Source organism: Arthrobacter sp. TE12232, from assembly GCF_054062615.1.
Genome location: NZ_JBSSFK010000001.1, coordinates 3,084,549 through 3,197,564, shown reverse-complemented (window position 1 = coordinate 3,197,564; position 113,016 = coordinate 3,084,549). Strand labels below are relative to the sequence as shown.

105 protein-coding genes (2 of these 105 running past the window's edge) are annotated in these 113,016 nt (G+C 65.9%); 52 read left to right on the top strand and 53 right to left on the bottom strand.

All coding sequences use genetic code 11. The features are described 5' to 3' along the window. The 9 genes from eda to ACVWZ7_RS14160 all read left to right on the top strand — a co-directional run. On the top strand, window positions 1-337 hold the 3' portion of the coding sequence (eda, locus tag ACVWZ7_RS14200) for a bifunctional 4-hydroxy-2-oxoglutarate aldolase/2-dehydro-3-deoxy-phosphogluconate aldolase (protein ID WP_116766213.1). It extends 326 nt beyond the left edge of the window; the window shows 337 of its 663 coding nt (coding positions 327-663); its start codon lies beyond the left edge, outside the window; its stop codon occupies window positions 335-337. A 79-nt stretch (window positions 338-416) separates the two neighbouring features. After that, window positions 417-1,256 (top strand): SDR family oxidoreductase, encoded by an 840-nt coding sequence (locus tag ACVWZ7_RS14195; RefSeq protein ID WP_091253117.1) that lies wholly within the window; start codon window positions 417-419, stop codon window positions 1,254-1,256. Window positions 1,257-1,262: 6 nt separating this feature from the next. Beyond that, window positions 1,263-2,330 carry a galactitol-1-phosphate 5-dehydrogenase gene (locus ACVWZ7_RS14190; RefSeq protein WP_456508245.1) on the top strand — a complete coding sequence of 356 codons (1,068 nt, stop codon included), beginning with the start codon at window positions 1,263-1,265 and terminating at the stop codon, window positions 2,328-2,330. Further along, on the top strand, window positions 2,327-3,376 hold the full coding sequence (locus tag ACVWZ7_RS14185) for a zinc-dependent dehydrogenase (protein WP_456508244.1): 1,050 nt from the start codon (window positions 2,327-2,329) through the stop codon (window positions 3,374-3,376). The genes ACVWZ7_RS14190 and ACVWZ7_RS14185 overlap by 4 nt, the downstream gene beginning before the upstream one ends. A 42-nt stretch (window positions 3,377-3,418) precedes the next feature. Next, on the top strand, window positions 3,419-4,948 hold the full coding sequence (gene glpK / locus ACVWZ7_RS14180; protein WP_344366811.1) for a glycerol kinase GlpK: 1,530 nt from the start codon (window positions 3,419-3,421) through the stop codon (window positions 4,946-4,948). 9 nt (window positions 4,949-4,957) lie between these two features. Beyond that, a complete protein-coding gene (locus ACVWZ7_RS14175; protein ID WP_456508243.1) occupies window positions 4,958-5,920 on the top strand; it encodes a shikimate dehydrogenase family protein in 963 nt (320 codons plus the stop codon). After that, window positions 5,917-6,507, top strand: coding sequence for a glucose-6-phosphate isomerase (locus tag ACVWZ7_RS14170; protein WP_344366816.1), 591 nt, complete (start codon window positions 5,917-5,919; stop codon window positions 6,505-6,507). The genes ACVWZ7_RS14175 and ACVWZ7_RS14170 overlap by 4 nt, the downstream gene beginning before the upstream one ends. A gap of 5 nt (window positions 6,508-6,512) precedes the next feature. Beyond that, window positions 6,513-7,466: a phosphoglycerate dehydrogenase gene (locus ACVWZ7_RS14165; RefSeq protein ID WP_456508242.1), complete on the top strand. Its 954-nt coding sequence runs from the start codon at window positions 6,513-6,515 to the stop codon at window positions 7,464-7,466. Between the two features lie 21 nt (window positions 7,467-7,487). Continuing rightward, window positions 7,488-8,408: a MurR/RpiR family transcriptional regulator gene (locus ACVWZ7_RS14160; protein ID WP_344366820.1), complete on the top strand. Its 921-nt coding sequence runs from the start codon at window positions 7,488-7,490 to the stop codon at window positions 8,406-8,408. A 131-nt stretch (window positions 8,409-8,539) separates the two neighbouring features. Here ACVWZ7_RS14160 and ACVWZ7_RS14155 read toward each other — a convergent pair whose 3' ends face one another. Continuing rightward, window positions 8,540-9,226, bottom strand: coding sequence for an HAD family hydrolase (locus ACVWZ7_RS14155; protein ID WP_344367150.1), 687 nt, complete (start codon window positions 9,224-9,226; stop codon window positions 8,540-8,542). A 378-nt stretch (window positions 9,227-9,604) separates the two neighbouring features. Between ACVWZ7_RS14155 and arfB the strand changes: the two genes are divergently transcribed. Together arfB and ACVWZ7_RS14145 are read left to right on the top strand one after the other, a co-directional pair. Then, window positions 9,605-10,027 carry an alternative ribosome rescue aminoacyl-tRNA hydrolase ArfB gene (gene arfB / locus ACVWZ7_RS14150; protein ID WP_456508241.1) on the top strand — a complete coding sequence of 141 codons (423 nt, stop codon included), beginning with the start codon at window positions 9,605-9,607 and terminating at the stop codon, window positions 10,025-10,027. A 53-nt stretch (window positions 10,028-10,080) separates the two neighbouring features. Next, window positions 10,081-10,410 (top strand): substrate-binding domain-containing protein, encoded by a 330-nt coding sequence (locus tag ACVWZ7_RS14145; protein WP_456508240.1) that lies wholly within the window; start codon window positions 10,081-10,083, stop codon window positions 10,408-10,410. On the opposite strand, the gene ACVWZ7_RS14140 is transcribed toward ACVWZ7_RS14145, so the two are convergent. After that, window positions 10,407-11,012, bottom strand: coding sequence for a DnaJ family domain-containing protein (locus tag ACVWZ7_RS14140; protein WP_456508239.1), 606 nt, complete (start codon window positions 11,010-11,012; stop codon window positions 10,407-10,409). The two genes, ACVWZ7_RS14145 and ACVWZ7_RS14140, sit on opposite strands and share 4 nt — an antisense overlap. Before the next feature lie 259 nt (window positions 11,013-11,271). Between ACVWZ7_RS14140 and ACVWZ7_RS14135 the strand changes: the two genes are divergently transcribed. Beyond that, a complete protein-coding gene (locus ACVWZ7_RS14135; RefSeq protein WP_456508238.1) occupies window positions 11,272-11,505 on the top strand; it encodes a hypothetical protein in 234 nt (77 codons plus the stop codon). A 213-nt stretch (window positions 11,506-11,718) separates the two neighbouring features. Beyond that, window positions 11,719-13,746 (top strand): glycosyltransferase family 2 protein, encoded by a 2,028-nt coding sequence (locus tag ACVWZ7_RS14130; protein ID WP_456508237.1) that lies wholly within the window; start codon window positions 11,719-11,721, stop codon window positions 13,744-13,746. A 44-nt stretch (window positions 13,747-13,790) separates the two neighbouring features. Here ACVWZ7_RS14130 and ACVWZ7_RS14125 read toward each other — a convergent pair whose 3' ends face one another. The 4 genes from ACVWZ7_RS14125 to ACVWZ7_RS14110 form a co-directional block, all read right to left on the bottom strand. Then, complete coding sequence (locus ACVWZ7_RS14125; RefSeq protein ID WP_456508236.1) at window positions 13,791-14,681, bottom strand: NAD(P)-dependent oxidoreductase; 891 nt, start codon at window positions 14,679-14,681, stop codon at window positions 13,791-13,793. 18 nt (window positions 14,682-14,699) lie between these two features. Then, window positions 14,700-16,619: a TRAP transporter large permease gene (locus tag ACVWZ7_RS14120; RefSeq protein WP_456508235.1), complete on the bottom strand. Its 1,920-nt coding sequence runs from the start codon at window positions 16,617-16,619 to the stop codon at window positions 14,700-14,702. 80 nt (window positions 16,620-16,699) lie between these two features. Further along, on the bottom strand, window positions 16,700-17,734 hold the full coding sequence (locus ACVWZ7_RS14115) for a DctP family TRAP transporter solute-binding subunit (protein WP_456508234.1): 1,035 nt from the start codon (window positions 17,732-17,734) through the stop codon (window positions 16,700-16,702). Window positions 17,735-17,794: 60 nt separating this feature from the next. Continuing rightward, the gene (locus ACVWZ7_RS14110; protein ID WP_456508233.1) at window positions 17,795-19,150 is read right to left on the bottom strand and encodes an NAD(P)H-dependent oxidoreductase; all 1,356 of its coding nucleotides are present in this window, start codon (window positions 19,148-19,150) and stop codon (window positions 17,795-17,797) included. A 240-nt stretch (window positions 19,151-19,390) separates the two neighbouring features. Between ACVWZ7_RS14110 and ACVWZ7_RS14105 the strand changes: the two genes are divergently transcribed. Both ACVWZ7_RS14105 and ACVWZ7_RS14100 read left to right on the top strand, forming a co-directional pair. Further along, window positions 19,391-20,425: a LacI family DNA-binding transcriptional regulator gene (locus ACVWZ7_RS14105; RefSeq protein WP_456508232.1), complete on the top strand. Its 1,035-nt coding sequence runs from the start codon at window positions 19,391-19,393 to the stop codon at window positions 20,423-20,425. Between the two features lie 24 nt (window positions 20,426-20,449). Then, window positions 20,450-20,761 (top strand): putative quinol monooxygenase, encoded by a 312-nt coding sequence (locus tag ACVWZ7_RS14100; protein WP_456508231.1) that lies wholly within the window; start codon window positions 20,450-20,452, stop codon window positions 20,759-20,761. Here the strand turns inward: ACVWZ7_RS14100 and ACVWZ7_RS14095 are convergent. From ACVWZ7_RS14095 to ACVWZ7_RS14085, 3 genes are all read right to left on the bottom strand, one after another. Next, window positions 20,758-21,717, bottom strand: coding sequence for an MBL fold metallo-hydrolase (locus tag ACVWZ7_RS14095; RefSeq protein WP_456508230.1), 960 nt, complete (start codon window positions 21,715-21,717; stop codon window positions 20,758-20,760). The genes ACVWZ7_RS14100 and ACVWZ7_RS14095 overlap by 4 nt on opposite strands. A 9-nt stretch (window positions 21,718-21,726) precedes the next feature. Further along, window positions 21,727-23,415, bottom strand: coding sequence for a long-chain-fatty-acid--CoA ligase (locus tag ACVWZ7_RS14090; protein WP_456508229.1), 1,689 nt, complete (start codon window positions 23,413-23,415; stop codon window positions 21,727-21,729). A 79-nt stretch (window positions 23,416-23,494) separates the two neighbouring features. After that, on the bottom strand, window positions 23,495-24,736 hold the full coding sequence (locus ACVWZ7_RS14085) for an MFS transporter (protein WP_456508228.1): 1,242 nt from the start codon (window positions 24,734-24,736) through the stop codon (window positions 23,495-23,497). Between the two features lie 421 nt (window positions 24,737-25,157). Here ACVWZ7_RS14085 and ACVWZ7_RS14080 point away from each other — a divergent pair, with 421 nt between their 5' ends. The 6 genes from ACVWZ7_RS14080 to ACVWZ7_RS14055 all read left to right on the top strand — a co-directional run bounded on the left by ACVWZ7_RS14080 (window position 25,158) and on the right by ACVWZ7_RS14055 (window position 33,030). Then, window positions 25,158-26,756 (top strand): PucR family transcriptional regulator, encoded by a 1,599-nt coding sequence (locus tag ACVWZ7_RS14080; RefSeq protein ID WP_456508227.1) that lies wholly within the window; start codon window positions 25,158-25,160, stop codon window positions 26,754-26,756. Next, window positions 26,753-27,697 carry a glutaminase gene (locus ACVWZ7_RS14075; protein WP_456508226.1) on the top strand — a complete coding sequence of 315 codons (945 nt, stop codon included), beginning with the start codon at window positions 26,753-26,755 and terminating at the stop codon, window positions 27,695-27,697. The genes ACVWZ7_RS14080 and ACVWZ7_RS14075 overlap by 4 nt, the downstream gene beginning before the upstream one ends. 73 nt (window positions 27,698-27,770) lie before the next feature. Next, entirely contained in the window at window positions 27,771-29,285 is a 1,515-nt protein-coding gene (locus ACVWZ7_RS14070; protein WP_116766229.1) for an amino acid permease, read from the top strand. Between the two features lie 70 nt (window positions 29,286-29,355). Beyond that, entirely contained in the window at window positions 29,356-29,502 is a 147-nt protein-coding gene (locus ACVWZ7_RS14065; protein WP_161958206.1) for a hypothetical protein, read from the top strand. 98 nt (window positions 29,503-29,600) lie between these two features. After that, the gene (locus ACVWZ7_RS14060; protein WP_456508225.1) at window positions 29,601-31,328 is read left to right on the top strand and encodes a thiamine pyrophosphate-dependent enzyme; all 1,728 of its coding nucleotides are present in this window, start codon (window positions 29,601-29,603) and stop codon (window positions 31,326-31,328) included. A gap of 226 nt (window positions 31,329-31,554) precedes the next feature. Beyond that, window positions 31,555-33,030: an aromatic amino acid ammonia-lyase gene (locus ACVWZ7_RS14055; RefSeq protein ID WP_456508224.1), complete on the top strand. Its 1,476-nt coding sequence runs from the start codon at window positions 31,555-31,557 to the stop codon at window positions 33,028-33,030. Window positions 33,031-33,142: 112 nt separating this feature from the next. Here ACVWZ7_RS14055 and ACVWZ7_RS14050 read toward each other — a convergent pair whose 3' ends face one another. After that, a complete protein-coding gene (locus ACVWZ7_RS14050) occupies window positions 33,143-33,922 on the bottom strand; it encodes an SDR family NAD(P)-dependent oxidoreductase (protein WP_344366874.1) in 780 nt (259 codons plus the stop codon). Window positions 33,923-34,128: 206 nt separating this feature from the next. Here ACVWZ7_RS14050 and ACVWZ7_RS14045 point away from each other — a divergent pair, with 206 nt between their 5' ends. Further along, window positions 34,129-34,719, top strand: a complete 591-nt coding sequence (locus ACVWZ7_RS14045) for a TetR family transcriptional regulator (protein WP_456508223.1) — start codon at window positions 34,129-34,131, stop codon at window positions 34,717-34,719. A gap of 106 nt (window positions 34,720-34,825) precedes the next feature. Here the strand turns inward: ACVWZ7_RS14045 and ACVWZ7_RS14040 are convergent, their stop codons facing one another. Together ACVWZ7_RS14040 and ACVWZ7_RS14035 are read right to left on the bottom strand one after the other, a co-directional pair. After that, a complete protein-coding gene (locus ACVWZ7_RS14040) occupies window positions 34,826-35,365 on the bottom strand; it encodes a DinB family protein (protein WP_456508222.1) in 540 nt (179 codons plus the stop codon). Window positions 35,366-35,513: 148 nt separating this feature from the next. Continuing rightward, window positions 35,514-36,239: a DUF2306 domain-containing protein gene (locus ACVWZ7_RS14035; RefSeq protein WP_456508221.1), complete on the bottom strand. Its 726-nt coding sequence runs from the start codon at window positions 36,237-36,239 to the stop codon at window positions 35,514-35,516. 134 nt (window positions 36,240-36,373) lie between these two features. Here ACVWZ7_RS14035 and ACVWZ7_RS14030 point away from each other — a divergent pair, with 134 nt between their 5' ends. Continuing rightward, window positions 36,374-37,111, top strand: a complete 738-nt coding sequence (locus tag ACVWZ7_RS14030) for a TetR/AcrR family transcriptional regulator (RefSeq protein WP_456508220.1) — start codon at window positions 36,374-36,376, stop codon at window positions 37,109-37,111. 7 nt (window positions 37,112-37,118) lie between these two features. On the opposite strand, the gene ACVWZ7_RS14025 is transcribed toward ACVWZ7_RS14030, so the two are convergent. The 3 genes from ACVWZ7_RS14025 to ACVWZ7_RS14015 form a co-directional block, all read right to left on the bottom strand. Then, window positions 37,119-37,907 carry an alpha/beta fold hydrolase gene (locus ACVWZ7_RS14025; RefSeq protein ID WP_344366885.1) on the bottom strand — a complete coding sequence of 263 codons (789 nt, stop codon included), beginning with the start codon at window positions 37,905-37,907 and terminating at the stop codon, window positions 37,119-37,121. Between the two features lie 91 nt (window positions 37,908-37,998). Next, a complete protein-coding gene (locus ACVWZ7_RS14020; protein ID WP_456508219.1) occupies window positions 37,999-38,496 on the bottom strand; it encodes an SRPBCC family protein in 498 nt (165 codons plus the stop codon). 19 nt (window positions 38,497-38,515) lie between these two features. Next, window positions 38,516-38,965 (bottom strand): ArsR/SmtB family transcription factor, encoded by a 450-nt coding sequence (locus ACVWZ7_RS14015; protein ID WP_456508218.1) that lies wholly within the window; start codon window positions 38,963-38,965, stop codon window positions 38,516-38,518. A gap of 204 nt (window positions 38,966-39,169) precedes the next feature. Between ACVWZ7_RS14015 and ACVWZ7_RS14010 the strand changes: the two genes are divergently transcribed. After that, window positions 39,170-40,183, top strand: coding sequence for a medium chain dehydrogenase/reductase family protein (locus tag ACVWZ7_RS14010; RefSeq protein WP_456508217.1), 1,014 nt, complete (start codon window positions 39,170-39,172; stop codon window positions 40,181-40,183). 45 nt (window positions 40,184-40,228) lie between these two features. On the opposite strand, the gene ACVWZ7_RS14005 is transcribed toward ACVWZ7_RS14010, so the two are convergent. Next, a complete protein-coding gene (locus ACVWZ7_RS14005; protein WP_344366894.1) occupies window positions 40,229-42,202 on the bottom strand; it encodes an ATP-binding protein in 1,974 nt (657 codons plus the stop codon). Window positions 42,203-42,448: 246 nt separating this feature from the next. On the opposite strand from ACVWZ7_RS14005, the gene ACVWZ7_RS14000 reads away from it, so the two are divergent. After that, window positions 42,449-43,021 carry an MOSC domain-containing protein gene (locus ACVWZ7_RS14000; protein ID WP_456508216.1) on the top strand — a complete coding sequence of 191 codons (573 nt, stop codon included), beginning with the start codon at window positions 42,449-42,451 and terminating at the stop codon, window positions 43,019-43,021. A gap of 140 nt (window positions 43,022-43,161) precedes the next feature. On the opposite strand, the gene ACVWZ7_RS13995 is transcribed toward ACVWZ7_RS14000, so the two are convergent. The 6 genes from ACVWZ7_RS13995 to ACVWZ7_RS13970 form a co-directional block, all read right to left on the bottom strand. Then, window positions 43,162-43,845, bottom strand: coding sequence for a hypothetical protein (locus tag ACVWZ7_RS13995; RefSeq protein ID WP_456508215.1), 684 nt, complete (start codon window positions 43,843-43,845; stop codon window positions 43,162-43,164). 90 nt (window positions 43,846-43,935) lie between these two features. Beyond that, the gene (locus tag ACVWZ7_RS13990; protein WP_456508214.1) at window positions 43,936-45,057 is read right to left on the bottom strand and encodes an NAD(P)/FAD-dependent oxidoreductase; all 1,122 of its coding nucleotides are present in this window, start codon (window positions 45,055-45,057) and stop codon (window positions 43,936-43,938) included. A gap of 65 nt (window positions 45,058-45,122) precedes the next feature. Then, window positions 45,123-46,178 (bottom strand): Gfo/Idh/MocA family protein, encoded by a 1,056-nt coding sequence (locus ACVWZ7_RS13985; RefSeq protein WP_456508213.1) that lies wholly within the window; start codon window positions 46,176-46,178, stop codon window positions 45,123-45,125. Next, window positions 46,178-46,957, bottom strand: a complete 780-nt coding sequence (locus tag ACVWZ7_RS13980) for an amino acid ABC transporter ATP-binding protein (RefSeq protein WP_456508212.1) — start codon at window positions 46,955-46,957, stop codon at window positions 46,178-46,180. Before ACVWZ7_RS13980 ends, ACVWZ7_RS13985 begins: the two co-directional genes overlap by 1 nt. Beyond that, window positions 46,954-47,742, bottom strand: coding sequence for an amino acid ABC transporter permease (locus ACVWZ7_RS13975; protein WP_116766251.1), 789 nt, complete (start codon window positions 47,740-47,742; stop codon window positions 46,954-46,956). Before ACVWZ7_RS13975 ends, ACVWZ7_RS13980 begins: the two co-directional genes overlap by 4 nt. A 112-nt stretch (window positions 47,743-47,854) precedes the next feature. Beyond that, window positions 47,855-48,703, bottom strand: coding sequence for an ABC transporter substrate-binding protein (locus ACVWZ7_RS13970; protein WP_456509116.1), 849 nt, complete (start codon window positions 48,701-48,703; stop codon window positions 47,855-47,857). A gap of 204 nt (window positions 48,704-48,907) precedes the next feature. On the opposite strand from ACVWZ7_RS13970, the gene ACVWZ7_RS13965 reads away from it, so the two are divergent. The 3 genes from ACVWZ7_RS13965 to ACVWZ7_RS13955 all read left to right on the top strand — a co-directional run bounded on the left by ACVWZ7_RS13965 (window position 48,908) and on the right by ACVWZ7_RS13955 (window position 51,970). Next, a complete protein-coding gene (locus ACVWZ7_RS13965) occupies window positions 48,908-49,990 on the top strand; it encodes a LacI family DNA-binding transcriptional regulator (protein WP_456508211.1) in 1,083 nt (360 codons plus the stop codon). A gap of 134 nt (window positions 49,991-50,124) precedes the next feature. Next, window positions 50,125-51,420: a cation:proton antiporter domain-containing protein gene (locus ACVWZ7_RS13960; RefSeq protein WP_456508210.1), complete on the top strand. Its 1,296-nt coding sequence runs from the start codon at window positions 50,125-50,127 to the stop codon at window positions 51,418-51,420. Between the two features lie 346 nt (window positions 51,421-51,766). Further along, window positions 51,767-51,970 carry a hypothetical protein gene (locus ACVWZ7_RS13955; protein WP_116766255.1) on the top strand — a complete coding sequence of 68 codons (204 nt, stop codon included), beginning with the start codon at window positions 51,767-51,769 and terminating at the stop codon, window positions 51,968-51,970. A 55-nt stretch (window positions 51,971-52,025) separates the two neighbouring features. On the opposite strand, the gene ACVWZ7_RS13950 is transcribed toward ACVWZ7_RS13955, so the two are convergent. Together ACVWZ7_RS13950 and ACVWZ7_RS13945 are read right to left on the bottom strand one after the other, a co-directional pair. Next, on the bottom strand, window positions 52,026-54,206 hold the full coding sequence (locus ACVWZ7_RS13950; RefSeq protein WP_456508209.1) for a leucine-rich repeat domain-containing protein: 2,181 nt from the start codon (window positions 54,204-54,206) through the stop codon (window positions 52,026-52,028). 247 nt (window positions 54,207-54,453) lie between these two features. Then, window positions 54,454-55,056, bottom strand: a complete 603-nt coding sequence (locus tag ACVWZ7_RS13945; protein WP_456508208.1) for a TetR/AcrR family transcriptional regulator C-terminal domain-containing protein — start codon at window positions 55,054-55,056, stop codon at window positions 54,454-54,456. A gap of 137 nt (window positions 55,057-55,193) precedes the next feature. Here ACVWZ7_RS13945 and ACVWZ7_RS13940 point away from each other — a divergent pair, with 137 nt between their 5' ends. The 4 genes from ACVWZ7_RS13940 (at window position 55,194) to ACVWZ7_RS13925 (ending at window position 58,501) form a co-directional block, all read left to right on the top strand. After that, entirely contained in the window at window positions 55,194-56,618 is a 1,425-nt protein-coding gene (locus tag ACVWZ7_RS13940) for an APC family permease (RefSeq protein WP_456508207.1), read from the top strand. Further along, entirely contained in the window at window positions 56,551-57,741 is a 1,191-nt protein-coding gene (locus tag ACVWZ7_RS13935; protein ID WP_456509115.1) for an amidohydrolase, read from the top strand. Before ACVWZ7_RS13940 ends, ACVWZ7_RS13935 begins: the two co-directional genes overlap by 68 nt. Window positions 57,742-58,067: 326 nt before the next feature. Then, window positions 58,068-58,274, top strand: coding sequence for a hypothetical protein (locus ACVWZ7_RS13930; protein WP_116766260.1), 207 nt, complete (start codon window positions 58,068-58,070; stop codon window positions 58,272-58,274). Further along, the gene (locus ACVWZ7_RS13925) at window positions 58,271-58,501 is read left to right on the top strand and encodes a hypothetical protein (RefSeq protein WP_133247492.1); all 231 of its coding nucleotides are present in this window, start codon (window positions 58,271-58,273) and stop codon (window positions 58,499-58,501) included. The genes ACVWZ7_RS13930 and ACVWZ7_RS13925 overlap by 4 nt, the downstream gene beginning before the upstream one ends. Window positions 58,502-58,582: 81 nt before the next feature. On the opposite strand, the gene ACVWZ7_RS13920 is transcribed toward ACVWZ7_RS13925, so the two are convergent. Further along, window positions 58,583-59,224 (bottom strand): TetR/AcrR family transcriptional regulator, encoded by a 642-nt coding sequence (locus ACVWZ7_RS13920; RefSeq protein WP_456508206.1) that lies wholly within the window; start codon window positions 59,222-59,224, stop codon window positions 58,583-58,585. 135 nt (window positions 59,225-59,359) lie between these two features. On the opposite strand from ACVWZ7_RS13920, the gene ACVWZ7_RS13915 reads away from it, so the two are divergent. After that, window positions 59,360-60,403 (top strand): agmatine deiminase family protein, encoded by a 1,044-nt coding sequence (locus tag ACVWZ7_RS13915; RefSeq protein ID WP_344366969.1) that lies wholly within the window; start codon window positions 59,360-59,362, stop codon window positions 60,401-60,403. Next, entirely contained in the window at window positions 60,403-62,124 is a 1,722-nt protein-coding gene (locus ACVWZ7_RS13910; RefSeq protein ID WP_456508205.1) for an amidase, read from the top strand. The genes ACVWZ7_RS13915 and ACVWZ7_RS13910 overlap by 1 nt, the downstream gene beginning before the upstream one ends. A gap of 41 nt (window positions 62,125-62,165) precedes the next feature. Here the strand turns inward: ACVWZ7_RS13910 and galE are convergent, their stop codons facing one another. The 4 genes from galE to ACVWZ7_RS13890 all read right to left on the bottom strand — a co-directional run bounded on the left by galE (window position 62,166) and on the right by ACVWZ7_RS13890 (window position 66,762). Then, a complete protein-coding gene (galE, locus tag ACVWZ7_RS13905) occupies window positions 62,166-63,203 on the bottom strand; it encodes a UDP-glucose 4-epimerase GalE (protein WP_344366974.1) in 1,038 nt (345 codons plus the stop codon). After that, window positions 63,200-64,372 carry a galactokinase gene (gene galK, locus ACVWZ7_RS13900; protein ID WP_456508204.1) on the bottom strand — a complete coding sequence of 391 codons (1,173 nt, stop codon included), beginning with the start codon at window positions 64,370-64,372 and terminating at the stop codon, window positions 63,200-63,202. Before galK ends, galE begins: the two co-directional genes overlap by 4 nt. Then, window positions 64,369-65,556 carry a galactose-1-phosphate uridylyltransferase gene (gene galT, locus ACVWZ7_RS13895; protein WP_456508203.1) on the bottom strand — a complete coding sequence of 396 codons (1,188 nt, stop codon included), beginning with the start codon at window positions 65,554-65,556 and terminating at the stop codon, window positions 64,369-64,371. The genes galK and galT overlap by 4 nt, the downstream gene beginning before the upstream one ends. 279 nt (window positions 65,557-65,835) lie before the next feature. Further along, entirely contained in the window at window positions 65,836-66,762 is a 927-nt protein-coding gene (locus ACVWZ7_RS13890) for a C2 family cysteine protease (protein WP_344366979.1), read from the bottom strand. A gap of 330 nt (window positions 66,763-67,092) precedes the next feature. On the opposite strand from ACVWZ7_RS13890, the gene ACVWZ7_RS13885 reads away from it, so the two are divergent. Next, window positions 67,093-68,352, top strand: a complete 1,260-nt coding sequence (locus ACVWZ7_RS13885; RefSeq protein WP_456508202.1) for an NYN domain-containing protein — start codon at window positions 67,093-67,095, stop codon at window positions 68,350-68,352. Window positions 68,353-68,400: 48 nt separating this feature from the next. Here ACVWZ7_RS13885 and ACVWZ7_RS13880 read toward each other — a convergent pair whose 3' ends face one another. Then, window positions 68,401-69,297, bottom strand: coding sequence for a LysR family transcriptional regulator (locus ACVWZ7_RS13880; protein ID WP_344366983.1), 897 nt, complete (start codon window positions 69,295-69,297; stop codon window positions 68,401-68,403). Between the two features lie 132 nt (window positions 69,298-69,429). On the opposite strand from ACVWZ7_RS13880, the gene ACVWZ7_RS13875 reads away from it, so the two are divergent. The 3 genes from ACVWZ7_RS13875 (at window position 69,430) to ACVWZ7_RS13865 (ending at window position 73,169) form a co-directional block, all read left to right on the top strand. Next, on the top strand, window positions 69,430-70,842 hold the full coding sequence (locus ACVWZ7_RS13875) for a M20 family metallopeptidase (protein ID WP_456508201.1): 1,413 nt from the start codon (window positions 69,430-69,432) through the stop codon (window positions 70,840-70,842). 25 nt (window positions 70,843-70,867) lie between these two features. Beyond that, window positions 70,868-72,211, top strand: a complete 1,344-nt coding sequence (locus ACVWZ7_RS13870; protein WP_456508200.1) for an MFS transporter — start codon at window positions 70,868-70,870, stop codon at window positions 72,209-72,211. A 307-nt stretch (window positions 72,212-72,518) separates the two neighbouring features. Next, window positions 72,519-73,169 (top strand): M15 family metallopeptidase, encoded by a 651-nt coding sequence (locus ACVWZ7_RS13865; protein ID WP_344366989.1) that lies wholly within the window; start codon window positions 72,519-72,521, stop codon window positions 73,167-73,169. A 20-nt stretch (window positions 73,170-73,189) separates the two neighbouring features. Here the strand turns inward: ACVWZ7_RS13865 and ACVWZ7_RS13860 are convergent, their stop codons facing one another. Next, on the bottom strand, window positions 73,190-75,193 hold the full coding sequence (locus tag ACVWZ7_RS13860; protein WP_456508199.1) for a vWA domain-containing protein: 2,004 nt from the start codon (window positions 75,191-75,193) through the stop codon (window positions 73,190-73,192). Window positions 75,194-75,223: 30 nt separating this feature from the next. Beyond that, window positions 75,224-76,612, bottom strand: a complete 1,389-nt coding sequence (locus ACVWZ7_RS13855; protein ID WP_456508198.1) for a sigma 54-interacting transcriptional regulator — start codon at window positions 76,610-76,612, stop codon at window positions 75,224-75,226. 146 nt (window positions 76,613-76,758) lie between these two features. Between ACVWZ7_RS13855 and ACVWZ7_RS13850 the strand changes: the two genes are divergently transcribed. The 9 genes from ACVWZ7_RS13850 to ACVWZ7_RS13810 all read left to right on the top strand — a co-directional run bounded on the left by ACVWZ7_RS13850 (window position 76,759) and on the right by ACVWZ7_RS13810 (window position 85,439). Continuing rightward, on the top strand, window positions 76,759-77,427 hold the full coding sequence (locus tag ACVWZ7_RS13850; protein ID WP_456508197.1) for an MSMEG_4193 family putative phosphomutase: 669 nt from the start codon (window positions 76,759-76,761) through the stop codon (window positions 77,425-77,427). 46 nt (window positions 77,428-77,473) lie between these two features. After that, window positions 77,474-78,175, top strand: a complete 702-nt coding sequence (locus ACVWZ7_RS13845; RefSeq protein ID WP_456508196.1) for an SCO1664 family protein — start codon at window positions 77,474-77,476, stop codon at window positions 78,173-78,175. Window positions 78,176-78,334: 159 nt separating this feature from the next. Then, on the top strand, window positions 78,335-79,354 hold the full coding sequence (locus ACVWZ7_RS13840) for a VOC family protein (protein ID WP_344367001.1): 1,020 nt from the start codon (window positions 78,335-78,337) through the stop codon (window positions 79,352-79,354). Between the two features lie 7 nt (window positions 79,355-79,361). Continuing rightward, window positions 79,362-80,324 carry a fumarylacetoacetate hydrolase family protein gene (locus ACVWZ7_RS13835; RefSeq protein ID WP_456508195.1) on the top strand — a complete coding sequence of 321 codons (963 nt, stop codon included), beginning with the start codon at window positions 79,362-79,364 and terminating at the stop codon, window positions 80,322-80,324. After that, complete coding sequence (locus tag ACVWZ7_RS13830) at window positions 80,321-81,367, top strand: cyclase family protein (RefSeq protein ID WP_456508194.1); 1,047 nt, start codon at window positions 80,321-80,323, stop codon at window positions 81,365-81,367. Before ACVWZ7_RS13835 ends, ACVWZ7_RS13830 begins: the two co-directional genes overlap by 4 nt. A gap of 88 nt (window positions 81,368-81,455) precedes the next feature. Next, window positions 81,456-82,580: an FAD-dependent oxidoreductase gene (locus ACVWZ7_RS13825; protein WP_344367007.1), complete on the top strand. Its 1,125-nt coding sequence runs from the start codon at window positions 81,456-81,458 to the stop codon at window positions 82,578-82,580. Continuing rightward, complete coding sequence (locus ACVWZ7_RS13820) at window positions 82,577-83,650, top strand: amidohydrolase family protein (RefSeq protein ID WP_456508193.1); 1,074 nt, start codon at window positions 82,577-82,579, stop codon at window positions 83,648-83,650. The genes ACVWZ7_RS13825 and ACVWZ7_RS13820 overlap by 4 nt, the downstream gene beginning before the upstream one ends. Before the next feature lie 12 nt (window positions 83,651-83,662). Next, window positions 83,663-84,661, top strand: a complete 999-nt coding sequence (locus tag ACVWZ7_RS13815; protein ID WP_456508192.1) for a fumarylacetoacetate hydrolase family protein — start codon at window positions 83,663-83,665, stop codon at window positions 84,659-84,661. A gap of 1 nt (window position 84,662) precedes the next feature. Continuing rightward, window positions 84,663-85,439 carry an SDR family NAD(P)-dependent oxidoreductase gene (locus ACVWZ7_RS13810; protein WP_456508191.1) on the top strand — a complete coding sequence of 259 codons (777 nt, stop codon included), beginning with the start codon at window positions 84,663-84,665 and terminating at the stop codon, window positions 85,437-85,439. 19 nt (window positions 85,440-85,458) lie between these two features. Here ACVWZ7_RS13810 and ACVWZ7_RS13805 read toward each other — a convergent pair whose 3' ends face one another. The 6 genes from ACVWZ7_RS13805 to ACVWZ7_RS13780 all read right to left on the bottom strand — a co-directional run bounded on the left by ACVWZ7_RS13805 (window position 85,459) and on the right by ACVWZ7_RS13780 (window position 92,444). Next, window positions 85,459-86,241 (bottom strand): SDR family NAD(P)-dependent oxidoreductase, encoded by a 783-nt coding sequence (locus ACVWZ7_RS13805; protein WP_456508190.1) that lies wholly within the window; start codon window positions 86,239-86,241, stop codon window positions 85,459-85,461. Between the two features lie 73 nt (window positions 86,242-86,314). Further along, complete coding sequence (locus ACVWZ7_RS13800; protein ID WP_456508189.1) at window positions 86,315-87,277, bottom strand: LysR family transcriptional regulator; 963 nt, start codon at window positions 87,275-87,277, stop codon at window positions 86,315-86,317. 75 nt (window positions 87,278-87,352) lie between these two features. Further along, complete coding sequence (locus ACVWZ7_RS13795) at window positions 87,353-88,930, bottom strand: GMC oxidoreductase (protein ID WP_456508188.1); 1,578 nt, start codon at window positions 88,928-88,930, stop codon at window positions 87,353-87,355. A gap of 19 nt (window positions 88,931-88,949) precedes the next feature. Further along, a complete protein-coding gene (locus tag ACVWZ7_RS13790; RefSeq protein ID WP_456508187.1) occupies window positions 88,950-90,446 on the bottom strand; it encodes an MFS transporter in 1,497 nt (498 codons plus the stop codon). Between the two features lie 154 nt (window positions 90,447-90,600). After that, on the bottom strand, window positions 90,601-91,407 hold the full coding sequence (locus ACVWZ7_RS13785; protein ID WP_456508186.1) for a hypothetical protein: 807 nt from the start codon (window positions 91,405-91,407) through the stop codon (window positions 90,601-90,603). Continuing rightward, window positions 91,404-92,444: a Gfo/Idh/MocA family protein gene (locus tag ACVWZ7_RS13780; protein ID WP_456508185.1), complete on the bottom strand. Its 1,041-nt coding sequence runs from the start codon at window positions 92,442-92,444 to the stop codon at window positions 91,404-91,406. Before ACVWZ7_RS13780 ends, ACVWZ7_RS13785 begins: the two co-directional genes overlap by 4 nt. A gap of 106 nt (window positions 92,445-92,550) precedes the next feature. Here ACVWZ7_RS13780 and ACVWZ7_RS13775 point away from each other — a divergent pair, with 106 nt between their 5' ends. After that, on the top strand, window positions 92,551-93,813 hold the full coding sequence (locus ACVWZ7_RS13775) for an ROK family protein (RefSeq protein WP_344367029.1): 1,263 nt from the start codon (window positions 92,551-92,553) through the stop codon (window positions 93,811-93,813). 48 nt (window positions 93,814-93,861) lie between these two features. Here ACVWZ7_RS13775 and ACVWZ7_RS13770 read toward each other — a convergent pair whose 3' ends face one another. Further along, window positions 93,862-94,278 (bottom strand): C-glycoside deglycosidase beta subunit domain-containing protein, encoded by a 417-nt coding sequence (locus ACVWZ7_RS13770; protein ID WP_456508184.1) that lies wholly within the window; start codon window positions 94,276-94,278, stop codon window positions 93,862-93,864. Between the two features lie 68 nt (window positions 94,279-94,346). On the opposite strand from ACVWZ7_RS13770, the gene ACVWZ7_RS13765 reads away from it, so the two are divergent. Continuing rightward, window positions 94,347-95,360: a restriction endonuclease subunit R gene (locus tag ACVWZ7_RS13765; RefSeq protein ID WP_456508183.1), complete on the top strand. Its 1,014-nt coding sequence runs from the start codon at window positions 94,347-94,349 to the stop codon at window positions 95,358-95,360. Window positions 95,361-95,436: 76 nt separating this feature from the next. Here the strand turns inward: ACVWZ7_RS13765 and ACVWZ7_RS13760 are convergent, their stop codons facing one another. The 12 genes from ACVWZ7_RS13760 to ACVWZ7_RS13705 form a co-directional block, all read right to left on the bottom strand. Continuing rightward, the gene (locus ACVWZ7_RS13760) at window positions 95,437-96,441 is read right to left on the bottom strand and encodes a sugar phosphate isomerase/epimerase family protein (RefSeq protein ID WP_344367035.1); all 1,005 of its coding nucleotides are present in this window, start codon (window positions 96,439-96,441) and stop codon (window positions 95,437-95,439) included. 14 nt (window positions 96,442-96,455) lie between these two features. Next, window positions 96,456-97,658, bottom strand: coding sequence for a Gfo/Idh/MocA family protein (locus ACVWZ7_RS13755; RefSeq protein WP_344367037.1), 1,203 nt, complete (start codon window positions 97,656-97,658; stop codon window positions 96,456-96,458). Next, the gene (locus tag ACVWZ7_RS13750; protein ID WP_456508182.1) at window positions 97,655-98,053 is read right to left on the bottom strand and encodes a C-glycoside deglycosidase beta subunit domain-containing protein; all 399 of its coding nucleotides are present in this window, start codon (window positions 98,051-98,053) and stop codon (window positions 97,655-97,657) included. The genes ACVWZ7_RS13755 and ACVWZ7_RS13750 overlap by 4 nt, the downstream gene beginning before the upstream one ends. A gap of 8 nt (window positions 98,054-98,061) precedes the next feature. Next, window positions 98,062-99,126, bottom strand: a complete 1,065-nt coding sequence (locus ACVWZ7_RS13745; RefSeq protein WP_456508181.1) for a sugar phosphate isomerase/epimerase family protein — start codon at window positions 99,124-99,126, stop codon at window positions 98,062-98,064. A gap of 20 nt (window positions 99,127-99,146) precedes the next feature. Beyond that, a complete protein-coding gene (locus tag ACVWZ7_RS13740; RefSeq protein ID WP_456508180.1) occupies window positions 99,147-100,250 on the bottom strand; it encodes a sugar phosphate isomerase/epimerase family protein in 1,104 nt (367 codons plus the stop codon). Next, the gene (locus ACVWZ7_RS13735) at window positions 100,247-100,642 is read right to left on the bottom strand and encodes a C-glycoside deglycosidase beta subunit domain-containing protein (protein ID WP_456508179.1); all 396 of its coding nucleotides are present in this window, start codon (window positions 100,640-100,642) and stop codon (window positions 100,247-100,249) included. Before ACVWZ7_RS13735 ends, ACVWZ7_RS13740 begins: the two co-directional genes overlap by 4 nt. A gap of 66 nt (window positions 100,643-100,708) precedes the next feature. Then, window positions 100,709-102,271, bottom strand: a complete 1,563-nt coding sequence (locus tag ACVWZ7_RS13730; protein WP_456508178.1) for a GMC oxidoreductase — start codon at window positions 102,269-102,271, stop codon at window positions 100,709-100,711. Beyond that, complete coding sequence (locus ACVWZ7_RS13725; RefSeq protein WP_223981419.1) at window positions 102,268-103,044, bottom strand: TIM barrel protein; 777 nt, start codon at window positions 103,042-103,044, stop codon at window positions 102,268-102,270. The genes ACVWZ7_RS13730 and ACVWZ7_RS13725 overlap by 4 nt, the downstream gene beginning before the upstream one ends. A 29-nt stretch (window positions 103,045-103,073) precedes the next feature. Beyond that, on the bottom strand, window positions 103,074-103,445 hold the full coding sequence (locus tag ACVWZ7_RS13720) for a nuclear transport factor 2 family protein (RefSeq protein ID WP_344367053.1): 372 nt from the start codon (window positions 103,443-103,445) through the stop codon (window positions 103,074-103,076). Between the two features lie 6 nt (window positions 103,446-103,451). Further along, on the bottom strand, window positions 103,452-104,288 hold the full coding sequence (locus tag ACVWZ7_RS13715) for a carbohydrate ABC transporter permease (protein ID WP_344367055.1): 837 nt from the start codon (window positions 104,286-104,288) through the stop codon (window positions 103,452-103,454). Window positions 104,289-104,291: 3 nt separating this feature from the next. Further along, entirely contained in the window at window positions 104,292-105,251 is a 960-nt protein-coding gene (locus ACVWZ7_RS13710; RefSeq protein WP_456508177.1) for a carbohydrate ABC transporter permease, read from the bottom strand. A gap of 52 nt (window positions 105,252-105,303) precedes the next feature. After that, entirely contained in the window at window positions 105,304-106,599 is a 1,296-nt protein-coding gene (locus ACVWZ7_RS13705; protein WP_344367059.1) for an ABC transporter substrate-binding protein, read from the bottom strand. A gap of 233 nt (window positions 106,600-106,832) precedes the next feature. Here ACVWZ7_RS13705 and ACVWZ7_RS13700 point away from each other — a divergent pair, with 233 nt between their 5' ends. After that, window positions 106,833-107,777, top strand: coding sequence for a LysR family transcriptional regulator (locus tag ACVWZ7_RS13700; RefSeq protein WP_456508176.1), 945 nt, complete (start codon window positions 106,833-106,835; stop codon window positions 107,775-107,777). Between the two features lie 62 nt (window positions 107,778-107,839). On the opposite strand, the gene ACVWZ7_RS13695 is transcribed toward ACVWZ7_RS13700, so the two are convergent. Beyond that, window positions 107,840-109,318, bottom strand: a complete 1,479-nt coding sequence (locus tag ACVWZ7_RS13695) for a C-glycoside deglycosidase beta subunit domain-containing protein (RefSeq protein ID WP_456508175.1) — start codon at window positions 109,316-109,318, stop codon at window positions 107,840-107,842. A 30-nt stretch (window positions 109,319-109,348) separates the two neighbouring features. After that, on the bottom strand, window positions 109,349-110,641 hold the full coding sequence (locus ACVWZ7_RS13690) for a C-glycoside deglycosidase beta subunit domain-containing protein (RefSeq protein WP_456509114.1): 1,293 nt from the start codon (window positions 110,639-110,641) through the stop codon (window positions 109,349-109,351). 179 nt (window positions 110,642-110,820) lie between these two features. On the opposite strand from ACVWZ7_RS13690, the gene ACVWZ7_RS13685 reads away from it, so the two are divergent. Further along, window positions 110,821-111,378, top strand: a complete 558-nt coding sequence (locus ACVWZ7_RS13685; RefSeq protein WP_456508174.1) for a hypothetical protein — start codon at window positions 110,821-110,823, stop codon at window positions 111,376-111,378. Beyond that, window positions 111,375-113,016 carry the 5' portion of an ATP-binding cassette domain-containing protein gene (locus tag ACVWZ7_RS13680; protein WP_456508173.1) on the top strand. It continues 1,220 nt past the right edge of the window, so only the first 1,642 of its 2,862 coding nucleotides appear in the window; it begins with the start codon at window positions 111,375-111,377; the stop codon falls past the right edge of the window. The genes ACVWZ7_RS13685 and ACVWZ7_RS13680 overlap by 4 nt, the downstream gene beginning before the upstream one ends.

The window sequence follows — 113,016 nt, the reverse complement described above, 5'->3', positions numbered from 1 at the left end:
CATTCCCGGCGTCACATCGCCGACGGAAATTGAGGCAGCCAGGTCCCTTGGGCTGCGACTGCTGAAACTCTTCCCGGCCGAGGCCATAGGAGGCATCCGGCTGGTCCGGGCGCTCAGCGCACCGTACCCGGACGTGTCCTTCATGCCGACCGGAGGAATCACGCCCGAGACGGTCACAGCCTGGCTGGGACAGCCTTCCGTCGTCGCGTGTGGCGGCTCCTGGATCGCGACCCGCGACGCCGTCGCAGGCCGTCGCTGGGAAGAAATACGCACCAACGCCGCGCAGGCTGCCGAACTCGCCGCCGACGCGATCCGATCCCACGCGGCATCATCGTAACGGCCGCCGCGTCCCGCCGGGTCACGGCCCTACCCCAACACTTTTCTGCAAGTTCCATCATCCAAGAGGAGAAAACAAAATGAGCGAAACATACGTCCCCCAGCCCGGAGTTGCCTTGGCCGGCAAAGTCGCCGTCATCAGCGGAGCAGCGTCCGGAATCGGCGAGGCCGTTGCCCGGATCTTCGCCGCCAACGAAAGCAAGGTCCTGCTCGTGGACATCGACGAAGAACGACTGGAAAAGGTTACCGCCAGCATCCGCGGCTACGGCCGGGGAGAAGTGCACTCCATCCTCGCCGACGTCACCGACGAACAGTCCGTCATCGACCTCTTTGCCTGGGCCAAGAACACGTGGGGCAGCGTTGACCTCATCGTCAACAGCGCCGGACGCGACTCCCTGGCCCCACCGGTAGTGGACGTCACCCTTGACGAGTGGAACAAGACGATGACCCCGAACCTGACGGCCGTGTTCCTGATGTGCCGGGAGGCCTTCAGGATCATGGAAAAGCAGGAAAACGGCGGACGCATCATCAACATGGGTTCGTCCTCTGCGCGCGTCGCGTCGGGACCCGGGCACAGCCCGTACCGCGCCTCCAAGCACGGCCTGATGGGCTTCAGCAAGAACATCTTGCTCGAAGGCAAGGACAAGAAGATCGGCGTCACCGTCATCAACCCGTCCCACGTCAAGACCCCGATGACCGAAATCATCGACAAGGGCCTCTACGACGGCGACGTCCCCGCCTACATCGACGGCTGGCTTGACGAGAAGGAACTCAACGAAGGCATCCACGCCAGCTGCATCGAGGTGGACAACGTCGCCGAAATCACCCTGTTCGTGGCAACGCGGACCCCCGACGTCACCATCCCGCAGATCGCGCTCTACCCGACGCATAAGGCCCACCGCTACGGCATGGAGGTCTAAGACACCATGAAAGCTGCCATCCTTAACGGACTCAACGATCTGGAATACGCGGACATCCCGGATCCAGACCCGGTCGGGGACAACCCCGTGCTGGTGCGTGTCGGCGCCGTCGGAGTCTGCGGATCCGATGTGCTCCGTTACGGGCACGGCAAGGCGTATCACTACCCCCTGGTGCTCGGACATGAGTTTTCGGCCATCGTCGAGGAAGCCCCGCACAGCCCCGGCCTTACGCCGGGGGACCGCGCGGCGGTCTTTCCGCTGCTGCACAGGCACGATGACCCGATGTCCGAGATCGGCGAATATGCGCTGGGCACCGGATACGACTACTTCGGCTCCCGCAGGCACGGTGCCATGTCCGAGAGGATGTGGGTGCCAGAGCGCAGCATCTTCCGCGTTCCAAACGACATGCCCCTCACCCACGCGGCCATGGTGGAACCTGCCGGAGTTGCCCTGCACGCCATGCTGAAGGTGGAGATCCCCACCCATGCCACGGCCCTGGTGATTGGAGCCGGCCCCATCGGCGCCCTCGCCGCGCAGTGGCTGCGGATTCTGGGCTGTTCCCGTGTCCTGGTGGCCGATATCGACGACCGTAAGCTGGAGATCATGACCGGCCTCGGCTTCGAGACTCTCGATGCCAAAACGGGTGACACGGCCGAACTTGCCAAGACAGCCACCGGCGGGTGGGGTCCGCAGATCGCCGTCGAGGCGACTGGAAATCCGAACGCGCTGGTCCAGGCGATCGACGCAGCGTCAGTCCAGGGGCAGGTGGTCCTTCTCGGGGACCTGAGCGGGGACCTGCATCTGTCCAAGGCCGCCGTCTCCTCGCTCCTGCGGCGGGAATTGCGGCTCTACGGGACGTGGAACGCCAAAGTTGTGCCCAAGGGCCGCAGCGAATGGGACATGGTCATCGCCCATCTGGGCCGCGATCTCCACGTGGACGAACTGATCAGCCATGTCCTGCCCCTCGAGGCGGCGCCCGCAACATTCAGGAAGCTCACCGACCGGGCAATCTGGTACAACAAAGTGCTCTTCGCTGTTTCGGACGAGGCGCAGGCGGAGGTGCGGACCCAGTGAAAGCAGCACGCCTCCATTCCCCGGGCAAGATCACAGTCGACGAAATCCCGACGCCAATTGCGGGAGTTAGCGACATCGTCATCAAAGTCCAGGCAGCGTCAATTTGCGGAACTGACCGGCGGATCGCCGCCAACGGGCACTTCAAACTGCAGGACGGGACCCCACGCGTGCTCGGCCACGAATTTGCCGGGGAAATCACCGAGGCAGGCAGTGAAGTCGTGGGCTACGCCGTGGGTGACCGGGTCAGCGTCACGCCGAACGTCGGCTGCGGGCGATGCGCGAACTGCCTCGTGGGCTTGAATAACATGTGTCCCTCCTACGAAGCCTTCGGCATCACCATGGACGGCGGCTTCCAGGAATACGTGCGCATACCCGGCTTCGCCATCAACCGGGGCAACGTGTTCCACTTGCCCGGGAGCGTGACGTACGCAGAAGCGGCCCTAGTGGAACCACTTTCGTGCTGCTACAACGCTGTCAGCAAGCTAGGCGTGGGGCCCAGCACCACGGTGTTGATCATGGGCGCCGGACCCATCGGCGCCTGCCACGTCATGCTGAGCAAACTCTACGGTGCCCGGAAAATCATCGTCTCAAACAACAGGCAGCCGCGTCTGGACTTCGCTGCATCCGTCGGGGCAGACGTACTGGTCAACCTCACCGAACGCGACCTTGCCACCGTGGTGGATGAAGAGACCGGAGGCCGTGGCATAGACGTTGCCCTGACGTGCGTGTCCAAACCCGAAGTGCAGGCGCAGGCGGTCCAGCTGCTGGCCACCCACGGACGCGTGAACTTCTTTGCAGGACTCGGTAAGGCACAGACCGTGCCGCTGGACACCAACAGGGTCCACTACCAGGGCCTGACACTCACGGGGACGACAGGGTCAAGCAACTCCGATTATGCCGAATCCCTTCGGCTCGTCGGAGAGCGCCGCCTGGACCTCTCGCCACTGGTCAGCCAGACATTCACACTGGATGACATCGAGAAGGCCATGGCCTACGCAGGATCGGGCCAAGGGATGAAAGCCATGATCCTTTTCGAATCGAATTAACGCGTTGCACCAACCCGCAACGCGCACAGAAATGGATCGGCGATGACGACGAAGTACATCATGGCGCTGGATGCCGGGACAACCGGCATCCGGGCAATAATTTACAACTCAGACGTGGAGATCGTAGGCGAAGCCAGCCAGGAATTCACCCAGATATACCCCAAGCCGGGGTGGGTGGAACACGACCCCATGGAAATCTGGAACACCCAACTCGCCGTGGCCCGCCGCGCGCTACTGGGGGCCAACATCGACCCGCACGACATCGGTGCCATCGGCGTGACCAACCAACGCGAAACAACAGTCATCTGGGACCGGGGCACCGGCAAACCCATCATGAACGCCATCGTCTGGCAGGACCGGCGAACAGCAGGCGCGTGTGACGGCCTAAAGGAGAAGGGCCTGGAGGACCATGTCCGCTCCACAACGGGCCTGGTCATAGACGCCTACTTCTCCGGTACCAAGATTGCGTGGATGCTGGACCATGTACCTGGTGCACGAGTCCGGGCAGAGGCCGGCGAACTGTGCTTCGGCACCATCGATAGCTGGCTCATCTGGAACCTGACCGCCGGGGCAGCGCACGTCACGGACTACTCCAACGCTGCCCGGACGATGCTGTTCAACATCAACACGCTGGACTGGGACGACAAACTGCTCACCGAGATCGGCGTACCCCGGCTCATCCTTCCCGAAGTGCGTCCCAGCAGCGAGATCTACGGATACACCTGCGACGGAATCTTCGCCGGCGCCCACATCCCGGTCGCCGCGGCCATCGGCGACCAACAGGCAGCGTTATTCGGTCAGGCGTGTTTCGACCGCGGAATGGTCAAGGCCACCTACGGCACGGGCGCCAGCCTGGTCATGAACACCGGAGACAAGCCCGTCAGCTCGGCAAATGGCATGCTGACCACGATTGCCTGGGGTATCGGCGGCAAGGTCGAGTATGCGCTCGAAGGACTGATCTTCGTGGCAGCGGCGTCAATCCAATGGCTGCGGGATGAGTTGCGGGTCATCTACGACGCGGCCGACAGCGAATACGCTGCGATGCGGGTCGAGGATTCCGGCGGGGTGTATGTTGTACCCGCGTTCACCGGCCTGGCTGCACCCTACTGGGATCCGTATGCCCGCGGGGCGATCCTCGGACTGACGAGGGGATCGAGCCGGAACCACATTATCCGGGCCACCCTGGAATCCATCGCGTTCCAGATCAAGGACGTGATTAATTGCATGGAAGCCGACGCCGGTCTCCCCGTCTCGGAAATCCGGGTCGACGGTGGGGCTGTGCGCAACAACTTCCTCATGCAGTTCCAGGCCGACATGGTGAACGTCCCGGTCCTTCGTCCACGCCAGGTGGAGTCGACCGCGCGAGGTGCTGCGCTTCTCGCGGGCCTGGCCTGCGGATTTTGGAACAGCCAGGACGAACTGCGGGACACGTTTGCGCTCGACCGGGCCTTTGTTCCGGACATGTCAGAAGAAAAGCGCTCGGCCCTGTACGCCGGCTGGCAGAAGGCCGTCGCCCGCGCCTGCGACTGGGAAGAACACGAATCCACCACCCCACCGACCACCACACTCTAGGAGCGCCCTGTGACGCTACTGCCCGCCGTCGAACCGACGATGTACTTCATCGGTGTCACGACGAACAAATCCTCCATCATGAAAGTCTTCCCGGCCTGGGCCAAAGAGCTCGGCCTGAATGCGACCCTCAAAGGCATTGATCTGCCGTTGGGCGCGCCACGGGAGGCCTACCGGGACGTCGTCGGTTTCCTGAAATCCGACCCGATGTCGCTCGGGGCACTGGTAACGACCCACAAATTGGACATTGTCAGCGCTGCCCGCGACCTCTTCGACGACTTTGGCCCCGATGCGCAGCTCTTGCACGAGATCAGCAGCATCAGCAAACGGTCCCCGCGCCTCTGGGGCAACGCCATGGACGCCGTCACCAGCGGCCTGTCTCTGGAAGCCATCCTTCCCGAAAACTACTGGAAAGACTCGCCGGCAGACCTGGTATTGCTCGGCGCCGGCGGGTCCTCCCTGGCACTCACCCTGTACCTGCACCAGCGCGCCGCCGCTGGCCTCCCCGGTCCCAAGAAAATCATTGTCACCAACCGCCGGAGTCTGCGGCTCGAGGAAATGCGGGAAATGCACGTCAGGATCAGCAGCACGCTGCCGATCACGTACGTCCAGGCAACGGACGAATCGACCAACGACGACGTCGTTGCCAACGCGTCTCCCGGATCCCTGATCATCAACGCCACCGGACTGGGCAAAGACCGTCCTGGTTCGCCGCTGACCGACAGTGTCACTTTCCCCCAGGGAGCCATCGCCTGGGATTTCAACTACCGCGGCGATCTGGTCTTCCTGGACCAGGCCCGGGCGCAACAACCGGAGCAACAGGTCCGGGTGGAGGACGGCTGGGTGTATTTCATCCACGGCTGGACCCGCGTGATCGCCGACGTATTCAACATCGACATTCCCACCCGGGGAGCGGACTTTGACCGCCTCTCCGATATTGCCCACACCGTATCCCAGAAGGAGAACCTCTCATGAACACCACCCCCGCAACGACTGTCGAAGCAGTCGTCACCGACTTCAACGTGGTCACCGGACTGTCAAAAAGCAAAGCCCCCCTGCAGCGCCGCCTCTCCGCCATGGCCGAGATGTACGCCGACCAGGAGGCCGCCACCGCTCAGCTCACCAAGGAGGACGTGCTCGTGTACGAGTTCTTCGACATGGGGGTCCCATCCACCAGCGGCGACGTGGCATACGGAACAAGCATCACGTATCCGGGAAAGGTGGGCGATGAGTACCACATGACCAAGGGACACTTCCATGAAGTCCTGGACACGGCGGAAATCTACTACTGCCTGAGCGGACGCGGTTACATGCTTATGGAAAACCCTGAAGGCGACTGGCAGGCGGCCGAATTCACCCCGGGCCAGGCGGTCTACGTCCCGCGCCGCTACGCCCACCGCAGCATCAATGTGTCCGATACCGAGCCGCTCGTAACTTTCTTCGCCTTCCCCGGACACGCCGGCCACGACTACGGGACAATCGAAACCAAGGGATTCCGCAAGCTGTGCGTCGAAAGCGACGGCAAGCCGGAGTTCATTGACAATCCCCGCTGGCAGGCCTGAGCTCCATGCCGCCAACTGGAACAACAGCCACCGGCCGGAAGGGCCGCATCGCAGTGACCCCCCGCTCACTTTCGGGCGGGGGGCACCCGGCCCTCAGGCTGCTGGAAGACGCCGGATACGATCTCGTGTTTCCGGCCCCCGGCGCCGTACCCAGTGAGGAACAAATCCGGTCCTCCCTATGTGACTGTGTCGGCTATCTAGCCGGGACCGAAGTCCTTTCCGGCGCGTTGCTGGAAGAACTTCCGAACCTTCGGGCCATCTCCCGGAACGGCGTGGGCGTTGACTCCATCGACCAGGAGGCAGCTGCTCGTCTTGGCATAAGTGTCGTCACGGCGCCGGGAACAAATTCCCAGGGAGTCGCGGAACTAACGATCGCGCTCATGCTGGCCAGCTGCCGCAGTATCCCTTGGCATGACACGCAACTGAAATCAGGGGACTGGAAGCGCCGGCAGGGCCGCGAAATCTCCGGCCAGGTTCTGGGTGTCATCGGGTGCGGACAGATAGGCCGCCGGGTGGCCTCCCTGGCTTTGGGGCTGGGGATGAAAGTGCTGGCGTTCGATGAATACCCCTTGGCATCCTTCAATCCGTCTCCCGATTTCTCCTGGGCGCCATTGGAGACTGTCCTGTCAGCAAGCCAGATCATATCGCTTCATATGCCGCCGGCAGGCCTCCCTGTCCTTGGCGCCGAGGCGATCGGGCTGCTCCGGGACGGCGCCATCGTTATCAATACTGCCAGGGCGTCGCTCATAGACGACGCAGCAATGCTGCAAGCTCTGGACTCCGGACGGGTGGACACTCTCGCCACCGACGTATTTAGCGCGGAACCGCCTGCACCGAGCAAATTGATTTCGCATCCGAGGGTCATCACCACCCCGCACATCGGTGGATACACTAGGGAAAGCGTGGATCGAGCCACCGAAGCCGCGGTGGAAAACCTGCTGAACGCGCTGGCCACATAGCCCTAGACCGGAGATTGCACAATGACGGAGACCTCTACAGGAGGCGGACTGCTGCACCGAATATCGGGGCGGTTGCCGTACCTGCCACCCTCGCTTCGTCTGGTAGCCGAGGCAGTGCTGAAGTCCCCCGAGCAGGCCCAGTCCATGACCATCACCGAACTCGCCCTCGCTGCCGGCGTCGGAGAATCGACTGTGTCCAGGTTCGTGAAAGAACTGGGCATCGATGGTTACAAATCCATGATGCTCGGCCTGGCCGAAGCTACCTTCATCTCCAAAGCTGCAAGCGGCGCACAGTCAACGAATTCGGAGGTCGTTTACGAAGGCGTCAACCGCGGAGACTCAACAGAAGATATCGCCGGGAAGGTCGAACGAAGCAGCATACAGTCCCTCAGACGGACCGCGAACCGACAAGATATTAAGTCCATCGAGCGCGCGGTCGACATCATCGACGCCTCCAACACCGTGATCTTCTGCTGCATGGGATCATCCAGCATCGCGGCTGAGGAAGCTGTCATGCGCTTCACCCGGGCCGGCAAGAAGTGCATGTTGTACCGGGACACGACGATCCAGGTCATGTTGGCGGCCATCATCGAGCCCGGAGATTTGCTGATCGGAATCAGCGACTCCGGCCAAAGTACCCCCATCATCGACGCGATGCACTTGGCCCAAAAACGCGGGGCGGCGACTATTGCCATCACCGGCACCGAGGGTTCCCCGCTGCACGAATACGCGGATGTTCTCTTATACACCGCCACTGTTCCCAGCGGCGGGGAACTCTACGGAGAATCCGTAACGAGCAAATGGGGTCAGCTGCTGGTAATCGATATTCTGTACGCCGCCTACGCGAGCCGGCATTATGATGCCACCGTCGAACACCTCAGGCAGACGTACCAAGGCGCAATTCGCCAATCACGAAGCAGCCCCCCGATATCTCCACATTAGTTCCTTTGGACGCCTCGGACGACGGAAATGGATCGCAGACGGGAATCTGCACTCATGCAGTGCCGGCGTCTCGCGACTCGGGTGCGGTGCCGGCACCAGGCCGGATCTTGAAGAGCCGGCAGGACCTTCTCTCAGGCCCAGCCCTCCACCCAGTTCAGAAGGTCGGTTGCTTCCAGAGATTCGCGCGTCAGGTCAGCCATTGGTTTCTGGTCCGGCGAAGCGGGTATTGCGATGACTTTCATCCCCGCGGAGCGCGCGGCGGAGGCCCCGGCCTCGGAGTCTTCGAAAGCCAGGCAATCCTCCGGACATAAATTCAGGGCGTCCACGGCGGCCAGATACACGTCCGGTTCCGGTTTCGGATTGGCGACTTCGTCTGCGGAAATCGTGACGCTGAACCCCCCGTCGAACGCGCCACGAAGCAGCGTCTGATCCAAGATGCGCCGGGCGGAATTGCTGGCCACTGCCACCGGGACTCGCGAGGAGACCGCCGCGACGAAGGATCGCGCACCCGGCATCGGCACGGCAGATTGAGCCACCATGGCCATATTGACCTGGAGTAATTGTTCAACAAGTAATCCCGGGTCCTGTCCCGCACGAGAGGCAATCAACGGCCCTATTCGGCTGGCGGGGAGGCCAACGAGACGGTGCTGCAAGTCGGCGTCGAAGAGGACGCCATGGCTTTCGCTGACAAGACGCTGGGTTTGAATCCAAAGGGATTCGGTATCCATCAGTAGCCCATCGCAGTCGAAAACCACTGCGCGGGGCTGCCAGTCGCCAAAAGTCCGTGGAAAATCTGAACGGGCTGCCCGTCCGTACAGTGCGCGACGCGCGGCACTGACCGCCCCGTCGGGACGACGGCCGCACGCATCATCTAGCACCTAGAGATACTAACAAAATGCACCGCCATGGGCCCATGAAGGCTTCACAATTGCTCCACTTCCTCCGGCGTTTCGCCTCGCCGGAATGTCTCTTGACGTGTTCCATCCGTGCCTGAACCCTGCGAATCGCGTCCGGATCGAATTTCGAAGGCCGACCATAAATTGCATGGCCCATATGGCATATGCTCGGACCACATCGAATGACGGCATCGTTCTCCGCGAGGTCAGCGTACGGACGGGCACCCGCCTGGGAAAGTTGCGCTTGAGCCCCCGCGGGGGCGGCGGCAGATTACACACAGATCGTGCAACGCTAGGTGCATGGATCTGGAGGTGTCGCCCGCGCTCACGATTCCCGCGTCGGAACTCGGCTGGAGATTCTCGCGTTCGTCCGGGCCTGGCGGTCAACACGTCAATACCTCGGACAGCCGCGTCGAACTCTCATGGAACGTCGCCGCCTCAGCGGCGCTGTCGGAGGGCCAACGGCTGCGGCTGGTCACGCGTCTCGGACCGCGGCTCATCGCCGGGGTGATCACCGTGACCGCCTCCGAGCGGCGCTCCCAGCTGCGCAATCGCGAGATTGCATTGGCCAAGCTCGCAGCACTCGTGGCAGAGGGCCTTGCCCCCGATGCTGCTCGACGCCGGGCGACCAAACCCACGCGGGGCTCGAACCGCCGGCGCCTGGCCGCCAAGGAACAGCGGGCCGCGACGAAACAGCAGCGCAGGCGCCCGTCCGCCGAATAACGGGGTCTCTCCCGTGCTCGTCGATGCCTACACCGACAACAAGGTGGGCCGACGTGCGCCGCCTGCTGGCCGGACCGCAGCGGCCCACCGCGATTTTTGCGTTCAACGACCTCTCCTGCATTGGCGCGCTCTCGGCCGCCGCCGACCAGGGCCTGACGGTGCCGGGCGACCTCTCGCTGGTCGGCTACGACAACACGTACCTCGCCCGCATCCGCCACCTGTCCCTAACCTCGGTGGACAACGGCAACTTCGCCGTGGGCCTGCAGGCAGGCAGGTACATCCTTGAACGGCGGGAAACCCGGGATCTTCCGCAGCGGCTGCATCTCGTTCCGACGCAGCTGGTGGTGCGGGGTTCCACGGGGCATCCCCCGGACAGCGCCTAAGCGGAGCCGTTCCAGAGCCGCCGCCACCAGGACTGGGCCGGTTCCGGCTCGGTGGGAGCAGCGGCGGCCGCGGCAGCCCGGCGCCCCCGCCAGCGGTCCAGTTCGACGTCGACGTCGCGCGTCTTGGTGATCACCGGCGGGCCGCCCTGAAGCTGCCGCCGGGCATCGATGACCCGAGCGTTGAAGTCCTCCACCATCTCGCGCACCTGCTTCTCGCCGAACTGGGCATCGAGCCGGGCATCGAGTTCGGCGTCCTCGGTGCGGAGCAGGATCGCCTTCGGGCCCAGGCCGGAGATATTCTCCCGCTGGATCAGGCCCTTAACCCACCAGTCGGGGTCGTACACCTCCCCCAGGCCCGGGATGGGTTTACCGGCGTACTTGAGGTTGTCGAACTTGCCCTGCGCCATGGCGTCGCGGATCAGGTACTCGGCCTTGGCGGCGTCGTCAATCTTGGCCCGTTTCTGCCGGAGTTCCTCCTCGGCGGCGTTCAGCGCATCATTCTCCTGGGCCGTGCTGCCGGAGGCCCGCACGCCACGAAGTTCCGCCGCGCGCTCCACCCGGCGCCGGAACGCGCTGCTGGACCCGCTCACCCCGCTGCTCATCAGCCACCACCGTCCTCGCCTGCCGGAATCGCGGATCTGCCTTCCCAGTATGAGGAACAGCCTGGCCCCGGCGAAAGGGTTGGCAGGCGATTGGATTGCCGAACTCCCTGCGCCCCGGGGCCGCCCGCAGTCCACAGCCGAGACGGGACCCTAACGCCCCCGTAACCCGGTGTTAACCCAACCGTGCAAGGCTGGGGACTTCGGAAACTAAGCATCCTTCCCATCTTTCCTGCAGAACAGATCCCGAGGAGTTGCAGCCGTGAACAGCCAAGAGCGCCGTCCGTCCGGAAGCCCCCAGCCCGCCAGCAGTGAGGAAGGAACCCGGGATCTGAGCAGCACGCACGTCACGCATGTCCGGGAAGATGTGGCCCTGGCAGGACGGTGCGCCAATGTCCACTTGCCCACCGGGCGCACCTGCACGTTGCCCGTGCGGCATCCGGGCTCGTGCAAGTTCGTCGGCCCTGGGGACGCGGACAACATCGCCGTGCACTAAACCAGTGCACTAAGCCAGCGCACCAAACCGCAGCGCACTGGGCGCCTGTGCAGCGGGTTCCGGCGCATTAACATGCGGTGATGGCTCCTGGCGCCACCCAAACAGCACCCCGGGCGCAGTTTTGTGCAAGTATTACGCCAGCCCCGGCGACGCGGGGCACTCCGCGGCTACGATGATCGGACTTGAGCACCGGATCTAGCTGAGGGAGATCACGTGTCTCGTGAGGATCTACGGCAGCGCGCCGAAAGCGCATCGGCTGAGGGACTGTCGGCCGACAAGACTTCTGCGGCGCCGCGGCCCGCACAACTTGACGCCACGGCGCTGACCCGCGCGGGCATTGCCGGCTGGGCTGCCCGTCTGGGACCTCCCGGGCCGGAAGCGCCCCGGTCCCGGCGGCTGGCCCATCTTGGCGGCCTTGCCGCGATCGCGGCCCTGGTCCTGTACCTGACATGGCGTGTGCTGTTCACGATGCCGTCCGGCGAATGGAACCTGACCATCGCCTGGATGCTGGTGACCTTCGAGGCCCTCCCGCTGGCCGGCCTCATCCTGAAGGCGTGGTCCGTGTGGAACATCGACAGCCATCCGCCGGCGCCGGTGACCGAGGCCCCCAACGGCATGCGGGTCGCAGTCCTGATCCCCACGTACAACGAGCCCATCGAGGTGCTGACGCCCACGGTGGCCGCGGCCTGCGAGCTCGCCCCGGACCATGAGACCTGGGTCCTCGACGACGGCGACCGGCCCTGGGTTGAGGAAATGTGCGCCGCCTACGGCGCCCGCTACGTCCGCCGAGACGTCCACGACCACGCCAAGGCCGGCAACATGAACCACGCGCTGGGCCTGATGGCCGCGGAAAAGGGCGCAGGCGGCCCGGGCATCGACATCATCGCGGTGCTGGACTGCGACCACGTCCCGCTGCCCACCTTCCTCACCGCCACGCTGGGCTGGTTCGAGGATCCGGAGATCGCCCTGATCCAGGGTCCGCAGTCCTTCTACAACGGCGGCGCGTTCGACGACGACGGCATCACCGGCGAGCAGGGCACCTTCTTCAACGTCCTCATGGCCTCCCGCAACGTTCCCGGCGCCGGGCCCTTCTGGTGCGGGTCGACGTCGTTGTTGCGGATGAGCGCCCTGGAAGAGGTGGGCGGTGTGGCCACCGAAACCATCACCGAGGACATGCACACCACACTCAAACTCATCCGGCGCGGCTGGCGGACCGTGTACCACCACCAGACCCTCGCCGTCGGGCTGGCGCCGGCGACGCCGGACCAGTACCTGCTGCAGCGGCGGCGCTGGGGCATGGGCGCGATGCAGATCCTGGTCCACGAGAAACTGTGGGCGGCCAAGGGTTGGATGTCGTGGCGGAACTACCACGAGTACCTCAACGGCACGCTGTGGTGGCTGGAGGGCATCGCCACACTGGTGGCCTTCCTGATTCCGGTGCTGATCATGCTGTCCGGGGCTCAGACCTCCACCGCCGGTCCGCTGCTGTTCACCGGGGTCTTCCTGGTCATGTTCACCGTGCGGCTGTGGGGCTCCAAGCAGCTCATGCGCAACGAAATCCATTGGCCCACGGCCTTCGCCCTGCGGATCTTCCGCGTCCCGGTTGGCTTGGCGTGCCTCTGGTGGCTCATGTCCCGGAACGTCCTGGAGTTCCAGGTCACGCCCAAGGGCGCCGCGGATTCGCGGCTCCGCGGCCGGACGCCGCGGATTCTGATCGTGATGGTGGTTCTCATCACCGCGGTCATTCTGTACGCCGCCGCCGGGCTGGCCGGCCTGGTTCCCTGGCGCACGACGCCCGGTTCCACGGTGGCCTCTGGCGCCTGGCTGGTGCTCGCCGGCGCGGTCCTGGTCCTCGGCACCCGGCGGATCCGGGCCGCCGAATTCGCCACGTCCCGCCGCAACGCGCACCGGATTGAAGTGAAGGCGCCCGTGGAGGCCGAGGGTGTCCGCGGCGAGCTACTGGACATCTCCGTCGGCGGCGCGGCCGTAAGGTTCCCGCATGGAACGCTGCCGGCCTCGGGCCTGGTCACACTCCGGCTCCCCGAAGCCGCGCCGGTCCAGCTGCAGGTCATCCGGACCACCGAGCAGCAGGACGGATCCCAGACCGCGTCTCTGCGGGCGGCCGACGACGACTGGGCCGCCTACCGTGCGCTCTCGTTGTGGATCTTCCACACTCCCGCAGGGGCGCTGCCCGAATTCCCGCCGGGTGTTCCGGCCGCGGCGTCGCTCCGGGGCCGCTGAGGATCGCGGGCCCTCCGAGGTAGGTCGCCGACGCCGCCACCGGGTCAGCCACGGAGGCCGAGGTAGATGCCCGTGTGGTCCAGGTCGCCGTGGCCCGCGGAGACCATCGCCTGAAACGCCGTCAGGAGGCTTCCGGCGAGGGGCAAGTTCAGGCCCGCCCCCGCGGCGACCTCAGCGATGAATCCGAGGTCTTTGAGCTGGTTCTTGGCCGATCCGCCGCCTGCGAAGTCGGTGTCAATCCACCGCTGCCCTTTTTGCCGGAGCACCTCGGAGTTCGCGAGTCCTCCGGCCAGGATTGACTGGACCCGTTCAAGATCCAGCCCGGAGGCTTCGGCGAGCGCCATGGCTTCTGCCAGCGCGGTGACGGTGGCGGCAACGACGATCTGGTTGCAGGCCTTGACGGTCGATCCGGCACCGGTGTCGCCGAACCAGGCGACCGTGGAGCTGTATAGCCGGAAGAGCGGCGTGAGCTGCTCCACAACGTGGCGGGGTCCGCCAATCATGGTGCTTAGCCGGCCCTCTTCGGCGCCGATGGTGCCGCCGCTGAGCGGTGCATCAATGACCGTCACCCCGTGTTCGCGCTGGCATTCGGCGGCGAAGGCCGCGACGGCTACAGGCGAGACCGTGCCATGGATGACCAGTACGGGGTTGACGATCCCGGCAGCCTTCCACGCGGCCAGGAGCCCGTCCTGTCCTTCCAGGAGCCGCTGAACATTCGGGAGGTCGGGCAGCACGGTCAGCACCACGTCGCTGGCCGCATCCGCCGGGGAGGCGGCAACGCGGCCGCCGGCGATGGCCTCGGCCTTGTGCGCCGTGCGGTTCCAAAGCGTCAGGGGGACGGCCGCGGCGATGATGTTCCGGGCGATCGGGGCGCCCATGGGACCTGTTCCCAGCAGGGCCACTGACGTGGGCAGTCCGGTGGAAGTAACCTTCATTGTTTGCGGTCTCCTGGCTTAGAAGGGGATGAGCCCGGCGAGGGCGGGGAGGAAGGTGCTGAACCAGGGAACCGCGGCCAGCACGAGGAGCCCGATGAACAGGGCCGCCAGGTAGGGCCAGAAGTGCTTGAGGCTGTTTTCCACGGTTTCGCGGGCGGTGGCGCAGGCGACGTAGAAGCCGACGCCCGCCGGAGGAGCGAACGAGCCGATGCCCATGGAGATGATGAGGACCATGGCGTACTGGACCGGGTTGACGCCGAAGTCCGTGGCGATCGGCAGCAGCAGCGGGGCAAAGATGAGTACTGCCGGCAGCCCCTCGAGCAGCTGGCCCATGATGATGAGCAGGATCACCGTGAACAGCATGAACAGGACCGGGGAGTCGCCGAGTCCGGACATGAGGTCGTGGATCTGCTGCGAGACGCCGGCGAGTGCGAGGGTCTGGGCCAGGGGCGAGGCCGCGGCGATGATGAAGAGCACCATGCCCGCCGTCGTCGTCGTTTCACGCAAGGTGTCACCGAGGAGTTTCTTGCTGCCGCGGCGGTAGGCGGCGGCCAGGACGAACGCGTAGGCCACCGCGACAGAGGAGACCTCCGTCGGGGTCGCGAAACCGGTGAGGATGCCCGCCACCATGCCGACCGGCAGGAGGAGAGTTGGCAGCGCGAAGAATGTCGCCGAGCCGCGTGCGCGCCAGGTGGCCTTGGGGCTGGCGACGCCGCCCTGCTTGCGGGCCCGCAGGAACACGAGGCCCATGACGACGAGCGCCAGGAACGCCGCGGGAATGAACCCGGCCAGGAACAGGGTGGTGGTGGAGATGGTCGTGATGGAACCGAGAACTAGCAGCACGATGCTGGGCGGGATCGTTTCGCCCATGATGGCCGACGCCGATAGGACAGCGACCACCTCGCCGCGCGGGTATTTGCGTTCCTCCAGCATGCCGCGCATCGTGGTGCCCACGGCGGCGACGTCGGCGACTTTGGATCCGGAGATGCCGGAGAAGATGTACATGGTGACGACGACCACCTGCAGCAGGCCGCCGCGCAGATGGCCGATGAGGGCGTCAACGAGCTTGGCCAGCGGCAGGGTGAGGCCGGCGGAGTTCATGACCGTGCCGGCGAGGATGAAGAACGGGATGGCCAGCAGCACGAACCCCTTGGCGCCTGAGGCCATTCCGATCGGGATGGCGCTGACATCGGAAATGCCGCCGAGGTAGAGGTAGATTCCGGACGCCAGGGCCAGGACAAAGGCGATCGGGAGACCCAGGAAGAGCAGCAGGAACAGCACTGCGAGCACCACGCCGAGGAGGACGTTCGGCGATGCGTAGTAGAAAAGGGGCGGGGCCAGGAGAACGACGGCGACCATCGCCGCGGCGATCCCGGCGGCAACCAGAACGGGACGGCGTTCCTGCCGCCAGAGCTTGACGAGCGCGAACCATGCGATGAGCACCATGCCGGCAGAGAAAGGCATCGAAACCCAGAACACGGGCAGCTGCAGGATCGGCGTCTTTTCGTCGATCTGCTGGGCGAGGGTCGGCACGAAGAGGGTGAATGCGCCGGCGCTCATGACGAAGACGAGCCAGTCGATCAAGGCCGCCAGATAGGGCTTCCACCCCGCGGGCAGGCGCATGATGAGTGCCTGCACCGACATGTGCGCGCCCTTGGGATAGGCGATCGCTCCGCCGATGAAGGCAATCGTCAGGAGTGCTATCTCGGATACTTCCTGGGTCCAGAGCACGGAGTCGCCGGTGACGAGCCTGACCATGATGTTCAGCAGGATGACCAGGAGCTCGGCGAGGATCGCCGCGCCCACGATCCACTCCAGTGTTCTGTCGAACCAGAGTCCCCCGCTCCAGCGCGAAGCGACGTGACCGTGGTGCAGGATCTCTTCCGCGTCAGACGGAATGACCTCCTCGAGTTCCTCGGGAGCGAGGGCGTGTTTCATGTTCTTCCAGACTGTCGACATTGAGAGCGGGAGGGCGGGCAGGGGCGGGAGGCCGGGAAGACGCTCCCGCCCCTGCGGGACTAGCTAGAGGTGGTGAAGGCGATCGCCTGATCGAAGAATTCCTTGCCGATGAGCTGGGAAAACTCCGGATACAGACTCTTTGAGGCGGCCTTGAACTCCTCGAGGCCGGTGGCAGTGATCTCGTTGGTCTTCATGCCCTTGGCAGCGAGTTCGTCCAGCTGCTTCTTGGACTGTTCGGCGTCGTAACCGGTCTTGAACGTTGCGGTTTCCGCCGACGCGTCGGTGAGGGCCTTCTGCTGGTCGGCGCTGAGCGACTCCCACTTCTTCGACGACAGGGCCAGGACCCAGGCGTCGTTGATGTGGTTGGTCAGCGAGACGTACTTCTGCACTTCGGAGAACTTGTTGGTCCAGGGCACTTCGATCGGGTTTTCCTGCCCGTCGATCGTTCCGGTCTGGAGACCGGTGAAGACCTCGGAGAAGGCCATGGTGGTGGGGCTGGCGCCCAGCTTGCCGAAGAAGTCGGTCCAGAGCGTGTTCCCGGGTACCCGGATTTTCAGGCCCTTCAGGTCCGCGGGCTTCTCGATGGGACGGACCGAGTTGGTGATCTCGCGGCCGGTCCGGGTCAGGAAGCTCAGGGCGACGGTGTCCTTCTTGGCCAGCTTGTCCTTCAGGGCCTGGCCGGGCTTGCCGTCAAGGAAGGCCGCTTCCTCCTTGGTGTCCTTGAACAGGTACGGGATGCTGATGGCATTCATTTCCGGCACCACCGAGGCATACACCGAGGTGGACAGGATCAGGGCGTCCAGGGAGCCGCCCTGCAGCCTGGTCACGGCGGCGTTCTGGTCCCCGCTGAAGCTTGTGCCGTTGGGAACCACCGTGACGGCGACGGAACCGTTGGACGTCTTCTTCACCTGGTCGGCGAAGTGCTGGGCCGAGACTCCCACAGAGGATGTGAGCGGGTCCGGAATCGACAACTGGATCTTGGCGACCGGTCCGGCCTGCCCTCCGCCGGATGCTCCGGCGGCACAGCCGGCAAGGACGGAGGCTGCCAGGCTGCAGGCCAGGACTCCGGTGATGGCGCGGGTCTTCGTATTCATGCGATGCCTTTCTTCATTGGAAGGATGTGATCCGGCGTACGGAAGCAATCAGGGAGTGAGTCAGGCCCCTACGGCAGCGGTTTCGGCGATGAACGCCTCTGTTTCGCGGCGCAGCTCAAGAGCCTGGGACAGGGAGTCGTCAATGATGACATCGTCCCAGCGGACAATGTCGCCCTTGGCGACGTCGTTACGCAGTTCGACGTGGTGGGCCAGCGCAACCGGGAGGGCGCCGGTGGCCACCGAGTGCTTGGCCGAAACGAGCTTGCCCCAGACTGTGAAGCCGCCTTCGCCGTCGAGGAATTCGCCGGCTTTGAGGTCCTTCTTCGCCGTCGCGACGACGTCACCGAAGAATCCGATGGGCGAACCCGTGGCGATCCCCCGGAGGGCGGCATTGGCGATGGAGACGTTGAGTTCGAGGCCGACGTAGTGGTACGGGCGGTACAGGGCCGCGTACTGGCCGGTGGGGTCCGGGTGCCAGGGGTACTCGTTGAAGCAGCCGGAAACGTAGCCGTTCGTGGCTTTCACGACGACGAAGACACCCTCCTGGGTGTTGTGGCTGATCCAGCTGCCGTCGCGGTTGACGCTGGACATGACATCGACGCTTCCCTCGTGGGCCAGTGCCCCGCCGACATCGCTGGGACGGCAGATTGTGGCGATTTCCTCGACGTTGCCCGGCGTAAAGCTCAGCCCGGCATCGGACGGTTCGAGCCCGGCGCCGTTGGCCACGGCGGCCATTTCGATTGCCGCCTTGGTCCCGTCCCGGAAGGACGTGTGCATGTAAGGGTTCAGCTGCCCGGAGTCGGTGAGCTCCTTCGAGAATTCCCAGTTTTCCCAGACGTTGTCGGGGTTCATTTCGTGATAGTGCTCAAGGTACTTGGCGCCCTTGCCTGCACAGACCACGTCAAACCCGCTGGTGCGGGCCCAGTCCACCAGCTCCATGATGAGGGCGGGCTGGTCGCCGTAGGCCATCGAATAGACGACACCGGCGGCTTCGGCCCGTTTGGCCAGGGCGGGGCCTGCCAGGGCATCGGCCTCGACCGTCACCATGATGATGTGCTTCCTGGTTTCAATGGCGCGGAGCGCGTGCTTGATCCCCACGATCGGGTTGCCGGTAGCCTCGACGATCACGTCGATGTCGACGTCGAACAGCTCGTCCGCGTTGGCAACAATCGCCGTCGTGCGGTTTGTGAGCGCCGTGGCGATGTCGGGGGCGATCTGCTCTGCGGGCCAGTCGACCAGCGCGAAGGCGCCTTCGGCGCGTTTGACGTTGATGTCCGCGATGGCGACGACGTGGATGCCGGGGATGTTGTTGGCCTGGGCAAGGTACATGGTGCCGTAGCGGCCGGCGCCGATCAGGCCGACCCGGATGGGGCGGCCTTCCTGTTCACGGTCGGTGAGGAGTTTGTGAAGATTCACTGGAGTCTCTCTGGTAGGGGTGCGAAGCGAAGTGACACCCTCCCGCCGTAGCGGATGGCACAACTTCCTTGTCGCGGTTTGGCTTGAAATTTACCCGAAGTGGAACCGGTTCCACTTTTGTACCACCCGGTGCTAAGCTGTGTCAACGGATCCAAACGAAACGTCTTCCGCCAGCTCATGGCGTTCGACCGGAGACGCTGTGTACGAACTACTGCCTAGGATTTCCCTCAAGGAGGAGCGGTGAAGAAGGCCCCAACCATTCGCGATGTCGCGGCGGCTGCGGGAGTCTCGGTCTCGGTCGTGTCCCGGGTGCTGAACCCGGATTCCGGGCCCGTTGCACCAGCAAAGCGACAGGAAGTCGTCCGGGTCATCGACGAGCTGGGCTACCGCCCCCGGGCAGCGGCCCGCGAGCTCAGCGGGGGCCATGCCCTCACGATCGGGCTCGTTGTCACCGACCTTTCCAACCCGTTCTTCGCCCGCCTGGCCGACCGCATCGTCTGGGAGGCCCGCAGCCACGGCGTGCAGGTTGTCCTGATGACCACCCAGGAGGATCCGCACCTGGAGGCGGAATCGCTGGATACCCTGCTGGACCGGTCCGTAAGCGGCGTCATTGCCACTCCCACGGGCGGCAACATTGAGAAATGGGCGCGCCTGCAGGACCTCGGCGTGAATGTGGTGTTCGTTGACCGCACCATCGAAGAACTCGGCAATGTCGACGTCGTCAGCATTGAAAACTTTGACTCCGCCCGGCGCTCCACCGAGTACCTGATCGGCCTCGGCCATACCCGGATCGCCCTCGTTACGGGGCCACTGAGCACGTCAACGGGCCGGGCCAGGATCAGCGGTTACCGGGCGGCGCACGAGACCGCTTCGCTGCCGGTTGACCCCCTGCTCATCCGCGACGTCCCCTTCCGCGGGGATGCCGGCGGCGATGCCGTCGGTTCCCTTCTTGCCATGCCGCAGCCGCCCACGGCCCTCATCGTCGCCAACACGGCCCAGGTGCAGAGCTCGGTGCGGCGGCTTGTCCAGAAGGGGGTCCGCATTCCCGACGACCTCTCGGTGATCGTCTTCGATGACAATCCGTGGACAGAACTAATGACCCCGCCGCTGAGCGTGATCCGCCAGCCGCTGGACATGCTCGCCGTCCATGCGCTCGAACTCGTGCTTGGACGCATGCAGGGCAAGCTGCCGGAAGGGCCCCGGCTTATCGAGGTCAAGGCCGACTTCCTGCCGCGCAATAGCTGTGCCCCGCTCGCCCAGACCGCTACCCGCTAAGAACCACATCGCAAAGGAAAAACCATGCCCGTCGTCGTCACCGCAACGTTTACACCCAAAGAAGGATCCTTTGACCAGGTGGTCGAGGCCCTGTCCCCGGCCATTGCAGAGGTCCACGAGGAACCCGGTTGCCTCCTCTATGCCATACACGAATCTCCCAACGGCCAGATCCTCATGATCGAGAAGTGGGAGTCCGCTGAACTGCTCGACGCCCACGGCGCAGGCGGCCCGGTTCGACGGCTGAACGCCTCCTTGGAAGGCCTCCTGCAGGGGCCGGTCGCCGTGATGCGCCACGAGCCGATCCCCGCCGGAACCCCGGGCCAGGGCGCTCTCTAAGAGCCGCCCCCGTCTAACCGCGCCTCAACGCAGACGATGAAACCGGGAGACACGTGTCGGCCGGGGCGCCCGCCGGCCTCGTCGATGGCCCGGCGGATCTCACGGAGGTCGTCGATTTTCATCTGCAGCGGCGGTTCGTCCGGCTGGTACGTGGTGTAGATGGGGTAGTCGACGCCGGGTTCCCTCGACATCTCGATGTGGCAGCCCAGGACGTACGTGACGGGACGGGTACCGCAGAACCTGATCAGCCGTTCGATGGTGCGGACAAACGCGGGCCAGTCCTGGATATACAGCCGGCCGGGATATACCGTGTCGCCGGTGAGCAGGAAGCCGGTGTACGGATCGTAGAACGTGACTGCTGCTGTGTGGTGCCCCGGGCTCGGCCAGCATTCCAGGACGCGTCCGCCCAGATCCACCTGCGCCGGCTCCACGGAGCCGCCGCCGTCGTCCGAGTCGCCGTCTGAGTCGCCGTCGCCGGAGTCCTCAGCGTCGCCGTCGTCAGGGTTGTCAGCGAACCCGAAGAATTCCCACGCGCTGTCCCGGGCCGCGTCCACCAGAACGGTGTCGGGGCGCCCTGCGAACTGGGCATCTCCGGCAACATGATCGCCGTGCGGATGGGTGTGGAGGACAAGTAGCTGGTAACCGACGCGGGGATGTGCGGCAAGCCAGGCGTCCATGAGCCCGTCGACAACGCGGCGCAGGGGGAAGAAGTCCGGGGACGCGGTGGCGCCGGTATCGATGAGCACGGCACGGGCGTTGCCGAAAAGCAGGAACATGAACGGCGCCTCGTAATTGACCGCCATGTTCTGACGCAGGATGAACGTGTGGTCGTCGTAGGCGTGGACCTGGATGTCCGGGTCCGTGTTGTGCTTCGCGGACTCGGATCCGTGGATCCAGGCCACCTCCAGATCGCCGGGGCGCGGGACGCCTGCGGTGAAGTCGATTTCAGTGTGCATTCGGCTTCCTCACAGCTCCGGCAGAACTTGCTCGCGCACCTGCTTGCGGAGGATCTTCCCCAGCATCGAACGGGGCATGTCGCCGATCGCCACGATCCGTTTGGGGACCTTGTAACCGGCGAGGTGCTCGCGGCAGTACGTGCGCAGGGCCTCCTCGTCGAGGTCGGCACCCGGGGCGAGTTCGACGGCGGCGACCACCATCTCACCGCCGCGCTCCAGCGGCTTGCCAATCACGGCGGCGTCGGCAACATCGGGGTGCAGCCGCAGCGCGGCCTCCACTTCGGTGGGCGAGACGTTGAAGCCGCCGGTGATGATGAGTTCCTTGGCCCGGTCCACGATCTTGGTGAAGCCGTCCGCGTCCACGGTGACGACGTCGCCGGTGCGCAGCCAGCCGTCGGGCGTGAGGGCTTTCGCGGTTTCCTCGGGGTTGTTCCAGTAGCCCTGGAAGACCTGCGGGCCCTTGATCAGCAGCTCCCCCGGCTGGCCCTGAGGGACCTCAACGGCCGGGTCGTCGATGTCCACCACCTTCATGAGCGTGGACGGGAAAGGTACGCCGATGGTTCCGGTGCGCCGGGTGGGGAAGAACGGGTTGCCCATGGCCACCGGCGAGGACTCGGTCATCCCGTAGCCCTCCACGAGCAACCCGCCGGATACGGATTCCCACAGCTCTACGACGTGGTCGGGCAGGTTCATGGCGCCGGAAATGCAGTATTTGCAGGACCGCAGCGAGATGCCCTTTTCCTTCGCGGCCATCGCGGTGCGTTCGTAGATCGGCGGGACGGCGCAGTAGACGGTGGCGGGCGCCTTCTTCATGGCGGCAAGGATCAGATCCGGGTCGAACTTCGGGAAGAGGACCAGCAGGCCCTGTTTGCGGATGCCGTAGGTGAGGTAGAGCGTCATGCCGAACGCGTGGAACATCGGCAGGATCGCGTAGAACACCTCTTTGCGGTACTCCGCGCCATGCATCCAGGCCTCGCCCTGCAGCGCGTTGGAGTACAGGTTGAAATGGGTCAGCATGGCACCCTTGGGCCGGCCCGTGGTGCCCGAGGTGTACTGGATCGCCGCGAGGTCGCCTACGGAGGGCCGCGGGTGGGCGGGGTCGATCCGGCCGTGGGCGAGGAGCTCCTTCCATGGCGTGGTGCCGGGCGCCGGCGCGGTCAGCGAGGCACGCGTTTCGCGCAGTTTCTTCACCGGCAGGTGCAAGGCGAGGCGCTTGACGGCGGGGAACGCCTCGAGCAGGTTGACGGAGACGATGTGGTCGATTTCGACGTCGTCCGGGAAGTCCCGGACCGCCGCCGCGGCCTTGTCCCATGCGATCACGATCCGCGCCTGGTGGTCCTCAAACTGGTGGCGCAGTTCCCCGGGGGTGTACAGGGGGTTGTGTTCGACGACCACCGCGCCCAGGCGAAGCACCGCGTAGAACGCGACGACGTGCTGCGGGCAGTTCGGCAGGATCAGGGCCACCCGGTCACCAGCGCGGACGCCGAGGCGGCGCAGGCCCTCGGCGGCCCGGTCCACCTGTTCGCCGAGATCGGAGTAGCTGGTGCGGCGGCCGAAGAACTCCAGTGCCGGCGCGCTCCCCGCCTCGGCCACGGACCGCTCCAGCATGTCCACGAGCGACTCCGTGGGCAGTTCGATCTCCGCCGGGACGCCCGGCTGGTAATTCTTCACCCAGGGCTGCTGGTCTGTTTTCGCCATGGCCCCATCATTTCCTGAAGTTCCGGCCGGGGCGAATTCGGGCGCGGGGGGCCGACGGCGGGTGCCGGGCGGCTGATGCTCACGCCGGTACGCTATGGACGGCCTCCGGGTCCGGTACCGCGGCCTTCGCCGTCCGGGTCAGCGCGATGGCTGCAAGTGCCACGACGGCGAGCGCGGCGCAGGCCGCGAAGACTCCCTGGTATCCGAGCGCGGTCATGGATCCGAGGGCGATGATCGGGCCGGAGACGATCGCGCCGACGCGCCTGGTGTTCATGTAGAGGCCCGAGGCCAGCCCCGGACGTGGAATGATCTGCTGAAACAGGGTCAGGCCCACTCCGGCCACAATCGCAAAGAACCAGGCATTGAGGATCTGGAGCGCGATGAGACCTACGGGGTCGGCGACGAAGGCCATCGCGGCGTAGTACGCAATCCCGGCGAGACAGCCTGAGGTGATGAGGGCACGGCTGGAGAACCGCGCGCTCAGCCGCCCGATGACAAGCAGCGCGGGGATCTCAAGCGCGGCGGAAACGCCCAGCGCGATACCCGCCCAGAGGACGTCCAGGCCAAGCCGGCCGGTCACGAAGAGACCCATGACGGACACTGCGGCACTGTTGGTGGCCTGCAAGGCGATGAACGCGAGGACAACGGCGGCGAGGCCGGCCCTGGACAGCGGCGGGCCGTCGTCGTCCGGGGTTGACGGGCCGGTCGGGTCGCTGACCGTCTGCGGTTTCCGGCGGATCATGGCCGCGGTGGTGGCAATGTTGAGCACGGCCACCACTGCGAGGGCCAGCAGGATCGCACGGTTGCCCAGCGTACCCATGATGAGCGTTGCCAGTGGCGGCCCGGCCACCCACGCGACGGAGACGACGGCCCGGGTTTTCATGACGTCCGCCCGCGGCGCCCCCGAATGTTTGAGGTGCGCGAAGAGTAGCGAGACGCCGACGCCCGCCGGGCCGCCGAGGGCGATCAGGCCGACGACGGCGACCGGGAGCGAGGTAGTGCCGGCCAGCACGCCGGCGAGCACAAGGGTCAGGCCGGCGCAGACCAGGAGGGGCCGCAGATAGTTGTTCATGCGGTCGGCATAGGCGGGCACCAGCAGGGCGGCGACAAACCCGCCGGCGTTGTAGACGGCAAGGACCCACCCGACGTCGGCGGGGGTGGCGTCATACAGCGCGACCAGCAGGAGCGCCAGCGCGGGGTTCAGGAAGGCGAACTGCAACCCCCAGAGCAGTGCCGCCGAGGACACCAGCAGGCGCGGGGGCGTGGGTGAGGCCCGCGGCGTTTCCTCGAGTCTGGGGCCGCCGCTCTGACGCATGCGCATGTCGGTTGTCTCCTGTCAGGTCGCGGGTGCCGCAGGCCCCGGACGTTTTCCCCCCGCCGTCGGTTCGGCCGGGCGTGGGCTGCTCCGCCGAACGACGGCCGCACCCACGTCCCCAAGGCTAAGCGCGTCAGTTATGGCCCGGGAGTCACTGCCAGTACCCCCATCGGCTGGACCGCAGAAGGGCAAAACCCCGTCGATTGCTCCGTAGGCGCCCTTTTGAGGAGTCAAAACGGCCGTTCTGGAGCAATGGATGGAGTTGCCAAGAGACGCGCAACAGCAGGGCGCCGCTCCCCTTGGTCCCCAGTCCTAAAACGGACCGCGTAATTTAGGATCATTTCCATATTTTCGGGGATAACCGCTCGATAGCATGAAGTGTCCGGACAGAGCCGTCCGGGAGGGTGCCAATGTCAGAAGGAAGCCCATGGCCGCAGCTACAGTGGACGACATCCTCGCGGATCTCCCGCTGGGCTCCGCGACCCTGATGCTTCGGCCCGCCCGCACGGATGCGGCGATCGAGCGCTTTCTGATCGTGGACGCCGACGACGAAAGCTCCGACGGCGGGGCCGCGTTTGTCCTGTTGGTCGGCGTTCGCGGACGCTCCGCGTTGCCGGCAGTTCGGCGCCTGCTGAAGAACCCTCCCCTGGTCCTGGCCGTCAAGGGCAGCCCGGAGGAACTGGCGGAAGCCGAAGAACTGCTGCGCGCCGCCGGAACCGGCCTGCTGCTGGTGGACCCGTCCGCGGACTGGGACCGCCTCCTGTCCATCGCCAAGGACCGGATCCAGCCGCCCAGCTACCAGCGCGAAGTGCTGACGCTGCTTGAAGAGGACCTCTTCGCCATCGCCCAGACGACTGCCCGGCTGACCTCCAGCCACGTCGTGATCGAGGACGCCGCCAACAAGGTCCTGGCATATTCCACCGTCACCAACGCCATTGACGAGCTCCGCAAGGCCTCCATCCTGGCCCGGCGCGGCCCGCGCAAATACGAACTCCTGCTCAAAGACCTTGGCGCCTACCGCGAGCTGCACCGGACCCGCCTCCCGGTCCGGGTACCCGCCCGGCCCCAGGACGGCCTGCGGGAACGCGTCGCCATCACCTTGTTCGCCGGCAACCGCATCATGGGCTACATCTGGCTCCAGGAAACCGGCGCCGGCTTCGGCGACGACGTTGATTACGTGCTCACCGGCTCTGCCGCGCGTGCCTCCGCCGAGCTCATCCGGTACCGCAACCAGCAGTCAGTGCACATGCGCGAGGACCGGATCGCGCGCCTCCTTTCGGGTCCTGCGGAGGCTGCGGCGAGCGCGCACAGTGAAAAGATCCCGGCGGACCGCCCCTCGGCCCTGATCCTGCTTGGCCTCTCAGCGTCTGAAGCCCGGGAGGACGACGCGGCGCTCAAGCACGGGGAGCTGGCCAATCTCGCGTCGATCCACGCGGCCGCCTACAAATCGTCAGCCATCGTGGGACAGTTTCACGGCGACACCGCCGTCGTCATTCCCGGTCTCCAGTCCGCCAACGCCGACGCCGGACTGCGGAGTCTGGCCGAGGCAATCGTCAAGGACGCCGCCAAGCACCTCGGCATCAGCCCCTTTGCCGCCGTCGGACCCGTCGTCCCCGATCTACTCTCGATTCATTCCGCGATCGGAATAGCCGAAGCCCTGCTCGGCTGCATGCGACGGTCCGGCGAAGTTCCGGTAGCCACCGTCGACGACTTTGAGGGGGAAATCCTCTTCCACGACGCCGTCGAAAACTTCACGACGGCGGCCTTCCGGCACCGCAGCCTCTGGGCCCTCCTCCGACACGACGCGGAACTGGCCGAAACCCTGCGTGCATTCTTCGACGCCTCCCTGGACGTGGCCGAGTGCGCCAAGCGGATGCAGCTGCATAAGAACACCGTCTACTACCGGATCAACAAAGTCAGCCGGGTCACCGGGCTGAACTTCGGCAATCCCCGAGATTCATTGGTCGCCCTGCTTCATGTTCAGGAGTGGGCCGGCACACAGAAGGAGCATCTGGGCAAGAAATGATGACAGCACTTGATTCGCCGCCGCTTGGCCCGGTCCTCGAAGACCTTGTCCGCAGCCACCGGCCCCGGACGGAAGCGGGGTCAGTTCCAGCCAATATTCCCCATCTGCAGGTCCCGCCGTTCGACAGGTTCGGCATCGCGGTTGCCACGACGTCCGGAGAAGTCTTCAGTTCCGGCGACGCCGATCTTCCGTTCTCGATCCAGAGCATTTCCAAGGTCTTCACCCTGGCGATGGCGCTCAGCGCCGACGACTCCGGCTCGTTGTGGTCCAGGGTCCTTCGCGAGCCGTCAGGGACGTCCTTCAACTCCCTGGTCCAGCTTGAAGTCGAGCACGGGATCCCGCGGAACCCCTTCATCAATTCGGGCGCACTGGTGGTCACCGACCACCTGATGGAAAGATCACCCGACGCCGCCGCTCAGGTCCTGCGCTTCCTCACCGACCAGGTGGGTCACCAGAATGGAAGACAGGGTCCCTTCATCGACGAGGCGGCCGCAAGGAGTGAGCTGTCGAACAGCAGCCGCAACCTGGCCCTCGCCCACTTCTTGAAGGAATTCGGCAACCTGCGGCGGCCCGCACAGGCCGTGGTGGAGAACTACGTCAGGCAGTGCTCAATCATGATGACCTGCGTGGAGGTGGCCAAGGCGGGCCTGTTCCTCGCGCAGGATGGCCGCGGGGCGCAAGGCGCGGTGGTCTCCCGGAGCGAGGCAAAGCGCATCGGCTCCATCATGCTGACCTGCGGCATGTATGACGCCGCCGGCGAGTTCGCCTACCGCGTGGGACTTCCGGGGAAAAGCGGTGTGGGCGGCGGCATTCTGGCGATCGTCCCCGGCGAGTGCGCCATCTGCGTATGGAGCCCGCGGCTGGATTCCAAAGGAAATTCCCTGGCAGGCTCGGCGGCTCTGGCCGACCTGTCCGACCGGACCGGGTGGTCGATCTTCTGATCTGACGCCTCGCTGTCCCCACAATCTCTCTCCAAACCCCATTTAGATCTCCGACAGATCGAAAGGAACACCCATGCCCAACAACCCCAATGACGAGGTTGGCTTGTACGAGGCCGATGGTGGCCACGCCCATGCTTCGGATGCCCTGATCCATGCAGAGGACTCTGGCTACCACAAGAGCCTGAAGCCCCGGCAGATCCAGATGATCGCGATCGGCGGGGCCATCGGAACCGGCCTGTTCCTGGGCGCCGGCGGCCGGCTCAACGCCGCCGGCCCGTCACTGGTCATCGCCTACGCCGTCTGCGGCTTCTTCGCGTTCCTGATCCTGCGCGCCCTGGGAGAACTGGTCCTGCACCGGCCCTCTTCAGGATCGTTCGTGTCCTACGCCCGCGAATTCTACGGAGAGAAGGCCGCATTCATCTCCGGCTGGTTCTATTGGATCAACTGGGCCACCACCACCATCGTGGACATCACCGCCGCGGCCCTCTACATGAACTTCTTCGGCAAGTACGTCCCCTGGATGGGGACCGTTCCACAGTGGGCGTGGGCGCTGATCGCCCTCATCGTGGTCCTCTGCCTGAACCTTGCCTCCGTCAAGGTCTTCGGCGAACTCGAGTTCTGGTTCGCCCTGATCAAGGTCGCCGCCCTCGTCGCGTTCCTGCTGATCGGCAGCTACTTCGTCATGTTCGGCACCCCCTTGGAAGGCCAGGAAGTCGGCTTCAGCCTCATCACCGACAACGGCGGCATCTTCCCCAACGGCCTGCTGCCCATGATCATCCTCATGCAGGGCGTGCTGTTCGCCTACGCCTCGATCGAACTGATCGGCACGGCCGCCGGCGAAACCGAAAACCCCGAAAAGATCATGCCCAAGGCCATCAACTCCGTGGTCTTCCGCATCGCCGTGTTCTACGTCGGCTCGGTCATCCTGCTCGCCCTGCTGCTGCCCTACACCTCCTACCAAAAGGGCGTCAGCCCGTTCGTGACGTTCTTCGGATCCATCGGCATCCAGGGCGTGGACGTCATCATGAACCTCGTGGTCCTCACGGCCGCCCTGTCCTCGCTGAACGCCGGCCTCTACTCCACCGGCCGCATCCTGCGCTCCATGTCAGTAGCCGGATCTGCCCCGAAGTTCGCCCAACGGATGAACAAAGCCGGCGTCCCCTACGGCGGCATCGCTATCACCGCAGGCGTCTCCCTCCTCGGTGTCCCGCTGAACTACCTGGTCCCCGGCCAGGCCTTCGAGATCGTCCTGAACGTCGCCTCGGTAGGCATCGTCGTCACCTGGGCCACCATCGTGCTCTGCCAGATCCAGCTCAAACGGTGGGCAGACAAGGGCTGGCTCGAACGCCCCTCGTTCCGGATGTTCGGCGCCCCCTACACCGGATACCTCTCCCTCGTCTTCCTGCTCGGCGTGCTCGTCATGGTCTTCATCGATTCCCCGCTCACGCTGCTGGTGACCCTGGTGGCCTGCGCGCTGATGGTCGGCGGCTGGTACGCCTGCCGGAAGCAGATCCACGACATCGCCGAAACCCGCGACGGCTTCACGGGCGCCGCGCCCGTGCTGGCCAACCGGACTCCGATCCACTAATCGAACCTGGCTAATCGAACATTCGTCTGCTGACCGGTCCCACCATCCGACCTACAACCTGAAAGCCTCCATGAAGCCACGAAACCCGCTGAATCCCGGCCGCACCAGCACCCTGCAGGAGCGCCACCCGCCAGCCGTGCGCACCAGCAACCCGCCGGCGTCGAACGACAGCTGCGAGGACGGCTGCTTCTTCTGCACCGGACCGGAAACCGACTAGGCGCCACCATCCGTTCCGCTGGATTCAGTGGACATGCCTTGCCCGCCAAACCAACCCAAGAAGACAACCAAGTGATGAAAACGGAGTCTGCATCCACCATGACCGCAACCGACACGTACCCAGTCGACGGCGCCACCCTCCCACCCCTCCAGACGGTCCCGGCGGCTATCCCGGACAGCTTCAACGGCAGCGGCGCCCTGAAATCCGCCGGCCACGTGATTGTCGATTCCCTCGTGGCGCACGGGGTTGAGCGCACCTTTGTTGTGCCGGGCGAAAGCTTTCTGGACGTCCTCGACGGGCTGCACGGCTCGGACATCGAGACCGTGGTCTGCCGGCACGAGGGCGGCGCCGCGTACATGGCCGAGGCCGACGGCAAGATGAACCAGCGTCCCGGCGTCGCAATGGTCACCCGCGGGCCCGGGGCGGCGAACGCCCACGTCGGCCTGCACACCGCGTGGCAGGACTCCACCCCGATGCTGCTCTTTGTCGGTCTCATTCCGTTCGCGCACCGGGACCGCGAGGCGTTTCAGGAGTTCGACATCAAGGCGTGGTTCGACACCGGAGCCAAACGCGTGATGGTCCTGGACCACCCCGAACGGGCCTCCGAGATTGTCGCCGAGGCCATGTTCGCGGCCATGAGCGGCCGCCCCGGCCCCGTGGTGGTAGGCCTGCCGGAGGACATCATCCGCGTGCAGATCGATCCGGCCCTGCACCCGGCCATCCCGGTGGCCGCGGGCGGTATGAGCAGCACGGATGCCGGCGTCCTTGCCGAGGCCCTGGCACAGGCCAAGAAGCCGCTCTTTGTCACCGGCGGGAATGACTGGACCCAGGCCGCGGCCACGGAGCTCACCGAATGGCTCGAAAAGCATCACATCCCGGCCGCGGCGGAATGGCGCACGCAGGGAACCGTCTCCTTCGACTCCCCCAGCTACGTGGGACCGATCGGCTACGGCCGACCCCGCCCCACCTACGACCTCCTGGAGGAAACCGACCTGCTCGTGTTCGTCGGGACGGTCCCGGGCGACGTGATCACGGACGGGTTCGTCTGCAGGCAGGACTGGAACAAGAAGAACTTCCTGGTCACCATCGATCCCGCGCTGCGCGGCCGCTCCGGCCCCGTCTCCCGCCAGATCCTGGCCAAGCCGGAGGCCTTCGTCCGGGATCTCGTTAACATCGACCTCCCGGTCAAGGAGGAATGGAAGGCGTGGACGGCCCGGATGCGTGCCGAGCAGCAGTCGTTCGCCAGCCTGCCGCCGTCCAGCCCGGACGAGGGGCCTGCCAAGATGGACACCCTCATGGCCAACCTCGTGCCGCTGCTGCCCGAGGACGCCATGGTCACGTTCGGGGCCGGCGAGCACACCAACTGGGCGCACCGGTACTTCCCCACCCGGCGCTACGCCTCGATGATCAGCGCCCGGAACGGCTCCATGGGGTACTCGATTCCATCGGCCATCGCGGCCTCGCTGGCCAGCCCGGAGCGGCGGGTGGTCACCATCGCCGGCGACGGGGAATTCCTGATGAACGGCCAGGAGCTCGCCACGGCCGCCCAGTACGGAGCCACGCCGCTCATCATCGTGATGGACAACCAGGAGTACGGCACCATCCGCACCCACCAGGAACGCCACTACCCGTCCCGGGTATCGGGCACGCAGCTGAAGAATCCCGACTTCGGCATGATGGCCCGGGCCTTCGGCGGTTTCGGCGTCACGGTCACCGAGGACCAGGACATCCCGGCCGCCCTCGAGGCCGCGCTGGCCGCCATCGACCGCGAAGGCGTGTTCGCCCTGGTCCACCTCGTCGTCGAACAGCGCGTCAAGGCCTACTAGATTGCGGTCCGGACAGTAAACAGACGGACGACGGCGGCGGGAGCCTCCCGCCGCCGTCGTGTCCTCCTGGTTGCGCTATCAGGTCTGGTTGTCATTCGGCGCCGATAGCCGCCATATCTGAAAGTGCAACGGGTGGTGGGGTGTCCCCTTGTCCGGTGATCTCCTGTCCGGTGATCTCTTGTACGGTCGGACGCCCCGGACCACACTGGTTGCTGGAGGCAACGTCATGGAACCAGTCACCATCAGCGATCTGCCGATGACGCAGGAGGAATTGGTCGCCGTAGCCGAGGGCGCGCCGGTGGCACTCGGCGAGCCCGCCAGGGCACGGATCGCGGCGAGCCGGGTCCTGCTGGAGGAGGCCATGTCCGGCGGCAACCCGATCTACGGGCTCAGCACCCGGGTCGGCCACGGCAAGGACACCAGGGTGCCGCGCGACGAGCTCGAACGGCAGCAGCAATTCCTCGTGGCAAGCCATGGCGGCTCATTCGGACCCCTGCTGGACCGGACAGTGGTCCGGGCCGCGATGGCCGTTCGCCTCAACGGCATGGCCCAGGGCGGCTCCGGCGCCAGCCCGGCCGCTGCAGACACCCTGCTGGCCATGTTGAACGCCGGCGTCCACCCGGTCCTGCACAGCACGGGCTCGGTCGGAGCGGCCGATATCAGTCCGATGGCCGGCATCGCCCAGGTGGCTGTCGGCACCGGCACAGCGGAATTCAGGGGCGAGACCCTCCCCGGAGCCGAAGCCCTGCGCCGTGCGGGGATCGCGCCGCTCCGGCTCGAGGGCCGCGACGGACTGGCCTTAGTCTCGGCCAACGGCGTCTCGATCGGCCACGGGGCCCTGGTGCTGGCCCGCGCGGCGCGGACGGCCGGCGCCGCGGACCAGGCCGCAGTCCTGTCCATCGAAGCCACCCGGGGCAACCCTTCGGTCTTTTCGGCCTCCGCGGCCGCGGCCAAGCCGTATCCGGGGCAAGTCGCGGCAGCGGCCCATCTGCGCGAACTGCTGGAAGGCAGCTTGCTCCTGATCCCGGGCGGGCCGCGGTCGGTGCAGGATGCCCTTTCCTTCCGGGTGATCCCGCAGGTCCACGGCGCGTTCCGTGAGTTCCTCGCCACGGCCGGGGGTGCCGTGGACACGGAGCTGAACTCCGCGAGCGATAACCCGCTGGTCGACGTCGCAACCGGCTCGGTGCTGAGCAACGGCAACTTCCATCCGATGGTGCTGGCGATCGCCTTCGACGCCTTGCGCGTGGCTCTGGTCCACGTGGGGCAGCTCAGCGAACGCCGCATGAGCCACTTGTGGACTGCCGTCATGGCGGCGATGAAGTCGGGGCCCCCGCCCGGGAACCGCGGGCCCGCCGCGGCGCCGGGCGTGCAGCTCCGCTACGCCGGCTCCGCCTGCTACACCGAGCTCCGGCTCCTGGCAGCTCCCGCCACCCTGGACTCGACCATCCTGGATGTCGGCGTCGAGGACCATGCGACGGGAGCCATGCTGAGCGTCCGCAAGACCGAGGAAGCGCTGAGACTTCTTGAGGACCTGCTGGCGATCGAGGTTCTGCTGGCCGCCGACCTGCTGCGCATCTCGCCGCCGGGAACGCTCGGCGTTGGGGCCGCGGCCGTTCTCGGGCTCACCGAAGAGGCGGCGGCCGGCGCAGGATCGGCCACCGACGTCCACCGCAATCTGCGGGAACGCTTCCCCGGAGCGTAGCCCTCCTCTTGGATGCGCTATCAGTCCTGGTCGTCATTCGGCTCGGATAACCGCCAAGTCTGATAGCGCAACGGATGGGCACGGATGGGGTGGTCCCGGGGTGGACGGACCCTTAGACCGCCGACCAGCCGCCGTCGGACGCGAGGACCGCGCCGTTGACGTTGGTGCCGTCGTCGCTGAGCAGGAAGGTGATCGAGGCTGCCAGCTGCGCCGCGGTGGCGGGGGCCGGGATGTTCACGCCCATGAGCGGCTGGAGGCGCGCGGCACCGAGCTCGGATCCCCACGGGGCCTCGATGTTCGTGATGGTGGCACCTGGGGCCACTGCGTTGAACCGCAGGCCCTTCGGCCCGTACATCACGGCGGAGTTCTTGGTCAGGCCGATGACAGCGTGCTTGGACGCCGTGTAGGTGGCGCCGGCGGCGGACCCGCGCAGCCCGGCCTCGGAGGCGATGTTAACTACGGAACCGGTGCCGGCCTCTAGCATGAGCGGCACGACGGCGCGGGTCAGGCGCATGAGGGCCGTGACGTTGATCCGGAAAACCCGCTCCCAGGTTTCGTCGTCCACCTCGTGGATCGGCGTGAAGTTGTCCATGATCCCGGCGACGTTCGCCAGCGCATCAACGCGCCCGCCCGCCGCGGCCACGACGGCGGCAACGGTTTCCTCAGTGGAGATGTCGCCGGGCACGGGAACCAGGTCCAGGCCGGCGTTGTCCTGCACGAGGGCGTCCAGGCGTTCCTTGCTGATGTCGGCCGCGATCACCCGGCCGCCCTCCCGCGCGACGCGGAGGGCCGTGGCCTGTCCAATGCCCGATCCCGCACCCGTGACGATGACGGTCTTGCCCGCAAAGCGGCCCGCGGTGACGGTTTCCTGCCATGAAGCTTCGTTGCCCATGATGTCCTTCCAGACGTTGAGGATGCTGACAGGCTCACCTTATGACACTCTGTGTCATTATGTAAGGGTGAATACCGGCCAGCCCTCCGAGGACCACCAGCCCGCCGCCGCGCGCGCCGCCGGGCGGCCGGCGACGATCGGACCCCGACGCCGTCGCCCGCATCGCCCTGTGCCTGTTCGCCGAGCGCGGCTACGAACAGACGTCCATGGAGGACATCGCGGGCGCGGCCGGGATCGGGCGCAAAAGCCTTTACCGCTACTTCGCCAGCAAGGCCGACCTCGTCTGGGGCGGCATCGAGCCGGTCACGGAGGCCGCCGGCCGGGCACTGGACCGGGCTCTGGGAAGAGAACTGGACAGCGCGGGCGACGGCGGCGGCCCCGTTGGCAAGTCCGACGACGGGGCCGCTGGCGCGTCCGACGGCGGGCCCGCTGGCGCGTCCGACGATGGGCTCCGGCCAGGGACGGGTGCGGCGCAGATCCGGGCGGGACTGAGCGCGGCGGCCGTCGCCGGGGCAGCCGCGCTTCCGGACCTCGCCCTTACCCGCGGGCGCCTGCGGCTCATCGCCGAACACCCGGAACTCGCCAGCCGGAGCTACGCCGCCCTCGCCCCCCAGCGCGAGCGGGGCCGCCGGTATTTGATCACGCTCGGCGTCCGCGACGACATGGCCGGCTACCTCTGCGCGGCCTATCTCGGGGCAACGTTCGAGGCCTGGATGCAGTGGGCCGCCGGCAGCGATCCCGATCCCGCGCCATACCTGCTGGCCGCCCTGACCGTGCTGCAGATGCCCGACGCGTAGGAGTCTTCGAAAGACGCGCAGGACTCCCTGAAGACACCGGCGGCGGGCGAGTGGCGCCGTCGGACTCCCCGCCGAAAACGCCCGGGGAACGCTGTGGCCGCCGCGGCTACTCCCCGGTCTGCCCGTCCACCGCTTCGCGGAGGAGGTCGGCGTGGCCGTTGTGCCGGGCATACTCCTCGATCATGTGGCACAGGATCCAGCGTAGGCTCGGCGCCGAGCCATCCGGCCACGAGCGCCGGGCCAGTTGGTCCAGGCCGCCGCTGGCCAGGGCATCCGCGAGGCGTTCCCGGGAGCGGTCGACGGCGCCCTGCCACAGGTTGCGCAACTGGTCCGGGGTGTCCTCGGCGGCGGAATGCCAGTCCCAGTCCGGGTCGGCCTTCCAGTCCACGGTGCCGAACTGAGCCTCCCGGTCCCGCGCGTGCAGGGAACGGGAAAACCATTCGCCTTCCACGTAGGCCATGTGCTTCAGCAGCCCGCCCAGGGTCATCGATGAGGCAGCGGTCGTCGCCCGGAGGCCGGCGGCTTCCAGCCCGGCGCACTTCCACGCCAGCGTGGCCCGCTGAAAGTCCAGGAAACCCAGGAGGGTCGCGGTTTCATCGGCGGCAAGGGGAGGCTCCGGGCGCCCCTGATCGTCCACAATCGTCATGCGCGTGAGTCTAGCGGCCTGCCATCCGGCGTCCGTGGGGCGCGCCGCCGACGCCTCGCCAGCCTCGAACTCGCCGGAAACTCTCCGAGTCGCCGGGAAATTAAGGCGAACCGACACGCTTCCGGCTACCTCGACGACGGCGGGCGCCTCACGCCGTCGTCCGCCTCACCGGTTCATGACCTGCGACTTTCCGCCCGGAAGGCCGCGGCACCCTCGTGGCCCGTTGCGTGCGGCGGCGGATGACGAACTCGGCCACCGCAACATTGATCACCCAGGCCGATCCCAGCAGCGCCGCCCGGGTCGGCTCGTCGGGCGGGCCGACCAGCAGTATCCACGGCAGGCTCACCAGCGCCTGCGTTCCCGCGGCGACACCTATCGCGTAGCCGCGGGTCATCCATGCTCCATGCCGCACGAAGTCCCGGCGCACAATGGCGACGACTCCCAGGACAATGCTCGCCGCCATGGCCGAGCCGAAGACGAGCCGCAGGACGAAGAGCGCCGGGCCGTCGCCGGGCGGCAGCGGATAGAAGGCGGCCATCCACAAACCGGACAGGGCGGCCAGCAGGCCCGCGGGTGCAAGGATGCGGCCGGCGATGCGGTGCCAGCCGCGGCGGCCCCGCAGCGAGGGCAGGAACTGGAATGCCCCGAGCAGGCTGTAGGTGGTGACGCAGACAATGTGCGTCACCACGGGAACAGGCGAGGCGAAGAACCGGGCGTTCTGCGGCGTGATGGCGGCACCGCCGGTCAGTTCCGTCAGCCTTACCGCACCAGCAATGACGGGGATGAGGCTGAGAAAAATTAATCCGGCGGGCACCGGCCACTGGGGGCGACGGCGGACGCGGGACACGGGAGCGCTGCTGGCATGAATTGTCATGGCTTGGTCCTTCGCTGGAGCGGCCCACGGCCTGTGTCGCGCGGCTCGTGGTGTACGGCGTACACCTGATGCGCACAACGCTAGGTGTACGCCGTACACTCGTCAAGAGGAGACCGCTAGGGAAAGGTGGCCGGATGACCCAGCAAGCGGAACGCACGCGCCGGATCCCCCTGAGCCGGGACCGAGTACTCACGGCCGCCGTCGTACTGGCCGACGAGGTGGGGATCGAGGCGCTGAGCATGCGGCGGCTGGCCCAGGAACTCGGCGTCGTGCCGATGGCGCTGTACAAGCACGTGGCCAACAAGGAGGAACTCCTCGACGGCATGGTGGATGCGCTCGTCAGCGAGATCGATCCTCCCGCCCGCGATGCCGACTGGAAGGACGCAGTGCGGCTGAGGGTGCTCTCGGCCCGGCGGGCGCTCCTGCGTCACCCGTGGGCCCGTCAGGTCCTGGAGTCGCGCACCAACAAGACGCCGGCGGTCCTTGGGTACATGGATTCGTTCATCGGGATGTTCCTGGCCGGCGGCTTCTCCGTCGATCTGACCCACCACGTCATGCATGCCCTGGGCAGCCGCATGTGGGGGTTCACCCAGGAGCTGTTCCCTGACTCCGCCGGCGGGACGGCGGAGGGGACGGCGGATCTGCCGCCGGAGGCGCAGGCCGCCATGTTCCGCGAGATGGCCGAGCGGTATCCGAACATCCTGAAGGTCGCCACCTCGTCCGCGCACGAGGACTCCGTGGCGGGGCAGGGCTGCGATGACCAGTTCGAGTTTGAGTTCGCGCTGGATCTGCTCCTGGAGGGCTTTGAACGCCTGCACCGGCAGCACTGGACTTCCATGCCGAAAAAGACCTCGACGCCGGCAGAGCCCTGACCGCGCCCTACTCCTCCAGGAACCGCAGCAGGTAGGGGACGATGGTCCGCATGGCCGTCAGGTCGCCGCCGCTCGCAGACAGTTCGCCGAGGTAATCGCCATGGCCACCCGGCACGATCATCAGGCGCGCTCCGGGAATGACACGGGACATCCGCACGGCGTGTTCTGGGCTCATGACGTCGCGGTCGGCGCCCAGGACGAGGGTGCGGGCCGTGATGCGGCGCAGGTCATCGTCCGGCCAGCCGGCGAAGGTCAGGATGCGCTGACGGTCCAGCTCGAACAGCCGCTCGAGGTGTCCGGGCTCCGGATTCAGCCGGCGGTCCGCATTCTTAAGCGCCTCTGGCATTTCGGCAAGGGTGCCCTTCGCCATGCCGTCCCAGAACTCGTCGCTGACCGCGTCCCGGCTGACGAAGGTGGAGGCGGCAATCAGGCACCGCACGGAGGCCGGATACCGCATCGCCAGCGCCAGCGCGGTATGGCCGCCGGCGCTGAAACCGAGCACGTCCACGGAGTCCACCCTGAGCTCGTCGAGCACGGCTTTGACGTCGTCGGCGGAGTTTTCAGCGGTGAGCGGGCGGCCGGTCGCCGCGGTCCGGCCGTGCCCTTCTTCATCGACGGCGATTACCTGGAGACTCTCGGCCAGCAGCGCCGGGATGAGGCCGGCGAAGTTCGTCTCGATGGTCGACCCTCCGCCGGGGATGAGCAGCAGCGGGGGCTTGTCGGCCCGCGGGTGACCGTGGACCTCGTAGTACATGCGGAGATCGCCATTGGCCGCGTAACCGTGGGTGAAAGTCACAAGGCATCCTAACGCCGCACGCGGCGGGCTGAATAGGGCCAATGCGGACGACGGCGGGAGGTTTCCCGCCGTCGTCCGCTGTCGTTGCAGCTCAGGCGTTGACGGATTCGGCGAGGATCGCGTCCACCTGGCCCAGGGCCTGGTTCATGCCCTCTTCCATGCCCATGGCGACGATCTGCTCCATCTGTTCCTCGGCCTCGAAGGTGGACAGGACGGTCATCCGGGTGCGGCTGCCGATCGGTTCCAGAGTCACGACCCCGTGGATGCTGCCCATGTCGGCCACGGGGTCGCCCTTGTCGTCCGAGAAGCCGTCATCGAACTCCAGACGGTGCGGGGCGTCGATGGCGACGAACCGCCACCAGCCACGGGCCTTCTCCCCCTCGGGGCCCGTCATGAAATAGGTGGCCTCGCCGCCGGGGACGAAGTCGTGCTTCTCGAACGTGGCCGGCCACGTGGGCGGGCCCCACCAGCGCTCGAGCTGGCGCGGGTCTTCCCATATCTGCCAGACGCGCTCCACGCCGGCGTCGAATTCGGCTACCACGGTGAGGCTCAGCGCCTCAAGATTCTTGACTGAACTGACAACGGTCATGACAAACCCTTCCTATCCTTCAGCGTTGCTGCGTGTTCCTTGCCTGTTTCGTGCCTGCTTCGGTCCTGTCTGATTGCGTCTTGCCTGGTTCTGTCTGGCCTGGTTGCGGGCCGGCTGTCTCGGCGAGCAGGTCGGCGATCCTGTCGGTCCGCTGCCGCCAGATGACCTCGTACTCATCGAGCAGGCGGCGGGCCTTTTGTAGCCCGTCATGGTTGGCCCGCACAATCTGTTCCCTTCCCCGCTTCTCCTTCGAGACCAGCGAAGCCCGTTCGAGCACCGCCACGTGCTTCTGGACGGCCGCGAAACTCATGGCGTAGAGGGCAGCCAGTCCGGAGACCGAGTACTCGCCCACCGTCACCCGGCGCACAATGTCCCGTCGGGTCGTATCGGCGAATGCCTGGAACAGATGGTCAAGTTCTTCGTCGCTGAGCGGTTCGCCGAGCTGATTCCTGCGCTGATCTACAACCATTTGGTTGTAGGATAGTCCGGCGTTTCTGAGGAGTCAATGGGGTGGCTCGTGGCCCGGGACGCCGAGTTCGCCGGAGGCCCGCCAATTCGCCGGAAGCTTACGGCGACCTCACAGGGGTCCGGCGAAGTCGTGTGCCTGTTGCCGGAGACATCCGTGCCGGATGGACCCGGTGTGCCGGCCGCGCGCCGGGCGTAGAGTGAGCCCATGAAGCGTGTAGTGATCGACCGCTTCGGCGGCCCCGAGGTCTTGAATGTGGTGGAGGTCGAGGATCCCCGCCCGGGTCCGGGTGAAGTCCGCGTCAGGGTCCTCGCCTCCGGCGTCTCGTTCACCGACGCACAACTGCGGGCCGGTACCTATCTCGGCGGGCCGAAGCCGCCGTTCACGCCCGGCTACGAGCTCGTCGGCGTCGTCGATGAACTCGGACCCGGCTGCTCGCGGATACGCGTGGGAGACCGCATCGGCGCGCTGACAGTGTGGGGCGCCAACGCCGAGAAGGTCTGCGTGCCGGAAGTGTATGCGGTGGAGGTGCCCGAGGACCTCGACCCGGCCGAGGTCGTGAGCCTCGTCTTCCCCTACATGACCGCCTACCAGTTGCTGCACCGCACGGCCAAGGCGAAGCCCGGGGAGAGCGTTCTGGTGCACGGCGCGGCCGGCCGGGTGGGCACAGCGATCCTCGAGCTCGGAGCGCTGGCCGGCCTCCGCCTCTACGGGACTGCTGCCGGCCGGGACCGTGCTGCCGTGGAGCGGCTCGGCGCGGTGGCAATCGACTACAAGAACGAGGACTTCCTGGCCCGGCTCCGCGGGCTCACCGGCGACGGCGTAGACATAGCCCTCGACGGGATCGGCGGCGCGTTGTCGCTACGTTCCTTCCGCGCACTCCGGCCCGGCGGACGGCTCGTGGTGTTCGGCCGCTATGCCACCATCGCAAAGGGGCGCAAGAACTGGCCCGGGGTGGTCGCCTGGTACGCGGCAACCGGGAGCGTCGCCCTCTGGGGCTGGCTTTCGCCCCGCCGAAAGGTGCTGTCCTACCGAATCCAGAAGTTGCGCATCCATCACCAGGACTGGTTCCAAGCGGATTTCCTGGTGCTCCTCGAGATGCTCCGCCGTGGCGAGATCCACCCTGTGGTGGCCGAGCGGCTGCCGCTTTCGGAGGCCCGGCGCGCCCCTGAGCTGCTGGGGAGCATGGCGGCTACAGGGAAAATCGTGCTCGTCCCCTAATCCGGCACGGTCACCGCCGGGTCACCGCGCGAACTCCGGCGGCGCCTAGCCCAGGAACGTGCGGTGGATGTCGCTCCCGTAACGACGGATGATGTCCCGTTTGGCGGCCTGGAAGGCCTTAAGGTCGCCCGCATGCCCGTGCTGTTCCACGCGGCGCCTGGCCAGCTCGTCCGAGATCACATCCAGGAAGAGCTCGGCCAGTAACAGCCGGGCGGAATCCCGGAAACGGCCGCGGCCGTCGACATACAGCTGGACCGTCGGGGCGCCGGTGTTGATGATGACCTTGCGCTCCGCGGGGCTGTAGACGGCACGGTCCGCGCTGTTGTGCAGGGTGCGGAAGTCGTAGCCGGTGAAGAGGTCGACGCCGTGATCCCGGCTCGGGCGGTGGACCTCGCGGTGCGCCGCCTGTTGCGCCGAGGCGTCGGTGGCGATGGCGTGGTGCGGCGGCTGGTCGGTGCTGCGGCGGGAGGCGTGTTCAGCGATGACGATCTCGCACAATGCCCAGTAGTCGCCAGCCCGGACAGTGATCTCGCCGTGCTCCCCCGACCGGTCCCCCGCCATGGTCCACTCGATCCTCCGCGTGTCCCTGAGCGCGCTGACCGGGACCGGGGCGGGTGTGGGGTCAATCCGCAGTGAACCGGGCAACGCGAGCTCAAAGGTGAGCGTCCCGGCGTCGGGCAGCTGGCCCGGATCCAGCAGCAGCGCGACATGGAACGGATGCCCCGGCGGGCGGTAGTAGAAGGGCGTGGTGAACCGCAGGGCCGCCGGCGGTGCCGCCGCCGTGCCGTCGCCGTTCCGGAGCGCCGGCGCCGTCTCCAGCCCCAAATCGATGACGGCTGCCTCGCTCATGTGCTGCAGCAGGTGCTCGATCATCTCCGCGGTCCGCCCCGACGTCGTGGCGCGTTCCAGGTGGGTGAGCTTTTCCTTCTCAGCCTGCACGGGGCCGGCGATCATCCGGCTGACGGCGCGGGAGAAGGCTGCAACGAAGGGGTCCTTGAGATTCAGACCCTCCCGCTCGTCGCTGATGATCGCCTTGCCCCGGCCCAGCATCTCGGTCAGTGCCGGGCAGCGCACGGTGCCGAAGAGGTATTCCGTGCCTACCTGGTTCTCGTACTCGAACAGTTGGCAGTCGAGCACGGCCATGCCGGATTCGACCACCAGGCCGGCAGTGCGTTCGTCGCCCTTGAGCGTCAGTTCCACGTCCCGTGCCCGCTTGAGCGTGACGGTGAACGGGAACTCCTCACCATCAAGGCTGAAGCTTCCCGGCTGGTCGGGGCCGAGGAGCACACTGGCCGGCGGTTCGTGGAAACGGATGTTCTCGCTGCCGTAGTCCTCGGCGCCGGGGCGTCCGTGCACCAGCTCCACCTCGCGCCGGTCCAGGACGTCCCGCAGGTAGATGTTGTCCGAGAGCGACTGCAGCAAGGTCGAGTGCTGGGTGATCGTGACGTGGGGATTGTCGACGACGATCGTCACCCGGGTGCCGTTGCCGGCGGCGCCGTCCGTACCGTCGGCGCCGGCGTCGATGTCCCCGGCGGGGATGCCCAGCCGGGCGTAGTCGGCGGGGAAGGCGCGGCGGTCTGCGCCGTCGTCGTCGTAGAGGTAGCCGCCGTTCTCGCCGCGGAAGACGTCGATGCGGGTGAACCGGCCGTTCTGGATGGTCTCGATCCAGCCGTGGCCCAGACCGAAGATGGCCTGCTTGAGCCCGCGGCCGAAGTACCCGCGGCCGGCGCCTTCACCGCGGGCGAGCGGGCTGTGTGCGCCGCCGTAGCTGAGGATGCGTCCGGCCTGCTCGAAGGACATGCCCTCCGCCTGGTCGCTGACCATCAGCACGGCCCCGGCGTGGTGGCGCTCGTAGCCGACGCGGATCCGGCCGGTCACGGACGCCCCGGCCTTCTCCAGCCGGGCGTAGCTGTCGTCGCTGTTGGTGATCAGTTCCACCAGCGCCTTCTCCACCGAGGCGAAGCGCCGGGAGTCAATCCCGATCACCCGCTGGTCCACTTGGATTTCGGCAACCGTCATGCTCTTTACCTCGCTCACAACTTCGCTGTTGCTGCGCCGTCGGCACCGGACCGGGCCGATACGTGGAGCGTAGCAGTTTGGGCGCCAACACCGTTCCCCACGGCCGAGTTCGCCGGAAAGCTGCCGATTCGCGGAAATCTTCCGGCGAGCTCGCACGTTTCCGGCGAATCCGGCGCGCAGCCTCGGCGTGGGGCCGCCGAGCCGTGCATGGTGCCGAGTCTGTGTGATGGAGGATAGTTTTAGGGGATGACGGCAAGCTACAGGTACGACGTCGGGATCCTCCATCTTCTCGTCTCGCCGGCGCACGCCTACTTCGGCCGCGCGCGGGACGGTGCGGCAGATGTGCCCACCACGGACGCGGACCGGGTCGAGGTGGTGGCTGGCAAGGGCATCGTCGGCGACCGGTTCTTCGGCCGGGCCGCGCACATGGACGCCGCCGTCACCATCCTCGCGGTCGAAGCCCTCGAGGCGATGGCCGCGGAGCTGGGGGCCGGGCCCTTTGACCCGCTCCTGACCCGGCGCAATGTGGTCATCCGTGGCGCCCACCTGGCTCCCCTGCTGGGTCAAGACTTCGCGCTCGAATCGCAAGGGGATGTGGTCCGGTTCCGGGCCGGACGGCCCGCCCATCCCTGCGCGTGGATGGACCGGATGCTCGCGCCCGGAGCCCACGCCGCCATGCGGGGTCGGGGTGGCGTGCGTTGCCAGCCGCTCTCGGACGGCTTTCTGAGCCGCGGGCCGGCCGTGCTGGTCAGCCCTGTCCCGCTCGAGCCCGAGAAAGCCGGCCACGCTGTGGTGCTCCGGCCGACACGCCTGCCGTAGCAGTAACCGGATTGCGCAGGGTCCGGGGCTCACAGCCACAGCCGATTTCGCCGGAAGGCTGCCAATTCGCCGGAAGCTTCCGGCGAGCACACAGGTTTCCGGCGAATCCGGACCGGAGGCTTCTGCTGCGTACGGCGGCGCTACGGCTGAGCTGCGGCGGCGGGCGCGGCCGACCGCGGCCAGGCCTGGTCCAGCCCTTTGATCCGCCGGTACGCGACCCGCACAAACCGCACGCCGTTCGAGGCGATGCTCACCACCCCGAAGAACGCGAAGCCGAACACGGGGTCCCCCGGCTCGGCGATCTTCAGCACGGCGATGCCGGCCAGGAAGTAAATGCTGCCTTCCAGGGTGTTCACGCCCAGGGAGAGCAGACTCAGGCCGCGGGTGGAGGCGCTGACCAGGCCCTCGTACGCGGCGGGGACGGCGTAGAAAAGGGTCGATACGCCCAGCATGAGCCCGAGGGCGTCCTGCACGGGCATGAAGAACCGGGCGCCGATCGTGGCAACGGCGAGGGCCGCCGCCGAGCCGGCCCCGGCCAGGACAATTTCGCGTCTCTTCCGGGTATCGGTCCGGGCCACTTCCCGGCACAGGACTGCGTGGATCACGATCCACAGCATGTTGGCGGCTAGCACCCACCAGCTCTGGACCAACAACGCCAGAGCCAGCCAGCCCAGTCCGGTGCCGGCGAGCACGCCCAGGCTCAAGCCGCTGACCCCGTCGCTGGTCCCGGTGCGCTGCACCCGCAGGAGCGCGGGAACTGACCGGATGAGCTCGACGGCGATCAGGGCCAGCCCGGCAAGCGCGGCGGACGTCTCGGCGAACAAGTTGCTCCTTCAGGTTCCTGCGACCATTGCGCAGTTGAAGCCACCATAGCCGAGCCGTGACGGGCACGGCTCGGCCTCTGATGGCAGTGCCTAGGAGAAGCGTCCCGGCCGGAACGTGGCGAGCATGGGGTGTTTCTTGCCGGTCATGATCTCGCCCGCGAGCAGTTCGCCGGCGATGAGGCCCAGCGTGGCCCCCGAGTGTGTGAAGGCCACGAAGCAGCCGGGCACCTGGCCGAGCTCGCCGAGGACCGGCTCGCCGTCGCCCGGGATGGGCTTGTAACCGATCTTCCAGGAGGCAGGCTTGAGTTCGGGGTTGCCGGCGATGAGCTTGGAGGCTTCGTCGGCGAGTTCCTGGACGACGTCATCGGGGATGCTGAAGGAGCCGTCGGCGTGTTCGGTGATGTGCTCTTCGTACCAGTCGTGGTCCAGGGCGAGTGTGTTGCCGGGGTTGGGCCGGACGGCGGCCCGAGGGGTGTTCAGCACGGCCTGCAGACCGTGCTCCACGGGTTTGGTCACCACCAGCATGGAGACCGGGGACCCGTTCGGGATGTCGACGCCGAGGGGCGCGACGACGGCCGGCGTTGCGGCACCGCACGCCACCAGCACCGCGTCCGCCTCAAAGGTTTCACCTGCTGTCGTCTCGACGCCGGCGGCCCGGCCGCCGTCGACCGTGACGGAGACTTTTCCGGCGTTGAGGACGAGTTCGCCGCCCAGGGCATGGAACTCTTCCATCAGGAAGTCTACGAGTTCGGGCAGGCTGACCCAGCCCTCGCCGGGGTTGAAGATGGCGTTCTCCGGCACGGCGTCCGGATCGATGCCGTGCGTGGCCGCGGGAATCTGTTCGGGGGCAAGGAGCTGGGAGTTGTAGCCGATGGATTCTTCGTAGTCGTGGCGGGCTTCCGTGGCCGCCGCCTGTCCGGCGGCGTTCCACATGAGACCTCCGCCGAACTGCAGCCAGTCCCGGTCCGGGTCCGCGGCGAAGAGGGTGCGGTAGCGGTCCACGCCGGCGACCCGGAGCTGGTGGTACGGGGTGGACCGTTCTCCGGCCGAGTTCAGCCACGACAGCGAGCGGCCCGTGGCCTCGCTGGCCAGGCCGCGTTCGCTCAGGAGAATGACGGAGGCGCCTGCGCGGAGCAGGTGGACGGCGGTGGAGACGCCGAGGATGCCGCCGCCGATGACTGCGACGCGTTTGGTTGAGGGCGTGGAGGACATGGGTCTCCCTTTCGTTGCGTAGTGGGTTTGGGGTGCGCCCGGGCCTTGGCCGGGGCGCAGTGTGGCTAGGCGAAGGCGCGGATCGTGTCGATGACCTTCAGGACTTCGAGGGACTCTGCGGGGTCCACGGGTAGCGGGCCTTCGCCTCGGAGGGCTCCTGCCAGCCGGGTGTAGAACTCGGGATAGGCGCCCGTCTGGGCAGGGACGGGTTGGGTGGCGCCATCGACTCCGACGCGCCCCCAGGATTCCTCGGGGTCGACGCCGTACGCGGGATCCGAGGACGTCATGCCGGCTGCGAGGGCTGGCTCCTGGCTGTCCAGGCCCCACTTCGTGTAGCCGGCCTCGGAGCCCAGGACATGAAACCGCGGGCCCACCTGGGCCGCCATGCCGTTCATCCACAGCCGCGATCGGACCCCGGATTCATGGAGCAGGGACACGAAGGCCTCGGTGTCGGCGCCGTCCGGGTCCGGGCCGCGGTTCGCGGTCTCCCCATAGCTTTCCGTCACAGCACCAAAGAGCTGGATGGCCTGGTCGATCAGGTGGGCGCCGAGGTCGTTGAGGATGCCGCCGCCGTCGGACACTGCCGCGGTGTCCCGCCAGTTCCCGAAGCCTTCCGGCCGCCACCACTCAAAGCGCGACTCGAAGGTGCGGACCTCCCCCACTGCGCCTTCCCGGAGAAGCCTGCGGAGCGTCAGGAAGTCGGCGTCCCACCGCCGGTTCTGAAATACCGTGAGCTGCACCCCGGCGTCGGACGCCCGGGCGATGAGCGCCTCGCCCTCGGCCGCCGTCGTGACGAACGGCTTGTCCACCACCACGTGGAGGCCACGGGCCATCGCGGTTGCAGCGAGGTCGAAGTGGGTCAGCGGGGGCGTGCCGAGGACCACGAGGTCAAGGTCGCCGGCGAGGTCGAACAGGGCCTCCGGCGTCGGGACGATCCGGGTGTCAGGGTAGAGCCGTGCCGCTTCCGCAGCGCGGACCGGATCCGCCGTGACGATCACGTCCAGCGAGTAGCCGGGATGCGCCGAGATCAGCGGCGCATGGAAGACTTTGCCCGAGATTCCGAAGCCGACGACGGCGGTGCGGACGGGTGCCGCTCCTGCGTTTCCCTTGAGGGTCTCCATCAGAGCACTTCCGAGAGGAAGCGCTGGAGGCGTTCGCTTCGGGGGTTGTCGAAGAGGTCGGCGGGGGATCCGGACTCGACGACCTCTCCTTCGTCCATGAAGACGACCTGGTCGGCGACTTTGCGGGCGAATCCCATCTCGTGCGTGACCACAAGCATGGTCATGCCGCGGCGACCCAGGCCTGCCATGAGGTTCAACACCCCTTTGACCAGTTCCGGGTCCAGGGCGCTGGTGGCCTCGTCGAAGAGCATGACTTCCGGTTCCATGGCCAGGGCGCGGGCGATCGCCACGCGCTGCTGTTGTCCGCCGGAGAGGTCGCGGGGGCGGTGGTCGGCGCGTTCGGCGAGGCCGACCTCGGCGAGGCGGCGGCGGGCGCGTTCCCTGGCTTCGGCTTTGGGCATGCCTTTGACGCTCCAGAGGGCCAGGGCCACGTTCTCGAGGGCGGTGTGGTCCGGAAAGAGGTTGAAGTGCTGGAACACCATGCCGATGCGGGCGCGCAGGATGTCCGGCTTGACCGCCAGGGCGCTCTCGCCGGCCAGGAGCACGTCCCCGCTTTTGGGTTCGTGCAGCCGGTTGACGCCGCGCAGGAGGGTGGACTTGCCGGAGCCGGAGGGCCCGATGATGCACGTGGTGGTGCCCGGTGCGACGGTGAGGCTGACGTTGCGGAGCACCTCGATGTCGCTGTAGGCCATGGTGAGGTTCTTCAGTTCCAGGCTGGAGCCGTGGAAGGTCTCGATGTCCGGGGCGGTGTTCTGTGTGGTGTTGCTGGCGAGGCTCATGTGTTGCTCCCGGTGGTCAGCGGCGAGGCCGCGGCGAGTTCCTTGACTTCCTTGAGACCGCTGCTGGGTGCGGCGGGGCGGCGCCGGCCGGTGCGGAAGCGGTTGTCGAAGTGGTTGACCAGGTGGGTCAGGGGCACCGTGATCAGCAGGTAGAAGATTCCGGCCATGACCAGGGGCGAGAGGTTGCCGGAGAGGACGGCGGCGTCCTGGCCGACGCGGAAGAGCTCCCGTTCGGTGACCAGCAGGCCCAGAAAGTAGACCAGCGAGGAATCCTTGACGATCGCGATGAACTGGTTCACCAGCGCCGGGAGGACCCGGCGGACGCCTTGCGGAACCACCACGAGGGCCATGGATTTTGCGTAGCTCATGCCCAGGGCACGGCAGGCCTCTCCCTGGCCTTTGTCCACGCTCTGGATACCGGCGCGGAAGATTTCGCCGATGTAGGCGCTGGCAATCAGGCTCAACGCGATGATTCCCAGGGGGTACGGCGACGGGCCGAAGATCGACTGGCTGAAGCGGGCGAATCCCTGGCCGATCAGCAGGATGGTCAGGATGGCCGGGAGGCCGCGGAAGAGGTCCGTGTAGATCCGCGCCGGGACCCGCAGCCACTTGGAGGGGGATATTCCCATCACCGCAACGATCATGCCGAGGGCAACTCCGATGATCGTTGCCGCGATGGAGATGATGAGGGTGTTGAGGAGACCGACTCCCAGAAGCTGGGGCAGGACTTCGGCCATTGCGTCGAAGTCGAAGAAGGTGCGGGTGATGGTGCTTAACCAGTCCATGGTTGCTCTCAGACGTAGGTAGCTTGTGGATCCCGGACGGGCCGCGCTGCGCGGCCCGCCCGGTCAGGTGGCCGCCGGGCTAGGTCCCGGACGTGCCTCGTTGTGGGGACGCTTATTTGCTGGGGGCCGGGCTGGCCGTCTGTTCCGCCTTAGGCAGGTACTGCTCGGGCATCGGGGAGCCCGGGAACCACTTCTGGTAGAGCTTCTTCCAGGTGCCGTCCTCCATGGCTGCGGCCAGGCCCTTGTTGAGGGCGTCCTTGAAGGCGGACTTGCCCTTGGCCACGGCAAACCCGGCGGGGGCATCGAAGGACGGGATGTCCGCTGCGCTGACCAGGCCGTACTGCGTTTCATAGGCCTTGGCGGCCTCGTAGTCCAGGAAGTGCGCATCGACGGATCCGCTGTTGACGGCGGCGATTGCGGTGTTGTTGTCCGGGAAGCGCACCAGGCTCGCGGAAGTGAAGTTCTTGACGGCGTAGGCCTCCTGCAGCGTTCCCTGCACGACGCCGAGTCGCTTGCCGGCGAGCCCGTCGGCGCCGGTAATGCCCGAGGTCTTCGTGGTGATGACCGTCAGATATCCGGCGAGGTACCCATCGGAGAAGTCGACGGTCTGCTTGCGCTTGTCCGTGATTCCAATGGCCGCAACGCCGGCGTCGAACTGACCGTTGGAGACGGCGGCGAGCAGCCCGGAGAAGTCCTGTCCGGTGAAGACGACCTTGTCGATTCCGGCGCGGTGGGCGACGTCCTTGAAGAGCTCGACGTCGAAGCCCGTGAAGTTCCCCTGCGCGTCGGTGAAGGTGTAGGGCTTCGAATCGCCCAGGCTGGCCACGCGAATGGTGCCGGCCTCAATCAGGCCATAGGGGTTGTCCGCCGGCGAGGACGCTGCGGAGGAGGTTCCTCCGCAGCCGGACAAGGCCAGGACCGCGGCAACAGCGGCGGCGATGAGCGCCACCGGGCGGCGCATTTTGTTTCCTGTGTTCACAGCGTTTTCCAATCGTGGGAGTGAGGGGCGAGGTGGGCGGGCAATTGGCCCCCGGGTTGCGGACTGTCGATGCGAGCCTTGCTGAGTCCGGTCTCAGTCCCTAAGATTGAGACCGGACTCACATCGATTGCTAGAAATGTAATCGAAGCCACATGGGGCGTCAAGAGTCCGCTACGAAAGGCCGTAATGAATAGTGATGCTTCCCGGCGCCGCGATGTCACTGTCGCCGACGTCGCCAGAGCCGCCCAGGTTTCCAAGGCCCAGGCTGCCCGCGCCCTGGGCAACTACGGTGCCGTGAGCGACGACGTCCGTGAGCGGGTGCTGGCCGCTGCCGAGGAGTTGGAGTACCGGCCCAACGAGCTCGCCCGCAGCATGAACACGGGGAAATCGCACACCATCGGGGTGGTGGTCGGCGACATTGAAAACCCCCATTTCGGCCTCGCCACGCGGGGCATTACCGACACCGCCAAGCGCAGTGGTTTCAACGTCATCCTGATCAACACGGATGAGGATACCGAGGCGGAAATCGATGCCGTCCGGGTGCTCCTGGACAAGCGCGTCGACGGCCTGATCGTGGCACCGGCGTCATCCGTGGAAACGCAACATTTACGCCGCGTTCACGAATCCGGCCGCCCGCTGGTCCTGCTGGACCGCAAGGCGTCGGGGCTCGACGTCGACACCGTGGCGGTGGACATGGAGGGCATCTCGCACGACTCCACGAGCTACCTGATCGGGGCCGGACACCGGAGGATCGCCTTCGTCTCCACCCTCAAGACGGACGAGCCGTACCGCGACGGCATGGTCCTGGACTCGTCCCAGATCTCGGACCGGCGCGACGGCATGAAACGGGCGTTCGATGAGGCGGGTCTGAACCTGCCGGACGATCTGATCCGCCTCAACGCCGGCGACAACGAGTCGATCAAGAAGATCACCCGCGAGCTGCTGCAGCGCCCGGATCCGGCGACGGCGATCATCGCCTCCGACGGCCTGATCGGCCTCAGCGTCGTTGAAGCCATCCAGGAGTTGGGCCTGCGGATTCCGGACGACGTCTCATTCCTCATGTACGACGACTTCGCCTGGACCCGCCTCACCACCCCGCCGCTCACGGTCATCGCGCAGCCCGTCTATGACATGGGTGTTGCGGCCGCGGCGGCCCTGATCCGGCAGATCGAAGGCCGGAAGGTGCCCGCGGCCGTGCCGGAGTTCACGGCCGAACTGATCCGCCGCGGCTCGGTCGCAGCCCCGCGGGTGACCGGCGTCGGCCACTAATCTGCGGCCGGCCAGGGCCCCTAGGGACTTTGGACACGGGCATCGGCAGCCCCGCCGCGCCTAAAGTTGAACATGGCCTGTTCCGACACGTCTCATGACGACTCCGGGGGCACGGAGGCGGGCACCGATCCGTCATGGAACTGACGGTCATAGTCCTGATCACCGCCGCACTGTTCGCGTGGGCGCTGGTATCGGCGCGGCTGCAGCAGGCGGACCTGACCGCTCCTATAGTGTTCACTGCTGTCGGCACGGGCCTGGCCTGGGCCGGGCTGGTCGATGCCGCGTCGCCCCCGGCGGCCATCACCCCGGTTGTCGAGGTTACCCTGGTGTGGGTGCTGTTCTCCGACGCCGCCCGTCTGCCCCTTCAGGAGTTGCGCCGGGACGTGGGCCGCTATGTGCGGTTGCTGGGAATCGGCCTGCCTCTGACGATTGTGTTCGGGTGGGTGCTGGCCGCCTGGTTCTTTCCTCAGTTCGGACTGTGGCTGGCCCTGCTCGTCGGTGCGGCGCTGGCCCCTACTGACGCCGCGCTCGGGATCCCCGTGGTGACGAATCCGGCGGTGCCGTCGCGGATCCGCCAGCTGATCACCGTCGAGAGCGGCCTCAACGACGGCATCGCCACCCCGGTCGTCATGGTCGCGATCGCCGGCGCGGCCGCCGCCGCAGGTCTGGAGAGTGCAGCTGGTCCCGGCAGTGCCGCCGTCGAGCTGCTTATCGGCGCCGGCGTTGGCGCGGCAACCGGCGCCGTGGGCGGGTGGCTGCTGCAGCTGGCCCGCCGGCGCGGGACGAGCGCCGAGGACTTTGCCGGTGTCGGAGTCCTTGCCCTGAGCCTGCTCGCCTACACCGCCGCCCTCGCTGTGGGCGGCAACGGATTCGTCGCCGCCTTTTGCGGCGGTCTGGCGTTCGGCACGTGCGCCGGTCAACGGGCGCCGGCCGAACTGGTCTTCGTCGAGCAGATGGGCGGCTTGGTGTCGCTGCTGGTGTGGCTGGCCTTTGGAGCCATCACCATTCCGACCATGCTGGCGCACTTCGTCCCCCTGACCATCGTGTATGCCGTGCTCAGCCTCACGGTGGTGCGCATGCTGCCGGTGGCACTGGCCTCGCTTGGCGCCGGACTGGACCGGCGCACCGTCCTGTTCGTGGGCTGGTTCGGTCCGCGCGGCCTGGCGTCCCTCGTGTTCGCGCTGCTGGCGCTGGAAGCCCTCGGACCAGCGTCCGACCAGGCGGTGGCCGTCATCGCCGCCACCGTGCTGCTCAGCGTCCTGGCGCATGGCTTCAGCGCCGCGCCGCTGGCCGCCCGCTACGGCAGAGCCGCTGCCGCAGCAGGGCCGGAGCCGGGAGGGCCGGTGCCGGTCACCCGCGCTCCGGCCCGGGGCCTGAGCCGCAGGCACACGCCCACGGCACTTTTCCCGCGGAAGCGCCCCCGTCTGTAGTCCGAACGGACCCTGCGCGACGCCGTCGCAGTTCGCGCCACGCCGGTGCCTGTGATGAGTCTCACGCGCTATTTTCGCCATCTGGCTTGAGACGTCTGCGCGGCGCTGTGCACTATGGAAAGGCAGGGCAGGGAGCATTGCTCCCGGTCACGCGGCCCCGATGTTCGCTCCGACGCCACGCGTCCGCAGTGAACCGGGGGCACCCATCCTGGTGGACGCAATGAGGCCAAACCGGTGAGCTCGCAGAGCTGCCCAAGGTTTCAGGCGTTCCTGGTTTGGCCCCACGGCGGCTCCGCATCGGTGCGGCAGCCGGACATCCGGATTCATGAAATGGAAGCACTGAACAATGACGTTTGAAACTGCCACCTCTGTAACCCACAAGCTCTGGGACCGCTCCACGATGCACCACGAGCTGGACGCCCTGATTCACGACCTCTCGGAGCGCCACAACACCGCCAAGAGCAACATCGCGGTCCACGCCAGCGGACCGGGCACCTTCACGCTCAGCCTGAACCACGGTGCAGCAAACCTTGAGGCAGTTTCCGCCTAGCAAACACACGGAGGACGACGGCGGGAGTTGACTCCCCGCCGTCGTCCTCTGGCATTTAAGGCAGGACGTCGCACGTGGTGAAGCCGGAGTTGCGCAGGAAAGTGGCGCCGGCTTGTGTGACCGCGGTGTCTCCGTCCAGCACGGCCGTCCAGATCAGGAAGTTGGCTGCCTCACTAACCAAGGCGATCAGCTTCGCCCCCTGGGGCAGGGGTCCGTCCGCCCCGAATCCCTCCAATGCCAGCGGCCCGGAGGGCTCATCCCCCACACTGACCAGACTCCACTCGTCGTCGAGCGTCTCGGTGCCGCGCACCAGATGGACAGCAAATTTGGGCGACAAGCCAATCCTTGCCGCAGTGCCGTGAAACTGCGCATCCGGCCCGTCCTTCACAACGCCCCAGCGCACGTTGAATTGATGCAGGGACAAAAAGGGATTGGCAATGCCCTGGATATCCTCCAGGCCGGTGGCGACTTGGAGCGGATTGTCGTGTGTCTCCACGCTCCAGACTCCGAATTCGGTCTTTGCCATCAGATGTCCGACCGGTTTGGTATCAGGCCAGATTGTGAACTTGACGTCGGTCAGGCACAGGGTCTTCAGGTTCTTCGCCGCTGCCAGCGGGGAAATATCGGCGATCCGATTGCCGCCTATATTCAACGACTCGAGATTGGGACAGCGCCCGAGCGGCGCGACGTCGCTTACGTCATTGTCCGAAACGTCGAGTCCGCGCAGAAAGGTAAGTCCCGCGACCGGTTCCAGCTGGCCTATGCGGTTCCCCGAAACATTTACGTGCTGAAGCTTTCCCAGCTGTTCCATGCCCTGCAAACTCATCAGGGCGCCGTCGTTGTTTCTGCCGGTGATTGATAGTTCGGCGAGCCGGTCCCTTGCGATCATCGTCGGAAGATGGGCGATCGAGGTAATTCCCATATTTTCCGGGTACCACTCGATCGTGAACTTATCCAGCTCGCTGACGACTTGCGCAAGCGCCTCGCCACGCAGGTGCTCCGTCTTCAGTTCGTCGCCGCCAGGATCCACGATCCCTTCGAGATTGTCGATCCGGCCGGCAACAGCGAAAGCGATCTGGTTTACCAGCTTCCGGTCGTCGGAAAGTATCCCCGGCTGATTCCGTTTCTCATACCAGTCGGCGTAGCTGCCCTCCACGCCGCCGATCCGCCGATGCAGTTCGAGAGTGGGAAATTGCAGCGGGGGGTCAGCCGTGGCCGGGTCAAAGAGTTGAGGTGGATCAATTTCACCCCTCGACAGGCGAACGGCATGACGAGTAGCCGCGTCCGTCGCACGCGCATAGGCCTGTGCCGCGGCCTGGAGCTCGGCGCTGGGAGCAGGATTTTCAAAGAACTCCGGATGTTCCGCCGCAAAGGTGAAGTCGTTGTACTTCTGGAGATAAGCGAGCCTTTGGCGGTCAGCGTCAGCCGTCGCTACGAGGAAGGCTTCCTGCTGAACCTTCGTAGGAATCGGAATCGGCACGGTGTCATAAGTGGCAACTTCAATTTCGTACGGGAAGGGGTGGTTGGCCACAGCCGTCGGGAGTGACTTGAGGCGTTCTTTCACCTCATCAACGGTCATGGTTGTCCCGATTTCCTCTTGGCCCTCTCCACCCTTCTGATAGAACACCACATGCAGTTCGGCCCGCGACTGGGACTGGTCCTTATGCTCGTTGAATTTGCCGCTGAAGGAGCCGGCCCCAATCGCGCCGTTGATCTCCGCCTGCAATGTCACCGCAAGATCGGTCTGCACGGCCGTATCCAGTGACGTGATTCGCAGCACCGCGAAAAACTCCCCGCCACGAAATTGTCCCCGCACGAACGAGTCACCGTACGCCCTCGAAAACGCTTCAAACTGACTGGCTGTCAGCAGATCTTTCGCGTCTTGCTTGATGCGAAAGTTTCGTCCGCGCACGATCTGGTTATTGACGACCATTTTCGCTACGACGAACGTTGAAACGGAGTTGTAGGAGGTACTCTTCGAAAAGTCGACCTTGAGGCTTGCAGATGCAAATCCGTAGCGCCCCTGCGCTTCCGCGGATACGCCCAACGACTCCATCAGCGACTCATGTGTTGTGATGATTTCGGCGGTTGCCTTGGCCTCCTGCCCGGACAGGCGCGACGGTTCGTCAAAGTCCAATGCGGTGCCTATGGCCAGGCCGCTGTCACTGTTGAACCCCATCCCGATGTCTTCCCCGTTGTAAGTCAGGACGCGCACTTGGGGTAGTGGTGTGCTCATAACCCAGACCTTCCTCCGTGCCGGCCGCATGCCATAACAGGCCCCACGCAACGACGTGCTGGCCTCAACAATCCAGGCCTGTTCCGGCGTTCGGCTGCCGGTGTCCGCGGCTGAGCTAATTATGGACGACGCCGCCTGCCCCGTCACGATGTCCAGGAATCACCGGCGGCAGAAGAACTCCGGCTTCCAGCGCGGCCAGAGCTTGGTCTGATTCCGCCCTGGCGGGCTCTTGGCCGTATCGACGCCCCTAGAGCCGGGCGCGCAGTCCTGCGATGATCACGTCGAGCCCGAAGTTAAAGGCGTCTTCTCCCCGCTGCCGGGGTGGTCCGGCATGTTCGAGCGCGCGTGTGAGCGCCGGGAACCCCTCGCCCGACGGCGCCCACACGACGTCGGGCGCGGCCAGATCAAGGGCCGCACCGAGGGCGAAGCTGTCGATGGTCGTGATGGCCGAGACGACGTCCTTTCCCTCAAAGCCAGCGCCCTCCAGCGCCAGGGCCAGATCCTCATACAGGCCGATGACCTTGGCGTCCTGCACAGTCTGCAGGACCATCAGCGGGGCCAGCCTGGGATGCCGGGCGAACGCGTCACGGTAGGCGCGGATCACTACACGGAGGGTGTCTTCCCAGCTCAGCCCCTGAAGTGCGGGATATGGGGTCTCGCTGATGATACGCCGGCGCATCAGCTCAAGGATCTCCTCCCGTCCGCTGACGTGGTTGTAGATCGATGACTGGCTGACTCCGATGCGCCGCGCCAACTTCGGCAGGCTGAAGTCGCCGGTCTCATCGACCAGTTCGAGGCTGGCGGTTACGAGTCCGTCGATGGATATCAGCGGAGCGAGCGGGCGGCCCATGGGGATTCTCCAATCAGTGGCTCCTAAGAACCTACACAATTTTTGGGACTCAGTATTGTGCGCCGGGTCACAGGGGCCCATAATAAACGAAAGGCTATCGTTTATGAGAGCTCCTGACCCCTCCAAAGGAACCCCACATGTCCGACACCCAAACACAGCCGTCCAAGACGGCGGCCGAGAACGGCCTCAAACGCAATGCCATTGGCACAGGCGGCATCGCCTTCCTGGTCATTTCCGCGGCCGCCCCGCTAACCGTGATGGCCGGCGTCGCGCCGGTTGCCATTGCGACCGGCGGTATAGGTGCCCCCGCCGGCTATCTGATCGCCGGCGCGGTCCTCACGATCTTTGCCATCGGCTTCATGGCGATGACCCGGCACGTCAAGGCTGCCGGAGGCTTTTACACCTACATTTCACTGGCCATGGGCAAGACGGTAGGTCTGGCCTCCGCCGTGCTGGCGATTGTCTCGTACAACTGCCTTCAGATCGGCGTTTACGGGCTCTTTGCGGTGCAGACCCAGTCCATGCTTCATTTCATCTTCGGTCTCGACGTCCCTTGGCCGGTCGTGGCGCTCAGCGCCGTGGCCGCCGTGTGGTTCCTCGGTTACCGCGGCATTGATGTCGGCGCCAAGGTGCTCGGGGTCCTACTGGTCGCCGAAACCGCCATCCTCGCAGTGATGGGCGCGGGCATCCTCTCGCACGGGGGTGCCCACGGGATCAGCGGCTCCTCCTTCACCCCGGAGAATGCCTTCAACCCTGGAGTACTGGCAATTCTGGGCATCTGCTTCGCCGCGTTCATGGGGTTCGAGTCCACCGTTCTGTACCGGCGGGAGGCGCGGAATCCGGACAAATCCGTCCCCCGGGCGACCTTCATCGCTGTGGGCTTCATGTCCGTCTTCTACGCCTTCATTGTGTGGAGCGTGGTCCAGGCGTACGGTGACGGCGACGTGGTCCAGGCGGCGGGACAGCTTTCCAACGGAATGTTCTTCGCGACCATCAACCAGTACGTCGGCCCATGGGCCGAGGTGGTCATGTACGTCCTGATTGTCACCAGCGTCTATGCCTCCCAGCTGGCGTTCCACAACGCCATCAACCGCTACGTCTACATGCTGGCCCGCGACGGCGTCCTGCCGGCGTTCCTGGGCAGGACCCACTCCAAATACAAGTCCCCGCACCGTGCCGGCCAACTGCAGTCCCTGCTCGCCGCCGTCGTGATCATTGTCTGTGCAGTCCTCGGCGCAGACCCATACCAGCAGCTGTTGATCTGGGTAAACACGCCCGGCATCTTTGGCATCGTCGGGCTGCAGGGCCTGGTCTCCGTGGCCGCCTTCATCTACCTTCGCCGGAACCCCGCGGCGGTAACGAACCGCCTGGTCGTTCCGCTGAGTATCGCCTCCGCCGTGCTGCTCTTCGCCGTCGTCGCCATGATCGCGGTCAACATCGAGCTGCTAACCTTCGCCGACACCCTGACCAACACCATTATTTTGCTGGTCACTCCTGCCGTCTTCCTGGCGGGACTCCTCACCGCCCGCAGGCTGCGCACCCGGCGGCCCGCGAGTCTTTGAACAGGCCTCCGAAGTAGTCTGCGACGACGACGGGGTGCCGACGGGACTGCTACTGGAGGCGGCGGCCGTAGACCTTGTGGAGCGACACGCGCCAACGGAGCCGTTCGCAACCCGGAAATCCCGGCTGGCGGAACTGCTCCGCCGCTTTGCCTGCTCGGGGCTCACCGGCGGACACGTCATGGACCTCGGTGCGGGATCGCTCGAACTCTACCGCGCGCTGGAGAACGACGGCGACCTGCCGCTGCGGCTGCGCTGCGCCGCCTGGTGCATGCCCGGAAGCGGAGAGACGGAGTGGGCGGAACTTGCGATGATGCTCCGGGAGGGCGGCCGCCGCTGGTCGGTGGATGCCATCAAGCTCTTCGTGGACGGAACCATTGACAACGGCACGGCCTGGCTCTTCGAACCCGACTCCTACGGCCAATCCACCGCACCCTTCTGGCCGCGCCCGCAGGAGTATGCCGAAGCAGTCCGATACTTCGCCGGTCGCGGCATTCCGACTGCGACCCACGCGATCGGGGATGCCGGCGTGGCACATGTGCTCGACGCCCTGGAATCGCTGCCTTCCTCGACTCCCGCGACGGTCCACCGGGTGGAGCACATTGAATCCATCCCGGACAACCTGATCAAGCGGTTCGCCCGACTGGACGTCGTGGCGAGCATGCAGCCGACTCACTGCACCCACTACTCACGGGCGGACCACAGCGACAACTGGTCCACGCGGCTGGGCAGGGAGCGGGCCGACCGCGCCTGGCGCTGCCAGGACCTGCGCCAGGAGGGAGTGACGCTGGCCCTGGGGTCGGACTGGCCCATCGCACCGTTCGAGCCGTTGCCGATCATGGCCGACGCCCGTTTGCGACGGCGTGCCGGCCAGCCGGACGAGTCGCCCATCGGGCCAGACCAGGCGCTCACAGCCCTCCAGGCCCTGGAGGGCTACACCTCGCACGCCGCGCGCGCGGCGGGCCTATTCCACAGCACCGGATCGATATCGGTCGGCAAACGCGCAGACTTCACTGCCTTTGAATGCGATCCGCTAACAGCAGACCCCGATGACTTGGCCGGCAGCAACATCCTGGGCACGGTCGTGGACGGAGATATCCAATTCATGCTGGACCGGGTGGAATAGCACAGCGGCTGTAAGCACTACGGCGGGTGGAATGCTCAGCCATGGGCTTTTCCACCCGCCCTATCGAGTCGCGCGGCATATTTGTTCACACTCCCCTCACCCGGTTGACAGCCTCACAGCCTTGAGCCAATAATGAACGTCATTCATTTATTTGCACGCTCCTCTTCTGCCTGCACCGGCAAGCGGCGTCGCAGGCCGGCCGTCAGGGCGTTAGCCCCACTGGGGACGGTGCGCTGGCCGCAAGAAACACGTCCGGGCCCGGAAGCGGACGTCATCGTGCGTGGACTTGCACCGCACCAACACATTCCTCGAAGAAAGGCGACATCATGAGCGACGATCACGACTGGAGCAACCTGGTCGGCAGGCCGGTGGAGGTATGGAAGGACGGGCATCTCATCCGAACCGGCTATGTGGACGACGTCGCCCAGGCTGCAGGCGCCCTATGGCTCGCAGGCCACGGCGCGGACAGGCGGGCTCTCTATCAAAAGGCAGACGGCTATTCCGCCAAGCCGGTATGCGAGGCGGCGCCGTGAATCTCTTGGCCGGTACCGAAACCGTGCAGAGCATTGAGGTCCTCGCCCAGGACCGGGAGTCGATGGACCGCGGTCTCAATGCCGCGGTGGAACTGATGACGGAAGTCGCTGTCGGGCTCGCCACCCATGGCATCCTTGTGAGCCGCCTTGACGACAGGCTCTTCCGCGTCGGGTTGAGCGAGCTTGTCCCCTTCGGCTACACGGAACAGCGCGACTGCCGACCGTGATTCCCTGCCGTCCGCACCGCCCCGAAGGCGGTGGCGTGCGGTCCCCAATCAGGCGGCCGGCGCGGCTGAGGCAGAAAGGCATCAGTCCTGGGAAGAACCGAGCTGCTGCAGCGAACCGCGCGCCGCACCCACCATCCCTTCGACCGCGCGGGCCAGGTGGGTGCCGCGGTCATTGACGCCGTCCCAGCGCACCAACGCCTGGGCGTTCAGCCCGTCGATCATCCCCAGAATCTGCCAGGCGACGGATGCGGCGTCGGAGGTCTCGAACTCACCGGCCGCAATACCGGCCTCCACCACGCCTTGCAGCATGGCCTGCCAAGCGTCCATCTGATCGCGGACGCATACCGCCAAAGCCTCGTTGCGCCGGCCCATGGTCCAGGCATCCACCCAGACCGCCGTGACGTCCAGGCGGCCGCTGTCCAGCAGCGTGTCTAAAAGGTAGGCAAGCTGCCCGCGGGCTGACGGCATCCCGTCCAGGGTTGCCTGCAATTCCGCTGCTTCCGCCGAGACGATGCCGGTGAAAGTGGTCGCCACAAGGGCCTCAACATTGGGCTGGTAATGCGCCACCAGGCCGGAAGCCACCCCCACGCGGGCCGCCACATTGCGCAGGGTGATCGACCCGAGCCCCTGCTCGAGGGCGATAGTCCGGGCCGCCTCTGAAATCTCGCTGGCCCGTTCCCCTGGCGCCTTTCGGACGGCGCGTTTCCTCTGTGTGCTTGACATCACCTAACAGTCTAGAGTAATTTTCAACCTTATTGATCGATTGATCAATAACGGCTTGGCGTCGTTCCTATGCGCGCCCCTCATTGGGGAGGAGGCGTGCAGTGCCGGCGCAAAAAGGACTAAGGAGCCCTTCTCATGGCGTGGAGAATGCCCGCTGAAACCGCACCTCACGATCGAACCTGGATGGCGTTCCCCCGCACCGGCCTGACCCTGGGCGACGACGCCGCTTCAGCCGAGGAGGCCTATGCGGCCTGGACGGCCGTCGCCCACGCGGTTGCCGAATTTGAGCCGGTCACCATGGTGGTGGATCCCAGCGAGCGGCAGCGGGCTGCCGACATGCTCGGCAGCGGCATAGAACAGCTTGAAGCCCCATTGGATGAGTTCTGGATGCGCGACGTCGGACCGACCTTCGTCGTCGACGACGAACGTCCCGGCGTCCTCGGCGCGGTGGACTGGGTCTTCAACGGCTGGGGTGCACCCAAGTGGTCCGAATGGGAGAAGAGCGCCGGGATGGCGCGCTTCGTGGCCGAAAAGTCCGGTGCTGAGCTCGTCAGCTCGCTGCTGGTCAACGAGGGCGGCGCCATGCACGTCGACGGCGAAGGCACCGTGCTCGTGACCGAAACCGTGCAGCTGGACCCGGGCCGGAACCCGTACGCGGACAAAGCCCGCGTCGAAGCAGAGCTGGCACGCACCATCGGCGCCCGCAAGACCGTCTGGGTGCCGCGCGGCCTGACCCGCGACTACGAGGATCTGGGCACCCGAGGCCACATCGACATGGTGGCCACCCTGCCCTCCCCCGGCCGGGTCCTGCTCCACACCCAGATGAATCCGGAGCATCCTGACTACGAGGTCAGCCGCACCCTGCAAGCGTTTTTCGAAACCCAGACGGACGCCGCAGGCAGGCCGTTCCGGATCCTCCCGCTGCCGGCCCCGCAGACACTGCGCGACGAGGAAGGCTACGTGGACTGGAGCTATGTCAACCACCTTGTGGTCAACGGCGGCGTGATCGCCTGCGGCTATGGCGAAGACAGGGCGGACGCGATGGCCGCGGAAATCCTTGCGGAGGCATACCCGGGGCGCCGCGTGGTGACCGTGGACGCCCGCCCGATCCTGGCCCGCGGCGGGGGCATCCACTGCATCACCCAGCAGCAGCCCACGCTCGACGGGCCGGTGGCGTGATGGCGGGCTTCGACGTCGTCGAGGCGTCCATCGCCCAGTTGCGTGACGCCTTGGAGTCCGGCCGGGCCAGCAGTGAGGAACTTACCCGTTCCTACCTTGAGCGCATCGCAACCTACGACCACAACGGCATCACGCTGAACTCGCTCGTCGTCATGAACCCTGACGCTCTGGCGGATGCCCGTGCCTCTGACGAGCGCCGGGCCGGGGGCACGACGCTCGGGCCGCTGGACGGCATCCCGTACACGGCCAAGGACAGCTATCTGGTGAGGGGCCTTACCGCCGCGGCCGGTTCGCCTGCTTTCGAGCATCTCGTAGCACAGCGGGATGCGTTCACCATCGAACGCCTGCGGGCGGCAGGCGCGGTGCTCATAGGCCTCACAAACATGCCGCCCATGGCCAACGGCGGAATGCAACGCGGCGTCTACGGCCGCGCAGAGAGCCCCTACAACGCCGATTTCCTCACGGCGGCATTCGGCTCCGGCTCCTCCAACGGTTCTGGCACCGCGACGGCGGCAAGCTTCGCGGCGTTCGGCCTTGGGGAGGAGACGTGGTCCAGCGGGCGCGCGCCGGCGTCGAACAACGCGCTGTGCGCGTACACGCCCTCGCGAGGGGTCATTTCCGTCCGTGGCAACTGGCCGCTGGTGCCCACCATGGATGTGGTGGTGCCGCACACGCGCTCCATGGCAGACCTGCTCGAGGTGCTCGACGTCATCGTGGCCGACGACGCACAGACCCGCGGCGACTTCTGGCGGGTCCAGCCGTGGGTGGACATCCCGGCCGCCTCGGCGCTCCGGCCGTCCTCCTACCCTGCGCTGGCGCCGGCAGATGCCGACGACGCACGCTCGGTGTTGAAGGGCAGGCGGCTGGGCGTGCCGCGGATGTACGTCAACGCCGACCCCGACGCCGGCAGCAGCGAGAAGCCCGGCATCGGCGGGCCGACCGGCCAGCGCATCCACACCCGCGGCTCGGTGATGGAACTGTGGGAAGCGGCACGGCGCGATCTTGAGGCGGCCGGCGCCGAGGTTGTGCTGGTCGACTTTCCGGTGGTGTCCAACTATGAAGGAGACCGCCCCGGGGCACCCACGATCGCCACGCGCGGCCTGGTGAGCCCGGAATACCTGCAGCGGGAAATCCTGGATCTCTCGGCCTGGGCCTGGGAAGACTTCCTCGCAGCGAACGGCGACCCTGCCCTGAACACTTTGGCTGCGGTGGACGGCGCAACGATCTTCCCCCATCCGGACGGGGCGCTCCCGGACCGCTATGCCGGCTTTGATGACGACATCGCCAACTACCCTGGATACATCCGCAAGTACGGCGCCGCATCGTTGACGGACATCCCGCATCTCAAAGGTGGCCTGCAGGGCCTGGAGGAGACCCGCCGCGTGGACCTGGAGGCATGGATGGACAGACTCGGACTGGACGCCGTGCTGTTTCCCGCCGCCGCGGACGTCGGGCCCGCGGACATGGACGTCAACGAGGCCTCGGCGGATCTCGGCTGGCGCAACGGCGTCTGGGTCGCCAACGGCAACCTCGTGCCGCGCCATCTGGGCATCCCGACCGTCACTGTGCCCATGGGCACGATGGCCGACACCGGCATGCCCGTTGGCCTGACCCTCGCGGGCCGGGCCTACGATGACACCTCACTGCTGAGCCTGGCCGCCGCGTTTGAGGCAACGGGTTCCCGCCGGACAACTCCCCCACGGACGCCCCGGCTGACGTAAGCGAGACCGGACATATCCGGATTGAGTACTTGGCTGGCGCTCTATTCCGTCATGTGCGGCGCACCCAAAGCGTTGTAGCCGTGCGGGTTGTTCTTCTGCCAGCACCAGTGGTCCGCGCACATCTCATCAACAGTCCTCGTGGTGGACCAGCTCAGGTCCGCCAGGGCCGAGGCCGCGTCGGCCCAGAAGGCGGGGAGGTCGCCGGCGCGGCGTCCGGTGAGCTCGTAAGGGATCGGACGGCCCGCGGCCTTCTCGAAGGAGTGCAGGACCTCGAGCACGGAGGAGCCCTTGCCCGAGCCGAGGTTCCAGCGGAAGACGCCGGCCCGGCCCGCCACGTGGTCGAGCGCGGCGACGTGTCCTTCGGCCAGGTCCACCACGTGGATGTAGTCGCGCAGACAGGTGCCGTCCGGGGTGTCGTAGTCGCCGCCGAACACCATCAGTTTCTCGCGCCGGCCCACCGCCACTTGGGCGATGAACGGTACAAGGTTGTTGGGAATGCCCTGCGGGTCCTCGCCGATCCGGCCGGAGGGGTGGGCGCCGACGGGGTTGAAGTACCTCAGGAGGGCGATGTGCCAGCGGCCGTCCGCTGCTCCGAGGTCGGCAAGGATGTCCTCGATCTGTTCCTTGGTCCGGCCGTAGGGGTTGTTGGCGCCGATCTCCATCTTCTCCACGTAGGGGATCGGGTTGTGTTCGCCGTATACCGTCGCCGAGGAGCTGAAGACGATTGAGCGGACGCCGTGCCGGTCCATCGCCCGGAGCAGGTTCAGGGTGCCCACGAGGTTGTTGTGGTAATACATCAGGGGCTCCCGGACGGACTCCCCGACGGCCTTGAGGCCGGCGAAGTGGATGACGGCGTCGACCGGGTATTCGGTGAAGACGGCATCCACCGCCGCCTCATCAACCAGGTCCACAAGGCGGAAGGTCAAGGGCGTGCCGCTGAGCTCGGCAACCCGGCGGAGCGATTCCTCGCTGGAGTTGACGAGGTTGTCGATCACCACCACCTCATGGCCGGCTTCCTGCAGGGACAGAACGGTGTGCGAACCGATGTAGCCGGCACCCCCGGTGACCAGAATTCTCATTGGATGCGCTCCGCGCCGGCTGAGGGGGTGACGGTGAAGATTTCCGGCCGGGTGAATCCCGCCTCCGCGAAGGCGCGGACGACGGCGTCGCGGACGTCCTGCTCATGCTCCACGGGAGTCAGGGCGATCGCCGAGCCGCCGAACCCGCCGCCGGTCATGCGGGCACCGATGGCGCCGTGGGTCCGGGCCGTGTCCACGGCGAGGTCGAGTTCGGGGCAGGAAATCTCAAAATCGTCGCGCATTGAGGCGTGGCTGGCATCGAGGAGGTCACCGATATGGGCCGGGCCCTGGGAGCGGAGGGTATCCACTGCCTGCAGGACGCGGCCGTTTTCGGTGACGATGTGACGGACCCGCCGGAAGGTGGTCGGATCGAGCACCTCGCTGGCGTTCTGGAGGTCGGCGACGGCGACATCCCGCAGGGCACGCACGCCCAGGACCTCGGCGCCGAGCTCGCAGGAGGCGCGGCGGGAGGCGTAACCGCCGTCGGCGTGGGAGTGCGAGACTTTCGTGTCGATGACGAGCAGGACCAGACCGGCTTCCTGTGCCTGGAACGGCACGAGTTGAACGGATTGGTCCCGGCAGTCGAGGAAGACGGCGTGGCCGCTGGTGCCGCGCAGTGATGCCGACTGGTCCATGATGCCGGTCGGCGCGCCGACGAACGCGTTTTCGGCGTGCTGGGTCAGCAAGACCATCTCCTGGGCCGAAAGCCCTGCACCGGTGAGTTCGTTGAGGGCCGTCACGACGGCGCATTCGATCGCGTGGGAGGATGACAGCCCCGCGCCCAGCGGGACATCGGAGTCCAGCAGCAGATCGAAGCCCGGAACCTCGACGCCGCGCTGCTGCAACGCCCACACGACGCCCAGGGGATACTTGGCCCAGCCGGGCGCCCGGCCGGGTATCAGGGCCGCGGCGTTGGCCTCCACAATGCCGTCGTCGCCGGAGGTGGACAGCAGCCGGACGGTGGAGTCGTCCCGGAGCCGGACCGCCGTCGTCGCGCGTTTGTCGATGGCGAAGGGCAGCACGAAGCCCTCGTTGTAGTCGGTGTGTTCACCGATCAGGTTCACCCGCCCGGGGGCGGCCCAGACGCCGTCCGGGGCGGCCCCGAAGGTGGCCTCAAAGCGGCTGATCAGGTTGTCCGGATGGGCGTCGGCGCGGGTGGGCGTGTTCATGCAGGGGCGCCTTCCGGGGTCAGGGTGGTGCGGGTTGCGGTGCCGGCCGTTGTGCCGGCGACGTCACTGGCCACTTCACTGGCTACTTCGCTGCCTACTTCACGCAGCCGGGCGGCGACCGATTCGGGGGTGATGTCATTGATGAAGGCCCCCATCGCCGCTTCGGAGCCCGCCAGGTACTTGAGCTTGTCGGCGGCGCGCCGGGGCGAGGTCAGCTGCAGATGCAGTTGGCCCGCCCGGCGCATCTCCGTCTCCAGAGGGGCCTGGTGCCAGGCCGCAATGTAGGGGGTCGGCGTCGGGTATAGGGCGTCGAAGCGCCGCAGGAGATCCGGGTAGAGGTGCGCCAGCTCATCGCGTTCGGCCCCGCTCAGCGCCGCCAGATCCGGAACCTGACGGTGCGGGACGAGGTGGACTTCCAGCGGCCAGCGCGCGGCAAACGGCACATAAGCGCTGAAGTGTTCGCCCTCCAGGACCATGCGGCTGCCGTCACTGCGCTCGGCCTGCAGCACGGACGCGGCGAGCGTCGCCGTGCCGTCGGAGGCATCGAAGTACGCGCCGGCCGCGGCGGCCAGGACGGCGGCACGCGGCGTCACGTAGGGGTAGGCGTAGATCTGCCCGTGCGGGTGGTGCAGGGTGACGCCGATCTCGGCGCCCCGGTTTTCAAACGGGAAGACCTGCCGGATGCCGGGCAGGGCGCTGAGGGCCTCGGTCCGGTGGGCCCAGGCGTCAATCACGGTCCGTGTGCGGCGCCAGCCCAGATCGGCGAAGGACCCCGTGTGCTCCGGGGTGAACGCCACCACCTCGCAGCGGCCCACGGCCGGTGTCGAGGTTCCCCAGGCAAGTGCCGCCGGGAGCTCGCTCGTGGCCGGCCCGAGCGAGGGGAAACGGTTTTCAAAGACAGCGACGTCGTAGTCCGGAGCCGGAATCTCGGTCAGGTTGGCCGGCGTCGTCGGGCAGATCGGGCACCGGTCCGCCGGCGGCAGGTGCGTACGGGACTGCCGGTGGGCGGCGACGGCGACCCATTCCCGGCTGAGCGCGTCGAAGCGCAACTGGCCCGGGTCGGGGCGGACGGGCAGTTCGCGGTGGTCCGTCAGGGATTCGGGGGCCCGTTCCGCTGTGCCGGCATCGTCAAAGTAGAGGATCTCCCGGCCGTCGGCCAGGAAGGTCGTAGTGATGCATGTCATGTTCACATTTGTACACTAACGTTCGAATGAAAACAATATCGAACAAAGTGAAACATTGCCGGCGGCGCGAGGAGGGATCGCACGCGTTGCGGACCTGACCGTGGGCGCCAGCACGATCGAGGCCATGGAGGAGGGGTGCATCGACGACGACGACGGGTCTGGCAGCGGCCGAGGCCGGAAAGCGGAAACGGCTCCGAACCGCCGGACGGGTGCTTCCCCGGGATCCGTGAATCCCGACAGCGGCGCTTGGCCGCCGTCGTTCGCTCAACTGTCTGCTTCTCAGGGATAGGTGGGTATCGCGATGTACTGGTTGATGTTCGTGGACCGGAAGGTGTCAAACGACAGCGTTTCCTGGCCGCCCTCCGGATTTCCCACCACGACGGTTTGGTCGGAGGCGTTCACGTCCAGCACTGCGTAGGAGTGGTCGGATACGAGCTTGCCGTCGGAGTTTGAGGTCCCCAGCGTGACAAGGCCGTTCGCGAAATCCTGCTGCACCTGCTCAAAGCTCACTTGCGTCATGGGGCCGCCGGGGTTGCGGTCGACGCCCGCCTTGCCGGTGATGGCATAGAGGCCATTGTGCACATCGTGATCCTGGGCGTTGCTGAGGTCAGTGCCTTCGATGCCTTTATAGCTGTTGCCGTTCGCGGCCGCCCAGCCTTTCTCGATAATCGCCGCCCATGAAACGTTTTTGCCACCGATATTTTCGATGCCATTTTCAACGGTTTTGCCGCGGCGATATGGGAGGTCACCGTTGACCGTCACCTGCACCGGATTGGGCACCCCGTCGTACTTGCTGTGAAATGAAATGGTGTAAGTGCCGTCACCATTGTCGTGAACCATGTTTTGAATGGTGTCAGGCTCCCGCGCGGCCACCGTCAGCAGAGCCGCCAGGAAATAGCAGTCTCCGACGTCGCCCTGCTGGATATTTGTCAGGTCGCCGGAAATATTCGGTTTGCCGTTAGCGTCGAGGGCAAACAGCACCTGGTTCGGTACTCTCTGGTAGGTCCCGCGACTCACCGAGGGGTTTGTGCCCGCAGGCCCCGATACGCCCGGAGGCGCCGACGCTCCCGGACTCGACGCAGGGTTCGGCATAACGGTCGCCCGGTAAATGAAAACAAGCGAAATTCCAAGAATGACCACGACGGCAATCAGTGAGTAAATGCCGATGGCGCGAAATTTAGCTGATCCGAATGCTGCACGTTTCATGTGACGTGCCCTCCCGTTCTGCGGGCTACTGCTTGGGCGGCGACATCGCCGCGTCAAGATCCACCGGCATCCTCGCCGCCGGACCCTGGTAAGTGATCAAGTCGCCAACTAATAAACAGCTTGCCGTAGGCAACCAGACCCGCGCAAGGACCAGCGGAGGATCCACAGGCAAAACACATGGAAGTCACAGCGAGGGAACCGGCCTGGCCCGCAATGAGTCCGTGACGTGCCGGGGACGGCGGCGAGAGCCCTTGCGTTCGCCGCCGGCAAGCGGCACCAACTGGAACGACACATCTGGCACGTCCCGTCTCCTGCTGGCACACTGAGCCGATGAGTGATCCTCTCCCCCAGTCCCGGCGGCCTGGCATCCGCGCCGCGATGTTCGTGGACTTCGACAACGTCTATACGGGCCTGATGGCTTTGGACCCCGCCGCGGCCAAGAGGTTCGCCGAGGATCCCAAGCACTGGACGGAAGCGCTGGCAGACGGCGGCACAGGTGCGGAATCCCGGCGTTTCCTGATCCGCAACTGCTACCTCAACCCGGTGATCTACTCCAAGTACCGGCCCTACTGGACCCGGGCGGGCTTCCGCGTGATCGACTGCCCCTCCCTCACGCAGCGCGGCAAGTCCAGCACCGACATCAACCTGGTCCTGGACGCGATGGATGCGCTGTCCGGCGCGGCGCATGTTGAGGAATTCTTCGTTGCCTCGGCGGATGCGGACTTCACCTCGCTGGTTCAGAGGTTCCGGGCGGCCGACCGGATGACGACGGTCATCGCCGCCGGGGCTGTGGCGTTCGCGTACCGGGAGATGGCCGACAGCGTGGTGGAGTCCCACGACTTCGTGGCAATCCTCAACGGCACCTCGGCCGAGATCCCCCGCATGGTGCCCTCCGCCGGACTTGCCGCCCCGCTCCGCACCGCACCGGGTGTTTCCGTGGCCGCGACGACGGCCGCCGACGAGGTCCGCGCCCTGGTGCAGGCCGCGCCCGGTCCGGTCACCGGGGCCGTGGCAGCGCACAGGGCCCTAACGGCTGACCCGTCGCTGAAGACCGATTGGGGCGGTCACGGAAAGTTCGGGGCCTGGATCGCGCAGATCGGCCAGGGCGTCCAATACTCATCCACGCCGTCCCCCGGCTGGGTATGGGACGCGAAGCGGTTCTCGCCGGAGCTGTCCTCGCTGGCCTCCGAAGGCAGGCCGGCGATCGAGGAGCAGGTCACCCGGGTCACCGACGTGCCGGCCCTCTCCGCCGATCAGTTCCGGCAGGTCTTCGTCTCGCTGGAGGCGAAGCTCCGCGAGCACCCCGGCAACCGAAGCGAACTCGCCCGCTCCGTCCGGGACGACTGCGTGGCGGCCGGGCAGCCGGTGTCTCGCTCGGCCGTCAACTTCGTGATCCAGGGCGTGGTGTACGCCGGCGGTTCCCTCTCCGACGACATGACCGCTAGGGACCTCGCCGCCGCGTGGGTCAGGAACGTTGAAGAGCTCTGCCGGCTGGCCCTCATGGAGTTCGACGACGCCGAGAAGCTTGCGCTCAAGCGCTGGGCCGGCGGCGGCCTGCTGGAGTCGGGCCCGGGTAATTCCCGGGCCTAAGGCTGCGCCCCACGCACCAGGACCACCGGTTGTTGCCGTGCTCCTGCGCTAGCTTTCGGCAAGAATCCCTGCCAAGACTTCAATGAAGGCCGTCTGCACCGCAGGTCTGCGCCGGCCAGCCATCGTCTGAATCTGCGCCTGCCGCTGGTGAAATACCGGATGATCGATAGCCACGAAGACAAGCCCGTCCTCCCCCTCCGGACGAGCCACAAGACGGCTCATCAGTGCCGCCCCGGCTCCTGCCCGGGCGAATTCCAATGCAGGGCTGACCTGATCCGCTGACAGTGCAATCCGCGGCGATATCTGTTCCATCTGCACGGCTATGTCGAAAAGCTCTCGCTGGCTGAGGCCTTTAGCGGGAAGGGTAAGCGGATATGCACACAGTTCGTCAAGGCGCACGCTGTTTCGATCCGCGAGCGGATGTCCTGTGGCTACCACGGCGAAGGCCGGAGCGGCCGCGGAAAACTCAACGGTCACATCACGTTGGAGCCCCAGCGCGTAAACGGCGGCGATGTCTGTCCGGCCGTCGACGACCATCCGCGTCGCTTCGGCTGAAGAGACCACATCCAAGTGAAAGTCGACGTCGTGATAGTCCACGATGAACCGGGCGATCGCCTGGGGAACCCTGCACCTGGCAAGCCCCTCAGAACTGACAACGTTGATGATTCGCTTTTGCCGCTTGTCAAAATCTTGAAGTTCTCGGATCAGCGCCTCTCCTTCGGCTTCACTTCGCCTAGCGTGCGCAAGTAGGAGCCGTCCAGCCTCCGTCAACGTCATTCCTCGCGGATGCCGCGCAAACAGCGTGACGCCGATCGTGCGCTCCAGGTTGCTTATCTGCCGGCTAATGGCGGACGCCGACACGTGCTGGGCGATGGCAGCTTCCGTAATTGAACCGGTTCGGGCCACGTCATGAAAATAGACCAGTGCAGTAGGAAGCATCCTCATTGGCCCCATCTAAGCTCCGGTTTGCCTTGAAGTCAACGCCATTTGATAAAACGATGCTGGTTTGTGAGCTGGCGCACTCCTAACGTTGATTCCGTTCACCCGGCACAAGGCACTATCCCAGGAGCACCGACCATGACCCTTCCGCAGGAAATATCAAGCATTGCAGAGGCATATGCTTCAGACGGACAACTGTTCGAGGAACTGAAGCGCCTGGTTTCTTACCGGACGGAGAGTGCTACCGCAGCCGGGCGAATTGCCTTGAAAGCATATCTTGAAGATGTTCTCGTTCCATCCCTGGCAGAGCTCGGCTGCGACACTGAGCTTCATCCCCGCTGGAACGGCGGGGCCAACTCGTTTCTGATCGGCACCCGATTCGAGTCCGAGGAACTTCCAACCGTCCTTTGCTACGGGCACGCAGATGTTGTCGGTGGTCAGGACGATGGCTGGGACGACGACCGCAGCCCGTGGGTCCTCGACGCGGACGGCGGCCGCTGGTATGGCCGCGGAACGGCCGACAACAAGGGCCAGCATCTGATCAATCTGGCGGCGCTGCGCATCCTGCTGGAAAGCAACGGCCGTCTGGGCTTCAATCTGAAGTTCCTGTTTGAATGCGGCGAGGAGATCGGGTCGCCCTCGCTGGATGAATTTTCCTCGGTCAACAAAGACAAATTGGCGGCGGACATCTTCATTGCCTCAGACGGCCCCAGACTGAGCGCGGAGTCGCCAACAATCTTTCTCGGATCGAGGGGCGGAATCACGTTTGAACTGGACGTCAACCTGCGGTCCGGCAGCTACCACTCCGGCAACTGGGGCGGTCTACTGCGCAACCCGGGGACGACACTGGCAGCTGCCATCGGCACCTTAGTCGACGGGCACGGAAGAATTCTCTTGCCGGAGCTGCTTCCAACAACCATCCCCGAGTCCGTTAAAACGGCGCTCAGCAACATTGCCATTCCTCACACTCCCGGGGACCCGCACATCGACACTGACTGGGCGGACACCGGCCTCACACCAGCCGAACGACTCTACGGCTGGAACGCTCTGGAGGTTCTGGCCCTTGGCTCCGGCGACATCGAAGCACCGATCCACGCGATCCCGGGATCGGCGCGTGCGATACTCCAGCTCCGGTTCGTAGCAGGCACGCCGACGGACGGTGTTGAAGCCACCATCCAGGCCCACCTTGACCGCCACGGATTCGAAATGGTGCGGGTGCGCCAAACCACGTTCTTTCCCGCGAGCCGCCTCGACCCCGCCAATCCCTGGGTGGAATGGGCACGCCGTTCCATCCACAGCACCACCGGCATCCAGCCCACAGTGCTGCCGAACATCGGCGGTTCCCTGCCGAATCACGTCTTTGAGGGCGTTCTGGGTCTTCCGACGCTTTGGATCCCGCACTCCTATCCCGGCTGCCGCCAACACGCACCCAACGAACACATGCTGGCGTCCATCGCCAGCCAGGGTCTGAAGATCGCCTGCGGCCTCTTCTACGATCTGGGCCAGCCCGGCGTCAACGTCGAACTTCCGCTCTCCGCGACCACAGCCTGAGCCAACCCAATACCGGAGCAAAACAATGAACCCTGCACAAAAGGCCTCCCCGATAGGAACCGCCGTCGCCGGCCCCAAACCATCAGCCGGCGCCCCGTCCCCAAAGAGGACACCCCCGCAAAAAATGGCCTCGCCCGTCCGCGGGATTGCGGCCGCGACGATCGGCAATGCGCTCGAATGGTTCGACATGTCCATCTACGCGCTGCTGGCCATCTACATAGGAAGGAACTTCTTCCCATCCGATAACCCTGCCACCGGGGTCATCCAGGCTTTCGCAGTTTTCGGCGCGTCCTATCTGATCCGCCCGTTGGGTGGCCTGGTCCTTGGCTCCTATGCCGACCGGAAGGGCCTCAAAAAGGGTCTGATGCTGACAATCCGCCTAATGGTGTTGGGAACCGCGCTGATTGCGTTCATGCCAAACTATGATTCCATCGGCATTCTGGCGCCCCTCGGGATCATCGTGGCACGTCTCATTCAAGGCTTCTCCGCTGGCGGTGAATTTGGCGCGGCAACGTCCTACCTCATCGCACAAAACTCAGAACGCCGCGGATTCCTGGGAAGCTTCCAATTCGCCAGTCAGGGTCTGGGATCGCTGACCGCAGCAATCTTCGTTGTCGCGCTCACAACGGTGGTGTCAAACGAGGACATGATGTCCTGGGGCTGGCGGATACCGTTCGTCTTCGGACTTCTGGTTGGACCTGCCGGCTACTACATCCGCAAATTCGTCGACGAAGCACCCATAGACCACGGGCCCGATCCGGAACGCCACGAGCCGATCCGCGATCTCTTCAAGAGCCAGAAAGTGGGCATCCTTATCGCTGGGGGCGCCCTCGTCGTCTCCACTGCAATGAGCTTCATCCTCGACTACATGCCCACCTTTGGCATCCAACAACTCGGGCTGCCCAAATCGTCGTCATTCTTCTGCCTCGTTCTCACCGGCATCATTCTGACTTTCGGAACTCCCATGGTGGGGCACTTGTCGGACAAGTACGGCAGAACCAAAATAATGATTCCTGCAGCTTGCGCCATCGGAATATCGGTAATTCCGTTGTTCCTTTGGCTCAATGCCGGCCGCACGTTCTTCGTCCTGGCCTCCGTCATGGTCATCCTCGCGCTGCTCAAGGCCATCTATTTCGGTGCTCTGCCGTCGGTCATGTCCGATGCCTTCCCCGCCCGGGCCCGTGCCACCGGGCTGTCATTCAGCTATAACACTGCCGTCGCCGTCTTCGGAGGCTTCACGCCGATGATCGCCGCGTTCCTCGTCCAAGCGACCGGGCAGAATATGTCCCCCGGCTACTACATCGCCGCACTCTCCTGCCTCAGTATCGTTGCCCTGAGCTGCGGCCTGAAGTACCGCGGGATCCGGTGATAATTGAGCACCTAAACTCGTCTGACCCCTGCCCCCTGACCCCCGACCCCCGACACCTGGCCGGCGGCGGCCTGCTGGAGCCCAACGGCGGCAGTTCCCGAGCCTAAGGCTGCGCCCCACACGGACGACGGCGGGACCTCCCGCCGTCGTCCGCTTGCGTTTGACGGGTGTTTTGCCGTGCCCTTGGCCTGCCCGCCCCTCGACGAGTCCGCGCGTCCCCTCGACCCCGGCGCCTGCAGACCGATAGAGTTCCCGCATCTGTTCCGGACAATTCTTAGGAGCCCTCGTGCTTAAAGGAATCAGTAGGATGACAGGTGCCGTGGCGGGGCTGGTGCTTTCGCTCGGCATGATCGCACCGTCGGTGGCGGCAGTGGCCGCGGCGGGCTACGACATCAGTTCCGCCTCCAGCCTGCAGGTGGTGGTCAACAAACACCGGCAACTGAACCCTGCCACCTACGTGCCGGCGCAGCTGGTCAGGGTCCAGGGGGAACGGTTGCGGGCGGAGGCTGCGGACGCCTACAAGCAGTTGACCAGGGCCGCCAAGGCGGCCGGCGTGAACATCATTCCCATCAGCGGCTACCGGTCGTTCAGCCAGCAGGCCAGCCTCTATGACAGCTACGTGAGTCAGTACGGACAGGCGACGGCGGATACCTTGGCTGCGAGAGCCGGCTACAGCGAGCACCAGACCGGTCTGGCGATGGACATCGGCAATGCCAGCGGAACCTGTGCCCTGCAAGCCTGCTTCGCGAATACCCCGGCGGGGCAGTGGGCGGCTAAGAACTGCCGGGATTACGGATTCATCATCCGATATCCGGCCGGCGCCGAGGCCACTACCGGCTACACCTACGAGCCATGGCATCTGCGCTATGTGGGAAAGAACGTCGCCCTCGATATGGGCAGCACGGAGACCCTTGAGGATTACTTCGGCCTGGAAGCGGCCCCGGATTATCTCCAATAAAGCGCCGACGCGCAGATCGTCTATGTAGCCCAGTCGGCGTCGTCGTAGGGGCGTCCGCGGAAGTGGGCGCGGAGATACTCCCCTACCACCGCAGCGCCCAGATCCCCGGCGTCGGGCGCCACCACCCGGCCGTCGATCCGGCGGGCCATCCGCTGGACAAACCGTTCCAGGCCTGGGTCGTCGCCGAGCCGGAAGAACGTGGCCTGCGTACCGGCCCGCCCAAGGCGGTCCAACTCGGCGATGGTGACACGGATGGTCTCCGGGTCCGGCGGCCAATTGAACCACGAGTCGCCGTCGGCCAGCAGGTGCGCGGTGGGTTCGCCGTCGGTGACCACTAAGAGAACCGGCTGCATGGACGGGTGCTGGCGGAAGAATCTGCCGGCGAGCAGCAATCCGTGGTGCAGGTTGGTTCCCTGCTCGCGCAGGGCCGGCAGGGACGTGAGCTCGCCGATATCCATGGACTGCGCGTACCGGCCGAACGTGATCAGCTGCAGCCGGTCGCCGCGGAACCGTGTTGTGACCAGATGGTGCAGGGCGAGTGCGGTGCGTTTCATAGGCACCCACCGTCCCTCGGCGGCCATCGAGAAGGACACGTCCGCGAGCAGGACGACGGCGGCCTGCGTGCGCGCTTCCGTCTCGGTCACTTCGATGTCACCCACGGCGAGGCGCAATCCGCGCCCCGGGTCACCTCCGTCGGCAATCGTGCGGCGGATCGCGTTGGTGATGGTTCGGGTGACGTCCCACGGTTCGGCGTCGCCGAACTCCCACTGGCGGCTGGAGCCGGTCTGTTCCCCGGCCGCCCCGGCAACGCGCGTGTCCCGGCGCCCCTGCCGTCCGGAAAGCTGCTTGGCGGTGTCCCGCAACAGCGACCTGCCGAGCCGTCGCATGGCCTGCGGTGACAACCGCAGGTCGCCGTCTGCGCCGCGCTGCAGGAAGCCGCCGTCGTGCATGGCCTTTTCGATCTCCGCGAGCGTCCGGGCGGACACGGCAGCGTCCTGTCCCAGCTGCCGGGCGAGCGCGTCCAGGTCCAGGTCGTCCAGGCGGGAGCCGTTGTAGGACTGGGACAGCTGTTCGGCGAGTTCGTCGAGCTCGGCGAGGTCCTGCAGCACGCCGGTGCCGTCGCCGAGGCCCAGCCCCTCCTCGCCCTCAAAGCGTTCGGAGCCGGACCAGTCCTCGCCGGGGCGCAGCGCCTGCAGGTTGGCATCGAGTTGGCCCAGCTGTGCCATAAGCTCCGGGGAGCCGAACGCCTGGGCGGAGAGCCGCATCAGCTCCTCGCGCTGCTCGGCGGACATGGACCGAAGCATCCGCTGGGCGGCGGCCGCGCGCTGGGCGAGCGCGTCGATCAGCTCCTCGACGGACTGCGGGTTCTCCGGGAAGAACTGGCCGTGTTTAGCCATAAACTCCTGGAAATCCGCGTCGGCGTCCTCCCCGCGCCGGTGTTTGTCGAGGAGTTCGTTGAGGTCCTGCAGCATCTCGGCCACGGCCGCGCGGTCCTCCTCCGTGGCGCCCTCGAGCGCCTGCTTCATCCCGGCGAACCGCTGGTCCAGGATCTCGCGGCCCAGCAGGTCCTTGATCCGCTCGTAGGCTTCCCGGGCGGTGCTGGACTGCCAGTCATAGGAGGCGAGTTCGTTGACCGCTGCCGCCGTGGACTTCGGCAGGTTCTGCAGCTGCATCTCCCGTAAGGCGCGGTCCGTGTCGTCCATCCGAACGTCGCGGGCGAGCTGCTTGCGCTCCTCCAGCACCGCAGTGTCGAGCAGCTTCTGGACCTCACTGAGGGTGCCGTCCAGCCGGTGCCGGCTTAGCAGGTCACTCCGCCGCTGCTGTACGCGACCGGCGAGGTCATCGAGCCCTTCCCGGCTGCGGCCGCCGCGCCGCAGGAACTCCTGCAGGGCGTGCCGGGGCGAGTAGCCGGCCATGACGTCCTCGGCGACGGCCTCAAGTGCCTCCGCCAGGTCGACCGGCGGGGCGAGCGGATCGGGTCCTCCCGTATACCGGCCGTATCGGGACCGGTTGTGAACGCTCATGGGCACTCCTGTACTCAGCCGTAGATGTAGTCAGCCGTAGATCGTCGCCTCGTCGTCGGACTCCTTGGAGATCCGCCGGGCGAGGTAGAGCCCTTCCAGTGCAAGTTCGACGGCGGCGGCTCGCTGCCCGTCGTTTGTCGCGCCCAGGCGCTCAGTGATTTCGTCGTAGAGGCTGGATCCGTTGAGGGGCGGAAGATTTTGGAGGAACTCCCGCGCCGTGACCAGTTCCCCGGTGGTCACCGTGGAATGACCGTCGAGCGCGGCCACGAGCGGACCCATGTCGATGCCGTGGAAGTGCGCCCGCACCGCTTCCGCGGTAGCCATGCGCAAAAGGTGGTCCAGGATGTCCTGTTCCCGCCCTTCCTCGCCCGACTCGAACTCAATCTTCCCTCCGAGGACCTCCACCGCCGCGTCCAGGTCGATGATCCGGGCGACTGCTTCGTCTTCTCCGCGCACGCTGGCCCGGCGCAGGGCGGCCGCGGCGACGGTTTCGGCACCGGCAATGGCGAACCGCGCGGAAACCCCGGAGGTCTGGTTGATCGCCGGGGACTGCCGCAGCGCCCGGGTGTAGCGGGCCAGGATCTCGAGGATGACTGGCGGGACGCCGGCCACCAGGTGCCCCTCCTGCCGGATAACGGCGACCTCGTCGTCGAGCTCGATCGGGTAATGGGTGCGGATCTCGGCACCGAAGCGGTCCCGCAGCGGCGTAATGATCCGGCCGCGGTTCGTATAGTCCTCCGGATTGGCGGACGCGACGACCAGGACATCCAGCGGCAGCCGCAGCACGTAGCCGCGGATCTGGATGTCGCGCTCCTCCATCACGTTGAGCATCGACACCTGGATCCGCTCGGCGAGGTCGGGCAGTTCGTTGATGGCGATGATTCCGCGGTTGGAGCGTGGGACCAGGCCGTAGTGGATGGTTTCCGGGTCGCCAAGACGGCGGCCCTCGGCCACCCGCATGGGGTCGACGTCGCCGATCAGGTCGGCGACGGAGGTGTCCGGCGTCGCAAGCTTCTCAACGTACCGTTCCGAGCGGTGGCGCCACGACACCCGCAACCGGTCCCCCTCGGTGAGGGCACGGGCGCGGGAGTGCTCGGTGATGGGTTCGTACGGGTGTTCGTTCAGTTCCGAGTCCTCGATCACCGGCGACCACTCGTCCAGCAGCCCGGCCAGGGTGCGGAGGAGCCGCGTCTTGCCCTGTCCCCGTTCGCCCAGCAGGACGACGTCGTGGCCGGCGAGCAGTGCCCGCTCGAGCTGGGGCAGGACGGTCCGGCTGAAGCCGTACATCCCGGGCCAGGGATCCCGGCCGGCGGCGAGCGCGGCGAGCAGGTTGTCGCGGATTTCGCGGCGCAGGTCCCTGTGAACGTGGCCGGAGGCACGCAGTTCACCAACAGTGAAGATATCGGGGCGATCACTCACTCCTCCACCGTAGACCTGTACCCGGCGGGGAATCGAGGGATTCTTTGAGATTCCTGAGCTTTGGGCCCGAGTGCGGCATACCGCTCTGCGCCTCCCCCTTCCCTCGCAAGCTCGGGCGGGGCCCCTGGCGCTACGCTTAGATCCTGATGACTGCAGCAACTCCGCCGGCACCCGTCACGTCACCTGAGCGGCAGGGCACGCTCCTGCTTCTGGTGCGCCACGGGGAGACGCCGACGACAGGCACGGTCCTCCCGGGGCGCGCGCCCGGACTGCACCTGTCCGACCGGGGCTTGGCCCAGGCCGAACGGGTCGCGGACCGGCTCTTTGGACTACGAGTGGACGCCCTATATTCGTCCCCGCTGGAGCGCGCCTGCGAGACGGCGGAGCCGACGGTGGCACGCACGGGACTGGAAGTAAACCACGACGACGGGCTGCTCGAATGCGACTTCGGCGACTGGACCGGATCTGCGATCGCCGACTTGGCGGCCCTGCCGGAATGGCAGACCGTCCAGCACAGCCCGTCCGCCTTCCGCTTCCCCAACGGCGAGAGCTTTCCGGAGATGCAGGCGCGGATCGTCGGCGCGATGGAGGCACTGCGTGCAGCCCACGCCGGGGGTGTCGTCGTGTGCTTTTCCCACGCCGATCCGATCAAGGCCGCGGTCGCCCATGCCCTGGGCACGCCCTTGGACCTCTTCCAGCGCATTGTCATCAGCCCGGGCTCGGTGTCGGCCATCTCGTTTGTGGAGGGTCAGGACCCGGCGGTGCTGATGGTGAATTCGACGGCGGAGCCGCTCAGCGGGTTGAGGGCACAGTGAATTCGGGGCAGCGTGCATTGGGACCTTCGGTGAAGCGGGGCGGCCGGTGTCCGGCCGGAAGCTGACACTGCTCAGCGAGGGCCGCGTCGAGCTGCTCGGGCGCATCCCCCGCAGCAGCAACGAGACGTTCCTGGTCCAGGTCTCCGGTGGGGACGACGCCGCGTATGCGGTCTATAAGCCGGAGGCCGGGGAACGGCCGCTGTCCGATTTCGAGCCCGGGCTTTACAAACGGGAACGCGCGGCCTACCTGCTCAGCGAGTCCCTGAATTGGGGACTCGTGCCGGCGACGGTGATCCGCGAGGACGCCCCCTTGGGGATCGGGTCGCTGCAGTGGTTCATCGAGTGCGACTTTCAGGAGCATTACTTCACCCTCTACGCTGACGCCCCTGAGACACACCGCGAGCTGGCGCGGATCGCCGTGTTCGATTACGTCGCCAACAACACGGACCGCAAGAGCGGCCACGTGCTGCGCGGCGACGACGGGCGGATCTGGGGCATTGATCACGGGCTGTGCTTCTCGGCAGCATTCAAACTCCGCACCGTGATCTGGGACTTCGCCGGCGACCCCATCCCCGGTGCCCTGCTCGAGGACATCTCCTCTTTCGCGGAGGCCGCGCCTCCCGAGCTGGCCGAACTACTCGACGATGACGAGGTCACCGCCCTGCAGCGCCGCGTGCAGCGACTGCTGCGCGCAGGGGTGCTGCCGGTTGATCGCACCGGCATGCGTTACCCGTGGCCGCTCGTGTAGGTGGCTGCTTCCGGAACGCGCGGGTCGAGGATCACTTCAACTATCCGCCAGACAAATAGGTGGCATCAGGAAACGACCCTTCACCGAATAGCTCTGGTGCTTCAGTCTGGTTACTAGACCCGCTGGTCCCGTCCAGCAGCAACATAGAAGGACTTCAACGTGGAAACTCCCCTCTCCCATCTTGCCCACCTCGAGATCACCACCCCGGACGTCGAAGCCTCGGCACGGTTCTATGAGGAAAAGTTCGGCATGCGCATCATCGACCGGGTAAACGGCAACGTCTACCTGCGCTGCTGGGGCGACTACTACCGCTACAGCCTCGTCATCACCGAAGGACCGGAAGCCTCGCTGGGCCGGATGGCCTGGCGCACCAACTCCCAGGCAGCCCTCGAAGCAGCAGCCCGGGGCGTCGAAGCAGCCGGAGTCCAGGGCAACTGGACCGCCGGCGGCCACGGCTACGGCAAGGCATACGAATTCACCGGCCCCTACGGCCACCACATGCGCCTGTTCTACGACGTGGATAAGTTCGTCGCCGAAGCCGGCTTCGAGTCCACCTACCCTGACCGGCCGGAACGCCGCAGCAGCCACGCCGCCGCTCCCCGATTCCTGGACCACGTCACCGTCGCCACGTCTGACGTCCGCGGCTTCGCCAAGTGGTACAACGAGGCCCTCGGCTTCCGCGTCATGGCATTCGTGGACCTGGACGAGGCCCCCATCACCGTCTTCTCCGTGCTCACCACCAATGAAAAATCCCACGACCTCGGCGTTGTCCTGGACACCTCCAACCGCCCCGGGCGCGTCAACCACATCGCTTTCTGGGTTGACGCCACCGAGGACCTGCTGCGCACCGCGGACGTCATGATGGAAAACGGCACCCCGATGGAATACGGTCCCTCCATTCACGGCGTGGGTGAGCAGAACTTCCTCTACTTCCGCGAGCCGTCAGGCCTGCGCGTGGAGCTTAACTCCGGCGGCTACCGCAACTACGTCCCGGACTGGGAGGCCAACACCTGGAAGCCCTCCGAAGGTTCGAACAACTTCTACAAGAACGGCGCCATGCCGCACTCCATGACCGAATCATTCCCTCCCGCCGAAGGCTTCACGGCCACCGAAGAGGGCGCTTCCCCCGAGATGAAGGAAGCCCTCCTGAACCCCTACGCCAAGCAGGGACGGGGCTAACGGCGCCATGGCTGAAGCTACGTATTCTCTGATCCGCTTTCAGGAACCGGGTGACACCAAGGCCCGGGCAGGCATGCTGGTGGGCGGTCGTGTCGTGCCGCTGAATGAGGACATCAATTCCATCATTGAGCACTGGGACACCACGGAGTGCCAACTGGATGCCATCGCCGCTTCTGCCGCTGAGCGTACTGGCCTGGCAGCGGCCGACGTGGAGCTCCTTGCCCCGGTGGAGCCGGTCCAGGTCCTCCAGACCGGCGCCAACTACCGCAAGCACGTGATCGACCTCGCCGCAGCGCACCGCGGCCAGGGCGAGGACGAGGAAGAAGTGCGCGCCAAGACGGCGGCCATGATGGATCAGCGGGCAGGGCAGGGCACGCCGTACTTCTTCATTGGACTCCCGACGGCGATCGCGTCCGCGACGGAGGACCTCACTCTGCCGTCCTATTCCAAGTCCCATGACTGGGAGCTGGAACTTGCAGCGGTCATCGGCAGGACGGCATTCCGGGTCACCCCCGAGGAAGCCCTGGAGTACGTGTTCGGCTACACCATGGTCAACGACATCACCACCCGGGAGTACGTTTTCCGCAAGGACATGCCTGCCATCGGCTCGGACTGGTACCGGGCCAAGAACGCCCCAGGCTTCCTGCCGACCGGACCGCTGCTGGTGCCGGCAAAGTTCTTCGGCGACCCGCAGGACGTCCAGGTGACGCTGAAGCTCAATGGCCAGGCCATGCAGGACGAATCCACCCGGGACATGATCTTCGGGGTCGCCAAGCTGGTCAGCGAGGCCTCCCAGATCATGCCGCTGCGCCCCGGCGACCTGGTCCTGACCGGAAGCCCCGCCGGCAACGGACAGCACTGGGGCCGGTTGCTCCAGGACGGCGACGTCATGGAAGGCACCATCACCGGGCTGGGCACCCAGCTGATCCGCTGCAGGGACGAAGTGCAAACTGAAGGCAGCCAGCCGTGACCGCCCAAGACATCTCCCCTGCCACCATCTCCGCCACCGGGGAATCAGCCACTGCTTCCCCGGTGATCCGGCGTGAGGACCCGCTTGGCAGCATCCGCGCCATGGCCGCAGCCCACAACAATTGGGGCCGCTGGGGCGCAGACGACGTTCTGGGGACCCTGAACTTCATCGACGCGGCCAAACGCATCGAAGCAGCAGCCCTGGTGAAGACGGGCGAGGCCTTCTCGCTGTCCCAGCCTTTCGACACCAACGGACCACAGAAGGGCTGGCGCCGCCGCACCAACCCCGTGCACACCATGACCGACACCGGCGTGGACGCCGAACGCGGCAACCAGGGATTCCCGCACGGCTTCGGCGGAGCAGACGACGTCATTGCCATGCCGTTGCAGTGCTCCACGCAGTGGGACGGCCTGGGCCACATTTTCGACCAAGGCAAGGCTTGGAATGGCCGTGCTGCCGGGGACGTGGTCACCTCTGAAGGTGACCTCGTGACCGGGATCGAAACCGCTGCGGCGAAGATCGTGACCCGGGGTGTGTTGCTGGACGTTGGGCGCGCGCTCGGACCCGATATGGGACGGAGCGACGGCGAGTTGCCGGACGGCTTCGCCATCACCCCGGAGCACCTCCAGCGGACCATTGAACTGCAGGGGCCAAGCTCCCGAGTAGGCCGGGGCGACATCGTGGTAATCCGCACCGGGCAGCACACCCGGGTCCGCCGCGACGGCTGGGGCGATTACGCCGGCGGCTCCGCCCCCGGGCTGTCGTTCAGCACCGGGCCGTGGCTGCACCGCAGCGAAATCGCCGGAATCGCCACCGACACCTGGGGCTTCGAGGTCCGTCCCAACGAGTTTGAGGGCGCCTTCCAGCCACTCCACCAGATCGCCATCCCGAATCTCGGGCTGTTCCTGGGTGAAATGTGGGACCCGGACGGCCTGGCGGAAGCGTGCGCGGCGGACGGAAGGTATGACTTCCTGCTCACCGCCGCTCCGCTTCCCATCACCGGTGCCGTGGGGTCACCCGTCAACCCGATCGCCGTCCGGTAATCGGGTCCGGTAATCGCGGTCCGGTAGCTTTCAGTACAACAGCAACACAACCACCAGCAGTTACGCCGTCAATACAAAGGAGTCAGCGATGGCAGCAGTACAGAACGTCGGAATCGTCGGGGCGGGAGCCGCGGGACTGACCGCAGCCATCCTCCTGGCCGACGCCGGAATCCACGTGGAAGTCCTGGAGAAGGCGGAAGCCCCGCAGACTCTCGGATCGGGAATCACGCTGCAGGGCAACGCGTTACGGATCTTCCGCCAGCTCGGCGTCTGGGAGCAGATCGAGGCGAAAGGCTACGCGTTCAGCACCCTCGGCCTGCGCGCCCCGAACCCCGACGGCACCGTCATCGCGGTCCTCGAGGACATCCGGACCGGCGGCGAGGACCTCCCCGCCACGCTGGGAATGTACCGTCCCGACCTGACTGCGATCCTCCGCGAACGGGCTGAGCAGGCAGGTGCACGGATCAGCTATGGCAAGACCGTCACCGGAATAACGGACGACGGCGGTTCCGTCACCGTCAGCATCGCCGACGGCGGCACCGCACGCTACGACCTCCTGATTGGTGCCGACGGCCTGCACTCCGCTGTCCGTAAGGCCATCGGCATCGACGTCGAACCCCAGCCCACAGGGATGGGTATCTGGCGCGCGTTCGTGGAGCGGCCAGAGGACGTGGTCCGCACCGACCTGACCTACGGCGGCCCCTGCTTCATCGCCGGCTACTGCCCCACCGGCCCGGACACCATCTACGCCTACCTCGTAGAGAAGGCCCAGGAGCGCAAGCACGAAGACGGCCCCCGCATCATGACCGAACTCGCGGCAGCCTACGGCGGCCCCTGGAACGAAATCCGCGCGAGCCTGGACCAGAGCGCCCGCATCAACTACACGTGGTTCACCACCCACCTGGTCGACGGGCCGTGGAACCGCGGCCGCACCGTCATCATCGGCGACGCCGCCCACAGCTGCCCGCCCACGGTGGCACAAGGGGCTGCCATGGCCCTGGAAGACGCCGCCGTGCTGGCCGAGCTGCTGATACAGGCCGACGACCTCACGGAGACCCTGTGGAAGGAGTTCACCGACCGCCGCCTGGACCGGGCAAAGGCGGTGGTCAGCGCCTCCGTCCAGCTGGGCCAGTGGATGCTCGACGGCGTTCGGGACGCCGATGTGCCCGGCCTGATGCACTCGCTGTCCACCTTGCTGAGGGAACCCGCATGAGCGCCCACTCTGCTGAAACGCCCACTGTGGACGTACACGCCCACATCCTGCTTCCGGCCCTGCAGCAATTGGTGGCCGAAGCTGATCCCGAGGGGTTCGGCGCCCAGCAGGCCTTGGAAGTGCGCCGCAACGGACCGGAGTCCATGGCCGCTTCGGGCCGGATGATCAAGGAGCGATGGCCGCAGCTGACGGACCTGGACCGCCGGCTGGCGGACATGGACGCCCAAGGCGTGGACGCCCAGCTGGTCTCGCCGTCCCCGTCGCACTTCTACTACTTCGCCGGCGAGGATCTGGCCCTGCAGGTGGCCAAGTCCGCCAACCAGGCGGTGCTGGAGTTCGTGGGCCGCGCTCCGGAGCGGCTGAACGGGCTCGGTCTCGTGCCGCTCCAGCACCCAGCCCTGATGGTGGAAGCGCTGGACCACGCTGTGCTTGAGTGCGGGCTGCTTGGCGTGGAAATCGGCTCGTTTGCCGCCACTCCCGGCGACCCGGAGCGCAGCTCCGTTGAACTTTCCGACCCCCGTCTGGAACCGTTCTGGACCCGTGCCGAGGAGCTGGAGGCCGTGGTGTTCCTGCACCCGTTCGGCTGCTCGCTGGATGAGCGGCTGGACCGCTTCTACCTCGCCAACACCGTCTCCCAGCCCGCAGAAAACGCGGTGGCCCTGTCCCACCTGATCTTCAGTGGCGTCCTGGACCGGCACCCGGACCTTAAGATTCTGGCGGCGCACGGCGGCGGCTACCTCCCGACCACTCTGGGCCGCTCAGACCATGCCTGGCGGGTCCGGCCCGAGGCACACGGCTGCGCCCAGCCGCCGTCGTCATATCTGAAGAAGCTGTACTTCGATTCGCTGGTCCACAGCGCTGCTGAACTGCGCGCCCTCGTGGCCGCCGCTGGCCCGGAACGGGTGCTGCTCGGCTCGGACTACCCGTTCGACATGGGCTCCGACCTCCCCGTGGCGGAGGTAGCCGAGGCATTGCTTCCTCCCGAGGACAAGGCCAAAGTGCTGGCCGGCAACGCTGCCGCCCTGGGCATCACGCCCGCTTCAATCCTTACCTCCCGCCGTACAGCCTAAGGAAGAATTTTCATGGTCAAGATTGCACGCTGGAACCACGACGGCGGGACGCAGTCCGGCTTCTTGGACAACGGAACCTGCTACGCCCTGCCCATGGGCCAGAGTGTCCAGACCCTTTTGGACGCCGGACTGGACGAGACGCTGAGTCTTGCCCGGCAAGTCATCGGTTCTGGCCCTGCCGTCCCCCTGGCCGAAGTGCAGCTGCTCGCCCCGCTGCTGCCGGCCACCATCCGGGACTTTGTGGCGTTCGAGGAACACGTCGAAGGCGTGCGGAAAAGCATCGACGGCGTGGCGGGCGTGGTGCCCGAGTGGTACGAGGCACCCACCTTCTACTTCACAAACCCCCACACGGTGACCGGCACCGGTGAGGTGATCGGCATTCCGGCGGGCTGCGACGACCTGGACTTCGAAACGGAAGTCGCCGCCGTCGTCGGGCGCGTCCCTGGCAGCAACGGCAGGAACCTGACCGCGACGGAAGCGCACCGGCATATTTTCGGCTATACCGTCCTCAACGACTGGTCGGCGCGCGACTTGCAGCGCCGAGAGATGAAAGTCAGCCTGGGGCCGTGCAAAGGCAAGGACTTCGCCAACACTCTGGGGCCCTGGATTGTCACCGCCGATGAGTTCGAGGACCTGCACGACGCGGAGGGGTTCCTGCCGATCTCCATGGCCGTGGAAGTCAACGGCGAAACCATCGGCCAGGACCTGCTGTCCAATATGGGCTGGCCCTTCGCCGAGCTGGTGGCGTACGCCTCGCAGGATTCCGTGGTGCGCCCGGGCGATGTGCTGGGCTCCGGCACGTGCGGCAGCGGTTGCCTCGCGGAGCTCTGGGGGCGGAACGGCTCACAGACTCCCCCGCCGCTGAAGACCGGCGACGTGGTCCGCATGACGGTGGAAGGCATCGGCAGCATCGAGAACACGGTGGGTGAACGCCGCAACGCCGGGACCCGTGTGCGTGCCCGGCAGCGTCCGCGCAACCGGGTTGCCTCCGCGGTTATTTCCGGGACTTAGGGTGGTCTCCCTTCAGCTCGATGGCCGGACTGTGGTGGTCACCGGCGCGGGCCAGGGCCAGGGCGCGGCGGAGGCGCGCATGCTGGTGGAGGCCGGGGCCCGTGTCATCGCCACAGACCTCGCCGCGGACATGCCGGCTGGGCTGGCCGTCGTGTCATCGACGTCGCCCGGTGCGCTCGTGTACCGGCAGCTGAACGTCAGCGATGCCTCCGGCTGGTCCGATCTCGCTCAATGGATCCGGTCCCAGGGATGGCAGGTGGACGGGCTGGTCAACAATGCAGGCATCACCCAGCGGAGCCGGTTGCTGGATGCCTCTGTGGCTGACCTGCAGAACGTCTACGAGGTGAACGTTGCCGGAGTCCTGCTCGGCATCCAGACCCTCGCGCCGCTGATGGCCAGTGGCTCCGCGATTGTGATCGTGGGCTCCGTGGCGGGCCTGACCGCACACTATCCGGTGGCCTACACCGCCAGTAAATGGGCACTGCGGGGCCTCTCCCAGGTGGCTGCCATGGAACTTGGCCCCCGGGGAATTAGGGTCAATTCTGTCCACCCAGGCTTCATCGAAACGCCCATGACGGCGAGCGCCAAGGCCGAGTTCAGGCAGGCGACCATGGCCGAGACCCCGCTGGGGCGCACTGGAAGCGTGGAGGAGGTGGCCGGCGTCGTGTTGTTCCTCCTGAGCCCGCTCTCTTCGTTCGTGACCGGTGCCGAGATCCCCGTGGACGGGGGCCAGTCAGGCCACGGCGGAGCAAAGTCTGTCTCCGATGCCATGCGCTAGCCCTGCAGCACGATGCCAACTAACCCGGCAGCACCGCCGACCAGCCGCCGTCGACCATCAGGTTGGCGCCCGTCACGTATGACGCTTCGTCGGAGGCCAGGAACAGCGCGCACTTGGCCACTTCTTCCGGCGAGCCGATCCTGCCCAGCGGGATGCTGCCGGCGATGGAACGCATGGGGTGGTCGGCGGCCAGGAGGTTGCCCTCGGTGGCTGCAGTGCGGATCATTCCGGGGCTGACAGCATTGACGCGCAGTCCATGCGGAGCCCCTTCGGCCGCGAGCTGCCTGGTCATGGCCACCACGGCTCCTTTCGTGGCGGTGTGGGCCAGCCGGCCGTTGGTCATGGAACCGGTAACTCCTGCCGTGGATCCCACCAGCACGATGGCGGCGTTCTGCGCCCGGATCAGTTGTGGCCAGAAGTATTTGACCGGCAGGAACACCACGTCCATCTCGTGTTCAACATTCCACTTCCAGTCGGCAAACGTGAGCTGCTCCACCGGGGCGAAGCGGGTGACCGCCGCGTTAGCGTACAGGATGTGGATCTGGCCATGGTTTGCGGCTACGTCCTGCGCCCATGCCGCCACAGCGGGCTCGTCCGTCAGGTCTACCCGGCTGCTGCACATCCGGCCCCCGGCTGCGGTGACCTGGCGGACGGTGCCTGCGGCGCCGGCGTCGTCCATGTCGCAGCCGATCACTATGGCCCCTGCCTCCGCGAAGGCCAGCGCCGCCGCCCTGCCTTGGCCGCTGGACGTTCCGGTGATGACGGCGGTTTTGCCGGCCAGGCGCTGGCTGGAGACAGGCATGGGGGGTCCCTTCTGAAAGTACGTTTCTTCGACTTTCGCAGGGTTGGTCCGAACGGGGAATGGCGCTTTGGCTCTAGGTAGTATCCGCCGCACGAATAGTCACCGGGTGGGCGGCGACGGGGAAAAGTTCGTGCAGCCGCGAACAGGCCCGCTGGACCACGGAACGCAGCCAGACGCTGGCAGGGTCCTCCGTCTGGGACGGGTGCCAGTACATCGCTTCCACAAGGGACGCTTCAGCGTCGTCCGTGAACTCCAGCACAACGATTTCCGCACCGCGCTGGGCCCGTGCTGCCAGCATTCCCGGGACCAGCGCCACAAGGTCTGTCCCTTCCACCAGGAGTGGCAGGGACAGGAATCCGGCCACCACAGCCGCCACGCGGCGCTGGATGCCCCGCGACTCGAACAGCTTGTCCGCCGGGGTGCTGATTCCCTCGCCGAAATAGCCGACGGCGTGGGGAACGGTGGCCAGGTCCCCCAGCGTGAGCCGGGGCCGCTGGAGCAGGGGATTTCCGGTGTCAGCCACAGCCACGAAGCTGTCCCGGAAGAGCTGCTTGCTTGCTCCCTGCATGTGGTATCCCGTGGGCCCGACGAGAAGGTCGATTTTAGAGTAGTCGGCCATCTGGCCCTGGATCCCGGACTTGGCTGTGGGAACGAAATCCACAGACACTCCGGGTGCAGCCTCGCGCAGGATCCCCCGCAGGGGACCCACAATCAGAGCCGCCGCATAGTCCGAGGCTGCGATGATGAATTCCCGCTCGCTCGTGGCGGGGTCGAACCCGGACCGTACACGCGTGGCCCGCTGGATGTGAAGCATTGCTTCATCAACCAGCGGAACCAGGGACTGCGCGAAGGGCGTGAGGTCATAGGTTCGGCCGTTCCGCACCAGGAGTTGGTCGTCGAAATGGCGCCGGAGCCTGGCCATCGCGGCGCTGGTGGCTGGCTGGCTGAGCTGGAGCCTTTCAGCCGCCCGGGAAACGTTGCGCAGCTCCAGCAGGACCTGCAGTTGGGGCAACAGGTTCAGGTCCAGGTTCTTCATACCCATAGGTTATCTGTGCTCCGAGTCCGGCCGTCTTAGCGGTCGGTGGCACCCGGCTTCCCAAGAGCTGTCAGCTCAGGCGCCCTCCGATCCAAGCGCTTCGGCAACCTTCCGGGCGCCGCGGACGGCGATGGCCACACTCATCAGCGTGGGATTCATGGCCGTTGCCGTCGGAATGAGAGCGTTTCCGCCCACCACCAGGTTGTCGTAGCCCCACACACGTGACCACGGATCCGCCACCGAGGTGCCGTCGTCGGTTTCACCCAGGCGCATGGTGCCCTGGTAGTGCAGGCTCGAGCCGTTCGGCATGAGGCGGGGCTCGGCAACGAAGGCGCCAAGGGCCTTGCCGGCACGCCGCAGCCGCTCGGTGGCCTCGGCGATTTCCGCGTTTTCCCGTTCAGTGAGCGCGTACTCGATGCTCATGTTGGGGAATCCCCGGTAGTCCGGTTCGTTGTCGTCGAAAGTGACGGCATCCTCGTAGCGCGGGTGCTTGCGCATGCCGTAGCCCATGTTGACGTAACCCCAGCGGTTCTCGGAGTAGGGGGTTCCCGGCTCCATCGGGAACGGAGTCGATTCGGAATACATCACCTGGACCGAGAAAGGGTGCTCGGGCTCGGAGAACGGGATGCGGTTCACTGCCGCAACAGGGTCTGCCGGGTTCAATGCGCGCCGGGCCAGTTCGGCGTCGAGGTCCTCCTCCGTGGCGAAGCGGCGCATCTTTTCGGCGTCCAGCGCCACCGTGGAGATGACCACGGGATGCTCGGTCAGGTAGTGGCCGAGCGCCTGCGGTCGCACGCCCGAAGCCCACAGGAGCTGCGGTGAGCGGAAGGCATCCCCCGCCACGACAACGGCGTCCGCCGCCACAAATGACATCTCGCCCGTGCGCAGGTCCTGGACGGTGACCCCGCTAGCCCGGTGTCCGTCCAGCTCCACGCGGCGGACCAGGGTGAGGTCACGGAGTTCAAACTTCTTTGAGAGCGCACTGTCCTTATCGATGAGCGGACCGAGGACGACGTCGGCGCCCGCCCAGCGCACGGAGCCGTCCGGTTGCGGGTCTCCGGCAACCGGAAGGGTGCCAACGCCGTACCCCTCCGGCAGTTCCGCGCCGAACTCTTCGTCAAGGAGTGACCTAATGGCTTCGCCGACGGTGGAATCGGCGAACGCGGCACTGTGGACGTGCAGGAGCTCCTTTGCCTGGCCGATCAGCTCATCCCACTCCTCGTTGGCGATGAACGGAATCTTCTCGCTGAACGCCGGCGACGGCGTGGCGCAGGTCCAGTGCGCACCTTGGCCGCCGACGTTGGTGGCCGCAGCCGCTGCGGGAAAAGAGGAAGCGTGGGCGGAGCCGGCTCCACCGAAATCGAGCAGATGGGTGCCCTGACGGGCGGTGAACATTCCCTCGGTGACCGTCCCGGCCGGGATGCCGAGCGATTCACGGTAGGCGCCGGCCTGCGGTCCCTGCGACATTTCCCGCGCACGGGCCTTTTCGCCAGGGTCTGCAATGTTCCGGACGCTCTCGCCGGGAAGGTTCGTCAGCTGTGGTCCTGCTTCGAACATCACCACCCGGGCTTCAGGGACCCGCTCGAGGATCACCCGAGCATAGGTGGAACCGATGGGCCCGCTGCCGACGATGGCAATAGTGGGATTGGACATGGTGTCTCCTTCGAAAAAATCAGGCCGAAAGTGTTTCGGAAGTTGTTTGGGGGGCGGGAACCGGTTCGTCGGAGAGGCGGCCATGCGGGAGCAGGATCGCTGCGACAATGCCCACGGCGTAGGTGGCCGCCAGGGAGATGAAGATGGGTGTGAAGACTGCACTATAGATCTGCGCGATGGTGGCCCGGACGGCGGGCGTCGCCCCGTGGACCAGTTGCGGGGTAAGGGTGGAAGCGTCAAAACCTACTGGCAATAGGGCCGCCACGCCGAAGCCGATCACCCCGCCGATGATCGCCGTCGCGACCGTTGAGCCCACCTGCCGCACCAGGTTGACGGTTGCCGTGATGGTGCCTGTCTGGCTGGCCGGAACGGCCCCCTGGACCACTGCGACGATCAAGCTCATGAACGCACCGGTGCCCATACCAACCACACCCATAACGATCATGGGCACCCACAACGGAAGCCCCGCGGGCAGCAACGCCATCACAGAAAGTCCGGCCGCTCCCAGAGAGGTTCCCAGGATCGGGAAGATGCGGTACCGCCCGGTCCGGGTGGCCAGCCATCCCGTGAGAAGGTTGCTGATCAGCATGCCGAACACTGTTGCGATGGGGACGAACCCGGACACCGTGGCGGTGGTTTGGTAGGCCATCTGGAAGTAAGTGGGCAGGTAGGCCGTGATGGAGAAAAGCCCGACGCCGATGATCGCCGATAAGGCGGTGCCTGCCGCAATGGTCCGGTTCGCGAAGACGTGGAGCGGCACGATGGGTTCGGGAGCCCGCCGCTCAATAAAGAAGAAGGCAACGAAGCCCAAGACGCTCACTGCAAGCGCCGCAGCGGTGCCAGGGCCGGCGCTCCGTTCAGCAGCCCACGTGACGGCGAGCACGAGGGCCACCAGGGCCGTGGTGAAAACAGCCGCCCCGGCGACGTCGAAGTGGCGCGGCATGGGTCCCGGTTCCAGATGCGGAACAGCGATCACTGCGAGGCCCAGGGCCGCTGCGCCGACCGGAATATTGATCCAGAAGACCCACGACCAGCCCCAGTAATCGGTAATGGCGCCGCCGAGGACCGGGCCAACGAGGATCGCGATAGGGAAAGCCGCACCAATGATGGCCATGTAGCGCGGCCGTTCCCGCTGCGTCGTGACCCGGGCAATGATGGTCTGGGACATCAACTGCAGGCCCGCGGAGCTCATCCCCTGCAGGACACGCGCCGCGATGAGCCATGCCATGTCCTGGGCGAAACCGCAGGCCAGGGAGGCGGCCAGGAACATGACCAGCGAACCGAGGAAGATCCGCCGCGCTCCGAGCACATCACCCAGCTTGCCGAGCACGGGCAGCAGCACGGTGCTGGCGAGGGTATAACCCACAACGACCCAGCTCATCAGTTTCAGTGCGCCCAACTCACCGGCAATGGTGGCCAAGGATGTGGACACCACAGTGTGGTCAAGGGCTCCGAGGAAAGAGACCGTAAGGAGGGAGATAACAAGGAGACGGAGTCTCAAAGGCGAAAGTGGCATAGTGATCTACCCGAACGATCGGGCCGTCGACGCGACGTGTTGTGCCTCGGCCGCACCATCACGGACGAGAACGGGTCCCGAGGGAACCCCGGCGCCACTAGCCATGCTACCTCACTTTAGTCCAAAAACAACAAAAGAATGCCCGAATTCGACATCATTCGCGCCAGGTGCCCCTCAAGGCCCAGGTGAGGGCCATGTCCTCGAGCAGCTCATCCAGGTCGGTGACGTTCCGGCCCGAGGAGCAGGCAACAAGAGCCCGGCGGAGCGCAAGGCGGGCTGATGATTCGTAGCGTTCCGGAGCCCTCAACGCGCCGCCCGCGGTGGACGTCTCCAGGCGCGTCAGCCCGGCGGGTTGGTCCACGGTTATTTCCGTCCTCACCTCACCGAGGGCCAACACCTGGACCAGCCCTCCGAGGTGAGTCCCGCCCACCAGTGTCCCGACGAGGGTAGCGGGAACCGATCCGCCGTCGGGGCCCGCGGAGTCCAGGAGCGCGATCCTGCCGTGGGCAGTGGCCCTGCAGGCCTGTGGAGTCAGCGGCCGCCCGGTCAGGGACCGCGCCCAGCCAAAGCCGTCCCGGAGTACGGCATCGAAGTTTGCAGCGGGAGCCGCACACTCGACGGTGACGATCCGGGCCGGGCTTCCCCGCCTTGCCCGGACTGCATCAGCAACAACGTCGGGGCGCAGGCGGGGGCGCTCGGCGATCAGTGGGATATCGCCCGGCCAGGGTCGGGATGCAAGGGATTCCTGCGGAAGCACCCCGGGGTCCGCAAGCACCACAGCCACCGCTCCTTCCGCCCGGGCGGCCAGCATGCCCTGCCACCAATTTCCGGATCCAGGCACCACGGCCACCGCGCCACGGACGTCGTCCGTGCGCACTGCGCTCAGGGGAAGTTCGGCAATAGCGGCAACATAGGCAGGCATTGCGGTGCAGACGCCGAACCCTCGAACTGCGGGATTCACTGCGGCACCCCTTCAAGAACTTTCGCCACGACAGCATCGGCGAGGTCAATTGCATGGAGCGAGTCGGCCAGCAGTTCGTCATACTCCACCGGGGCTGCACCCTCAAGGAGCGACGCAAGCAGGCGCCACTCCGCCACATAGCCGTCTTCCGGATCCCGCCGGTACTCTGTCCACTGCCCGTCCACGCTTCGGACGCGGACGGCCGCGCTTCCGGCATGGACGAAGGCCGGCGGGAAATTAACCTCGATACGGTCATGGGAGGTGGCGACGCCCATCCGCCAGAGCGCGTCCGGCCCTTCCGGAAGCATGGTGAGCGCCAACTGGACCAAGACGTCACCCGCCCGGTACCCCACCAGGTAGCCGATGGGCCTGGCCACCTTCGCGTACACCACTTCGTCGACGCCAGGCGCAATGTCCCTGACGGCTGGAGAGTCATGGATCGCGAGGCCCGTCAGCAACTGCCGCAGGACGCCGGCCGCCACTGCTGGATCGTCCAGGTCAGGACGGCCCCGCCGGGCCGCCGGGAGGGGACCGCCCTCGACCACCAGCCGGTGATACCTGTCATTTGGCGGGAGCGCGAGCGTCACGGAGATTGCCTGGACCCGGCCTTCGAGGGCCACAAGATGATGCTTCGCGCGTCCCCAGGCCGCATCAAACAGGTGGTTGGTTCCCACCACCAGAATGGCGCCGGCGGCCCGGCACACAGTAATGACCTCATCGGCTTCCTCCCGGCTGGTGGCCAACGGCTTCTCGCAGAAAATGGCGCGCTTGCCGGCAGCCACTGCCTCCATAATCTGGCGCGCATGTTGCGCAGGCGGACTGCAGACGGCCACCACCTCCACCGTTGGGTCTTCAAGGAGGTCCGCGTCCCCCTCCGACCAGCGGGCGCCAAGCCTCTCCGCCAGCCCCCGGGCGCGACCGCTCCCGGCATCGGCAATGTGCTGCACCGTGAATAGTTCCGCCAGTCCTCCCAGCACCGGCAGGTGAAGGGCCGCGACGCCCGGCCCTGCTCCAAGAATCCCTACTCCCCAAGGCATCGCTGCCCCCCCTTCTTATGTTCTTATTATTCATAAGTAGGAAAAGTTTTGGCTATAGTCACATCAAGCCGCACCTTAGTCGCTCCAATGTGTGAGAATTGTTGCCATGACGACAGACTCCACCCTCCGCTTTGGAGCACAGACGGATGAAGTAACGAGCCTCCTGCGGATCGTCAACCTGGTGCGCACGGGCGAGGCCACCACGCGCCCTGAAATCGGCAAGGTCACCGGCTTGGGCCGGGGCGTTGTCAGTCAGCGCGTGGATCAGGCCATCCAGATGGGCTTCCTCGGCGATGGCGAGTTCGGAGCCTCGTCCGGGGGCCGCGCCCCCCGGACCCTACGTTTCCGCGCGGAGCGGGGGCGGATCGTGATCTGCGCCCTCGGAGCGGCTCATATGAGGGTTGGCGTAGCGGCCCTCGACGGCGACATCCTGGAACACAGGCACCGCACGTGGGATATCGCGCAGGGTCCGGAGAAGACCATCGACGCGGCGATGTCCCTGATTGACGACATCCTGAAGAAAGACGCGGAGGTGCCCGTCTGGGGTGTGGTGGTGGGGCTTCCGGGCCCGGTGGACTTCGCCTCGGGGCAGCCCGTGGCGCCTCCGATCATGCCGGGGTGGAACGGTTACGATGTCCGCGCGCCATTCGAGGAACGGTTCAACGCACCGGTATGGGTAGATAACGACTCCAACCTGCTTGCCCTCGGCGAACGTGCCCGGCGGCGCGACGCCCTGGTGGACCTCATCTACTGCAAGATCGGCTCAGGAGTCGGAGCGGGCCTGCTGTCCAAGGGCAGGATTCACCGTGGTGCAAACGGGGCCGCCGGCGACATCGGACACGTCCGGGTTTCCGATTCCGACGCACAATGCCGCTGCGGCAAGATCGGCTGCCTGGAAGCGGTTGCCGGCGGCTGGGCCCTGGTCCGGGATGCCGAACAGGCCATCAAGGAAGGTGCTGGCAGCTCCCTGGCCCCGAAGGCGAAAAAGGGAGCGCTGACCCTCGAGGACATCACCCTGGCAGCCCACGACGGGGACCCCCTGGCCATCACCCTCATCCAGAAGTCGGCACGGGTGGCAGGCGAGACCATTTCAGCCCTGGTGAACATGTTCAATCCGGGAGTCATTGTGATCGGCGGTGCCATCGCGTCCGCCGGTGAAGTGTTCCTGGCCGAGGTGCGCCAGCGGGTCTATGAACTGTCACTGCCGCTCGCCACCCGCGACCTAACCATCACGCTCTCGGTAAACGATGAGCGCGAACCGCTGCGCGGCGGAGCTGAACTGGCCCGCGAGCAGCTGTTCGACGTCACTTTCCCCCGCTGGTTCGCGGAGGGCCGGCCGTCCCCTGAACGAGCCGCCGTTCCGGCGTAAAATTCCGGCGTAGGGTACCGGCATGACGGGAAAGCGCCCCCGGCCCCCTCAGGCCACGTCGCGGGACACGCTGGGCACCGGCACCCGGTCAGGATCCAGCAGGGCCTCCAGGCGGAACGGCAGGAGCAGCGGCGAGCCGGGACCTGCCTGCAGGTAAGGCACCAGGAGCTGGAAGCAGACAGCCACGGCGTGTGCACCGCCGCGAAGTTCGCGTTTGCCGGCCAGGACCAGCCTGTCCTGCACGAACCACCAGCCAGACTCGGCCTGCAGCGAATCTGCCGGCACACTGCGGGCCCCCAGAACCACCGCCAACTCCCCGGGTGGCACCCTTACGCCGTCGATCTCAACTGCAAAGCCGCCCAAGCTGGACAAGGGCATCGAGCGGATCCAGGGAAGACCCACCCTCAGCTCAAAGCCCGCGGGCGTGGCCGTCAGCGCATCTTCTCGCAAAGCGGTTTGCAACATGACTTGCGTCCTTTATCCTAAAAGTGACATAAGTTTGTCATTCATGAGCATAAATGGGAAGGCATGCTATGGCCCCCGAAATTCCAGACAACTGGACCCTCTGCGCCAGCTCCTTCAACTGGGCCCCCGAGATCACGGCAGCACGGCGAACGGCCCAAGACATCGTCACTGGCATCGCAGACTCCGCGGTGAAGACAATAGAGCTCGAGCCTGGACTGCTGTGGCGGACCTTCCCCGCTCCGCAGGACGCCGAGGTGGACGAACTGCGGGATTCGCTGGCCGCTAGAGGGGCACGCGTCAGCATCGTTGGTGCCAGCCTGGACGACTTCACATCGCCAACCGAACGCCGTTCGCTTCAGGAACGTCTGGACTTCCTGGTCCCCCAACTCCACGCCGCCCGCCGGGTGGGCGCGAGCGGAGTCCGGTTGCCGGTCGGACAGGCGGGCACGGAACTGCTGACGCTGCTGCAACCGCTGCTGCATGAGCTCGACCTGGTGCTGTATGAAGAGATCCAAGGGCAGCAGTCGCCACGGAACCCTTCCGTGGCTCCAGCCCTGGATGCAATAGCCGGGCTGGCAGATGACCATGTGCGCGTGCTCGTGGATATCAGCATGCTGATGCCTGCCCTTCCCGTGACCTACCTTGAAGAGCTGCGGCGCGGAGGCGTCTCCGCGGAACTTCTGGTGCGCCTGGAGAATGACTGGCAGGACCCAGCCACGCTCGACGCCGTCACGGGCCTGCTCCGCTCAGGGAAGGTTCCGCCGCACATCCATACCCTCTTCATGAACTTGCTCATCCGGTTCGGCCGCAGCGATGCCGCAGACCTTCAGGGCATCCTCTCCTTGGTGGGTGCCTTCCATTTGAAGTTCTGGGACCTGGACGACGACGGCGGCCGGGTTTCGCAGCCGTTGCGGGACCTTGGCAGCCTGCTCGGCAGGAAAGGTTTCACCGGCACGCTGACCAGCGAATGGGGTGGCCACGAGTGGCTGCAGGATGACCCGACGGAGACGACGCGCAGGCATTTGGCACTGGCGGAGACTTGCCTGGCGGGGTCAGCGCCGACCGGCAGGGCTGCGGTCTGATCAAAGCTCAAAACTACAACTGAACAGCGGAACGGCCAGCCCCCGAAGTACCTGGGACCGGCCGTTCCGCTGTGTGCTACTTGGTGCTGAAAGCGGCGTCGAAGGCCGCTGCGGACGGTTCATAGCCGGAGAGCCGGCGGACGAACGCAAGCGCCTCGGGGGCACCATCCAGCCGGTCCATGCCGGCGTCCTCCCACTCCACGGACAGCGGGCCGCGGTAGTCGATGGCGTTCAGCATCCGGAACGCATCCTCCCATGGCACGTCGCCGTGGCCTGTGGAGATGAAGTCCCAGCCGCGGCGCGGATCAGCCCAGGGCAGGTGGGATGAGAGGCGCCCGTTGCGGCCGTTGGCCAGCCGCTTCTTCGTGTCCTTGCAGTGCACGTGGTAGATGCGGTCCTTGAAGTCCCACAGGAACCCCACCGGGTCGATGTCCTGCCACACCATATGGCTCGGGTCCCAGTTCAGGCCAAAGGCCTCGCGGTGTCCGATCGCCTCCAGGGTGCGCTGCGTTGTCCAGTAGTCGTACGCGATCTCGGACGGGTGCACCTCGTGGGCGAACCGGACGCCGCACTCGTCGAAGACGTCCAGGATGGGGTTCCACCGGTCCGCAAAGTCCTGGTAGCCGGCGTCGACCATCTTTTCGGAGGCGGGCGGGAACATTGCCACGTACTTCCAGATGGATGATCCCGTGAAGCCGGTTACCGTCTTAACGCCGAGCTTGGCGGCGAGCCGTGCGGTGTTCTTCAGTTCCTCGGCGGCACGGCGGCGGACCCCTTCGGGCTCGCCGTCGCCCCACACAACGTCAGGCAGGATGCCGCGGTGCCGTTCATCGATGGGGTCGTCACAGACTGCCTGGCCCTTGAGGTGGTTGGAGATGGTCCACACGTTGAGTCCGTGGCGTTCAAGGATGTCCAGCTTGCCCTGCACGTAGGCGTCGTCATCCCAGCGCCAAGGATCCAGGTGGTCACCCCAGCAGGCGATCTCCAGGCCGTCGTAGCCCCACTCGCCGGCGAGCCGGGCGACCTCCTCGAACGGCAGGTCGGCCCACTGGCCGGTAAACAGTGTGATTGGTCGAGCCATCTGCTCCCCCCTCCTCAGCCGGCCAGCACGGGAACGCCGGCAGCGACGCGTGTCCAGACGGAATCATTTTCGGAACTGCGCTCGACGGCGTCGAGCACCCGCTGCACCCTCAGCCCGTCAGCGAACGACGGGTGCGGGTTTGTGCCGCCCACGATGCCCTCCACGAGGTCCTTGACCTGGTGGGAGAAGCCGTGCTCGTAACCGAGCATGTGACCCGCGGGCCACCACGCCGAAACGTAGGGGTGGTCCGCTTCCGTGACGAGGATCTTCCTGAAGCCCTGGCGGTCCGCGGGTGCGGTGCGGTCGTAGAACCGGACGCTGTTAAGGTCCTCAAGGTCGAAGGCCAGGGCGCCCTTGTCGCCCGAAACCTCGATCTCCAGCGCGTTCTTGCGGCCGGTGGCAAAGCGTGAGGCTTCAAACGACGCCAGCGCCCCGGTTTCGAAGCGGCCGGTGAAGATGGCGATATCGTCCACGGTCACCTGGCCGTAGCCGGTCCCGGCAGCGCCGGAGAGTCCAGTGCCGGACAGCCCGGAACTTGAGTTCAGGAGAGGCCGCTCCTTCACGATGGTGTCGATGACGCCGGACACCTTCGCCAGGTTTAGCCCGGTGACAAACTGGGCCAGGTCAATGGCATGGGCACCAATGTCCCCCAGCGCCCCGGAACCGGCGTGTTCCTTCTGCAGACGCCAGGCCAGCGGCATTTCGGGGTCCACGAGCCAGTCCTGCCGGTAGGAGGCGCGCACGTGGTTGATCGTCCCCACTGCGCCTTCGGCGATGAGGTTGCGGAGGAAGGTGACGGCCGGGACACGGCGGTAGGTGAAGCCCACCATCGCCCGGATGCCCCTGGCTGCCGCGCGCTCCGCAGCCTCGGCCATCGCTTCGGCTTCCGCCACCGTGTTGGCCAGCGGCTTTTCGCACAAGACGTGCTTCCCGGCCGCAAGCGCCGCGATCGCGATTTCGGCGTGGGAGTCACCGGGCGTGACGATGTCGACGACGTCGATATCGTCCCGCGCGATCACTTCCCGCCAGTCTGTGGCTGATTCTGCCCAGCCCCACTTTTGGGCGGCGGCAGCCACCGCTTCGGCGTTCCGGCCCACAACGACCGCCATTTCCGGCTCGGCCGGCAGGTCGAACACCCGCGGTGCCGTGCGCCAGCCCTGGGAGTGGGCGGCGCCCATGAAGCCATAGCCGATCATGGCCACACGCAGGGTGCTCATGCGAGCACTACCTTGCGCTCGACCGCCACGCGGTTGCCCACGTAGCGCATGGGTGCGATCTGCATGTAGAGCAGGCGGAGCGTGAGGATGACTTCGACGTCGATCTCCTCGCCGGCGTCGGGGACGCGGTCCAGCGGGATGATGACGTCGGGCTTGTCTGCGACGAACCACAGGGTTTCCCATTGCTCCGGAAGCTCAGCTATGGAGTAGGACCTTCCCTGCAATTCGAAGCGGAGGGACGCTTTGGGTATCTGCACGCCGTCAACTGTTGCGGCGACGTCGTCAACGGCAGACAGCCAGAGACTGCGGTACCAGGGCAGCTGCACCGACACGGCGATGCCCTCGGGGTGCCTGCGGACGTTGGTGTCCTGGAACAGGGAATTGTGAGTTGCCATGGCTTTCCTTACTTAACGGTCTCGACCAAGGTCGTGTGGGAGTCGGGTGCATTAGGGTCAACGGCCGCTTCAATGGCACTCCGCATCAGCGTGTGCTGCTTCTTGACGAGGTCGATCGGATCGGATTCGCCGAGATCCGCGAACGCGTGCCCCTCCCACTCGCTGGAGAGGTATCCCTGGTAGCCGCCTCTAACGAACTGGTGCACAATCCGGGCAATGTCCATCGCAGGTTCATTGCCGTTCTCGTCAATGTCGTAGAACTTCGCGTGGACGTGGAAGATCTGCGGCATGATGTCCAGCCATTCCTCCGGTGGAACCAGGCCGTGCATGTTGAAGGCCAGCCGGGTGAACGGGCCGAGGCGTGCGGGATCGAAGTTGTTGGCGTTGAGGTAGTCCTCGAACTCCTGGTTGCGTTCGTGCATGGGCAATGGTTTGCGCCAGATGTCCTGCATGACGGCGAAGTGCTCCTCGGGCAGTCCCATCTGCGTCAGGGTGCGGAACAGCGTCGGGGAAAGGCTGTGCATCGTGGAGCTGAAGTCCGCGGTGAAACCCAGCCGGTCGCTTCCCAGCTCCTCGTACATTTCCCGGATCTGCAGGATCTTGGGGTCGTTCGGGCCCTGCGGTGCGTGGATTTCGTAGCCGAGCTTCTGGTCGTACTTCTCGGCCAGGGGAAGCAGCCGGCGGAGTAGTTCCTTGCCGGCGGAGCGTATTACCACGCGGTGGAATCCGAGCTTGTTGGCGGTGCGCAGTTGCGCGGCGAAGAAGTCGTACTCCTCGTCCGGCGTCATGTCCCGGTCCTTGCGGCGGCCCATGTCCAGGTTGGTGCCGACGGCGCTGGGTGTCAGGCCGTAGCGGTCCATGCTGTCGCGCCAGAGGCGGATGAAGTCATCGTCCACGTCGGGGTAGGTGCGCAGCATCTGCGCGATGTTGAATTCGACGCCGGGGCCGAGGCCTTCGTCGGCAACAGCCTTGATCAGCGTCTCGGGCGTGTAAAGCCCGGCGGCGAACTCGGAGGTGAGTGAATAGAGGGTAATGCCTAGCTCGATACCCGAGCCTGCGATGCCTTCTGACATGTCTTTTAGTTCCTTCGTTGTCAGCCGCGGACGGGCTGGGCGAGATGGCTGTTGAGGATGCGGCGCGCCTCGGAGGCGTCGGTGATCATGGACGAACCGGCGTTGGCCGCGGCCGAACGCTGGACGGCCTGCTCGCCGCGGATTATGTCGAACGGGTCCTGCCAGTTGTTCCAGTGCCAGCCTTCGTATTCGCTGGAGATTGCACCGGAGTAGCCGTTCTCGACGAGCTGCCGGACCAGGTCACGTACCGGTACCGAGGGCTCTTCGCCGTTCTCGTCGATGCCAAAGAACTTGCCGTGCACGTGGCGTACCCACGGCATGATTTCCAGCCACGTGTCCAGCGGCGCCGGACCGAAGAGACCTGTTCCGTTGATGGCGAAGTCGATCCCAAGGTCCGGCCGGCCGTTGCGCGCTGCCAAGCCAATGAACGCCCCGAAGCGCTCACCATGGACCTTTTGTGTGTTGGGCGGTCCTTCGGCATGGAAACCGTTCCACATCTCCACCACCTGCCGGAGAAGCTCCTCGGAAGCACCGCGGCGGCGGTAGGCCTCCAGCAGGGAAGGAGCAAAGCCCGTGACCGTGGCGCCCCAGTCGGCGGTGAAGCCCAACAGCGGGGAATTGAGTTTTTCATAGCGGTCGCGCAGGGCCAGGACACGTTCATGGGCGCCGTGCTGGTCCGCGTGGACTTCCAGGGCCAGGGTGACCCCGTACTGCTCCGCCACGGGAAGCAGGCTTTCCATCGCGTCGGGAGTCAGCGAGATCTGTACCCGGGCGATCGGGAAGCCGAGCCGGGCGGCCACTTCGATCTGCTTGCGCATGTACTCGACCAGCTCGTCGTGGTTCATGAGCCGGTCACGGCGGATGCCCGTGTCAACGTTAACTGCGAGCGAGGTGGGCACCAGGTCAACCTCGGCAACCAGGTCACGGAACTGCCCAACGAAGGTGTCATCGATCCGGTCCGGGAAGCCCCGCAGGCTGGAGAATCCGATGACCTCAAGGCCGGGGCCGAAGCCTTCGGCCGCAACTTTGCGGATCAGGCCATCGAGGTCGTACTGCCGGGCGTGGGAGGCCCGGGTGAAGCTGTAAAGGGTGACGCCCTGGATCGGCGTGCCGAGGCTGGTCATCGCTGTGCCACCTTCATGGTCCTGGTGTCGTGCTCTTCGATATGCAGCACGCCGTGGTCGGTGATGATGTACGGGATATAGAGCTTCAGGTCGACCCGGACCTCGTGCTCAACCTGCTGATCCGCTACGGGAACGTCGCCCGAAAGAACGGCCGAGTCCAAGGGAAACCACCATTCGCCGGTCTCGTCCACGAGTTCCTCGAAGCTGAAGGTGCGGTTGTTCATGGTCCAGCGCAGCGAGCCCTCCGGTGCGCTGACGCCGTCAATGCTCAACGCCGCCCCGGCAATGCACGAACCCGGCAGGGCCCTGTACCAGGGGATGCGGACTTCGACGGCTGTTCGGCCGTCCTGGGTGGTGAGTGTTCCCTGCTCGATAATGCGGTCGGCGATCATCGCGACCTCCTTGTCTGCGGCATGTCTTGCCTGTGCTTGAACAGAATGGCGTGGGCTACTTCTTCATTATTTAGTCAGTCTAATGTCAGATTCAGACATAAGTAAAGAGCGGGTGATTTCTTCCGCGATCCTCCGCGCACCGCGCACCGCGAGCGCTACCGCCGTCAGCGTGGGATTGCACGCCGTGGCGGTGGGGATCACGCCGTTGCCGGCCACAAAGAGGCCGGGGACCTGCCAGACCTGGCTGTCCGGGGAACACACGCTCTCGCCGTCGTCCGCCGCGCCCATGCGCGTTGTGCCCTGGTAGTGGAGCGAAGACCCCGGCGGGAGGACGAAGGGGCGCTCGTCGAGCGGTTCGCCCACCGCCTTGCCCAGCCGGACGATTTCCTGCCGGGCACGTTCAAGCACCTCGTGGTCGCGACCCGTGAGGCGGTAATGGATGCGCATGGCGGGCATTCCGTATGAGTCGCGGGCGTCGTCGTCGAACGCCACCCGGTCCTCCCGCTGAAGGTCCTTGGCGCAGAACAGGCCCAGCCCAACAATGGATCCCGGGACAATAGGGTCATCTTCGGCCAACGGGACAGGGGACGCATCCAGCTGCATGATCTGGCCATGGAATGGTGCGTCGTCAGTGTACGGAACCCACGCCACCCCGCTTTGCTCGCTGAGCGTGCCGTCCGCGGCCGCCGGGCCATGCTCGGCCTCGACGTCACGCAGCCTGCTCGCGAACACCACCTGCGCCTGGTCGTTGAGATAACGGCCCAGCGCGGAGGGCCTGATTCCGGAAGCCCACAGCAGTTGCGGCGTGCGCAGGGCATCCGCGCCCACCACAACGTAACGGGCAGCCACCTGATGGCTTTCCCCGCTGCGCCGGTCCTGGACTTCAATGCCGGCAGCCCTGCCGTCGTCATCTACGAGCACGCGGGTCACCAGCGACTCGTCGAAAAGTTCAAACTGCCGGTTATCCCGGGTCACGTCCCCCATGACGACGTCGGAGCCTGACCAGACAAGGCCGCCGTCCTTCCGGCGGTGCACGGCGAGCGGCATGGGCTGGACGCGGTAGGCCCGGTCCCGGCCCTCATCCACAACGGCTGCAAGGCGTCCGCGGACGAGGTCCGAGAACGGGGCGCCATCAAAGGCATGGGTGGTCACGCCCAGCAGGCGGTCGGCGTCCTCGAGAAGCTGCTCCAGGTCCGGCAGGAATGCGATGCGCTCCTGCCCGCCCGGGCGCGGGCAGGCGGCGGTCCAGTGGGCAGCCATGCCGCCCACGTTGCTCGACATGGCGGCGACTGGCATCCCGTCTTCTCCGGGGAACGCGTAGCCGTCCGGCAGCAGGTAGGTGCCGGGCCGGGCGCGGCGCTCCCCGCTTTTGACGGCGCCGGGTGAATTCACCGTTTCCGCGCCGGCTCCGGGGCCTTCCGATGCCCGCTGGGCAAGGCTGCGGCGTTTAGCGTCCCCGATGTTCTTCACGTGCGCCCCGGGCGGGCTGCTGACCGTGGGACCCACTTCGAACATGGCGATGGTGGCGCCGGGCGCCTCCTCGCTGAGGATTCGCGCGTACGTTGATGCCGTCGGTCCGCTGCCAACGATGGCGACGTCGACGGTGTCGGGGTACCGGCGGCTGCTCATCGCCCCGCCACCAGTTCCTGGATGCGGCGCACGGACTTTGCCGAGTCAATAGTCGGGTAGTACTCGAGCCCGATGGGGCCGGAGTAGCCGCTGTTCTGCAGGTCTGCGAGCCGGGCGGGCCAGTCGATGGATCCTGAACCCGGCTCCCCGCGGCCCGGGGCGTCGGCGATCTGCACGTACTTGATGAGGCTGCCGGCGTTGGCGAGTTCGGCGGCCACGTCCTCGCCTTCGACGGTGGAGTGGTACAGGTCGTAGAGGACGCCGAAGTTCGGGGAATTCACGCCGCGGGCGACGTAGACGGCTTCCGCGGTCCGGTCCAGCAGCGCCCCAGGGTGGTCAACCCGGATGTTCACCGGCTCGAGGACCAGGGTGATGCCGGAGCCCTCGATGTGCGCGACGCCGCGGGTGAAGATTTCGATCAGCTCGTCAAGCTGGTCCTGCCGCTTGCGCCCGCCGAAGCCGGTGCCGCTGCCCACCACGATGCGTGGGCAGCCGAGCTGCTGCGCTACCGCCACGCCGGCGTCCAGCCCCTCGTAGAAGGGCTCGTGGTTTCGGGGCGGGATCATGAACTGCATGCGCGGTTCCGCGAGCTGGGCAGTGAGCTGGACTCCGGTTTCCTCGAGTGCGTCCTTGAGGGCCGGAATGTCCTTGCCCGTCGGGCCCCACATCTCGACGGCGTCAAAGCCGGCGGCAGCGGCGGCACGGACCCGGTCCGCGGCGCTTTCGCCTGATTCGGCGAACAAAAGGTCAATATTTGGCGAAAGTTGGAACATGGGTTTCTCCTGAAATGTTGAAGAGTGGTTTAGAACATGGGGTGGTCGTGGACCGGACGCTCCGGGACCGGTTGAAGCACGTCCCAGTGCTCAACAATCCGCCCGTTTTCGAAGCGGTAGATGTCTGCGACGGCCGCGTCGGGACGCCCTGGACCTGAAGCGCGTACATGCACCATCGCCAGGTCACCGTCCACGAGGATGCGCTGGATATCGAAACTCGCGTCCGGGGATCCATCAAATTTTGGCGTGAGCATCCGGATAGCCGCCTCAGGCCCGTCAGGAATAGTCGGGTTGTGTTGCCGGTAGTCGCCGGCCACAAGGAAGTCGAAGGCTTCACGCACCCGTTTTTGGGTGTAGAAGATCTCCACGAAGCGCTCGAACGCTGCGCGGTTGTCAACCATCGCGGGTCAGCCCTTCAGGCCGCCGGAGAAGCCCTGGATGAATCGCTTCTGGGCGAACAGGAACAGCGCCAGGATGGGAATCATGGAGACGATCACGATCGCGAAGATCGAGTTCCACTTCGAGACCAGGGAGCCGATGTAGTAGTACATGGCCACCGGCAGCGTCTGGTTCGCAGAGCCGCCCAGGAAGATCAGCGAGGTGAAGAAGTCGTTCCATACGATGAGTCCGGCGAAGATGGTGACCGTGCCGGTGGCAGGAGCCATCATGGGGAACACCACCTTGGAGAAGATCTGGGACTTGCTGGCGCCGTCGATAGTTGCCGCTTCCTCATAATCTGTGCCAAGACCCCGGAAGAAGTTCGCGTAAAGGAAGATCGACAGCGGCAGGAGCATGCCGGTGTACAGGATGATCAGGCCCCATGCCGATCCCGTGAGGCCAATGGCACGCGCACCCATATAGAGGGGAACGGCGCCGAGCTGGCCGGGGAGGATGATGGCAATGAGGAAGAGATAGTACGCGCCCCTGCTCCAGCGGCGGGTGTTGCGGGAGATCACATATCCGGTGATTGAGCCCAGTGCGATCAATCCGACTATGCTGCCCGCTGTGATGATGACACTGTTCACAAGGCCCATGACCACGTTGGAGTTGCCCGTGGCCGTCAAGACAGCCACGAAGTTGCTGAAGTCCGGGCTCTTAGGCGGCGCGAGGGGCGACGTCGTATACATCTCGCTGTCAGGCTTAAGAGCCGTGGTCACCAGGAAGTAGAACGGGGCGAGGAAGATTAGCGCCAAAGCCCAGAGACCAATTTCCCGGAGCAAGGTGAGTTTGGTGTAGCGGAACATTTGTTAGTCCTCGGGGTTCGATCGCGTCAGCCGCTGCTGGAGAACGGCGAAGAACAGGATGATGACGGCCAGCACTAGGGCCAGGGCGGCACCGCCACCGAAGTTCCCGAGCGCGAACGCCTGCTTGTAGACCTGGGTGGCCAGCGTTTCGGTTGCACCCGCCGGCCCTCCCCCGGTCAAGGCCATGATGGGGTCGAAGACCCGAAGCCCCTGGACGATTCCCAGGGTGGTCGCAATGGCAATGGCGGGGCGGATAGCTGGCAGCGTGACGTTCCGGAATCGCTGCCACAGGTTGGCGCCGTCAATGGCGGCCGCCTCCTCGACTTCCACCGGCACGCCGGCCAGTCCGGCCATGAAGATCACCATGGCGAAGCCGGTAGAGCTCCAGACAAGCACCACCAGCACCGTCCAGATGGCCCACTGCGGGTCCGCGAGCCAGGGCTTCGCGAGGTCGCCGGCGCCTATCGAGGTCAGGAAGACGTTGATCGGACCGTCGAAGTCGAAGATGTACTTCCAGATGTAGGCCGTGGCGAGGGGGCTGAGCACCACGGGCATGAAGAAGAGAGTGCGGAGGATGTAGCGCGTCTTGAGGACCCGGTTCAGGCCGAGGGCGATGATGAGGCCCGCGACGCTGCCAAGGAAGACCGACCCAAAGGCCAGGAAGAGAGTGTTCAGCAGGGCGCCGAGCTTGGTGGGATCTTTGAAAATGGCTTCAAAGTTCTGCCAGCCGACCATTTTGAACGAGCCGATGCCTGTCCAGTTGGTGAAGGCGAAGAAGCCGCCGATGCCGGTCGCCACGTAGTGGATGGCGATGACAAGGGCAATCCCGGGCAGCGCCCACCACCAGTGCCCGAACTGTAGGCCCCTGCCCCGGGGGCGGGCCTTTGGGTCCGCCCCCGGAGTGCGCTTGCCTCGCCGGGGTGCTTCAGCTGCTTCGCTTTTCGGTTGCATCGTCGCAGTCATGGTAATCCTTGCTTATCCCTTTGAGTTCTCGGAGCTTGGTGATGTGAAGCCGTTACTGGTCCCAGGCTGCATCCATCGCCTGCAGCACCTGGTCGGCAGTCTTCTGGCCAGTGATGAGGCCCTGGACGCCGGTGGCGAGTGCATCGTACACGGCTGAGTTGGGCCACTGGCTGTTCGGCAGCGGGCCGTACTTTCCGCCCTTGATGAGATCACCGACGTTCTTGTACGCACCGCTGTTGAAGTCGTAGCTGTCCAGGCCGCTGACCGGGAGAGCGCCGTCGATTTCCGCGAAGGCCTTCGTCTGTTCAGGCTGTGCGGCCCAATCGAGGAAAGCCTTCGCCGCGTCCTTGTTCTTGGACGCCGCGTTGATGGAAAACGCGTAGTTGGCACTGGCAAATACGAAACCCTTATCCGAGCTCTGCTCTGCAGGGAGCCCGCGCACATCGAAATCCGAGTCGGCGGCCGCAGACTTCAACTGCTTCCAGCTGGGGCCCGGGATAAATCCGGCAACGGAAGTTCCGCTGGCAAGGCCCTTGGTGATGGCGTCGAAGCCGGCACCTGCGGCGCCCTTCTGGAAGCAGCCAGCGTCATTCAGTTTGGTGACTGCCTCCAGCGATGCCTTCCAGCCGTCCGAGCCGGCGAAGGTGGTTTCCTTGGCGGTACGCTTTTCGTTCCACTTCGGGTCCTCCGCATAAACGCGGGAGGCTGCGAGCGACATTGCCATCAGGCCGGTGTTTGGAGCAGCGGAGCCGGCCAGCGCGAAGAACGACTTGCCGGACGATTCGAGCGTTTTGCACTGCTCTTGGAGTGAGGAGAAGTCTGACGGGAAGTCAGCGATGCCGGATGCTTTGGCGGCGGTCTCATTGGCGACCATCCCGACCACCGTGATCTCCGGGGCCTGGCCGTAGACTTTTCCGTCCGTTCCAAAGAGGGCTTCGCTGCCCGTGGGAACAAGCTTCTTGGCGGCGTCGTCCAAAGGCTCAAGGAAACCTGCCTGAACGAGGGGCAGGATGCTGCGGCCGGTGCCGGAACCCGGCGCGGTCACCACGACGTCGGACGCGTTTCCGGCCTGGAGCTGGGTCCGCAGGGTCTGGTCGTACGAGTCATTGGGCTGCGGGTTGAACGTGATCTTCACGTTGGGGTTCGACTTCATGTACTTCTCAGCCAAGACCTGGAAGGGGCTCTCAATGGTGTTGGAGGTGGCGAACGACAGGGAAAATTCCTGTGAGCCCCCAGCGGAGGAATTGCTGCCAGCGGAGGCTGAGCAGCCGGTAAGGACGAGGGCTGCGATAGTGGGGACGGCGAGGGCGCCGACCTTGAGGCCCGAATAGCGGCGGTGCTGTGTCATGTCCAGCCTTTCTGACTTCGTTGTCGAAAATATCCGGGGCCGTGACCCCGGTCACTCATCAGTATGCAAGAGATGTGCCGAAAACGCACATAAGTCTTACCGATGACAGACATAAGTCATGCGGGGGGTGAGCGGAAGCACTTACATCGAGAAGTCTGATGCCGGCCGCCCAACTTATCGACGACGCTGATACACTGGCCCTACTTAGTTCACCGTTGAAGGATTGCCGTGCCGTGATGAATCATGTTCTGCTATCCCGGCTCGACCTCAACTTGCTGATTTCGCTGGATGCCCTCATTACCGAACGCAGCGTGACCAGGGCGGCGGAGCGGCTCCACCTCAGCCAGCCGGCGCTCAGCGCCTCGCTCGCCAGGCTCAGATCCCACTTCGGGGACCCGATCCTGGCCCGTCGCGGAAATGCCTACGAGCTCACCCCCTTCGCCCTGCGGCTCGCGGAGCACACCACCACCGCGCTCGAGGCCGCACGCCGCGTCTTCGAGAGCCAAGCCATCTGGGAGCCCACGGAATCCGAGCGTGAGTTCTCCATCTACGGCTCGGACTACGGCTTCACGACCATTGGCCGGGTTGCCTCCGAACTTGCCGCTGAGCGGGCGCCAGGGGTCCGCTTCCGGTTTATGCTTCACAACCCGATGGTGGTGGAGGATGCCGCCAACCGCCTTCGTTCCGTAGACGGCATGGTGATCCCCCACGGGTTCCTTACCGGGCTCCCCTACCTGGATCTATGGAGGGACGGGTGGGTGGCCGTGGTCTCCTCGTCCAACGACGCCGTCGGCGATCGCATCACCATGGAGAACATCGCCGAGCTTCCCTGGGTGATGACCTATCAGACCCGCTCAGCCTCAACGTCGGCGGAACGGCAGATCCAGCAGCTGGGTGTTGAGCCGCGCGTGGACGTGGTTGTTGAAAGTTTCCAGTCCCTGCCGCACTTTGTGGTGGGAACCAACCGGATCGCGCTCATCCAGGCGGCGCTGGTACCGTTCGCGCTGCGGATAGGCGGGGTGCGGATCCTGCCGCTGCCCTTCGATGCCACTCCGCTGGTGAATGCCCTGTGGTGGCACCCCGTGCACAACCGCGATTCGGAACATGAGTGGATGCGGGGCCTCTTCAAAGAGGCCGCTGACATCGTGGCAGCCGCCGCAACAAAGGAAGCCCCTTAAATGCCTCGATGCCCGCCCATTGTTGGACGGGCATCGAGGCTATGGGACGTTCGGTTGCAGCGTCAGGCTGATGCCAGCGCCGTCCGCATGCTCTTGCGGATGAGGTCGTGCTGCTGACGGACCAGCAGCAGCGGATCCACCTCGCCAAGCTCGGCGAAGGCGTGGCCCTCCCATTCGCTGGACCAGTAGCCGCGGTAGCTGCCTTCGACGAATACGCGGACGAGTTCCGGATAATCGATGGCCGGCTCGTTGCCCTGAGCATCAATGTCGTAGAACTTCGCGTGGACGTGCATGATTTGCGGCATGATGTCAGCCCACTCCTGGGGGCTGACATGGCCGTGCATGTTAAAGGCCAGGTGGGCGAAGGACCCAAGCCGGGCAGGATCGAAGTCGCGTCCGCGCAGGTAGGCAATGAACTCCTCCTGCCGCACCCGCATCGGGGCGTCAGTGGCCCAGATAGCCTGCAGTCTTTGGACGGCTTCGTCGTCCAGCCCGGCACGGCGGACAGCACGCAGGAGCGTGGGAGACATGCTGTGCATGGTCGAGGAGAAGTCAGCTACGAAACCCAACAGTGGCGAATCAAGCTCCGCATAGACGTCGCGGACCTTCATGATCTCCGGCGAGTTGGGCCCCAAGGGGGCATGGATCTCGTAGGCAAGTTTGAGTTCGAGGTCCTCGGCGAGCGGCAGGAGCCGGCGAAGAAGCTCCGGCTTCGCGCTCTGGATGCGGACAAGGGGGAAACCCAGCTTCTTGGCGCCGCGGAAGAGCGTCTGCGTGAACTCGTACTCTTCGTCCGGGGTCATGTCACGGTCACGGCGCCTGCCCATGTCCAGGTTGGCGCCAAAGGAGCTGGCCGTGAAACCGTGTTTGTCGAAGGCTTCCTGCCAGGAGCGCGCGAAGTCGTCCGTCACGTTGGGATAGGTAGGCAGGACCTGAGAGGCCACGATTTCGATCCCGGGGCCGATGCCCAGCTCCGCCACCCGGCTCAGCAGGCCGTCGAAGTCGTACCAGCCGGCGCGGAATTCGGCACTTGCCGAGTAGAGGGTGAGCCCGAGGGCGAAAGGATCCCCCTCAGCTTTGGGCGGAGGCGGGGTGACCGCCGTCGTCAGCTCCGGGGCCGCCGCCGCCTTGTCCGTGACGGTCAGCTCCAATGTCTGGTTGACGAAATTGGGGACGTACATGCCGGGACCGCCGTCCTGGCCGGGGGCAATCTGCATGTAGGGCAGGCGCAGCTCACCGATGATCTGGATTGTGTGCTGCTCGCCCAAGGCAACAGGACTCTCCGTTTTGGCAATGAGCAGAGGATGTTCCTGGAGGAACCAGAGAGTTTCGCTTTGCGCGGGCAGGTCCGGGAGCGCATAGCGGATACCGTCCAGTTCCAGGGCCAGGTCCCCGGCGGGGATTTCCCGGCCGTCGACCATGAGCCGGAGGCTGGAGACCGAGGAGAGCCACAGGCTCCGGTACCACGGAAGTGTCAGGGCCAGCGCGAGGCCCTCGGGGTGGGTGCGGAGGCTTGCATCGTCAAGAAGTCCGTTTGGCATGGTTGTCTCTTTGCTGGGAGGTGGGATGGGTTAGGTAAGTCCGCCGGCGATGCGGCGGATCAGGGCGTGTTGGCGCCGCACCTGCTCGATGGCACGCCAGGGAGTGCGTTCGCCTTCGTATTCGCTGGAGAGGTAACCGGTGTAACCGGAGTCCTTGAGGGCCTTGAGCACGGGCAGCCACGGAATCTGCTGGTCTTCCAGCAGCTCGTTGATGTCGTGGAACTTCGCCTGGACGAACACAACGTACTGTGCGATATCCGCGAAGTCGGCGGGATTGACGCCAATGCCGTCAAGGAAGGCGGGCCGTGTCTCGCGGGTTTCCCCTTCGCGAAGCGGGATGGGTCGGTCCTGGAAGATCCCGGTATCGATGAGGAGCCCGAAGTTCTTGGTGCCCGTCCGCTCGATGAGTGCGATGTAGTCCTCGACGACGGGGTGTTTGATGGGCGTTGGCGAGTGGATTTCCGGGCAGATGATGATCCCCAGCTCATGGGCCAGATCAAGGGAGCGTTCAACGGACTCGGTCCAGATGGGGTCCGGGACCAGGTCGCTGGACACGACGCCGATCTTGGGGCGCACGAACCCAAAACCCAATTGGCTGGCAAGCCGCAGGTCCCGCTGCAGCGCATCGGCGCCCTCGGCAACGGTCATGCTCCGTCCCGGGTGCAGACGGGTGTCAATCCAGGAGCCGTAGTTCGTGGGCTCCAGCGAGTACTTCTCCAGGAGGCCGAACCAGTTGTCGATCCAGGCGGGGGACGGTTCCGGATAGCCGGGGATGTGGCCCTCGCCGAGGATTTCGACGCCGGTGGCGCCCACGTCCGCGACGGCGGCCAGCGCCGTTTCCAGGTCCATGACCGTGCCATAGTCGCCCATGAAGCTGTACAGGGAAACGCCGTAGCGGAAGGTGCCTTCGCGGCCTTCCGGCGCGAGCGTCACCTTGCGGCTGGTCCGGTGCACGGTGGGCTGGTGCTCCAGCGGGATATAGGACATGCGCAGCCGCAGCTCGATGGAGAGCTCGTGGACGCCCTGGGGGAGGCCGCCGTCGAGCGGTACGGTCACCACGGCCGCTTCCTCAAGGGGCCAGCGCACGCCGTCGCTGTCCCAGAGCTGCTGCAGGGTGTAGGTCCGCTCACCGAACGTCCAAAGCGGAACGTCAGGTCCGACGTCGACGATGGTGCCAACGCGAACGGCGATGCCGTCGATGAGGGACGCGGCCATGCCCCGGTAGGAAGGCATTCGAACCCGGAACTGAAAGCCGGTTACACGTCCGCCGTCCGTTACGTTGCGGAAGCCGACGGATTGGATGAGGTCTCTTTCGAGAAGCATCATTGCTCACTCTCTCTAGGTGCAGAATCCAGAGTAGCAATCATTCTGCCACTTTTATACTTAAGTTAGCGCATATTCGACAAAACTTCGGCTCCCGCTCCCTTGGATTTGTTAGGGGCCTCACGTCACACAACGCGACGGCATCCGGTTCCGGACAGGCAACGCCCTACCCTTGACAGGTGACTTTGACTCGAATCCGCACCGCCGCCGCGAGCTCCTTCGCCGCCGCAGGTCTCCTGTTTGCCCTCGCCGCCTGTTCGACGCCGGCCGCCACCCAGCCCACCTCCTCTGCACCGGCTTCCCCGGCAGCAACTTCCTCCAGCGCCGCCTCCGAGCCCTGCACCGGAGTGAAGGTCATCACCGATTCGGGCGCCCTGAAGCAGGCTGCCGCTGACACGTCCGTTTGCGTTCCCGTGGACGCGCCGACCCTCGCTTCCAAGGTGCTCGAAGATGCAAAGGTGAAGATCGAGGGCACTGCCGCATATCCCAAGGAACTGGTGTGCCGTGTGAACGGTGTACCCGCCGCAGACTTCGACATCGCCCACAAGGGCGGCACGTACCGGGAAGATTGCAGCAAGATGCCCGCCGCCTTTGCCTACTGGGCTCTCTGGGTCAAGCCGGCCTCTGGCGCCTGGGCATACGCGCAGGAAGGCCTCGGCACCCTGAAGGTCAGCCCGGGAGAGAGCCTGGAACTGCTCTTCACGGTCGACGACGCACCGGCCGCACCCGCAGCATGACCTTTCGACCCGCGCCGTTACGCGCAGCGGCGGCTCTCGCCGCCGTCTTCATCGCGGCGCGGGTCCTCTACCGCATTCTCTTCAACGGGGCGGGCATCGGTGAACCCGTCCTGCTGAACATGCCGCCGGTGCCGCTGCCTGCCCCGTATGCCCATGTGGTCCTCCTGGGCCCGGTAACGGCACCCGGCCTGTGGGCGGCGGTCCTGTCCGCCCTGCCGATCGCCGGAATGATCCTCGGCTTCGGCATGCTCAACGCCTGGGTGGACGTGGCCCGCGGCTTCCGGCACCTGGCCCGCGGCGGCCCCCTGCAGGGCACGGCCCGGACGCTTGTGGTGGCTTGGGCGGCGCTCCCGGCACTCTCCGACGCCGTAACCTCCGTACGCCTGGCTTTTCGATTGCGGGGCGAACGCTTCGGACCCCGCACCCTTGTTCCCGTGCTCGAGCGCACCCTCGAGCACGCCGGACGGGTGGCCGCGGCCCTGGAGTTACGCGGCTTCGGCAGCCGGGCACCACACCAACCCGCCCCCGGCGCCGAAGCGCCGGTTCTGATCCCGGACGCACAATTCCGCATTGGTGACACGCAGGTGCGCGTCACCGGGTTCACGCCGTCGAGCGGGTCAATGACGGTCATTACCGGGCCGACGGGCTCCGGCAAGTCCACGATCCTGCGAGGTATCGCGGGCCTCCTCTCCCACGTTGACGGTGGAGACATTTCCGGCACGCTGCACGTCGCCGGAACGGACCGTGCCGCCACGCCGCCGCGCGATACCGCCCGCCTCGTCGGCGTAGTGTTGCAGAATCCCCGCGCCGCATTCGCCACCACCCGGGTCCGGGACGAAATCTCCCTCGCACTTGAGCTGCGCGGCGTGGCTTCCGGTGTCGCCAAGGCCCGGGTGCTGGAGGTCGCGGAGCGCATCGGAGTGTCGGCGCTGCTGGACCGGAATGTCAGCACCCTCTCGGCGGGTGAGGCAACGCTCGTAGCCATCGCCGCCGCGGTGGTGGACCATCCGGTCCTGCTCCTGGTTGACGAGCCCCTGGCCGACCTTGACACCTCAGCACGCGGACGCGTCATCGCCGTCCTCGACGCCCTCGCCCGCGACGGGGATGTCTGCGTCATCGTGGCGGAGCACCGGGCGGACTCGCTCGTACCCGTTGCCGACTCGTGGTGGACCATTTACGAGGGCACGTTGGTGCCCGGTGTCGCGCCGTCCGCTTCGGCCCCGGCTGCTGCCTACCCAATGCCCGTTCCGGAAACGGGGCATGCACCCGTACTTACTGCGACAAACCTCGCGGTGCACCGCGAGGGCAAGCCGCTGGTGCGCGACGCATCCCTGGCCCTGCACCGCGGTGAAGTGGTCGCCCTGGTGGGGCCGAACGGGGCCGGGAAGTCGTCCCTCCTCGTGGCGCTCGCCCTGGGGGAAGGCACGCCCGGTGAAATCACAGTCGGCGGCGGCCGCGTCGCCCTTGTGCCGGACGCCTCCGACGACCTCTTCACGAGGGACACCGTCGCGGCAGAGCTTGGAGCGGCGGAACGACGGCGGGACCGGGCGTCCCGTCGTTCCAACCGTCGCCGCCCGGGTAGTGACCAGCTTCCGCCAAGGCCGGCGGAATCGCGCCTGGCACGCCTGCGGGGAGACG

Coding starts and splice junctions, on each gene's coding strand:
- ACVWZ7_RS14195 (WP_091253117.1), top strand. CDS start 417: ATGAGCGAAACATACGTCCCCCAGCCCGGAGTTGCCTTGGCCGGCAAA.
- ACVWZ7_RS14190 (WP_456508245.1), top strand. CDS start 1,263: ATGAAAGCTGCCATCCTTAACGGACTCAACGATCTGGAATACGCGGAC.
- glpK (WP_344366811.1), top strand. CDS start 3,419: ATGACGACGAAGTACATCATGGCGCTGGATGCCGGGACAACCGGCATC.
- ACVWZ7_RS14170 (WP_344366816.1), top strand. CDS start 5,917: ATGAACACCACCCCCGCAACGACTGTCGAAGCAGTCGTCACCGACTTC.
- ACVWZ7_RS14165 (WP_456508242.1), top strand. CDS start 6,513: ATGCCGCCAACTGGAACAACAGCCACCGGCCGGAAGGGCCGCATCGCA.
- ACVWZ7_RS14160 (WP_344366820.1), top strand. CDS start 7,488: ATGACGGAGACCTCTACAGGAGGCGGACTGCTGCACCGAATATCGGGG.
- arfB (WP_456508241.1), top strand. CDS start 9,605: ATGGATCTGGAGGTGTCGCCCGCGCTCACGATTCCCGCGTCGGAACTC.
- ACVWZ7_RS14140 (WP_456508239.1), bottom strand. CDS start 11,012: ATGAGCAGCGGGGTGAGCGGGTCCAGCAGCGCGTTCCGGCGCCGGGTG.
- ACVWZ7_RS14125 (WP_456508236.1), bottom strand. CDS start 14,681: ATGAAGGTTACTTCCACCGGACTGCCCACGTCAGTGGCCCTGCTGGGA.
- ACVWZ7_RS14120 (WP_456508235.1), bottom strand. CDS start 16,619: ATGAAACACGCCCTCGCTCCCGAGGAACTCGAGGAGGTCATTCCGTCT.
- ACVWZ7_RS14115 (WP_456508234.1), bottom strand. CDS start 17,734: ATGAATACGAAGACCCGCGCCATCACCGGAGTCCTGGCCTGCAGCCTG.
- ACVWZ7_RS14100 (WP_456508231.1), top strand. CDS start 20,450: ATGCCCGTCGTCGTCACCGCAACGTTTACACCCAAAGAAGGATCCTTT.
- ACVWZ7_RS14095 (WP_456508230.1), bottom strand. CDS start 21,717: ATGCACACTGAAATCGACTTCACCGCAGGCGTCCCGCGCCCCGGCGAT.
- ACVWZ7_RS14090 (WP_456508229.1), bottom strand. CDS start 23,415: ATGGCGAAAACAGACCAGCAGCCCTGGGTGAAGAATTACCAGCCGGGC.
- ACVWZ7_RS14085 (WP_456508228.1), bottom strand. CDS start 24,736: ATGCGCATGCGTCAGAGCGGCGGCCCCAGACTCGAGGAAACGCCGCGG.
- ACVWZ7_RS14080 (WP_456508227.1), top strand. CDS start 25,158: ATGGCCGCAGCTACAGTGGACGACATCCTCGCGGATCTCCCGCTGGGC.
- ACVWZ7_RS14075 (WP_456508226.1), top strand. CDS start 26,753: ATGATGACAGCACTTGATTCGCCGCCGCTTGGCCCGGTCCTCGAAGAC.
- ACVWZ7_RS14070 (WP_116766229.1), top strand. CDS start 27,771: ATGCCCAACAACCCCAATGACGAGGTTGGCTTGTACGAGGCCGATGGT.
- ACVWZ7_RS14065 (WP_161958206.1), top strand. CDS start 29,356: ATGAAGCCACGAAACCCGCTGAATCCCGGCCGCACCAGCACCCTGCAG.
- ACVWZ7_RS14060 (WP_456508225.1), top strand. CDS start 29,601: ATGACCGCAACCGACACGTACCCAGTCGACGGCGCCACCCTCCCACCC.
- ACVWZ7_RS14055 (WP_456508224.1), top strand. CDS start 31,555: ATGGAACCAGTCACCATCAGCGATCTGCCGATGACGCAGGAGGAATTG.
- ACVWZ7_RS14050 (WP_344366874.1), bottom strand. CDS start 33,922: ATGGGCAACGAAGCTTCATGGCAGGAAACCGTCACCGCGGGCCGCTTT.
- ACVWZ7_RS14045 (WP_456508223.1), top strand. CDS start 34,129: ATGGAGGACATCGCGGGCGCGGCCGGGATCGGGCGCAAAAGCCTTTAC.
- ACVWZ7_RS14040 (WP_456508222.1), bottom strand. CDS start 35,365: ATGACGATTGTGGACGATCAGGGGCGCCCGGAGCCTCCCCTTGCCGCC.
- ACVWZ7_RS14035 (WP_456508221.1), bottom strand. CDS start 36,239: ATGACAATTCATGCCAGCAGCGCTCCCGTGTCCCGCGTCCGCCGTCGC.
- ACVWZ7_RS14030 (WP_456508220.1), top strand. CDS start 36,374: ATGACCCAGCAAGCGGAACGCACGCGCCGGATCCCCCTGAGCCGGGAC.
- ACVWZ7_RS14020 (WP_456508219.1), bottom strand. CDS start 38,496: ATGACCGTTGTCAGTTCAGTCAAGAATCTTGAGGCGCTGAGCCTCACC.
- ACVWZ7_RS14015 (WP_456508218.1), bottom strand. CDS start 38,965: ATGGTTGTAGATCAGCGCAGGAATCAGCTCGGCGAACCGCTCAGCGAC.
- ACVWZ7_RS14010 (WP_456508217.1), top strand. CDS start 39,170: ATGAAGCGTGTAGTGATCGACCGCTTCGGCGGCCCCGAGGTCTTGAAT.
- ACVWZ7_RS14005 (WP_344366894.1), bottom strand. CDS start 42,202: ATGACGGTTGCCGAAATCCAAGTGGACCAGCGGGTGATCGGGATTGAC.
- ACVWZ7_RS14000 (WP_456508216.1), top strand. CDS start 42,449: ATGACGGCAAGCTACAGGTACGACGTCGGGATCCTCCATCTTCTCGTC.
- ACVWZ7_RS13990 (WP_456508214.1), bottom strand. CDS start 45,057: ATGTCCTCCACGCCCTCAACCAAACGCGTCGCAGTCATCGGCGGCGGC.
- ACVWZ7_RS13985 (WP_456508213.1), bottom strand. CDS start 46,178: ATGGAGACCCTCAAGGGAAACGCAGGAGCGGCACCCGTCCGCACCGCC.
- ACVWZ7_RS13980 (WP_456508212.1), bottom strand. CDS start 46,957: ATGAGCCTCGCCAGCAACACCACACAGAACACCGCCCCGGACATCGAG.
- ACVWZ7_RS13975 (WP_116766251.1), bottom strand. CDS start 47,742: ATGGACTGGTTAAGCACCATCACCCGCACCTTCTTCGACTTCGACGCA.
- ACVWZ7_RS13970 (WP_456509116.1), bottom strand. CDS start 48,703: ATGCGCCGCCCGGTGGCGCTCATCGCCGCCGCTGTTGCCGCGGTCCTG.
- ACVWZ7_RS13965 (WP_456508211.1), top strand. CDS start 48,908: ATGAATAGTGATGCTTCCCGGCGCCGCGATGTCACTGTCGCCGACGTC.
- ACVWZ7_RS13960 (WP_456508210.1), top strand. CDS start 50,125: ATGGAACTGACGGTCATAGTCCTGATCACCGCCGCACTGTTCGCGTGG.
- ACVWZ7_RS13955 (WP_116766255.1), top strand. CDS start 51,767: ATGACGTTTGAAACTGCCACCTCTGTAACCCACAAGCTCTGGGACCGC.
- ACVWZ7_RS13950 (WP_456508209.1), bottom strand. CDS start 54,206: ATGAGCACACCACTACCCCAAGTGCGCGTCCTGACTTACAACGGGGAA.
- ACVWZ7_RS13945 (WP_456508208.1), bottom strand. CDS start 55,056: ATGGGCCGCCCGCTCGCTCCGCTGATATCCATCGACGGACTCGTAACC.
- ACVWZ7_RS13940 (WP_456508207.1), top strand. CDS start 55,194: ATGTCCGACACCCAAACACAGCCGTCCAAGACGGCGGCCGAGAACGGC.
- ACVWZ7_RS13930 (WP_116766260.1), top strand. CDS start 58,068: ATGAGCGACGATCACGACTGGAGCAACCTGGTCGGCAGGCCGGTGGAG.
- ACVWZ7_RS13920 (WP_456508206.1), bottom strand. CDS start 59,224: ATGTCAAGCACACAGAGGAAACGCGCCGTCCGAAAGGCGCCAGGGGAA.
- ACVWZ7_RS13915 (WP_344366969.1), top strand. CDS start 59,360: ATGGCGTGGAGAATGCCCGCTGAAACCGCACCTCACGATCGAACCTGG.
- ACVWZ7_RS13910 (WP_456508205.1), top strand. CDS start 60,403: ATGGCGGGCTTCGACGTCGTCGAGGCGTCCATCGCCCAGTTGCGTGAC.
- galE (WP_344366974.1), bottom strand. CDS start 63,203: ATGAGAATTCTGGTCACCGGGGGTGCCGGCTACATCGGTTCGCACACC.
- galK (WP_456508204.1), bottom strand. CDS start 64,372: ATGAACACGCCCACCCGCGCCGACGCCCATCCGGACAACCTGATCAGC.
- galT (WP_456508203.1), bottom strand. CDS start 65,556: ATGACATGCATCACTACGACCTTCCTGGCCGACGGCCGGGAGATCCTC.
- ACVWZ7_RS13890 (WP_344366979.1), bottom strand. CDS start 66,762: ATGAAACGTGCAGCATTCGGATCAGCTAAATTTCGCGCCATCGGCATT.
- ACVWZ7_RS13885 (WP_456508202.1), top strand. CDS start 67,093: ATGAGTGATCCTCTCCCCCAGTCCCGGCGGCCTGGCATCCGCGCCGCG.
- ACVWZ7_RS13880 (WP_344366983.1), bottom strand. CDS start 69,297: ATGAGGATGCTTCCTACTGCACTGGTCTATTTTCATGACGTGGCCCGA.
- ACVWZ7_RS13875 (WP_456508201.1), top strand. CDS start 69,430: ATGACCCTTCCGCAGGAAATATCAAGCATTGCAGAGGCATATGCTTCA.
- ACVWZ7_RS13870 (WP_456508200.1), top strand. CDS start 70,868: ATGAACCCTGCACAAAAGGCCTCCCCGATAGGAACCGCCGTCGCCGGC.
- ACVWZ7_RS13865 (WP_344366989.1), top strand. CDS start 72,519: ATGACAGGTGCCGTGGCGGGGCTGGTGCTTTCGCTCGGCATGATCGCA.
- ACVWZ7_RS13860 (WP_456508199.1), bottom strand. CDS start 75,193: ATGAGCGTTCACAACCGGTCCCGATACGGCCGGTATACGGGAGGACCC.
- ACVWZ7_RS13850 (WP_456508197.1), top strand. CDS start 76,759: ATGACTGCAGCAACTCCGCCGGCACCCGTCACGTCACCTGAGCGGCAG.
- ACVWZ7_RS13835 (WP_456508195.1), top strand. CDS start 79,362: ATGGCTGAAGCTACGTATTCTCTGATCCGCTTTCAGGAACCGGGTGAC.
- ACVWZ7_RS13825 (WP_344367007.1), top strand. CDS start 81,456: ATGGCAGCAGTACAGAACGTCGGAATCGTCGGGGCGGGAGCCGCGGGA.
- ACVWZ7_RS13820 (WP_456508193.1), top strand. CDS start 82,577: ATGAGCGCCCACTCTGCTGAAACGCCCACTGTGGACGTACACGCCCAC.
- ACVWZ7_RS13815 (WP_456508192.1), top strand. CDS start 83,663: ATGGTCAAGATTGCACGCTGGAACCACGACGGCGGGACGCAGTCCGGC.
- ACVWZ7_RS13805 (WP_456508190.1), bottom strand. CDS start 86,241: ATGCCTGTCTCCAGCCAGCGCCTGGCCGGCAAAACCGCCGTCATCACC.
- ACVWZ7_RS13800 (WP_456508189.1), bottom strand. CDS start 87,277: ATGAAGAACCTGGACCTGAACCTGTTGCCCCAACTGCAGGTCCTGCTG.
- ACVWZ7_RS13795 (WP_456508188.1), bottom strand. CDS start 88,930: ATGTCCAATCCCACTATTGCCATCGTCGGCAGCGGGCCCATCGGTTCC.
- ACVWZ7_RS13790 (WP_456508187.1), bottom strand. CDS start 90,446: ATGCCACTTTCGCCTTTGAGACTCCGTCTCCTTGTTATCTCCCTCCTT.
- ACVWZ7_RS13780 (WP_456508185.1), bottom strand. CDS start 92,444: ATGCCTTGGGGAGTAGGGATTCTTGGAGCAGGGCCGGGCGTCGCGGCC.
- ACVWZ7_RS13775 (WP_344367029.1), top strand. CDS start 92,551: ATGACGACAGACTCCACCCTCCGCTTTGGAGCACAGACGGATGAAGTA.
- ACVWZ7_RS13770 (WP_456508184.1), bottom strand. CDS start 94,278: ATGTTGCAAACCGCTTTGCGAGAAGATGCGCTGACGGCCACGCCCGCG.
- ACVWZ7_RS13765 (WP_456508183.1), top strand. CDS start 94,347: ATGGCCCCCGAAATTCCAGACAACTGGACCCTCTGCGCCAGCTCCTTC.
- ACVWZ7_RS13760 (WP_344367035.1), bottom strand. CDS start 96,441: ATGGCTCGACCAATCACACTGTTTACCGGCCAGTGGGCCGACCTGCCG.
- ACVWZ7_RS13755 (WP_344367037.1), bottom strand. CDS start 97,658: ATGAGCACCCTGCGTGTGGCCATGATCGGCTATGGCTTCATGGGCGCC.
- ACVWZ7_RS13750 (WP_456508182.1), bottom strand. CDS start 98,053: ATGGCAACTCACAATTCCCTGTTCCAGGACACCAACGTCCGCAGGCAC.
- ACVWZ7_RS13745 (WP_456508181.1), bottom strand. CDS start 99,126: ATGTCAGAAGGCATCGCAGGCTCGGGTATCGAGCTAGGCATTACCCTC.
- ACVWZ7_RS13740 (WP_456508180.1), bottom strand. CDS start 100,250: ATGACCAGCCTCGGCACGCCGATCCAGGGCGTCACCCTTTACAGCTTC.
- ACVWZ7_RS13735 (WP_456508179.1), bottom strand. CDS start 100,642: ATGATCGCCGACCGCATTATCGAGCAGGGAACACTCACCACCCAGGAC.
- ACVWZ7_RS13730 (WP_456508178.1), bottom strand. CDS start 102,271: ATGAGCAGCCGCCGGTACCCCGACACCGTCGACGTCGCCATCGTTGGC.
- ACVWZ7_RS13725 (WP_223981419.1), bottom strand. CDS start 103,044: ATGTTCCAACTTTCGCCAAATATTGACCTTTTGTTCGCCGAATCAGGC.
- ACVWZ7_RS13720 (WP_344367053.1), bottom strand. CDS start 103,445: ATGGTTGACAACCGCGCAGCGTTCGAGCGCTTCGTGGAGATCTTCTAC.
- ACVWZ7_RS13715 (WP_344367055.1), bottom strand. CDS start 104,288: ATGTTCCGCTACACCAAACTCACCTTGCTCCGGGAAATTGGTCTCTGG.
- ACVWZ7_RS13710 (WP_456508177.1), bottom strand. CDS start 105,251: ATGACTGCGACGATGCAACCGAAAAGCGAAGCAGCTGAAGCACCCCGG.
- ACVWZ7_RS13705 (WP_344367059.1), bottom strand. CDS start 106,599: ATGACACAGCACCGCCGCTATTCGGGCCTCAAGGTCGGCGCCCTCGCC.
- ACVWZ7_RS13695 (WP_456508175.1), bottom strand. CDS start 109,318: ATGCCAAACGGACTTCTTGACGATGCAAGCCTCCGCACCCACCCCGAG.
- ACVWZ7_RS13690 (WP_456509114.1), bottom strand. CDS start 110,641: ATGCTTCTCGAAAGAGACCTCATCCAATCCGTCGGCTTCCGCAACGTA.